This is a genomic window from Microbacterium excoecariae (genome assembly GCF_011326725.1).
GTDB lineage: Bacteria > Actinomycetota > Actinomycetes > Actinomycetales > Microbacteriaceae > Microbacterium > Microbacterium excoecariae.
Genome location: NZ_JAANCO010000001.1, coordinates 678970 through 794312, shown reverse-complemented (window position 1 = coordinate 794312; position 115343 = coordinate 678970). Strand labels below are relative to the sequence as shown.

The 115343-nt window shown below is 71.7% G+C and carries 92 protein-coding genes, 5 tRNA genes and 2 rRNA genes (2 of these 99 only partly in view); 24 read left to right on the top strand and 75 right to left on the bottom strand.

Going from position 1 to position 115343, the window contains the following annotated elements:
- The 17 genes from G8E01_RS03495 to serS form a co-directional block, all read right to left on the bottom strand.
- Positions 1-1558, bottom strand: a 23S ribosomal RNA gene (locus G8E01_RS03495) (it extends 1540 nt beyond the left edge of the window).
- Between the two features lie 362 nt (positions 1559-1920).
- A 16S ribosomal RNA gene (locus G8E01_RS03490) occupies positions 1921-3447 on the bottom strand.
- The 16S and 23S rRNA genes sit together here, the layout of an rRNA operon.
- A gap of 492 nt (positions 3448-3939) precedes the next feature.
- On the bottom strand, positions 3940-4458 hold the full coding sequence (locus G8E01_RS03485; protein ID WP_166315912.1) for a flavin reductase family protein: 519 nt from the start codon (positions 4456-4458) through the stop codon (positions 3940-3942).
- Between the two features lie 37 nt (positions 4459-4495).
- A complete protein-coding gene (locus G8E01_RS03480) occupies positions 4496-5854 on the bottom strand; it encodes an NtaA/DmoA family FMN-dependent monooxygenase (protein ID WP_166315909.1) in 1359 nt (452 codons plus the stop codon).
- Between the two features lie 110 nt (positions 5855-5964).
- A complete protein-coding gene (locus G8E01_RS03475; RefSeq protein ID WP_166315906.1) occupies positions 5965-6555 on the bottom strand; it encodes a TetR family transcriptional regulator in 591 nt (196 codons plus the stop codon).
- A 22-nt stretch (positions 6556-6577) separates the two neighbouring features.
- Positions 6578-7960, bottom strand: coding sequence for an NtaA/DmoA family FMN-dependent monooxygenase (locus tag G8E01_RS03470; RefSeq protein WP_166315903.1), 1383 nt, complete (start codon positions 7958-7960; stop codon positions 6578-6580).
- 71 nt (positions 7961-8031) lie between these two features.
- Complete coding sequence (gene add / locus G8E01_RS03465; RefSeq protein ID WP_166315900.1) at positions 8032-9051, bottom strand: adenosine deaminase; 1020 nt, start codon at positions 9049-9051, stop codon at positions 8032-8034.
- Between the two features lie 7 nt (positions 9052-9058).
- Complete coding sequence (locus G8E01_RS03460) at positions 9059-10111, bottom strand: ABC transporter substrate-binding protein (RefSeq protein ID WP_166315897.1); 1053 nt, start codon at positions 10109-10111, stop codon at positions 9059-9061.
- 49 nt (positions 10112-10160) lie between these two features.
- On the bottom strand, positions 10161-10916 hold the full coding sequence (locus tag G8E01_RS03455; RefSeq protein ID WP_166315894.1) for an ABC transporter permease: 756 nt from the start codon (positions 10914-10916) through the stop codon (positions 10161-10163).
- Positions 10913-11665 (bottom strand): ABC transporter permease subunit, encoded by a 753-nt coding sequence (locus G8E01_RS03450; RefSeq protein WP_166315891.1) that lies wholly within the window; start codon positions 11663-11665, stop codon positions 10913-10915. The genes G8E01_RS03455 and G8E01_RS03450 overlap by 4 nt, the downstream gene beginning before the upstream one ends.
- Positions 11662-12480, bottom strand: coding sequence for an ABC transporter ATP-binding protein (locus G8E01_RS03445; protein ID WP_166315888.1), 819 nt, complete (start codon positions 12478-12480; stop codon positions 11662-11664). Before G8E01_RS03445 ends, G8E01_RS03450 begins: the two co-directional genes overlap by 4 nt.
- Before the next feature lie 175 nt (positions 12481-12655).
- Positions 12656-13420, bottom strand: a complete 765-nt coding sequence (aqpZ, locus tag G8E01_RS03440) for an aquaporin Z (RefSeq protein ID WP_166315885.1) — start codon at positions 13418-13420, stop codon at positions 12656-12658.
- A 219-nt stretch (positions 13421-13639) separates the two neighbouring features.
- Positions 13640-13731 (bottom strand) — tRNA-Ser (locus tag G8E01_RS03435).
- 80 nt (positions 13732-13811) lie between these two features.
- Positions 13812-15095 carry an LCP family glycopolymer transferase gene (locus G8E01_RS03430; RefSeq protein WP_166315882.1) on the bottom strand — a complete coding sequence of 428 codons (1284 nt, stop codon included), beginning with the start codon at positions 15093-15095 and terminating at the stop codon, positions 13812-13814.
- Between the two features lie 32 nt (positions 15096-15127).
- Positions 15128-15212: transfer RNA gene (locus G8E01_RS03425), tRNA-Ser, on the bottom strand.
- Between the two features lie 110 nt (positions 15213-15322).
- Positions 15323-16186: an HAD-IIB family hydrolase gene (locus G8E01_RS03420; protein ID WP_166315879.1), complete on the bottom strand. Its 864-nt coding sequence runs from the start codon at positions 16184-16186 to the stop codon at positions 15323-15325.
- A complete protein-coding gene (gene serS, locus G8E01_RS03415; RefSeq protein ID WP_166315876.1) occupies positions 16183-17454 on the bottom strand; it encodes a serine--tRNA ligase in 1272 nt (423 codons plus the stop codon). The genes G8E01_RS03420 and serS overlap by 4 nt, the downstream gene beginning before the upstream one ends.
- 69 nt (positions 17455-17523) lie before the next feature.
- On the opposite strand from serS, the gene G8E01_RS03410 reads away from it, so the two are divergent.
- Entirely contained in the window at positions 17524-18531 is a 1008-nt protein-coding gene (locus tag G8E01_RS03410; RefSeq protein WP_166315873.1) for a diacylglycerol/lipid kinase family protein, read from the top strand.
- On the opposite strand, the gene cls is transcribed toward G8E01_RS03410, so the two are convergent.
- Both cls and G8E01_RS03400 read right to left on the bottom strand, forming a co-directional pair.
- A complete protein-coding gene (gene cls, locus G8E01_RS03405; RefSeq protein WP_166315870.1) occupies positions 18512-19972 on the bottom strand; it encodes a cardiolipin synthase in 1461 nt (486 codons plus the stop codon). The genes G8E01_RS03410 and cls overlap by 20 nt on opposite strands.
- 65 nt (positions 19973-20037) lie before the next feature.
- Entirely contained in the window at positions 20038-20226 is a 189-nt protein-coding gene (locus G8E01_RS03400) for a hypothetical protein (RefSeq protein ID WP_166315866.1), read from the bottom strand.
- Between the two features lie 128 nt (positions 20227-20354).
- Here G8E01_RS03400 and G8E01_RS03395 point away from each other — a divergent pair, with 128 nt between their 5' ends.
- Positions 20355-21428 carry a DUF4192 family protein gene (locus tag G8E01_RS03395; protein ID WP_166315863.1) on the top strand — a complete coding sequence of 358 codons (1074 nt, stop codon included), beginning with the start codon at positions 20355-20357 and terminating at the stop codon, positions 21426-21428.
- A 5-nt stretch (positions 21429-21433) separates the two neighbouring features.
- Here the strand turns inward: G8E01_RS03395 and lysS are convergent, their stop codons facing one another.
- From lysS to tilS, 12 genes are all read right to left on the bottom strand, one after another.
- Positions 21434-22948, bottom strand: a complete 1515-nt coding sequence (gene lysS / locus G8E01_RS03390) for a lysine--tRNA ligase (protein ID WP_166315860.1) — start codon at positions 22946-22948, stop codon at positions 21434-21436.
- 84 nt (positions 22949-23032) lie between these two features.
- Positions 23033-23743 (bottom strand): Rossmann-like and DUF2520 domain-containing protein, encoded by a 711-nt coding sequence (locus G8E01_RS03385; protein WP_166315857.1) that lies wholly within the window; start codon positions 23741-23743, stop codon positions 23033-23035.
- 27 nt (positions 23744-23770) lie between these two features.
- The gene (locus G8E01_RS03380) at positions 23771-25420 is read right to left on the bottom strand and encodes a PH domain-containing protein (RefSeq protein ID WP_166315854.1); all 1650 of its coding nucleotides are present in this window, start codon (positions 25418-25420) and stop codon (positions 23771-23773) included.
- On the bottom strand, positions 25417-26178 hold the full coding sequence (locus G8E01_RS03375; RefSeq protein WP_166315851.1) for a PH domain-containing protein: 762 nt from the start codon (positions 26176-26178) through the stop codon (positions 25417-25419). The genes G8E01_RS03380 and G8E01_RS03375 overlap by 4 nt, the downstream gene beginning before the upstream one ends.
- The gene (locus G8E01_RS03370) at positions 26141-26617 is read right to left on the bottom strand and encodes a DUF3180 family protein (RefSeq protein WP_166315848.1); all 477 of its coding nucleotides are present in this window, start codon (positions 26615-26617) and stop codon (positions 26141-26143) included. The genes G8E01_RS03375 and G8E01_RS03370 overlap by 38 nt, the downstream gene beginning before the upstream one ends.
- On the bottom strand, positions 26614-27147 hold the full coding sequence (folK, locus tag G8E01_RS03365) for a 2-amino-4-hydroxy-6-hydroxymethyldihydropteridine diphosphokinase (protein WP_166315844.1): 534 nt from the start codon (positions 27145-27147) through the stop codon (positions 26614-26616). The genes G8E01_RS03370 and folK overlap by 4 nt, the downstream gene beginning before the upstream one ends.
- Positions 27144-27512 carry a dihydroneopterin aldolase gene (folB, locus tag G8E01_RS03360; protein WP_166315841.1) on the bottom strand — a complete coding sequence of 123 codons (369 nt, stop codon included), beginning with the start codon at positions 27510-27512 and terminating at the stop codon, positions 27144-27146. Before folB ends, folK begins: the two co-directional genes overlap by 4 nt.
- Positions 27509-28303: a dihydropteroate synthase gene (gene folP / locus G8E01_RS03355; RefSeq protein ID WP_166315838.1), complete on the bottom strand. Its 795-nt coding sequence runs from the start codon at positions 28301-28303 to the stop codon at positions 27509-27511. The genes folB and folP overlap by 4 nt, the downstream gene beginning before the upstream one ends.
- A complete protein-coding gene (gene folE, locus G8E01_RS03350) occupies positions 28300-28935 on the bottom strand; it encodes a GTP cyclohydrolase I (RefSeq protein ID WP_166315835.1) in 636 nt (211 codons plus the stop codon). Before folE ends, folP begins: the two co-directional genes overlap by 4 nt.
- Positions 28936-28947: 12 nt before the next feature.
- Entirely contained in the window at positions 28948-30954 is a 2007-nt protein-coding gene (gene ftsH / locus G8E01_RS03345; protein ID WP_166315832.1) for an ATP-dependent zinc metalloprotease FtsH, read from the bottom strand.
- A gap of 126 nt (positions 30955-31080) precedes the next feature.
- Complete coding sequence (gene hpt / locus G8E01_RS03340) at positions 31081-31632, bottom strand: hypoxanthine phosphoribosyltransferase (protein WP_155047634.1); 552 nt, start codon at positions 31630-31632, stop codon at positions 31081-31083.
- Between the two features lie 9 nt (positions 31633-31641).
- Positions 31642-32661: a tRNA lysidine(34) synthetase TilS gene (tilS, locus tag G8E01_RS03335; protein WP_166315829.1), complete on the bottom strand. Its 1020-nt coding sequence runs from the start codon at positions 32659-32661 to the stop codon at positions 31642-31644.
- 89 nt (positions 32662-32750) lie between these two features.
- Between tilS and G8E01_RS03330 the strand changes: the two genes are divergently transcribed.
- Entirely contained in the window at positions 32751-33287 is a 537-nt protein-coding gene (locus G8E01_RS03330) for an inorganic diphosphatase (protein WP_166315826.1), read from the top strand.
- A gap of 59 nt (positions 33288-33346) precedes the next feature.
- Here G8E01_RS03330 and G8E01_RS03325 read toward each other — a convergent pair whose 3' ends face one another.
- The gene (locus G8E01_RS03325) at positions 33347-34819 is read right to left on the bottom strand and encodes a M23 family metallopeptidase (protein WP_166315823.1); all 1473 of its coding nucleotides are present in this window, start codon (positions 34817-34819) and stop codon (positions 33347-33349) included.
- Between the two features lie 201 nt (positions 34820-35020).
- On the opposite strand from G8E01_RS03325, the gene G8E01_RS03320 reads away from it, so the two are divergent.
- The 3 genes from G8E01_RS03320 (at position 35021) to G8E01_RS03310 (ending at position 35343) form a co-directional block, all read left to right on the top strand.
- Positions 35021-35093: transfer RNA gene (locus tag G8E01_RS03320), tRNA-Glu, on the top strand.
- A 40-nt stretch (positions 35094-35133) separates the two neighbouring features.
- Positions 35134-35207 (top strand) — tRNA-Asp (locus tag G8E01_RS03315).
- Between the two features lie 63 nt (positions 35208-35270).
- Positions 35271-35343: transfer RNA gene (locus tag G8E01_RS03310), tRNA-Phe, on the top strand.
- Between the two features lie 84 nt (positions 35344-35427).
- On the opposite strand, the gene G8E01_RS12680 is transcribed toward G8E01_RS03310, so the two are convergent.
- The 3 genes from G8E01_RS12680 to G8E01_RS03300 all read right to left on the bottom strand — a co-directional run bounded on the left by G8E01_RS12680 (position 35428) and on the right by G8E01_RS03300 (position 37329).
- Positions 35428-35781, bottom strand: coding sequence for a GntR family transcriptional regulator (locus tag G8E01_RS12680; protein WP_338100730.1), 354 nt, complete (start codon positions 35779-35781; stop codon positions 35428-35430).
- A complete protein-coding gene (locus G8E01_RS12675; RefSeq protein ID WP_240921227.1) occupies positions 35778-36692 on the bottom strand; it encodes a hypothetical protein in 915 nt (304 codons plus the stop codon). Before G8E01_RS12675 ends, G8E01_RS12680 begins: the two co-directional genes overlap by 4 nt.
- Positions 36693-37080: 388 nt before the next feature.
- Positions 37081-37329, bottom strand: coding sequence for a DUF4287 domain-containing protein (locus G8E01_RS03300; protein WP_166315817.1), 249 nt, complete (start codon positions 37327-37329; stop codon positions 37081-37083).
- A 108-nt stretch (positions 37330-37437) separates the two neighbouring features.
- Here G8E01_RS03300 and G8E01_RS03295 point away from each other — a divergent pair, with 108 nt between their 5' ends.
- The 3 genes from G8E01_RS03295 to trhO all read left to right on the top strand — a co-directional run bounded on the left by G8E01_RS03295 (position 37438) and on the right by trhO (position 41745).
- Positions 37438-38691: a cation:proton antiporter domain-containing protein gene (locus G8E01_RS03295; protein ID WP_166315814.1), complete on the top strand. Its 1254-nt coding sequence runs from the start codon at positions 37438-37440 to the stop codon at positions 38689-38691.
- 323 nt (positions 38692-39014) lie between these two features.
- Complete coding sequence (locus G8E01_RS03290) at positions 39015-40766, top strand: BCCT family transporter (protein WP_166319708.1); 1752 nt, start codon at positions 39015-39017, stop codon at positions 40764-40766.
- 82 nt (positions 40767-40848) lie between these two features.
- Positions 40849-41745, top strand: a complete 897-nt coding sequence (gene trhO, locus G8E01_RS03285) for an oxygen-dependent tRNA uridine(34) hydroxylase TrhO (RefSeq protein ID WP_338100729.1) — start codon at positions 40849-40851, stop codon at positions 41743-41745.
- A gap of 1 nt (position 41746) precedes the next feature.
- On the opposite strand, the gene G8E01_RS03280 is transcribed toward trhO, so the two are convergent.
- Entirely contained in the window at positions 41747-42841 is a 1095-nt protein-coding gene (locus G8E01_RS03280; RefSeq protein WP_166315808.1) for a glycosyltransferase, read from the bottom strand.
- A gap of 84 nt (positions 42842-42925) precedes the next feature.
- Between G8E01_RS03280 and G8E01_RS03275 the strand changes: the two genes are divergently transcribed.
- Both G8E01_RS03275 and G8E01_RS03270 read left to right on the top strand, forming a co-directional pair.
- Positions 42926-43189 (top strand): glutaredoxin domain-containing protein, encoded by a 264-nt coding sequence (locus G8E01_RS03275; RefSeq protein WP_155049601.1) that lies wholly within the window; start codon positions 42926-42928, stop codon positions 43187-43189.
- Positions 43190-43230: 41 nt separating this feature from the next.
- Positions 43231-43605 carry a recombinase family protein gene (locus G8E01_RS03270; RefSeq protein ID WP_166315805.1) on the top strand — a complete coding sequence of 125 codons (375 nt, stop codon included), beginning with the start codon at positions 43231-43233 and terminating at the stop codon, positions 43603-43605.
- A gap of 4 nt (positions 43606-43609) precedes the next feature.
- On the opposite strand, the gene G8E01_RS12580 is transcribed toward G8E01_RS03270, so the two are convergent.
- From G8E01_RS12580 to recQ, 13 genes are all read right to left on the bottom strand, one after another.
- Positions 43610-45640: a protein kinase domain-containing protein gene (locus G8E01_RS12580; RefSeq protein WP_338100728.1), complete on the bottom strand. Its 2031-nt coding sequence runs from the start codon at positions 45638-45640 to the stop codon at positions 43610-43612.
- Complete coding sequence (locus G8E01_RS13025) at positions 45637-46404, bottom strand: FHA domain-containing protein (protein ID WP_338100727.1); 768 nt, start codon at positions 46402-46404, stop codon at positions 45637-45639. The genes G8E01_RS12580 and G8E01_RS13025 overlap by 4 nt, the downstream gene beginning before the upstream one ends.
- Positions 46401-47246, bottom strand: a complete 846-nt coding sequence (locus G8E01_RS03255) for a PP2C family protein-serine/threonine phosphatase (protein ID WP_166315802.1) — start codon at positions 47244-47246, stop codon at positions 46401-46403. Before G8E01_RS03255 ends, G8E01_RS13025 begins: the two co-directional genes overlap by 4 nt.
- A 1-nt stretch (position 47247) precedes the next feature.
- Positions 47248-48828, bottom strand: coding sequence for an RDD family protein (locus G8E01_RS03250; RefSeq protein WP_240921304.1), 1581 nt, complete (start codon positions 48826-48828; stop codon positions 47248-47250).
- A gap of 7 nt (positions 48829-48835) precedes the next feature.
- Positions 48836-51256, bottom strand: coding sequence for a transglutaminase TgpA family protein (locus tag G8E01_RS03245; RefSeq protein ID WP_166315796.1), 2421 nt, complete (start codon positions 51254-51256; stop codon positions 48836-48838).
- On the bottom strand, positions 51253-52569 hold the full coding sequence (locus G8E01_RS03240) for a DUF58 domain-containing protein (protein ID WP_240921303.1): 1317 nt from the start codon (positions 52567-52569) through the stop codon (positions 51253-51255). The genes G8E01_RS03245 and G8E01_RS03240 overlap by 4 nt, the downstream gene beginning before the upstream one ends.
- A gap of 2 nt (positions 52570-52571) precedes the next feature.
- Entirely contained in the window at positions 52572-53552 is a 981-nt protein-coding gene (locus tag G8E01_RS03235) for an AAA family ATPase (RefSeq protein WP_155048641.1), read from the bottom strand.
- A gap of 37 nt (positions 53553-53589) precedes the next feature.
- Complete coding sequence (locus G8E01_RS03230) at positions 53590-59817, bottom strand: Ig-like domain-containing protein (protein WP_166315790.1); 6228 nt, start codon at positions 59815-59817, stop codon at positions 53590-53592.
- A 134-nt stretch (positions 59818-59951) separates the two neighbouring features.
- Complete coding sequence (locus G8E01_RS03225) at positions 59952-62000, bottom strand: acyl-CoA dehydrogenase family protein (protein WP_338100726.1); 2049 nt, start codon at positions 61998-62000, stop codon at positions 59952-59954.
- A 91-nt stretch (positions 62001-62091) separates the two neighbouring features.
- Positions 62092-63189, bottom strand: coding sequence for an HTTM domain-containing protein (locus G8E01_RS03220; protein ID WP_166315787.1), 1098 nt, complete (start codon positions 63187-63189; stop codon positions 62092-62094).
- Complete coding sequence (locus tag G8E01_RS03215) at positions 63189-64013, bottom strand: DUF5819 family protein (protein ID WP_166315784.1); 825 nt, start codon at positions 64011-64013, stop codon at positions 63189-63191. Before G8E01_RS03215 ends, G8E01_RS03220 begins: the two co-directional genes overlap by 1 nt.
- Positions 64010-69280: a choice-of-anchor G family protein gene (locus G8E01_RS12935; RefSeq protein ID WP_166315781.1), complete on the bottom strand. Its 5271-nt coding sequence runs from the start codon at positions 69278-69280 to the stop codon at positions 64010-64012. Before G8E01_RS12935 ends, G8E01_RS03215 begins: the two co-directional genes overlap by 4 nt.
- 255 nt (positions 69281-69535) lie before the next feature.
- Positions 69536-71530: a DNA helicase RecQ gene (gene recQ / locus G8E01_RS03205; RefSeq protein WP_166315778.1), complete on the bottom strand. Its 1995-nt coding sequence runs from the start codon at positions 71528-71530 to the stop codon at positions 69536-69538.
- A gap of 125 nt (positions 71531-71655) precedes the next feature.
- On the opposite strand from recQ, the gene G8E01_RS03200 reads away from it, so the two are divergent.
- Together G8E01_RS03200 and G8E01_RS03195 are read left to right on the top strand one after the other, a co-directional pair.
- Positions 71656-72210 (top strand): ECF transporter S component, encoded by a 555-nt coding sequence (locus tag G8E01_RS03200; RefSeq protein ID WP_166315775.1) that lies wholly within the window; start codon positions 71656-71658, stop codon positions 72208-72210.
- A complete protein-coding gene (locus tag G8E01_RS03195; RefSeq protein ID WP_166315772.1) occupies positions 72207-74327 on the top strand; it encodes an ATP-binding cassette domain-containing protein in 2121 nt (706 codons plus the stop codon). Before G8E01_RS03200 ends, G8E01_RS03195 begins: the two co-directional genes overlap by 4 nt.
- Before the next feature lie 4 nt (positions 74328-74331).
- On the opposite strand, the gene G8E01_RS03190 is transcribed toward G8E01_RS03195, so the two are convergent.
- The 7 genes from G8E01_RS03190 to G8E01_RS03160 form a co-directional block, all read right to left on the bottom strand.
- Positions 74332-75300: a M15 family metallopeptidase gene (locus tag G8E01_RS03190; protein ID WP_166315769.1), complete on the bottom strand. Its 969-nt coding sequence runs from the start codon at positions 75298-75300 to the stop codon at positions 74332-74334.
- A 28-nt stretch (positions 75301-75328) separates the two neighbouring features.
- Positions 75329-76255, bottom strand: coding sequence for an aldose 1-epimerase family protein (locus tag G8E01_RS03185; RefSeq protein ID WP_166315766.1), 927 nt, complete (start codon positions 76253-76255; stop codon positions 75329-75331).
- A gap of 88 nt (positions 76256-76343) precedes the next feature.
- A complete protein-coding gene (locus G8E01_RS03180) occupies positions 76344-78392 on the bottom strand; it encodes a DEAD/DEAH box helicase (RefSeq protein WP_166315763.1) in 2049 nt (682 codons plus the stop codon).
- A gap of 209 nt (positions 78393-78601) precedes the next feature.
- A complete protein-coding gene (locus G8E01_RS03175; protein ID WP_166315760.1) occupies positions 78602-81790 on the bottom strand; it encodes an efflux RND transporter permease subunit in 3189 nt (1062 codons plus the stop codon).
- A 109-nt stretch (positions 81791-81899) separates the two neighbouring features.
- Positions 81900-82286: a CrcB family protein gene (locus G8E01_RS03170; protein WP_166315757.1), complete on the bottom strand. Its 387-nt coding sequence runs from the start codon at positions 82284-82286 to the stop codon at positions 81900-81902.
- On the bottom strand, positions 82286-82633 hold the full coding sequence (locus G8E01_RS03165; RefSeq protein WP_338100804.1) for a CrcB family protein: 348 nt from the start codon (positions 82631-82633) through the stop codon (positions 82286-82288). Before G8E01_RS03165 ends, G8E01_RS03170 begins: the two co-directional genes overlap by 1 nt.
- A 44-nt stretch (positions 82634-82677) precedes the next feature.
- Positions 82678-83211, bottom strand: coding sequence for a universal stress protein (locus tag G8E01_RS03160; RefSeq protein WP_166315754.1), 534 nt, complete (start codon positions 83209-83211; stop codon positions 82678-82680).
- Between the two features lie 155 nt (positions 83212-83366).
- Here G8E01_RS03160 and G8E01_RS03155 point away from each other — a divergent pair, with 155 nt between their 5' ends.
- A complete protein-coding gene (locus tag G8E01_RS03155) occupies positions 83367-83552 on the top strand; it encodes a DUF3073 domain-containing protein (RefSeq protein WP_166315751.1) in 186 nt (61 codons plus the stop codon).
- Between the two features lie 93 nt (positions 83553-83645).
- Here the strand turns inward: G8E01_RS03155 and G8E01_RS03150 are convergent, their stop codons facing one another.
- From G8E01_RS03150 to G8E01_RS03140, 3 genes are read right to left on the bottom strand one after another with little or no spacing between them, the layout of a single operon-like run.
- Entirely contained in the window at positions 83646-84902 is a 1257-nt protein-coding gene (locus G8E01_RS03150; RefSeq protein WP_166315748.1) for an MFS transporter, read from the bottom strand.
- 33 nt (positions 84903-84935) lie between these two features.
- Entirely contained in the window at positions 84936-85535 is a 600-nt protein-coding gene (locus tag G8E01_RS03145) for a PadR family transcriptional regulator (RefSeq protein ID WP_166315745.1), read from the bottom strand.
- The gene (locus G8E01_RS03140) at positions 85535-86395 is read right to left on the bottom strand and encodes a DUF4097 family beta strand repeat-containing protein (protein WP_166315742.1); all 861 of its coding nucleotides are present in this window, start codon (positions 86393-86395) and stop codon (positions 85535-85537) included. Before G8E01_RS03140 ends, G8E01_RS03145 begins: the two co-directional genes overlap by 1 nt.
- Before the next feature lie 190 nt (positions 86396-86585).
- Here G8E01_RS03140 and G8E01_RS03135 point away from each other — a divergent pair, with 190 nt between their 5' ends.
- On the top strand, positions 86586-87164 hold the full coding sequence (locus G8E01_RS03135; protein ID WP_166315739.1) for an HdeD family acid-resistance protein: 579 nt from the start codon (positions 86586-86588) through the stop codon (positions 87162-87164).
- A 56-nt stretch (positions 87165-87220) separates the two neighbouring features.
- Here the strand turns inward: G8E01_RS03135 and G8E01_RS03130 are convergent, their stop codons facing one another.
- The 10 genes from G8E01_RS03130 to G8E01_RS03085 form a co-directional block, all read right to left on the bottom strand.
- Positions 87221-88831, bottom strand: coding sequence for a dipeptide ABC transporter ATP-binding protein (locus G8E01_RS03130; protein ID WP_166315736.1), 1611 nt, complete (start codon positions 88829-88831; stop codon positions 87221-87223).
- A complete protein-coding gene (locus tag G8E01_RS03125; protein ID WP_155048623.1) occupies positions 88828-89640 on the bottom strand; it encodes an ABC transporter permease in 813 nt (270 codons plus the stop codon). The genes G8E01_RS03130 and G8E01_RS03125 overlap by 4 nt, the downstream gene beginning before the upstream one ends.
- A complete protein-coding gene (locus tag G8E01_RS03120; protein ID WP_166315733.1) occupies positions 89637-90701 on the bottom strand; it encodes an ABC transporter permease subunit in 1065 nt (354 codons plus the stop codon). The genes G8E01_RS03125 and G8E01_RS03120 overlap by 4 nt, the downstream gene beginning before the upstream one ends.
- Before the next feature lies 1 nt (position 90702).
- Positions 90703-92301, bottom strand: coding sequence for an ABC transporter substrate-binding protein (locus G8E01_RS03115; RefSeq protein WP_166315730.1), 1599 nt, complete (start codon positions 92299-92301; stop codon positions 90703-90705).
- Between the two features lie 55 nt (positions 92302-92356).
- Positions 92357-93559 (bottom strand): metal-dependent hydrolase family protein, encoded by a 1203-nt coding sequence (locus G8E01_RS03110; RefSeq protein ID WP_166315727.1) that lies wholly within the window; start codon positions 93557-93559, stop codon positions 92357-92359.
- 110 nt (positions 93560-93669) lie between these two features.
- Positions 93670-94269, bottom strand: coding sequence for a helix-turn-helix domain-containing protein (locus G8E01_RS03105; RefSeq protein WP_166315724.1), 600 nt, complete (start codon positions 94267-94269; stop codon positions 93670-93672).
- 19 nt (positions 94270-94288) lie between these two features.
- Entirely contained in the window at positions 94289-95761 is a 1473-nt protein-coding gene (purF, locus tag G8E01_RS03100; protein ID WP_205827209.1) for an amidophosphoribosyltransferase, read from the bottom strand.
- 7 nt (positions 95762-95768) lie between these two features.
- Entirely contained in the window at positions 95769-96902 is a 1134-nt protein-coding gene (gene purM / locus G8E01_RS03095; protein WP_166315718.1) for a phosphoribosylformylglycinamidine cyclo-ligase, read from the bottom strand.
- Between the two features lie 26 nt (positions 96903-96928).
- The gene (locus tag G8E01_RS03090; protein ID WP_166315715.1) at positions 96929-97300 is read right to left on the bottom strand and encodes a potassium transporter Trk; all 372 of its coding nucleotides are present in this window, start codon (positions 97298-97300) and stop codon (positions 96929-96931) included.
- A 46-nt stretch (positions 97301-97346) separates the two neighbouring features.
- Positions 97347-97703 (bottom strand): sterol carrier family protein, encoded by a 357-nt coding sequence (locus G8E01_RS03085; RefSeq protein ID WP_166315712.1) that lies wholly within the window; start codon positions 97701-97703, stop codon positions 97347-97349.
- Positions 97704-97802: 99 nt separating this feature from the next.
- Here G8E01_RS03085 and purD point away from each other — a divergent pair, with 99 nt between their 5' ends.
- Positions 97803-99068, top strand: a complete 1266-nt coding sequence (gene purD, locus G8E01_RS03080; RefSeq protein ID WP_166315709.1) for a phosphoribosylamine--glycine ligase — start codon at positions 97803-97805, stop codon at positions 99066-99068.
- Between the two features lie 280 nt (positions 99069-99348).
- Here the strand turns inward: purD and G8E01_RS03075 are convergent, their stop codons facing one another.
- Complete coding sequence (locus tag G8E01_RS03075; protein WP_166315706.1) at positions 99349-99837, bottom strand: hypothetical protein; 489 nt, start codon at positions 99835-99837, stop codon at positions 99349-99351.
- A gap of 225 nt (positions 99838-100062) precedes the next feature.
- Between G8E01_RS03075 and G8E01_RS03070 the strand changes: the two genes are divergently transcribed.
- Positions 100063-100944, top strand: coding sequence for a phosphoribosylaminoimidazolesuccinocarboxamide synthase (locus tag G8E01_RS03070; RefSeq protein ID WP_166315703.1), 882 nt, complete (start codon positions 100063-100065; stop codon positions 100942-100944).
- 69 nt (positions 100945-101013) lie between these two features.
- Positions 101014-101970 (top strand): hypothetical protein, encoded by a 957-nt coding sequence (locus G8E01_RS03065; protein WP_166315700.1) that lies wholly within the window; start codon positions 101014-101016, stop codon positions 101968-101970.
- Positions 101971-102908: 938 nt separating this feature from the next.
- Here the strand turns inward: G8E01_RS03065 and G8E01_RS03060 are convergent.
- Entirely contained in the window at positions 102909-105176 is a 2268-nt protein-coding gene (locus G8E01_RS03060) for a glycoside hydrolase family 3 C-terminal domain-containing protein (RefSeq protein WP_166315697.1), read from the bottom strand.
- Between the two features lie 86 nt (positions 105177-105262).
- On the opposite strand from G8E01_RS03060, the gene G8E01_RS03055 reads away from it, so the two are divergent.
- A complete protein-coding gene (locus tag G8E01_RS03055) occupies positions 105263-105826 on the top strand; it encodes a TetR/AcrR family transcriptional regulator (RefSeq protein WP_166315694.1) in 564 nt (187 codons plus the stop codon).
- 48 nt (positions 105827-105874) lie between these two features.
- Here the strand turns inward: G8E01_RS03055 and G8E01_RS03050 are convergent, their stop codons facing one another.
- A complete protein-coding gene (locus G8E01_RS03050; RefSeq protein ID WP_166315691.1) occupies positions 105875-107965 on the bottom strand; it encodes a BCCT family transporter in 2091 nt (696 codons plus the stop codon).
- A gap of 212 nt (positions 107966-108177) precedes the next feature.
- Here G8E01_RS03050 and G8E01_RS03045 point away from each other — a divergent pair, with 212 nt between their 5' ends.
- On the top strand, positions 108178-109530 hold the full coding sequence (locus G8E01_RS03045) for a uracil-xanthine permease family protein (protein ID WP_166315688.1): 1353 nt from the start codon (positions 108178-108180) through the stop codon (positions 109528-109530).
- A 4-nt stretch (positions 109531-109534) separates the two neighbouring features.
- Here the strand turns inward: G8E01_RS03045 and G8E01_RS03040 are convergent, their stop codons facing one another.
- Positions 109535-110131: a winged helix-turn-helix domain-containing protein gene (locus G8E01_RS03040; protein WP_166315685.1), complete on the bottom strand. Its 597-nt coding sequence runs from the start codon at positions 110129-110131 to the stop codon at positions 109535-109537.
- Between the two features lie 72 nt (positions 110132-110203).
- Here G8E01_RS03040 and G8E01_RS03035 point away from each other — a divergent pair, with 72 nt between their 5' ends.
- Positions 110204-111487, top strand: a complete 1284-nt coding sequence (locus tag G8E01_RS03035; protein ID WP_166315682.1) for an MFS transporter — start codon at positions 110204-110206, stop codon at positions 111485-111487.
- A gap of 5 nt (positions 111488-111492) precedes the next feature.
- Here G8E01_RS03035 and G8E01_RS03030 read toward each other — a convergent pair whose 3' ends face one another.
- On the bottom strand, positions 111493-112524 hold the full coding sequence (locus tag G8E01_RS03030) for a LacI family DNA-binding transcriptional regulator (RefSeq protein ID WP_166315679.1): 1032 nt from the start codon (positions 112522-112524) through the stop codon (positions 111493-111495).
- A 198-nt stretch (positions 112525-112722) separates the two neighbouring features.
- Here G8E01_RS03030 and zapE point away from each other — a divergent pair, with 198 nt between their 5' ends.
- The gene (gene zapE, locus G8E01_RS03025; protein WP_166315676.1) at positions 112723-113742 is read left to right on the top strand and encodes an AFG1/ZapE family ATPase; all 1020 of its coding nucleotides are present in this window, start codon (positions 112723-112725) and stop codon (positions 113740-113742) included.
- Here zapE and G8E01_RS03020 read toward each other — a convergent pair whose 3' ends face one another.
- Positions 113743-114513: a potassium channel family protein gene (locus tag G8E01_RS03020; protein ID WP_205827207.1), complete on the bottom strand. Its 771-nt coding sequence runs from the start codon at positions 114511-114513 to the stop codon at positions 113743-113745. It lies immediately after the preceding gene.
- A gap of 118 nt (positions 114514-114631) precedes the next feature.
- Here G8E01_RS03020 and purS point away from each other — a divergent pair, with 118 nt between their 5' ends.
- Positions 114632-114880: a phosphoribosylformylglycinamidine synthase subunit PurS gene (gene purS, locus G8E01_RS03015; RefSeq protein ID WP_166315673.1), complete on the top strand. Its 249-nt coding sequence runs from the start codon at positions 114632-114634 to the stop codon at positions 114878-114880.
- On the top strand, positions 114877-115343 hold the 5' portion of the coding sequence (gene purQ / locus G8E01_RS03010; protein WP_166315670.1) for a phosphoribosylformylglycinamidine synthase subunit PurQ. Its footprint extends 241 nt past the window's final position; 467 of the gene's 708 nt are visible here — the first part of the coding sequence; it begins with the start codon at positions 114877-114879; the stop codon falls past the right edge of the window. Before purS ends, purQ begins: the two co-directional genes overlap by 4 nt.

The following is a 115343-nucleotide window of genomic DNA, read 5'->3' as shown; positions in this document are numbered from 1 at the left end:
CGGGCACTTAGCACCACTGGATTAGCTTGGGCGGTTCTTCGCCGGTACGGGAATATCAACCCGTTGTCCATCGACTACGCCTGTCGGCCTCGCCTTAGGTCCCGACTTACCCAGGGAAGATTAGCTTGACCCTGGAACCCTTGGTCTTCCGGAGGACGTGTTTCTCACACGTCATTCGCTACTCATGCCTGCATTCTCACTCGTGTGCCATCCACGGCTGGATCACTCCGCCGCTTCACCCGGCACACGACGCTCTCCTACCCATCAACACGACTGAACCACGAAGGCTTGTCGATAGTGTCAATGCCACAACTTCGGTGGCGTGCTTGAGCCCCGCTACATTGTCGGCGCGGAATCACTTGACCAGTGAGCTATTACGCACTCTTTCAAGGGTGGCTGCTTCTAAGCCAACCTCCTGGTTGTCTAAGCAACTCCACATCCTTTCCCACTTAGCACGCGCTTAGGGACCTTAGATGGTGGTCTGGGTTGTTTCCCTCTCGACGATGAAGCTTATCCCCCACCGTCTCACTGCTGCGCTCTCACTTACCGGCATTCGGAGTTTGGCTGACGTCAGTAACCTGTTGGGGCCCATCGGCCATCCAGTAGCTCTACCTCCGGCAAGAAACACGCAACGCTGCACCTAAATGCATTTCGGAGAGAACCAGCTATCACGAAGTTTGATTGGCCTTTCACCCCTATCCACAGCTCATCCCCTCAGTTTTCAACCTAAGTGGGTTCGGCCCTCCACGACGTCTTACCGTCGCTTCAGCCTGGCCATGGATAGATCACTTCGCTTCGGGTCTAGGACACGCGACTGAATCGCCCTATTCAGACTCGCTTTCGCTACGGCTACCCCACCCGGGTTAACCTCGCCACGTATCACTAACTCGCAGGCTCATTCTTCAAAAGGCACGCCGTCACCCCAACAAGGAGGCTCCGACGGTTTGTAAGCAAACGGTTTCAGGTACTATTTCACTCCCCTCCCGGGGTACTTTTCACCTTTCCCTCACGGTACTTGTCCGCTATCGGTCATCTGGGAGTATTTAGGCTTATCAGGTGGTCCTGACAGATTCACACGGGATTTCACGGGCCCCGTGCTACTTGGGATACACACCACCGCAGAACACGCATGTCGACTACGAGACTGGCACTCTCTCTGGTCCGGCTTTCAAACCGATTCGTCTATACGCTTCTGTACGGCCACCACAACGGCAGTCATGATAGGCATGTCCCACAACCCCGCACGTGCAACGCCTGCCGGCTCTCACACACGCACGGTTTAGCCTCATCCGCTTTCGCTCGCCACTACTCACGGAATCACTGTTGTTTTCTCTTCCTGTGGGTACTGAGATGTTTCACTTCCCCACGTTCCCTCAACCCGCCCTATACATTCAGGCGGGAGTCACCAGAACACAAAAGCGTCTGGCGGGGTTTCCCCATTCGGAAATCCTCGGATCACAGCCCGCTTATCGGCTCCCCAAGGCTTATCGCAGATTGCTACGTCCTTCTTCGGCTCCAGATGCCAAGGCATCCACCGTTTGCTCTTAAAGACTTGAAATCACATGAGCCACAAACAGAAAAAATCTATTCATGTTCGCTTCTTTAAGATGCTCGCGTCCACTGTGTAGTTCTCAAAGTACGGGTGCACCCCACCCACACACCCCAACAGGAGCATGCAGCATGAGGGCAGAAAACCCAGTCACCAAAAGGCGGCTGAGCCTTCAGGACCCAACAACGTGCATAGCCCGACCAGCCCCACGATCCGCTTTCCCATCACCGAAGCGACGTACTCACAAACCACAGCACCAATCAGGCTCTTGTCAAATGTTCCACCCATGAGCTACCCGCTCCGAACATTTGCCGGAGAACGGGCTCTCTGAACAACCACCCCAAAGAATGATTGTCATCGAAGCTCCTTAGAAAGGAGGTGATCCAGCCGCACCTTCCGGTACGGCTACCTTGTTACGACTTAGTCCTAATTACCGATCCCACCTTCGACAGCTCCCTCCCAAAAGGGTTAGGCCACCGGCTTCAGGTGTTACCGACTTTCATGACTTGACGGGCGGTGTGTACAAGACCCGGGAACGTATTCACCGCAGCGTTGCTGATCTGCGATTACTAGCGACTCCGACTTCATGAGGTCGAGTTGCAGACCTCAATCCGAACTGGGACCGGCTTTTTGGGATTCGCTCCACCTTACGGTATCGCCGCCCATTGTACCGGCCATTGTAGCATGCGTGAAGCCCAAGACATAAGGGGCATGATGATTTGACGTCATCCCCACCTTCCTCCGAGTTGACCCCGGCAGTATCCCATGAGTTCCCACCATTACGTGCTGGCAACATAGAACGAGGGTTGCGCTCGTTGCGGGACTTAACCCAACATCTCACGACACGAGCTGACGACAACCATGCACCACCTGTATACCGACCACAAGGGGGGATCTGTCTCCAGACCTTTCCGGTATATGTCAAGCCTTGGTAAGGTTCTTCGCGTTGCATCGAATTAATCCGCATGCTCCGCCGCTTGTGCGGGTCCCCGTCAATTCCTTTGAGTTTTAGCCTTGCGGCCGTACTCCCCAGGCGGGGAACTTAATGCGTTAGCTGCGTCACGGAGACCGTGGAAAGGCCCCCACAACTAGTTCCCAACGTTTACGGAGTGGACTACCAGGGTATCTAAGCCTGTTTGCTCCCCACTCTTTCGCTCCTCAGCGTCAGTTACGGCCCAGAGATCTGCCTTCGCCATCGGTGTTCCTCCTGATATCTGCGCATTCCACCGCTACACCAGGAATTCCAATCTCCCCTACCGCACTCTAGTCTGCCCGTACCCACTGCAGGCTGGAGGTTGAGCCTCCAGTTTTCACAGCAGACGCGACAAACCGCCTACGAGCTCTTTACGCCCAATAATTCCGGATAACGCTTGCGCCCTACGTATTACCGCGGCTGCTGGCACGTAGTTAGCCGGCGCTTTTTCTGCAGGTACCGTCACCCGAAGGCTTCTTCCCTACTAAAAGAGGTTTACAACCCGAAGGCCGTCATCCCTCACGCGGCGTTGCTGCATCAGGCTTGCGCCCATTGTGCAATATTCCCCACTGCTGCCTCCCGTAGGAGTCTGGGCCGTGTCTCAGTCCCAGTGTGGCCGGTCACCCTCTCAGGCCGGCTACCCGTCGACGCCTTGGTGAGCCATTACCTCACCAACAAGCTGATAGGCCGCGAGCCCCTCCCGAACCGAAAAATCTTTCCCACCGCAGAAGATGCCTTCGCGGTGCATATCCGGTATTAGCAGCTGTTTCCAACTGTTATCCCAAAGTTCGGGGCAGGTTGCTCACGTGTTACTCACCCGTTCGCCACTAATCCACTCCAGCAAGCTGGAGCTTCATCGTTCGACTTGCATGTGTTAAGCACGCCGCCAGCGTTCATCCTGAGCCAGGATCAAACTCTCCAAAAAGAAAAAATGCATAACCACACGGGAAAACGTGTGACCAGCGAGTTTGAAACTGACCAATGTGATGTCATCTGACATCAAATGATCCAAAGGAATTCTCAAACACCCCACAAAGAGGTGCCGAGGATAATTTGGCATTTGACAAGTGCACGCTGTTGAGTTCTCAAGGATCAGACGCACCCGGCCCTCAGCCTTCCAGCTGAGCCCTCCGGGGCAACTTCTCTATCTTATCAGTCCGAATCTCACTGTCAAATCCGACACGCCGTAACCCGAAAGCCACAACCCGCCACATCCGACACCAGACCAGGAAGACAAGCCACAAACCTACCCACCCGAACCTGAGTCCGAACTGAAAGGAAATGTGATGTTCGTCACACGACCTGGGGCGAAGGAACCTTCCGGCTCAACCTCACCGCTTGGCGGCGACAAGTGAATACATTACGCGGACGTAAACCCCACGCCAACTCCAGCCCACACCCGGGCGTGTCGCGCCGGTCAGGCGACGGCCTCAATCGCGGCCAGACGGCGGTAGGCGCCGCGGTAGAACAGCAGCGGATCCGCGGCCTCGCCGCCCGTGACGAGCTCGCGCACCTCCCCCAGGACGATCCAGTGATCGCCTGCGTCCAGCTCCTGCCAGATGGTGCAGCACGCCGACATCAGCGCCGCCTCGAGCAGCGGGTTGCCCGCGCCCGACGCCTGCCACGTCGTGCCCGCCCACTTGTCCGTCCCCCGGCGCGCGAACCGGGTCGACGTCTCCGCCTGGCGATCCGTGAGCACGTTCACCGCGAAGCGCCCCGTCTCGCGGATCCGCGGATACGTGGTGGAGGACTTCATGACGCAGATCGAGACGAGCATGGGGTCGAGGGACACGCTCGAGAAGGACTGGCACGTGAAGCCGATCGGCTCGTCGCCGTCGTGGCCCGTCACCACCGTCACACCCGACGCGTACGCGCCCATGGCGTCGCGGAACGCGCGCGCCTCGGCCTCCGTGATCTGTGGCTTCTCGTTCGTCATGGTCGTCTCCCCGTGTGCTGCAGGTCGGCGGGCCGGCTCACACCAGCGCCGTGGTTCGGCGGTACGCGGCGCCCGGGTGGGACGGCGCGAGGTGCGCGGATCCGCCCGTGAGGCGCTCGCGCAGGGTCTCGCCCTCCTCCTGGTGGCCCGCGAGCCCCCGGCGACGCAGCTCCGGCATCACGAGCTCCACGAAGCTGTCGAAGGTGCCCGTGTGGTCGGGCTGCACGAGGAAGCCGTTGGCCCCCGTGCGGGCGAGCACCTCCGCGGCCTGATCGACGACCTCGGCGGGCGTGCCCACGAACGGCTTGCCCATCACGCTGTTGGCCTGGAACTCCTCGAGGATCTCGCGCACCGTCGGGGCGTCGGGCCCGAGGAAGCGCTCGACGTTCGTGCGCCCCGTCTGGGTCAGGCCGGCGCTCGGGTCGAGCGGGCGGTCGGGGTCCATCTTCGACAGGTCGAGCCCCGTGAAGAACGCGTACTGCGCGGCCGCGTCGTCGAGGCTCTTGGTCGCGGTCTGACGGGCACGGATCCGCTCGGCCTCCTCGGTCGTCTCGGCGACCACGAACGTCCCGGCGATGAGGCAGGAGATCGCCGATCCGTCGCGGCCGTTCGCGTCCGCGAGGCGCCGGATGTCCGCGATCTGCGCGGTGAGCGCATCGACCTCGGCGGCCAGGAAGACCGCCTCGGCGTACTTCGCGGCGAGCGCGCGCCCCGGCGCCGACGCGCCCGCCTGGAACAATACGGGCGTACGCTGCGGCCCCGGCGGGACCTGGAGCACGCCGTTCGAGCGGAAGTGCGGCCCCTCGTGCGCGATCTCGCGGACGCCCTCCGGATCCGCGTACACGCCGCCCTCGCGATCCCCGAGGAGCGCGCCGTCGTCCCAGCACCCCTCCCACAGCTTGAGGCTGAGGTCGACGTGATCGTCCGCGATCTCGTAGCGCTTGTCGTGATCGGTCAGGGCGCGGCCGAACAGGCGCGCCGACGCGTTCTGCCCCGCGCCCGTGACGATGTTCCAGCCGATCCGCCCGCCCGTGAGGTTGTCGAGGGTCGACATCTTGCGGGCCACCATGGCCGGCAGCTCGACCTGGGTCGACAGCGTCGTAACGAGGCCGAGGCGGGAGGTCACGGCCGCGACGGCCGGCAGGATCATCGTCGGGTCGCCCTTGGGGAACTGGACGCCCCCGCGGATCGCGGTGGCCGGGATCCCGTCGTCCACGACCGGATAGCCGTAGTCATCCGCGAAGAAGAGGAAGTCGACGCCCGCGTCCTCCAGCTGCTGGGCCATGCGGATCCAGTGGCCGAGATCGAGGAACTGCGTCGAGCGGTTCTCGGGCAGCTTCCACGAGCCCATGAGGCCCGCGCACTGGAACATGCCGATCTTCCACGGTTCTGCCACGGGGTGCCCTTCGTCCGAATCTGAACTGATCAGTTCATACGGTACGAGCGACATGTTTCGGCCGTGTCACGCGGGCAAGAAACTCTCGCGGCGCGTGCGCGACCCGCCGGTCAGGCCGCGGCCTGCGGCGCCTCCTCCAGCGCCGCAACGGCTCCCGCGACGGCGAGGGCGCTCGCGGCCGCGAGCTGCTCGCGCGGCTCTCCCGTCAGCAGCCCCATCTGCAGGCCACGCCACACCGCGACGAGGTACGTCGCCACGTTTCGCGCGAGGGCGGGGTCGTGGCCGCGCGCGACGAGCGCGGACGTCGTGTGCGCCAGCCAGTCGCGGCTCGACTGTTCGATGAACGTCTTCCAGAGGGCCGGTTCGCTGACGGCGACGCCGAAGCGCTCGAAATACACGCGCAGGAAGCCCTCGTGCTCGGGTGCGGCGATGTCCTCCCATACCGCCCGGAGCTTGGGGCCGAGCTCCCCCGGCGTCGCGAGCTGGGCGAACAGCGTGCGGAGCCGGGGGAACCGGTTGAAGGCGGTGACGGAGGCCTCCGTCAGGAGCTCTTCCTTGGATCCGAAGTAGTACAGCAGCATGCGGTTGTTGGAGCCGACCCCGCGCGCGATCGCGCTGAGGCTGACGCCGATCATGCCGTCGCGGAGGATCAGGTCCGCGACGAGGCCGAGGAGCCGGTCGCGCTCGGACGTCTGTGACATCACCCCAGGGTATTGCGCCGCCTCAGGCGGACACCGCGGACAGCACCGGGTGGGATCCGCCGAGTCGAGCGGCCCCGGGCACCCCCGACATGCGCGCGCGGAGCGTCTCCCCCGGCGTGCCGTGGGCGATTCGGCCCCGCGCACGGAGCACGGGCGTCACGAGGCGACCGAATGCCTCGATGTCGTACGCGTCGAACGCGGGCTCGATGAGGAACCCGTCGAGGCCGGTGGCCGCGGCGAGCGCCTCGATCTGGTCCGCGACCTCGGCGCCGTCCCCCACGACGCGGAACCCGCGCGTGCCGAGCCCGCGTAGCTGGTCGAGGATCTCCCGCACCGTGGGCGCGTCGTCGCCGAGGAAGCGCTCGATGTTGCTCGTTCCCATCTGTCCGACCGGGCCGCCCTGGTCGAGCACCTGGTGCAGCGTGCGGTCCGGGTCGAGCGCGAGCAGGTCGATGCCCGTGTTCCCCGCGTACAGCGACGCCACGATCTCGTCGGTCTGGAGCGCGTCGAACTCGGCCGCAAGCTCCCGTGCCCGCTCGGAGGTCTCCGCGACGAACACCGTCATGCCCGCCATGAGCCGCAACGCGGCGCCGTCGCGCCCGGCCTCCTCCGCCCGCCGGCGGATGTCGGCGACCGCTGCGGCCGTCCGCTCGGGCGTCGTCGCCTGCACGAACACGCACTCCGAGTTACCGGCCGCGAACGCCCGGCCGGTCGGCGAGGTGCCGGCCTGAAACAGGACGGGCGTGCGCTGCGGCGACGGCGGCGCGCTGAAGTAGCCGCGCGACGCGTAGTGCTCCCCCGCGAAGTCGAGCGGATGGATCCGGTCGGGGAGCGCGAACACCCCGGTCGCGCGGTCCATCACGAGCGCGTCGTCGTTCCAGGAGGTCTCCCACATGCGCACGGCGAGCTCGACGAACTCGGCGGCCATCGCGTAGCGGGTGTCGTGGGACACCATCTCGGCGTGCCCGAAGACGTCCGCCACCGCGTTCTGCGACGCGCCCGTGACGATGTTCCAGCCGACGCGCCCACCGGTGAGGTGATCGAGCGTCGTGAAGCGGCGCGCGAGCTGGACCGGGTGATCGATGCCGGTGGGCATCGTGACGACAAACCCGAGGTGCGTCGTGGCGTGCGCGAGGAGCGGGATCAGGTAGTCCGGGTCCATCCCGCCGAAGTTGATGCCCCGGAGGGCCGCGATCTCGGACAGATCGCCGTCGATGATCGGGTACCCGTATCCGCCCGCGAAGAAGAGGAAGTCGAAGCCCGCCTCCTCCGTGGCGCGGGCGAAGCGGATCCAGTGGTCCGGATCCGCGTAGCGCTCGCCGGCGCTCAGCGGATGGGCCCAGCTGTAGGTGCCGCCCACCTGCGGCCCCATGACCTCGAAGACTCCGAAACGCAGCGTACTCATCGGGATGCTCCTCACACCGGGAGAAAGGGGGCGCCGGCCGCGCTCCCGGTCGCGGCCGGCGCCATCATGTCCTACGCGAGCCAGGCGTCAATCCGGGCGCGCGCGTCGGCCTTGACCTCGGCCGGCGCGAGGGTCGTCTCGATCGACGTCCACGCGCAGTCCGCGAGCTGCTCGTCGCTCAGGCCGATGACCTCGCGGCACGTGACGTACTCGTCGAGGATGCCGGGGCCGAACAGGATCGGGTCGTCGGCGTTGATCGAGCACCGCACGCCCGCGTCGAGGAGCTCGCGGATCGGATGCCGCGCGAGGTCGGTGACCGAGTCGACGAGAACGAGGTTCGACGTGGGGCACACGTCGAGCGGGATGCCGGTGCGCACGAGCTCCGCGATCAGCTCCGGATCCTCGAGCGAGCGCACGCCGTGGAGGACGCGGTCGGCGCCCAGGACGTCGAGCGCGCCGCGCACGGACTCGGGCCCCACGAGCTCGCCCGCGTGCGGGGTGATCTGCAGGCCCGCATCCTTCGCGATGCGGAAGGCGGGCCCGAAGTCGGCCGCGGGAAACCCGCGTTCCTCGGCCGCGAGCCCCATCGAGACGACGCCGCGCCCCGCGTAGGGCGCCGCGGCCCGCGCAAGCTCGACGGCGGGCGCGAGCCCCGCCGTGCGGTCGGCCGTCACCATGAGTCCGAAAGCAACGCCGTGGCGCCGCGACGCCGCCGTCGACTCCGCGATGAGCATGTCGATCGCGGCCTCGAGGGACCCGAGGCGCTGGGCGTAGAACGCCGGACTCACGTTGAGCTCCAACCACGAGACCCCGTCGGACGCGCTGTCCTCGAAAATCTCGTCGACGAGGCGCGAGACGCTGTCGTCGTCCGGCATGACGTCGAGGAGCGTGCGGTACATCGCGGAGAAGGCCGTGAAGCCCTCGTAGGCGGTCATGTCGCGCTCGGGCACCCCGTGCGCCTCGCGGAGCTCGGCGAGCGTGGCGGGACGGATCCCCGCCTCCATGTGCAGGTGGAGGTGCCCCTTCGGCAGCGCGCGCAGGTCGCGCGTGGGGGTGGCGGATCCGGTCTCCGCGGTCTGTGCGATCGTCATGCGCGGCTCACTCCCCCAGGCCCTCGTAGGCGGCCTCGAGGTAGCTGAGGTCGACGTAGCTCTCCGGGTCGGGCATGCCCTCGTATCCGGCCGCGGTCATGCCGTCGTACATCTCCCCGCCGAGGCGGTCCGTGTCGATCCAGAACAGCGGATCCCCGTAGGAGCCGACGACGAGCTCCTGCTGGAGGTCGTTCTCCTTGGTCTGCTGCGTGAGGTCGAGGCCGAGGTCGGCGCCGTATTCGTTAACCGCCAGCTCGGCGCCGACGGCCGGGTCGTCGCCGTTCTCCTGCCACCCGCGGATCGAGGCGCGGAGGAACCCCTCCATGACGTCGGCGTTCTCCTCGACGTACGACGAGTCGCCGTAGACGATGTTCCCGTACATCGGCATGCCCATGTCGGAGTACATCGTGACGACGTAGTCGTCGGGCGACATGTCGTACTGCTCCTCGAGCATGATCGGCTGGTTCGTCGCGTACGCGGTGTAGGTCTTGCCCTGGCCCTCGACGAGCGGGGCGATGTCGAAGCCGACGGGCAGGAACTCGTAGTCGGGCTCGAGGCCCTCGAGGTGGAACATGGCGTCGTAGATAATCTGCGTGCCCTCCTGGCCGAGGACGGTTTCGCCGACGAGATCCTCGGCGGAGGTCACCGGATCCTCGGCGAGCGACACGATCGCCCCCGGGCTCTCCTGGAACAGCGCGCCGACCGCGGTCCAGTCGTTGCCGTCGTCGAAGGAGGAGATCCACTGCTCGCCGCCGGCGTTGATGCCGAGGTCTGCGTCGCCCGCCGCGACCGACTGCATGGTGGTCGGCGCGTTGGGGCCGCCGCCGATCCACTCGATGTCCAGCCCCTCCTCCTCGTAGTAACCCTCGGCATCGGCGATCCAGAAGCCCGCCCACTCGACGTTCGAGATCCATCCGAGGGCGACGCGCACCGTCGTCAGCCCCTCGGCGGTCTCCTCCTCGGCGGACGTGCCGGAGCACCCGGCCAGGACGGCGGCGGTGACGAGCGTGGCTCCTGTCGCGGCCACGACTCGGGCGCGGCGAAGGGACGAGCGATTCATGGTGTCTCCTTGGGGGACGTGATGAAGGGGTGGAGCAGGACGATGCGGATCACGCGACGCGCGCGACGACCCGGCGTTCGAGGCCGCGGGCGGCCACGAACACCAAAACGGAGACGATGGTCGCCACGAGGGCCGTGCCCCACGCGCGCTCCATGTCGGAATAGCTGCGCGACGTCGAGAACATCGCGCCGAGCCCGTCGGCGCCCATGAGGAACTCCGCGAGCATGGCCGCGAGAACGGCGGTCGGCGCCGTGATGCGCACCGAGACCATCATCTGGGGCAGCGCGTAGAGGACGCCGAGGCGGAACAGGAGCTGGGCTCGCCCCGCACCGAGCACGCGGAACAGGTCGCGGCTGCTGTCGGGGATCGACGCGAGCCCGGAGAGCGTGAAGACGAAGGCCGGGAAGAAGCAGATGAGCACCGTCGAGGCGATCACGGCGGGATCGCCGTATCCGACGATCCGGGCGATGATCGGGATCATCGCGGTGATCGGCACGGAGCGGATGATGAGGGCCGCCGGCGTGACGACGCCCGACAGCGCGGCCGACGCCCAGACGAGGATGGCGCACACGAACCCGACCAGGGTCCCGCCAACGAGGCCCACGAGCGACACGCCCAGCGTGTAGGCCGCGGGGGCGAGGTACGCCGTGACCCCCGTGATCATGTCGGCGAAGACGGCCCAGGGCCGCGGCGCCACGGTCGAGGTGTACCCGTTGAGCACGACCCAGAGATCCCACGCCACGACGACCAGCGCGATCGGCCAGAGGTGGGCGATGCCGGCGAGGATCCGCTTCGCGCGGGTCATGCGAACCTCCGCGCGACGACGCGCTGCAGGCGCGTGCAGAGGAGGTAGGCGGCGAGCGAGACGAGCGTCGCCGAGATGGCCGCCGCCCACAGCAGCGCCATCTGGTAGTTCTGCATCGCGCTCACCAGGAGCAGCCCCAGGCCGGCCGGCGCGCCGAACCACTCGCCGATCGTCGCGCCGAGCACCGCCGCCGGCGCCGATAGCGTGAGTCCGTCGAAGAACGCGGGCACGGATCGCGGGAGATCGAACCGCACGAGCCGCGTGAACCGGGAGGCCCCGAACACCGTGAAGACGTCCGTGTAGACCTCGCTGGCGTTCGAGAACGCGGAGGTCATGGTCACGAACATGAGGAACCCGACGCTGAGCGCCGCGATGACGGCGGGGGTGTCCTCGCGGCCGACAGTCGTGATGAGCAGCGGCGCGAGCGCGATCGTCGGGACCGCGTTGAGGATCGCGGAGAACCGGTCGAGCCCTGGCCGGAGGAGCGGCACCACGAGCGCGAGCGCCGCGCCCAGAAGGGCCACCGCCGCGCCAAGCAGAAAGCCCTTCGCGGCGGATTCGAGCGTCACGAGGAGGTTGCGCCACAGCAGGCTGCCGCCCGCGGGCGTCGCGACGTACGACACGACGTCGGTGAGCGGGGGCCATGCCCGCCCGGCGAGCTCCAGGCGGCCGATGAGTTCGGCCCCCACGACGAGGAGGACGGATCCGGCCACGACGTACGCGGCCGCCACGCCCCGGCGGCGCCTCACGCCGCGGCCCCGTCGAGCAACCCCGTCATCTCGTCGACGATCGCGTGGAAGTCGTCCCGGCGTGTGACGTCGCGGTCGCGCGGCCGCGGGAAGTCGACGGGCCGCACCGTGCGCACCCGTCCCGGACGCCCCGTCATGACGACGACGCGATCCGCGAGGATCAGCGCCTCGTCGACGTCGTGCGTGACGAGGATCGTCGTGATCCGCTCCTCCGCCCAGATGCGGGCGAGCTCGGCGTTCATCCGTCGCCGCGTGACCGCGTCGAGCGCGCCGAAGGGCTCGTCCAGCAGCAGGAGGTCGGGGCTGAGCGCGAGGGCCCGCGCGATGGAGACCCGCTGGCGCATGCCGCCCGAGAGCTGCTTGGGCCGGGCCTTCTCGAACCCGCTCAGGCCGACGAGCTCGATGAGCCCGTCGACGCGCTGGTCGTCCACCTTGCGCCCCGCGACCTTGAACGGCAGCGCGATGTTCTGGCGCACGGACGCCCAGGGCAGCAGCGCGTGCTCCTGGAAGGCCACGCCGAGGCGGTGCTCCGCCGCGAGCTTCTCGGGCGCGGCACCGAAGATCTCGACGGATCCGTTCGTCGGCTCCTCGAGCCCCGCCGCCAGGCGCAGAATCGTGGACTTACCGCAGCCCGACGGGCCGATGATCGCGACAAACTCGCCCTCCTCGATCTCGAGGTCGACCGCCTCGAGCGCCGTGAGGGTCTTGCCACGGCCGAGGGCGAACTGCTTGTCGGCGCCCGAGATGCGGACCGCGGAGCGCGATCCGGCGGCCGTTGCCGCGTCGTGCGCGCCGTGCGGGGGTGCGAGAGTCATCGGGGCCTCGGCTTCCTGCGAGTGAAGGGGATCCACCAGGTGAATCGATTAGTTCACACGCTAGGAAGCGTCTGTTTCACGCGGGTGTCGCCGCCGTACCGCAGGCGTGACAGTTCCCGAACGGCCGCGCGCCCCGGCCCGCGAAGAGGAACCGAGGCGCGCAGGGCGCGAGGCGTCAGGCCGACTTCTCGCCGTCCAGGAGGGGTCGGAACAGGTAGCCGGCGAGCAGGCCACCGACGATCGGGAAGACGAGGAAGACCCAGAGCTGCCCGAGCGCCTCACCGCCGCCGTAGATCGCGGTGGCGATCGAGCGCGCCGGGTTGACGGAGGTGTTGTCGACGGGAATCGTCACGAGGTGGATGAGCGTGAGCGTCAGGCCGATCGCCAGACCGGCCATCGCCGGGTTCCCGCGCTTCGGGTGCGTCACGCCCAAGATGATGAACAGGAAGATCGCGGTGAACAGCACCTCGACCACGATCGCGCCGAGCATGCCAAAGCCGCCCGGCGACAGCTCGCCCCACCCGTTGCTCGCGAACCCCGATTCGTGCGCGGTCTCGAACCACCCCGCCTGCGAGGAGCCGATGAGCGCGATGAGGCTCGTCGCGACCGCGCCGCCCAGGATCTGCGCCACGATGTAGCCGGGCACGCCTGACCAGCCGAAGCGCCCGGCCGCCGCGAGGCCCACGGTGACGGCCGGATTGAAGTGGCCTCCCGAGACGGGACCGAACGCGTAGGCGCCGACGACGACCGTGAGGCCGAACGCCAGCGCGACGCCGAGGAATCCGATCCCCAGGCTCGATCCGTTCACGCCCGTCCCCGCGTCGGAGGCGAGCAGGGCGGATCCGACGCCGCCGAGGACGAGGAGGAACGTGCCGAGGAACTCCGCCGCGAGCGCGGAGAAGGTCGAGGGCACCTTGGCCGTGGTCGAGTGGTCAGACATGAGGGTCCCTTTCCCCGCGCGAGCGTCGCGTCTGCGACACGCTCACGCTAGACCGCACCCCGCCCGCGCGCGAGACCCCCTCACCCCCGGGATCACCCGGCCCGGGCGATCCCGGCGCGCGCTCGCTGCTGGCGGATCCGCGTCCATCGCCCCCCACGAAAAAACGGATGAACCCCCGAAACCGAGGGTTCATCCGTTCACGATGTCCGCGACATCACATGGCGGAGACGGGGGGATTTGAACCCCCGGTCGAGTTTTAGCCCGACCCTTCATTAGCAGTGAAGTCCGTTCGGCCGCTCCGGCACGTCTCCTTGTGCACGCTCGCGCGGGCACGTTCGTCCATCCTACCCGGTCGCACGACGCACGTCGAAACGGCGTGTCCGGCCGCGTGTCAGAACAGCGCGGACTGGTTCGAGCACAGCGCGTCGTCCGCGTTGGACCCGCTGAGGTTGCTCGGCAGCTCGACCGTCGCGGACTCCGTCGGCTCCGGCGACTGCGTCGGCGACGCCTCGATCTGCTCCGTCGGATCCGTCGTCTCCTCCGGCGCCGGCGTCTCGGTCGCGGCGTCCTCCTCCTCGAACACGATCGGCTCGTTGGCCTCCAGCGCGGCCGCGACTTGCGCCCACGCCGCCGTGTCGGGCGCGACCTTGTTCGTGTCGAGCGGGTAGTCGACGGCCGGGAACTGGATGAACGCGTAGTCCGACAGCGGAACGCCGGCGACGGCGTTCGCGATCTGCACCATGGCCATCGGATCCGCCAGCCCCGTGGAGAGCGTCGCGTTGTCGACCACCGCGTTCGACAGCCGCAACAGCGCGCCGACGTTCGACAGCGTCTCGTCGCTCACGAGCTTGCGGACGAGCGCCCCCATGTACACCTGCTGGTTGCTGATGCGCGAGAGATCGGATCCGTCGCCCACGCCGTGCCGCACGCGCAGGAACTGGAGGGCCTGCACGCCCTCGAGCGTGTAATTGCCGGCGTCGAGCACGAGGCCCGTGTTCGTGGGGTCGTTAATGGGCTCCGCGACGCACACGTCGACGCCGCCGATCGCATCGGTGATGTCGATCACGCCGCCCCACGTCATCATCGCCGCGTGGTCGATCTCGAGCCCCGTGAGCTCCTCGGCCGTGTTGACGACGCACGGGAGGCCGCCCACGCCGTACGCCTCGTTGAAGGCCGCCACCGTCGCGGGCCAGGTCTCGTTGCCGTCGGCGTCCGTGCACGCGGGCCGCGATGTCATCATGTCGCGCGGGATGCTGATGACCGTCACGCTCCGCGGCTCGGCGGACACGTGCAGCACCATGTTCACGTCGTTGAGGATGCCGGAGTAGGAATCCTCCTGCGCCGCGGCCATCTCCTCCGTGCAGCGCCCGCCGAAGTAGTCCAGGTACTCGGCCTCGCACATGTCGACGCCCGTAATGAGGATGTTCACGTCCTCGTTCGGCAGCACCTCGACCGCCGGCGGCGCCGTGTCCTGCCCGTCGAGCGTGACCGCGTTACTCTGCAGCGTGCTCGCGAAGTCGGTGTACGCGTAGGCGGCGACGCCCGCGACCGACACAAGCACCGCCGAGACGACGAACGCGATCCCCTTGAGGGATCCGCTGATCAGCCCCGGAGAGCGCAACTTCGTGTGTCGGGCGACCGGCCCCCTCAGGCCGTGCTTCGGCGTCCTTGTCACGCGTGTCCTTTCTGGCGGACTGGCCTATCCAGCGGAGGGTGTGGGATTCGAACCCACGAAGCATTTCTGCTTGCTGGTTTTCAAGACCAGATCCTTCGGCCGCTCGGACAACCCTCCGTTGCCGGGAACATCCCGTCAACAGCGGTCGAGTCTAACCGAGGAAGTGATGCGTGATTGTTTCGCACCACGCTGAGCGCGCGGTGGGGGAAGCCGATGAACGCGGCCGATCAGCCGGCGAGTCCGAGGCGCGCGAACGCCTGCGCGACGCCGCCCTCGTGCACGTCGCCCGTGAGGAAAGATCCGCACTCCGCGACCTCGGGGACCGCCTGACCCATCACGACCGCGGCGCCGCCCCCGTCGCGCGCCCACTCGAGCATCTGGATGTCGTTGCGCCCGTCGCCCATGACGACGACGCTCTCCCGCGGGAGGCCGAGCATGCCCCGCACCTGCTCGAGCGCGGTCGACTTGTCGATGCCCTGCGGCGCGATGTCGAGCCACGCCGACCATCCCACGGCGTAGGACACCTGGTGCAGGCCCATCTCCTCGACGAAGTCGACGAATTGGCCGTTGTCGTGGTCGGGCGAGACGACCACGACGCGCGTGACCTCGTGCTCCTTCATCTCGGCGATCGTCGCCTGGCGGGCGTTCGGCCGCGACAGGTCCCAGTCGTCCATGAAGCTCGTGAACAGCCGCGTCCCGTCGCCGAGCTCCACCATGTAGTTCGCGTCCGGCAGGTGCTGCTCGAGGTGCGTGAGCACCTCGGCCGGCTGGAAGGTCTCGATCGTGTGGCGGCGGTATCCGGTCTTCTCCGCCGGGTCGCGCTCCATGATCGTGGCCCCGTTCGCCGAGACGACGAACTCCGGGTCGAGCCCGAGGCGGACGAGCACGGGGTGCGTCGCCTCCCAGCTGCGACCGGTCGCGAGGGTCACGATGTGCCCGCGCCGGACGGCCTCGGAGACGGCGGACTCGACGCCGGGGCTGAAGGACTCGTCCTCGAGCAGAACCGTCCCGTCGATGTCGAGCGCGACGAGACGGGCGCCCGCCCGCTCCGACATCGGGACGGGCGCCGCGCCCGCCTCGGGGGACGTCATGCGATCGGCTCCATGACCTCGAGCCCGCCGAGGTAGGGGCGCAGCGGCTCCGGGACCCACACGGATCCGTCCGCGCGCTGGTGCGTCTCGAGGAGCGCCACGATCCAGCGGGTCGTCGCGAGCGTGCCGTTCAGCGTCGCCACGGGCTGCGTGCGGCCACCCTCCTCGGGGCGGTGGCGGACGTCGAGGCGGCGCGCCTGGTAGGTCGTGCAGTTCGAGGTCGAGGTCAGCTCGCGGTAGGCGCCCTGCGTGGGCACCCAGGCCTCCGTGTCGTACTTGCGGGCCGCGCTCGAGCCGAGGTCGCCCGCGGCGACGTCGATGACCCGGTAGGCGAGCCCGAGCGACGCGAGCATCTTCTCCTCGAGCGCGAGCAGGCGCTCGTGCTCGGCCTCGGCCTGGTCGGGGCGGCAGTAGACGAACATCTCCAGCTTGTTGAACTGGTGCACGCGGATGATCCCGCGGGTGTCCTTGCCGTGCGAGCCCGCCTCGCGGCGGTAGCAGGTCGACCAGCCGGCGTACTTCACGGATCCGCTCTCGGGGAAGGTGAGGATCTCGTCGGAGTGGTAGCCGGCCAGGGCGACCTCGCTCGTGCCCACGAGGTACAGGTCGTCCTCGGCGAGGTGGTAGATCTCGTCGGCGTGCGCGCCGAGGAAACCCGTGCCGCCCATGATGTCGGGCCGCACGAGGGTCGGGGTGATCATCGGCGTGAAGTCGTTCTCGAGCGCCGTGTTCAGCGCGTAGTTCATGAGCGCCAGCTCGAGCCGGGCGCCGATGCCCTTGAGGAAGTAGAACCGGGCCCCGGAGACCTTGGCGCCGCGCTCCATATCGATCGCGCCGAGCATCTCGCCGAGCTCCAGGTGGTCGCGGGGCGCGAAGTCGAACGTCGGAATTTCGCCGACCTCGCGCAGCGTGACGAAGTTCTCCTCGCCGCCGGCCGGGACGCCGTCGATCACGACGTTCTGGATCTTGTCGATCGCCGCGCGGTACGCGGCCTCCGCCTCCTGCGACGCCGCCTGCGCGTCCTTCACGCGCTGGGCGAGCACCTTGGCCTCGGCCACGAGCGCCGGCTTGTCCTCCTTCGGCGCCTTCGCGACCTGCTTGCCGAACGCGTTCTGCTCGGCGCGCAGCTCCTCGAATGCCGTGAGCGACACGCGACGCGTCGCCTCCGCGGCGAGCGCGTCGTCGACGACATCGGGCGAGCCGCCGCGCGCGATCTGCGAGCGCTTGACGGCCTCAGGATTTTCGCGGAGCAGCACGGGATCAATCACGCGCCAAGTCTATGCGGGCGCGGGGCGCGGCCGCTCGGCCGCCGCTGGCGATCGCCCTAGAGTGACCCCATGGACGAACGGGCGAAGGTCACCGACCGCGCCGCGCTCGTGGTGAATCCCGTCAAGGTGCGCAGCGTCGCGGCGCTTTCGGCGTCCGTCCGGGCGGCGTCGGCGCGGGCGGGGTGGGCGGATCCGCTCATCCTCGAGACGACGGTCACCGACCCGGGGCAGGCTGCCGCGGCGGAGGCGCTCGCTGCGGGCGCGACGTCGGTTCTCGTCGCGGGCGGCGATGGGACGGTGCGCGCGGTCGCGGAGGCGATGCGCGGATCCGGTGTGCCGCTCGCGATCGTGCCGAGCGGCACCGGGAACCTCCTCGCCCGGAACCTCCGCCTCCCCCTGGACCGCGTGGGCCCGATGGTCGAGGCCGCGTTCTCGGGCGACGCGCTCGCGGTGGACATCGGCGTCGCGACCCTCACGCGCGCGGACGGGGCGCGCGAATCGCACGCGTTCGTCGTGATGGCGGGCATGGGTCTCGACGCCGCCATGATCGCGCACACGAACCCCCGCATGAAGCGGCAGCTCGGGTGGGTGGCGTACGTGGACGGGGCCGCCCGCTCGCTCCCGCGCGCCGCACCGTTCCGGATGGCCTATCAGTTCGACGGACACGGACTGCACTCCGCGAAGGCCTACAGCGTGCTGTTCGCGAACTGCGGCGCGCTCCCCGCCGGCATCGATCTCGTCCCGGGCGCGCGGGTCGACGACGGCCTGCTCGACGTGGCGCTGATTCAGCCGACGGGGCTGTTCGGCTGGCTCGGCGTGTGGCGCAAGCTGTGGTGGGACAACTCCGTCCTCCGGCGAACCCGCCTCGGCAGGCGGGTCGTGGCGCGCACCCGCAACCAGTCGATCCGCTATCTCTCGGGCACCGGCGTGGAGGCCGGCGCCCCGGAGCCCGTCCCCGTCGAGCTCGACGGGGACGAGTTCGGGCGCGCGGCGCGGATCCGTTGCGAGATCGACCGCGGGGGCCTCGTCGTCGCGGTGCCGGCGGGGCACTCCCTCGCTACTGCAACGCGCTCGTGAGGCGCGCGAGGTTGTCGAGCGCACGCGAGCGGAGCGGCTGCTGGAGCCACTCGTCGAGCGTGAGCTCGCGGCTGTGCTCGCGGTACGCGTCCTCCACGCGGCGCACCTGACTCACGAACTCGGCGCCGCGGATGAGCAGCGACACCTCGAAGTTCAGGCCGAAGGAGCGCATGTCCATGTTGCTCGAGCCGATCACGGCGGTCTCCGAGTCGATGGACAGCGCCTTGGTGTGCAGGATGTACGGCGGCTCGTACATCCAGATGCGCACGCCCATCCGGAGCAGGTCCTCGTAGTAGCTGCGCTGCGCGTGGTACACCATCGCCTGGTCGCTGATCTCGCTCACGAAGAGCTCGACCTGCACGCCGCGCGCGCACGCGGCGGCGACGGCGCGCAGGAGCGCCTCGTCGGGCACGAAGTACGGGCTGATCATGATCGCCTTGTCCTGCGCCGCGTACAGCAGGCTGAGGAACAGGTGGAGGTTGTTCTCGTTGTCGAATCCGGGGCCCGAGGGCACGACCTGGCAGTCGAAGTCGTCGGATCCGGGCTTCTCCTCCGAGAGGTCGATGCCCTCGGGAATCGTCCCCGTCTCGCTGTAGTAGTCGGTGAGGAACACCGCGTCCACCGACCGCACGACCGGGCCGTCGAGCCGCACCATGAGGTCCATCCACTGCAGGCCGCGACGGATGTTCTTCGGGACGTTGTAGGACGGATCCGTGAGGTTCTGGGATCCGATGAACGCCACGTCCCCGTCGACGACGACGAGCTTGCGGTGGTTGCGCAGGTCGGGCCGCTGGAACTTCTTCTGGAGCGGCTGCAGCGGAAGCAGCAGGTGCCAGTCGGCCCCCATGCGCTCGAGCCGCTCCTTCGTCTCGCGGTGGAGGGGCTTGGACAGGTTCGCCCAGTGGTCCATGAGCACCCGCACGGCGACGCCGCGCTGGACCGCGTCCTCCAGCGCCTGGAAGAAGCCCTCCGTGGCCGCATCGGCCTTGAGGATGTAGAACTCGACGTGAACGTAGCGCTTCGCGCCCCGGATCGCCTCCGCCATCGCGTCGAGGCTCTCCTGATACTCGGAGATCAGCTGCGCGCCGTTATCCCCGGACAGCGGGAGCGCGCCGAGGTCGCGGTTCATCTTCACGATCGGCTCGAACCACTCGGGCGGGTTCGGCAGCAGCGTCCCGAGCTCGAGATGCTCGTTCGCGTCGCGCAGGAACTCGTTCACCTCGGCCTGCACGTCGCGCCGCTTCTTGGGCAGGCGCGGGTTGCCGATGAGCAGGAAGAACAGCACGCCCGGAATGGGGAAGAAGAAGATCAGCAGCAACCACGCCATCGCCGACGTCGGACGCCGCCCGGGCGGGACGAAGAACACCGCGGCGACGCGAATGATGACGTCGATGACGACGACGAACACCGTCCACGCGCTCGACCATGACAACCAGTCCATGTCTTCCCCTCCCGGCGAGCCTCGCCCGCAGGCTCAGCATATTGCCGGACGGGTCCGACACCCTCTCAGGCGCGAGGGGAATCGTTCGGCGCGGGCAGCCCGCGGCGAGCACGCTCCTCCGCCTCGATCTCCGAGTACACGCGCCGCTCGGTGCGGTCGAAGCGCAGGATGTTCCGCAGGACCCAGAAGAACAGGACGGCGATCACGATCGTCGGTGCGAGCGACCACGCTGCGGCGGTCCAGAAGTCGTCCATAGTGCCGATTCTACTGCGCGCCGTCCCGCGAGAGCCCTGGTAGCGCGGCCTCGTCCACAGGCGGAATTCGCTCCCGCCCCCTGTGTATGACGCTCACCCCGCCCCGCGCCGCCGCGACGATCGGGGGCATGACCCACACGATCTCGCGCTCCTTCGTCCCCACGCTCCTGGCCGCCGTGCCTCCCGCCCTCGGTTTCCACCCGCGCGACAGCGTCGTCATCGCGCCGCTCGTCGGGCACGAGACCCGCGGCTTCCTGCGGCTGGACCTCCCCGGCCCTGTCGACCTCGACGCCGTCGCCGCGACGGCCGTGGGGCACGTGTGCCGCGTCGCGGAGGCCGACGCGATGATCGTCATCGTGTACACGGACGCGCCGCTCCGCGACGGCGACGGGCTCGCGTACGACGCCTTCGTCGCCGCGATCGGCGAGCGCGCCGACGCGTGCGGCCTGGGCGTGATGGGCGAGCTGTGCGTCGCGAGCGACGGGTGGGCCCCCTACGACGATCCCGCCCCACGGCCGCTCGCGGAGATCGCGGGCGACGGCCCGGTCGCAGCCAGCCAGCACGAGGGCACGACCATCCCGCCCGGGCCGCTCCTGGCGCGCACCGAGGCCCGGCAGCGGCACGCGCGCCTGGGCCTCCTCGGGGATCCGTTTCTTCTGACGGAGCCGGGCGAGGATCCGGACCTCGCGATGCTGGTTCGCGCGCCGCACGACCTGTTCGAGAGCGCGTTCGCGGGCGAGCCGCCCGCCCCGCGGCGGGCGGCTCTCTGGCACTGGGTGCTCGCCTCCCCCGCGCTCCGCGACATCGTGCTCACGCAGTGGGCGGGCGGGCGCGCCGAGGCCGTGCGCACGTTCGCGTGGCAACGCGCGTGGCACGAGGGCGCCTCCGAGGCGCCGACGTTTCCGCTGCGCCTGGGCGGCGAGGGCCGGCGGCCGGACGCGCGCCGACTCCGCGCGGCGCTCGGCTTCGCGCGCGAGCTCACGGCCCTCGCCGACGGCGCCCCGCGCGGCGCGTGCCTCGTCGCGTGCGCCTGGCTCTCGTGGGCGCTCGGGGCGAGCACGCACGCCGCGTCCTACGCCGAGCAGGCTCTCGCCGAGGATCCGCTCCTCAGCCTCGCCGACCTCATCCTGCGCATGACCGATGGCGGGATGCTGCCGGAGTGGGTCTATGCCGAAGACGGCACGGCTCGGGACGCGCTGTGAGCGCGCTACTTCACGAGGGGGAAGAGGATCGTCTCGCGGATCCCGAGCCCGGTGATCGCCATGAGCAGCCGGTCCACGCCCATGCCCATTCCGCCCGTCGGCGGCATGCCGTGCTCGAGCGCACGCAGGAAGTCCTCGTCGATGCGCATCGCCTCGTCGTCGCCGCGGTCCGCGAGCTTCGCCTGCTCCACGAATCGCTCACGCTGAATGACCGGGTCCACGAGTTCCGAGTACCCCGTCGCGAGCTCGAACCCGTCGACGTAGAGATCCCACTTCTCGACCACGCCGGGAATCGAGCGGTGCTCGCGCACGAGCGGGCTCGTGTCCACCGGGAAGTCCATGACGAACGTCGGCGCGGTCAGGTGCGCCTTGACGAAGTGCTCCCACAGCTCCTCGACGAGCTTGCCGTGCGTCGCGTGCGGCGGGACGTCGACCGCGTTCTGCTCCGCGAGCGCAACGAGGGTGGGAAGCGGCGTCTCCGGGGTGATCTCCACGCCCGCCGCCTCGGACAGCGACGGGTACATCGAGATGCGCGCCCAGTCGCCCCCGAGGTCGTGCTGCGTGCCGTCGGCCCACGTGACCGTCGTGGATCCGGACACGGCGACGGCCGCGTTCTGGATCAGGCGCTGCGTCAGGTCGGCGATGCCGTTGTAGTCGCTGTAGGCGCGGTAGGCCTCGACCATCGCGAACTCGGGGCTGTGCGTCGAGTCGGCGCCCTCGTTGCGGAAGTTGCGGTTGATCTCGAAGACCCGGTCGATGCCGCCGACCACGGCGCGCTTGAGATAGAGCTCGGGCGCGATGCGCAGGTAGAGCTCCGTATCGAAGGCGTTCGAGTGCGTCACGAACGGCCGCGCCGTCGCGCCGCCGGGCTGCACCTGCAGCATGGGCGTCTCGACCTCAAGGAAGTCGTCGGCGTCGAAGGTCTCGCGCAGGCTGCGCATGGTGGTCGCCCGCGCCCGCACCGTCTCACGCGCCTGATCGCGCACGAGGAGATCGAGGTAGCGCTGGCGCACGCGCGATTCCTCGCTGAGGTCGGCGTACATGTTCGGGAGCGGCATGACGGCCTTCGCGGCGATCTGCCACTCGTCGACCATGATCGACAGCTCGCCGCGGCGGCTCGAGATGATCTCGCCGGAGACGAAGACGTGATCGCCGAGGTCGACGAGCTCCTTCCACGCCGCGAGGCGCTCGTCGCCGACCTTCGCGAGCGAGACCATCGCCTGGATCCGGGATCCGTCGCCGGACTGCAGCGACGCGAAGCAGAGCTTGCCCGTGTTGCGGCTAAACACCACGCGCCCGGCCACGCCCGCCGTCACGCCGGTCTCGGCGCCCGACTCCAGCTCGCCATACTCCGCGCGCAGCTGCGGGATCGTCGCCGTGACGGGAACGGTGACGGGATAGGCCCCGCCCGCGGCAGACGCGCGCTCGCCGATCAGGCGCTCCCGCTTCGCCAGACGCACGGCCTTCTGCTCGAAGATGTCCTCTTCCGGCGCGGCGGTCGTCTCGGGGGTATCAGGCATGCGGGAGGTCCTCGGGGTGAAGCGGGAAACGTCGCTCACAGTCTAGTGATCCGGCCCGGGCGCTCGCTGACCGCGGGCGGGCGGCTACGCGCCGTCGTCCGGCGGCAGATCCGGGATCGCGGGGCTCGCCTCGGCGAGCGCCTGGTCGACGGTCGAGCGCACGAGGGACGACAGGAAGCCGCCCGGGTTCTCGACACCGATCCCCCGCAGGATCCCCGTCGCCTGGTGCACGATCTGGCGCGAGAAGGCGCTGGCCGTTTCGATGGCCTCCGCGTAGGCGGCCCGATCCTCCTCGGCGACGACGATCGGCTCACACCCCAGCTCGACGGCGAGAGCCTGGGCGATCGGGAGGACCGGCGCGGGCGCCGACACAGCCGCGTACGTCGCCGCGAGCTGGCGCAGGTCGATCGACGTGCCGGTGAACGCCATCGCGGGATGCACGGCGAGCGGGATCGCGCCGCGCTCGGCGGCGGGGCGCAGGACCTCAATGCCGAAAGCCGCGTCCGTGTGCAGCACGAGCTGCCCCATCTGCCAGTGGCCGGCATGGGCGAGGCCGGCCACGAGGCCCGGCAGCTCCTCCCGCGGAACCGCCAGGACGACAAGCTCGCTCCGGCGCAGGACCTCGGGCGTGCTGAGAAGGGGGACGCCGGGCAGGATCGCGGCGGCGCGATCGTCGTCCGCCCCGGAGGTGATTCCCGTGATCTGGTGCCCCACGCCGGCGAGCGCCGCGCCGATGACGGGGCCGACCCGGCCCGCTCCGACGATTCCGACGCCCAGACGGCCCTCGCGCTGCATCCCCCCAGCGTCGCACACGCGCGGGCGCTACGCGGTCTGCTGCTCAGCCGCCCAACGGTGCGAGTGGTCGGCGGCGGCCGCGGCGAGCGCGCCGCGCGTGACGACTTCCGCGAGCCGCAGCGCGTCGTCGCGATCGAGCGCGCTCAGGGATCCGGAAATCGGCCCGGGCACGACGTGGACCCGCAGCCCGGAGAGGCGGGCCGCGCGCGCAAGCGGGCCCTGCCGCAGCGAGACGCCCTGCAAGCGCGCGAGCGGGAAGATCGCGAGGCGCCGGACGAGCCGGCCGCGGCGCAGCAGCACGGCGAACGCCGTCACGCGCACGCCGAGGCGCCGGCGCTGAATCGGGTGCCACACGACGCCGCGCGGCGCGACGGTCGTGAACGGATCCGCCTCGCGGGGGCCCTCGACGCCGTCCTCCCAGGTCATGGCGGCGTCGCGCTCGGGGGCGTCGGGCACCAGCAGCGCGAGCACGCGATCGACGTCGGCGCGGGTGCCCACCGGCAGGACGATCGCGGCCGCCTGCGCCCCGCTCGAGTTCTGCTGCGACGCGCTCGTCCCGCCCAGGCGATTGATGCGAACGGTCCACCAGCCGAAGGGGCGCCAGAGGATGCTCTGCGAGATCTCGACCGCGTGCACGCGGCCCGGCGGGATCGTGCGCGTGACCGTCGTGAGAAGGCCATTCGAGACGCGCACCCCATCGGGCGTCGGCGCGATCTGATAGCGGAAGCCCTTCTGGAGCGCACTCCCGACCACCGCGATCGTCGCGAACAGGATCGGCAGGCCGGATCCGATCGCCGCGCCCGCGAGAATCAGCCACTTGCCCGGCCCGTCCTCGAACACGAGGATCGGCGCCACGACGAACGCCCCGATCAGGACCAGGAAGAACACCAGCCACACGGCGCCGGTGATCGCCTGCGATCCGATCAGCCGCCCGACGGGGATCCGCACGACGCTCTCGGGGACCACGTCGTCGCGGTCGACGCCCTCGATGAGGTGGGTGACGCCCTCGCTCACGGCCCGCGCGATGCCCGGATCCGCGCCCGGCTCGCCCTGACGCGCCTCGTCGCGCGCCCGCCGCGCCCCCGAGGCGAGCCGCAGGATGTCCGCGCGCACCTGCTCGGCGCGGGCCGTCGCGAGGAACTCGAGCGCCACGTCCGCGCCGGAACCCGCGCCCTCGAGCGTGAGTTTCGCCATGCCGAGCAGCCGCGCGGGGAACGGGCGCGTGAGGTTCACGCCCTGCACGCGGTCGAGGGGCGCGCGGCGCTGCGAGCGGAAGATCATGCCCTTGCGGACCTCCACGTTCTCGCCCGTGATGCGGAACTGGTGGAACCGCCACACTGCCCAGTACCCCGCGACGACAAGCACGACGACGCCGAACACGGCCGCGATGGCGGCCGCGACGAGCCCGTGCCCGACGGTCCAGTCGATCGCCCAGGAGACCGGGTCGTCGGAATCGACGTCCATGCCGCGCACGTCCTCCGGCCCGAACAGGCCGACGGCGAGATAGATCAGGCGATCGCGCATGTTCGCGATGACGATGCCGACGACAACCACGAGCACGAGGCCGCCCTTGAACAGGGGCGTGAGGGGGTGCATGCGGTGCCACGCACCGTCGGCGAGCGACGAGGAGCCCCCCTCGGGCAGCACCGGCCGCGCGCCGCCTGCCGACACGGTCACAAGCCCGTCCTCCGGGTCTCGGCGACCTCAATGAGCGTGTCCCGCAGCGCCTCGGCCGCCGGCTGCGACAGCCCCGGGATTTCGACGCCCGTCGTCGCGGCCGCCGTGACCATCTTGAGCTTGGATATCCCGAACAGGCGATCGAGCGGGCCGTGCGTGATGTCGATCAACTGCATCCGGCCATACGGCACCGCGACCATGCGCTGCCACAGGATCCCTTTGCGAAACACGATGTCGTCGCCTCGCAGCATGTATCCGAGCGCGCGCGCCTGGCGCGGCATGATGACGAGACTCACGAGCTGGAACGCGAGCAACACCCCCGCACCGATCCACACCCAGGGCTGCTCGAGCAGGGCGTGCGCGACCGCGGCGGCCGCCGCGACGGCCACGAGCCCCAGGCCTTCCTGGACGAGCTGGGAGGCGACGTACTTCGGCGAGATCTGGTGCCAGGTCCCGTCGAGGGCGAGCCCCGCACCGCGCGGCTCGATGAGCTCCTCGTACGTCCCCTCGTCGAGCTCGGGCGGCGCCGGAATCGGCGGGCGCGGCTCGGCCATGACGGGCTCCGTCGGCTTGTCCGGGGCGGCCGCCGCCGCGCCGTCGACCGACCCCGCCGCGTCGCCCTCCCCCGCGTCGGGCGGAGGCTCGTGCGGCGCCGGCGCGCCCGCGGCGGGCGGGGCCGGGACGGGGAACGCCGAGGGCTCCCGGCCCGGGACGCCGTCGTCAGAACTCGGGCTCGGCGGAGTCGGATTCGCGGTCATCGGGATCCTTCGGAAGGGTGCAGAGGTACTCGGCGATCACCGCGAGGACGACGAGGACGGCTCCCCCGATCGCCGTGGCGATCACCGACGCCATCGACCCTATCCCGGGGACGACCGGCCGGGTGAGGAGGAAGAGGATCAGGCCCGCCGCCGCCCCCGCGACGAGCGCCCCGACCATGCTCGAGGCCTTCGCCAGCACGGCGATGCGGACCGCGCGAAACGGATCCACGCGCGGCGCCTTCGGCGACGTGACGGCGCGCCGCACGCTCCAGGCGAAACCCACGCATGCCGCGCCGAGCAGCACGAGGAGGATCGGGAGCATCACCGACGGAGAGAAGGTCGACCGCCCCGCGCTCACCAGCGCCAGATCGAGGACATATCCCGCGACGAGCCCACCGGCCGCGCACGCCACGAGCGTGACGGCCGAGGTCCGCCTCACGCGTCACCCCGCAGCGCCGCGAGCAGATCGGCCACGCGCCCCCGGCCCGGGAGCACCGCGTCCGGATCCACCTGGACCCAGGGGCCGAGCACGAAGTCGCGCTCGTGCGCGCGCGGGTGCGGCAGCGTCAGCCGGGGGTCCTCGGACTCGATGTCGCCGTACGCGACGAGATCGAGGTCGAGCGTGCGATCGCCCCACCGTTCGCGCCTGACCCGCCCGTGGCGGGTCTCGATCGCCTGCAGGAACGTCAGGAGCACGTGCGGCGCGAGCCGGGTGTCGACGAGGGCGACCGCGTTGAGATAGCCGGGCTTCGTCGGGTCCGGGCCGTCGAGCGTCACCGCGACCGAGGCGATCGGATCCGAGCACACGACGCGATCGGTCAGCGGGAGCGCCGCCAGCTCGTCGACCGCCTCCGCGAGCGTCGCGGAGGTATCGCCGAGATTCGCGCCGAGGGCGACGACGGCGCGCGCCGAAGCCGCGGGCCGCGCGGGCGGCGCGGCGCCCGCGCCGCCCGCGAGCAGGCGACTCACTCGCGGCCCCGATGAACGGTCACCGACACGTCGGAGAACGCGATCGCGATCGGCGCGTGCGGCTTGTGCACCGTGACCGCCACGCGCGCCACGCGCTGGTCGGCCAGCACCTCGTCCGCGATCCGGTGCGCGAGGGTCTCGATCAGGTCGACCGGCTCGCCCGCGACGATCGCGGCGACGCGTTCGGCGAGCTCCCCGTAGTGCACGGTGTCGGCGACGTCGTCGGAGGCCGCCGCCGGGCGGGTGTCGAGCGCGAGGCGCAGGTCGATCGTGAAGTCCTGCCCGTCCCGGCGCTCGTGCGCGAACACCCCGTGGTGCCCGAACACCGTGAGCCCGCGGAGGTCGATCGTGTCGAGGCTCGTCATGCGCCATCCCATTCGTCAAGAACCGCGAGCGCGTCGCGCGTCGCCGCGGCGTCGTGCACCCGGACCCCCCAGGCGCCCGCGCGTTGCGCGAGCACGCTCGTCACGGCCGTGGCGGCATCGCGCCGCGCGCGCGAGGCGTCCTCCCCGAGCGCGCTCGCGAGAAAGCGCTTGCGCGAGGTGCCGACGAGCACGGGGAACCCCAGCGCCACGACGGCGCTGAGCCCATTCAGGACGCGCCAGTTCTGGCTGCCCGCCTTCGCGAACCCCACGCCCGGGTCCACGAGGATCCGGCCCTCGGGGATCCCCGCGGCGAGCGCCCGCTCCACGCGCTGCGCGAGCTCGCCGGCAACCTCGGCCGCGACGTCGGAGTACTCGGCGCGCGCGTACATGTCGGCCGACGGACCGCGCCAGTGCCCGACGATGAAGGCGGCGTCCGTCCCCGCCACGGCGTCGGCCATACCCGCGTCCGCGAGTCCGCCCGAGACGTCGTTGATGTAGCGCGCGCCCGCCGCCGCCGCCCGCCGCGCGACGTCCGCGCGATACGTGTCGACGCTCACGACGTGGCCCGCGGCCGCGAGCGCGGCCACGACCGGCAGGATCCGGCGCAGCTCCTCCTCGGAACCGACGGGCTCGGATCCGGGCCGCGTGGATTCCCCGCCGACGTCGAGGATCGTGGCGCCGTCCGCGGCGAGGCGCGCGCCGTGGGCGACCGCCTCCTCGACCCCGAAGTGCTCGCCGCCGTCGCTGAACGAGTCGGGGGTGACGTTCACGACGCCCATGATCTCGATCACGCGTCGCGCCCCGCGATGCCCGGATCCGCCTCGGTCGCGCGGTTCTGCACGCCGATGATGATGTACGCCGCCATCTCGGCGCGGGCCGCCTCGCTCGCGAGCTCCCCTCGCGCCGCAATCGTGACCGTCGACGCGCCGGGGCGCCGCGCCCCGCGCGCCGTGAGGCACCGGTGCTCCGCGTCGAGCATGACGAAGACGCCGCGCGCGCCGACCCCGTGCTCGATCGCCTCGGCGACCTGCTCGCCGAGGCGCTCCTGCACCTGCGGTCGGGCGGCCGCGATGTCGAGAACCTTGGCGAGGGATCCGAGACCCACGACGGTGTCCCCCGGCAGGTACGCGATGTGCGCGCGCCCCTCGAACGGCAGCAGGTGGTGCTCACACGTGGACCGGAACAGCACGTCGCGCACTAACACGGCCCCCGTGGGGACCGTGTCCGGCGCGGGCCCGCGGGACACGTCGATCGCGTGCGCGAGGGGCGCGCGCGGGTCCTCGTCGATGCCGGCGTAGAACTCCGCGGCCGCCTGCGCGACGCGCTCCGGGGTCTCCCGGAGGCCCGGGCGATCCGGATCCTCGCCGATCGCGAGGAGCAGCTCTCGCGTCAGCCATGCGACGCGCTGCGTGTCGACGGCCATCACACCTCCCGGTTACGCGGTCGCGGGGCGGGCGGATCCGCCGGGCGCGGGGCGCCCCTGCGTCTCGGCCTCTGTGCCGTCCGCGTCGGCATGAGCCAGGCCCGCGTCGGCGGGGTTCGGCGCGGGCGGGACGGGGATCGGGGGCTGCGCGGACACGGGGCGATCGTCGCTCGAGAGCCACTGCGGGCGCTCGGGCAGCTTCTCGACGTCGCGGAAGATCTCCGCGATCTGGCGGTGGTCGAGCGTCTCCTTCTCGAGCAGCTCGCCCGCGAGGCGGTCGAGCACCGAGCGGTTCGCGTTGAGCACCCGGTAGGCCTCGTCGTGGGCCTGCTCGATGAGGCCGCGGACCTGGCGGTCGATGCGCTCGGCCATCGTGTCCGAGTAGTCGCGGCCGTGACCCATGTCGCGGCCCATGAACACCTCGCCCGAGGAGCCGGCGAGCTTGACCGGGCCGATGTCGCTCGTCATGCCGTACTCGGTGACCATGCGGCGCGCGATGTCGGTCGCCTTCTCGATGTCGTTGGACGCGCCCGTGGTCGGGTCGTGGAAGACGATCTCCTCGGCGACGCGGCCGCCCATCGCGTACGTCAGCTGGTCCTGAAGCTCGTTACGGGTCACGGAGTACTTGTCGTCGACCGGCAGCACCATCGTGTAGCCGAGCGCCTTGCCGCGCGGGAGGATCGTGATCTTCGTCACCGGATCCGTGTGGTTCATCGCCGCGGCCGCGAGGGCGTGCCCACCCTCGTGATACGCCGTGATGAGCTTCTCCTTGTCCTTCATCACGCGGGTGCGGCGCTGCGGCCCGGCGATCACGCGATCGATCGCCTCGTCGAGGGCGCGGTTGTCGATCAGCTGCGCGTCCGAGCGCGCCGTGAGGAGCGCGGCCTCGTTGAGGACGTTGGCGAGATCGGCGCCCGAGAAGCCGGGCGTCTTGCGCGCGACGTCCTCGAGGTCGACGCTCTCGGCCAGCGGCTTCCCGCGGCCGTGGACGCCGAGGATCTGCAGGCGGCCCTTCATGTCGGGGGCGTCGACGCCGATCTGGCGGTCGAAGCGGCCGGGGCGCAGGAGCGCGGGGTCGAGGATGTCGGGGCGGTTCGTCGCGGCGATCACGATGACGTTGGCCTTGGGGTCGAAGCCGTCCATCTCGACGAGCATCTGGTTGAGCGTCTGCTCGCGCTCGTCGTGCCCGCCGCCCATGCCGGCGCCGCGGTGGCGGCCGACCGCGTCGATCTCGTCGATGAAGATGATCGCGGGCGAGTTCTCCTTCGCCTGGCTGAAGAGGTCGCGCACGCGGCTCGCGCCGACGCCGACGAACATCTCCACGAAATCGGATCCCGAGATCGGGTAGAACGGCACGCCCGCCTCGCCGGCGACGGCGCGGGCGAGGAGCGTCTTGCCCGTCCCGGGAGGGCCGTACAGCAGAACGCCCTTGGGGATCCGCGCCCCGAGCGCCTGGAACTTGGACGGATCCGCGAGGAACTCCTTGATCTCGTGGAGCTCCTCGACGGCCTCGTCGGCGCCCGCGACGTCGGCGAAGGTGACCTCGGGGTGCTCCTTCGTGACGTTCTTCGCACGGGACTTCCCGAACTGGGCGATCTTGCCGCCCCCCTGCGCGTTCGAGAGCAGGAACCAGAACAGGAGCCCGAGGAGCAGGATCGGGATCATGATCGACAGGAGGCTGCCGAAGAAGGAGGCCTGCGGCACCGCGTCGTCATAGCCGTCGGCGGGCTCGGCCGCCGCGACCGCCTCGACGACCTCCTCCGCGCGGGCCGAGACGTAATAGAACTGGACGCTCGACGCGCCCTCGTACTCGTCCGCGAGGGTGAGGTCGACGCGCTGGTCGCCGTCCGTGATGAGCACCTCGCTCGCGCGCCCGTCCTCGAGGAGCTGCAGCCCCTCCTGCGTCGTGACCTGCCTCGGGCCGCTGAAGCTCGTGAACAGCGAGAACCCCGCGATCAGGACGACCGCGATCAGCAGCACGTACACCAGCGGGTGGCGGAAGATCTTCTTGGCGTTCATAAGTGCGGGGCGTCCCGCCTCCTCCTGACGGTCGACGCGCGGGGCCCGGCCCGGCGCGGATCGTCTCAGGCTACCGGCCCGTGGTTATGGGCGCTCTGTGATTCGCCGTGGGCGGAACGGCGCTAGTCAGGAGTACACGTGCGGCGCGAGGACCGCCACATCGCGGAGGCCGCGGTAGCGCTCGGCGTAGTCGAGGCCGTATCCCACGACGAAGTCGTTCGGGATGTCGAACCCGACGTAGCGGCTGTCGATCGTGACCTTCATCGCGTCCGGCTTGCGGAATGCCGTGAGGACCTCGATCGACGCCGCCCCGCGCGTGGCGAAGTGGTCCATCAGCCAGTGCAGCGTGAGCCCCGAGTCGATGATGTCCTCGACGATGAGCACGTGCTTGCCCTCGAGCGGGGTGTCGAGGTCCTTGCGGATCTGGACGACGCCGCTCGACTTGGTGGAGGATCCGTAGCTCGACACGGCCATCCAGTCCATGGGGGCGTCGATCGTCAGGCGGCGCGCGAAGTCGGCCATGACCATGATGGCGCCCTTGAGCACGCCCACGAGGAGGATGTCCTTGCCCGCATAGTCGGCGTCGACCCGCGCCGCGAGCTCGTCGAGCTTGGCGTGGATCTCCTCCTCGGTGACGAGAACGCGGTCGAGGTCGTCCGAAATGTCTGCGGCGCGCATGCCCTCAGCCTAGGCGCTCGCGCCGGAGGACACATCCCGCGCGCCGCGGGCCGCGATGACGACGAGCCCCGCGTGGCGCGTGGCGCGGCACCCGGGCAGGTCGATGGGCCCTTGGCCCGCCCACTCGGTCGCGAGGCGCGCGACCTCGAGCGTCTGCGCGCGCGTCAGACTCGCGCCGAACTCGCTCGCGACGACGTGCCGCACGATGCGGTGGCGCAGGGCCGGCGGGTTCGCCGCGAGCGCGGCGGCCGACACCGCGATGCCGGCCTCGGCGGGCTCGACGATGTCCTCGATGATCTCGTCGATCATGTCCGCGAACGCCTGCGTGTCCTCGCGCAGCTGCTCCGCGGTCCGGGCGAGGGCCTCGGCGATGCCGGGGCCGAGCTCGCGCTCGAGGACGGGCAGCACGGTCTCGCGCACGCGCACGCGCGAGAACCGCGGATCCGCGTTGTGCGGATCCGTCCAGGGCGCAAGCCCCGAGGCGGCGCAGAAGGCGCGCGTGTCGGCCCGGCGCAGCTCCAGCAGGGGGCGGATCCACGCGAGCCCGCCGTCGTCGACGCGGTGCGGCGACATGCCCTGCAGGCTCCCGGCACCGGATCCGCGCGCCAGGCCCAGCAGCACCGTCTCCGCCTGGTCGTCGAGGGTGTGGCCGAGGAGAACCGCGGCCGCGCCCTCCTCGCGCGCGGTGCGGGTCAGCGCCCGGTACCGGGCCACGCGGGCCGCGGCCTCCGGGCCGTCGTCGTCCCCGACCTCGACGCGGAGGACCCGCGCGTCACGGACGCCCACCGAGCGCGCCGCGTCGGCGGCGCGGCCGGCGACCTCAGCGGATCCCTCCTGCAGCCCGTGGTCGATCGTGGCGGTGACGACCTCGACGCCGGCGGCAACGGCCTCATGCGCGGCCGCCGCCGCGAGCGCGAGGGAATCGGGCCCGCCCGAGAGCGCGACGAGGACCGTCGCTCCGGATCCGCGCCAGGGCACAAGCGCGCGGCGGACGGCGAGGCGGACGGCGGCGATGGCGGGATCGAGCACGGGTCCACGGTAATCGCTTCCGCGATTGTCACCGCCAGCGATTAGGGTGTGAGGCGTCCCTCACCCCGGATTCAAGGAGCAGCACAGGTATGGGCGCGTACGACGCAGTCATCGAGATCCCGCGCGGGAGCCGCGTGAAGTACGAGGTCGACCACGGCACGGGCCGCGTGTTCCTGGACCGCGTGCTGTACACGACGTTCGGCTACCCGTCTGACTACGGGTTCTTCGAGAACACGCTCGGCGAGGACGGCGACCCGCTGGACGTCCTCGTGATCATGGACCACTCGGTCTTCCCGGGGGTCGGGGCGAAGGTGCGCCCCGTGGGCGTGCTGAAGATGAGCGACGAGGCCGGCGGCGACGACAAGGTCATCGCGGTGCTCGCGAAGGACCCGCGCTGGGAGCACATCCAGGACGTCGAGGACCTCCAGGAGTACACCCGCAAGGAGATCGCGCACTTCTTCGAGCACTACAAGGACCTCGAGCCGAACAAGTGGGTCAAGGTCGACGAGTGGGCGGGCGCCGCCGAGGCCGAGCGCCTCGTCGAGGAGGCCTTCGCGCGCTTCGAGGCCGCCGAGCACGAGACGCGCACGCAGGGCGAGGGCGAGTTCCCCGACACCCGCAACTAGCGCGACGTACGCGAGAGGCCCCGGTTCATCCCGAACCGGGGCCTCTCGCGTGGGCGGGGTCAGACGGAGATGCCGCGCGCGCCCATGAACGTCGTGGGGTTGACGGTCGCACCGCCGACGTAGACCTCGAAGTGCACGTGGCAACCGAACGAGTTGCCGGTGTTGCCCTCGTACGCGATCGTCTGGCCGGCCGACACCCGCTGGCCGTAGCCGACGAGGATGCCACCGTTGACGATGTGCCCGTAGCCGGTGGCCACGCCGCCGCCGTGGTCGATCCGGACGTAGTTTCCGTAGCCGCCGTAGTAGCCGGCGTACACGACGGTGCCACTGGACGCGGCGTAGATGCCCGCGCCGCACCCGGCCGCGAGGTCGACGCCCTCGTGGAAGCTCGACGAGCAGTAGCTCTCGCCGCAGATCTGCGAGCGATACCCGTAGCCCGCGGTCTGGTACCCCGAGCTCGGGCGCGCCCACCCGCTGGAGGCGGATCCGCCGCCCGAGGATCCGCTCGAGCCCGTGGATCCGCTGGACCCGCTGGACCCGCTGGACCCGGACGAAGAGCCTCCGCTCGGCTGCGCGGCCGCTGCCGCGGCGGCCGCGGCGGCGGCCTCGGCCGCGCGGCGCTCGGCCTCCCGCTGGCGACGCTCCTCCGCGAGGCGGGCCTGTTCGGCCTCGTAGGCCTTCCGCTGCTCCACGCCGTCCTGATACGACGAGACCGTCTTGGAGGTCGTGTCCTTCAGCGCCGCGAGCTGCTGCTCGAGCGTGATGAGGTGCTCCTCCTGGTCGGCGAGCGCCTGCTCGGCCGCGGCCTGCGCCTCCTGCGCGGCGACCATCTTCTCTTCGGCGATCTTCTGGAGCCGGTCGCGCTCCTTGCGCGCCTCCTCCGCCTGGTCGCTGAGCGCCTGCGCGGAGTCGCGCGCCGCGATCGCGTCGGCGTAGATGGAGTCGTTGCGCTGCGCGAGCTTGTCCATCTGCCCGAGCTTCGACAGCAGCTCGTCGGCGTCGCCGGAGGACTCCGCGAACAGCAGCTCGTACGGCGTGCTCTCGCCGCCCGAGCGCGCGAGCTGGGAGGCAACCTTGGCCGCCGCGTCCGCGGCCTCGGTGGCCCGCTCGGCCTCCTCGTCGGCCTGGCCCTGCAGCTGCTCGACGCGGTAGGCGGCCTCGTTGAGATCCTGCTGCGCCTGGAAGTACTCGTCGGCCGCCTTCTCCGCCTCGGCCTGGGCAGCCGCGACGGCGGACTTCAGCTGTGCGATCTGGCCCTCGATGCGCGAGACCTGCGCGGCCTTGTCGCTCTCGTTCTGCCGGGCCTTCTCGACGTCATCCCACGAGGGGTAGTCGGAGGGGTCATAGGTGACGGCCGACGCCGAGGACGCGCCGCGGATCGCGCCAAAGGTCCCGAGAGCGGCGACGCCGAGCGCGCCGACGGCGAGGGCGGAACGCCTCGTGACGGGGCCCCAGAGGGCGCGCTTCTCCTCGGCCGTGGGGGCGCAGTCGCAGTCCTCCACGGACGCGCGCGCGGACACTTCGGGGGGCATAGTCACATCCGTCACAGTAACAACACACAACACATACGCAACAGATTCCGGGTCGGATCCGCCGCGCTCGAACACCGGGGACCACCCATTCTGCCCCGGCGACACGCCCGAGACACGCGGGGCGCGCCACGATTTTGCGAATCGATCCCGCCCATGCGTAAGATTTAACAGTTGGCGCGAGAGCCTCCGGGTTCGCCACACGGCCCCATCGTTTAGCGGCCTAGGACGCTGGCCTTTCACGCCGGTAGCACGGGTTCGAATCCCGTTGGGGTCACACGACCTGATACAATTGAATATTGTGCATCAGCACATCTGGCCCTGTAGCGCAGTTGGTTAGCGTGCCGCCCTGTCACGGCGGAGGTCGCGGGTTCAAGTCCCGTCAGGGTCGCTCCAAGCGACGGGCCTTCTTTCGGGAAGGCTCTTCGTGTAGGACGCGGCATATGTGCCGTGCGGCTCTGTAGCTCAGTTGGTAGAGCGTTCGACTGAAAATCGAAAGGTCACCGGATCGACGCCGGTCGGAGCCACAAGGGTGATCGTTACAATCATCCCAGAAACCCCCGCGTAGCTTCTACATCGCGGGGGTTTTGCTTTGCCCGGGGGGGGCATCCTCATTCGCGCGCTGGCCAGATGGCGCGAAGCACGCGAACTGCCGCGTCGATATCGACGCCGGTCGCGGTTCCGGCGCGCGCGAGCTCGCGCGCGGCGTCCAGCACGGAGCGCGGGATGGCGGCCGCGCTCTCGCTCACTCGCGTTCCCCCGCCGGTGCGCGCGACCAGCAGGTTTTCCGCCTCGAGGGCCCGATACGCTTTCGCGACGGTGCCGGGGGCCACACCGAGGTCGCGCGCGAGTTGCCGGACCGACGGGAGGCGATCGTGCGCGGCGAGCCGGCCGGATGCAATCAGCCCGCGGATCTGGTCGCGGATCTGGTCCGTCGGAGCACCGTTCCCCGACAGGCTGATCACGGCGCCGCGACCGTCACGGGAACATGCCGACGGGACGGGATCGCGGTGAGCGCGACCGTCGCCCACGCGGCGATGCCGCACATCACCGCCAGTTGAGACGACCAGGTGAGAACCGGGTGCAGTGCGGCAAACGGCGTCCACATCAGGGCCGTCCCCTCCGAGGTGGCGATGCCCGCGCGCAGTGAGGCGACCCCCGCCAGATCCGACAGAATTGCGGCGAGGTGAAGCAGGAGCGCGCCGCTGGTCACGGTAAGCACGTTTCTGGTGCGGAGGCGGCGCACCGCAGCATCTCGCATCGCGTCGTCCCCCATCGCCGGGCGGGCAATGAGCACGAGATCGGTCACCGCGACGAGGCCCAGCACGGCGAGCGCGATGAGCGAGGGCACCGAGTAGAACCATCCGTAGATGCTCGTGCCGACAAACCCGACGCCGCCGTCCACGACGTATGCCGTGTAGCGCCCCGTCACCTCGTCGCGCGTGGACGCCATCCCCGCGACGAGCGTGAGGAGCACCACCAATCCGGCGAGCGCCGCCGGAAGCACGAACCACCGCGGCCGCGCGAAGCTGACGGGAGACCTCCTCGTGAGGTCGGCCCTGCCCGATCCCTTCCGGGACCGCACCGGGAACGCCAGGAGGATCAGCCCCGCGATGCCGACCACGAGCGGCATCACGAACCGCACGTCACGGTACGACGCGTATACGGGGAGTGCCGACGCGAACGGCACGAGCAACGACCACCCACTCCATAGCCGCACCAGAAGATCGGCCAGAACCCCCAGGCAGCCCGCGACGCAGGCGATCACCGCCACGGCCCCGGTGACACCGCCCCGCCGACGGCCCCACAATGCCCACCATGCCGCGGCCGCGATCAGCCCGAGAAGCGGTACCCCGAACACCATCACCCAGATCATCGCCAGCTCCCCCTCCGAGCCATTTGTGTCAACGCAACGGTACACATATGTACCAACAGATTGCTACATCGGCCGAACGACGTAGTCGCCGGAACCGACACGCGACCCGAAGCGGCCCGCGCGCCGCCCCGGTCGCGCATATGCACGCCCGGAGCCGGATCCGCGATGCATACGCGCGACCCGAAACGGCCCTCCCGCGCCCAGATCGCGCATATGCACGCCCGGAGCCGGATCCGCGATGCATACGCGCGACCCGAAACGGGCCTCCCGCGCCCAGATCGCGCATATGCACGCCGGCAGGCGGATCCGCGGTGCATTCGCGCGACCCGAAGCGGCGCTTCGGCGTTCGGGTCGCTCGTCTGCATCCGGACCGCAGCGGAGCCGCCCGCTACGCCTCGAGGGCCGCGCGGGTATAGGCGACGATCGCGTTGGCGTGGCCGTGCCCAAGCCCGTGGGCCTCCTTGAGCCACGCAACGACCTGGCCGTGGCGCTCGCCGTGCTCCACGCGTTCGGAGGCGAGGTCGAGCCACTCTTGCATCGGCCGCCCGTAGGTCTGCTCGATGCTCGGGAAGTAGGACGCGGGGCCCTTCGGCTTATTCGCCGGGTCGATGTCGGGGGCGGTGACGCGCGGGGTCATGAGCCCATCGTGGCGCCGGGCGCGGGCGGTGTCCAGGGGCCTCGGCGGCCACCGATAGCCTGAATCGCGGGTCCCGGATCCGCCGGGGAATGCCAGGGAGGGAGCACCGTGCTCGCGATCGCGATCATCGCCGCGCTGATCCTGGTGTGGTCGGCCGTCTCCCGCCCGCTCGATCGCCGCGGGATCACCTCGGCGCTGTTCTTCACCGCCGCGGGCGCGACGGTCGTGGCGCTCTGGCCGAGCGCCGTGGACCTCGACATCGACACCCTCGGTGCCGAGCACATCGCCGAGGTCGCGCTCTGCCTCCTCCTCTTCGGCGACGCGACGCGGCTCGACCTCGCGACGCTGCGGCGCGAGGCGGGCTGGCCCGCGCGGCTGCTGCTCATCGGACTCCCCCTCGCCATGATCGCGGGGGCGGCCGCCGGCTTCCTGCTCTTCCCGGACCTGCCGCTCGCCGCCGTACTCCTCCTCGCCACCATGCTGGCCCCCACCGACGCCGCGCTCGGGCGCAAGGTCGTCTCGGACGAGGCGGTGCCCCCGCGCGTGCGCCAGGCCCTCGACGTCGAGAGCGGGCTCAACGACGGGCTCGCCGTGCCCTTCTTCCTCGTCGCGCTGACGTACGCCGAGTCCGCGGGAACCGGCGGCGTCGCGGCGGCGGTGCTGACCAACATGGCCCAGCAGATCGGATGGGGCGTCCTCGCCGCCGCGATCGCGGGCCTCGGCGGCGGCGCGCTCTATCGCGCGGCCGACCGCCGGGGGTGGATCGCCCACGATTGGCGATACGTCCTCCCCCTGGCCTCCGCGCTCCTCGCCTTCGCGATCGCCAGCGTCCTGGGCGGGAGCGTCTTCATCGCGGCGTTCGTCGCAGGGCTCGCGTTCGGACGCGTCGTGGGCTCGCACCGCTCGGACGTCGGCGTGCTCGCCGAAGAGGCTGGCGAGCTGTTCGCGTCCGCCACCTGGATCGCGTTCGGCGGGCTCGCGCTCGTCCTCGCCGGACCGCATCTCACGTGGCGGGTCGTCGCCTACGCCGTCCTGAGCCTCACGCTCGTGCGGATGATCCCGGTCGCCCTCTCGCTGATCCGCAGCGGGGCGCGGATCCCCACCGCCCTGTTTATCGGGTGGTTCGGGCCGCGCGGACTCGCGTCGCTCGTGTTCCTCCTGATCGCCTCGGAGTCGGCCTTCCCGGGATCCGACACGGTCCGCACGACGGTCGTCGTCACCGTCGCGGCGAGCGTCCTCCTGCACGGGCTCACCTCTGTTCCCCTCGTCGCGCGCTACAGCGCGTGGTACTCCGCACGCACGCCGCGCGGCGAGTCCGCGCCCGCCGCGCTCCCGCGCCCGCGGCGCGCGCAGTCGGGGTAGCGGCGGCGCCTGTCGATTGTCCGATTGTTGACCACCCGGATAGGGTGGGGAACCGTGCCTTTGGGCACCCCGCTTGTGAGGCGACGACCGCCCCGCGGGTGCCCCCGGGCCACTGCCTCACCGGCGGCCGCCCTGGCGCTCCGCGCGGATCTGCGCCAGCATGCGGTTCACGACAGACCGACGCACCAGGAGGCAGACGCGTGAGTTCACAAGCCGCCGCGCCCGGCGATTCGTCCGGCGCCCCGCACACCCCCACGCACATCGACCCGATCAGCGGAGACGCGCTCGAGCTCGATCCGGCCGTCACGGCGGTGCCGCGGCGCATGCACATCGCCGAGGACGACACCGACGAGCAGATCACCGAGAAGCTGCGGCGCCAGGGCGTCCGCATCGGCAAGGGCATGATCGCGCCGCGCGTGTTCTGGCCCGCCCTCGGCGTCATCCTCGCCGTGACACTCGTCGCGATCCTTCTCCCCGAGGGCACGAGCGAGGTCTTCACGACGATGCAGGACTGGATCGTCCGCGACCTCGGCTGGTACTACATGCTCGTCGTCGGCGCGTTCGTCGTCTTCGCCATCGTCATCGCGTTCTCGAAGCTCGGCACGGTCAAGCTCGGGCGGGCCGACGACACACCCGAGTTCGGCGTGATGTCGTGGTTCGCCATGCTTTTCTCCGCCGGCATGGGCATCGGCCTCATCTTCTATGGCGTGGGCGAGCCGCTCACCTACGCGACCGTCAGCCCCAAGCCAGGGTGGGAGGGATCCGAGGCGGAGCTCGCCGGGCTCGCGATGGCGCAGACCTTCGTGCACTGGGGCCTGCACCCGTGGGCCGTCTACGCGGTCATCGGCCTCGCGCTCGCGTTCGCCATCCACCGTCGCGGCCGCCCCGTTTCCATCCGGTGGGCGCTCGAGCCGCTCTTCGGCGAGCGCGTCAAGGGATGGGTCGGCGACGTCATCGACATCATCGCGATCTTCGGCACCGTCTTCGGCGTCGCGACCTCGCTCGGCCTCGGCGTGCAGCAGATCGCGGCCGGCATGCAGGCGATCGGCGTCGTCGAGCAGACCGACACGACGCTCCTCGTCATCCTCATCGTCGTCATCACGTTCCTCGCGACGTTCTCGGTCGTGTCCGGGCTCGGCGCGGGCATCAAGTGGCTCTCGAACATCAACCTCTCCCTCGCGGGCCTCCTGCTGATCTCGATGCTGATCCTCGGCCCGACGATCTTCCTCCTGCGCAACTTCGTCGAGTCGCTCGGCGTCTACCTCGCGAACGTGCTCGAGATGACGGTCGACGTCGGCACCTTCCAGGGTGAGGCCGCGCAGGAGTGGCTCTCCGGGTGGACCATCTTCTACTGGGGCTGGTGGATCGCCTGGGCCCCGTTCGTCGGCGTGTTCATCGCGCGCATCTCCCGCGGCCGGACCGTGCGCCAGTTCATCGCCGGCGTCCTCCTCGTCCCCACCATCGTCGGGTTCTTTTGGTTCTCCGTGATGGGCGGATCCGGGCTCTTCCGCCAGATGTACGGCGAGGGAGACCTCGTCACCGACGGGGCGGTCTCGCCCGAGGGCTCGCTCTTCACGGTGCTCGGCGGGCTCCCGCTCGGCAACATCCTCTCGATCCTCACGATCATCGTCGTCGCGATCTTCTTCATCACGTCCTCCGACTCGGGCTCGCTCGTCGTCGACATGCTCGCCTCGGGCGGCCACCCCAACCCGCCCGTGTGGTCGCGCATCGTGTGGGCGCTGCTCGAGGGCGCCCTCGCGATCGCGCTCCTGCTCGCGGGCGGGCTCTCGACGCTGCAGACCGGATCCCTCATCACGGCCCTGCCGTTCAGCGTGGTGCTCATCCTCATGTGCGTCGCCACGGTGCGCGCCCTGCGGTTCGAGTTCACGCACATGACGCACCTCGAGAGCGAGCGCCGGCTCGAGCGGGTCACGGAGGCGATCTCGGACGACGTGACGAGCAGCCTGCCGGAGAACGAGGAGCTGCAGACCTACGTCGACGACCGCATCGACTACCGCATCTCGCGGACCCGCGGCGCGCGGAAGGCGCCGCCGGCGGCGCGCGGCGGCGAATAGCGCGCAGGCACGTCTCGGGCCCCACCTCGGTGGGGCCCGACGCGTGCGGGACGTTCCCGGCGCCGGCGCCTACGCTGGATCCGTGCCCGCCAAGATCCTGCTCTTCTACGTGTTCACGCCGCTCGCCGACCCCGAGGCCGTGCGCCTGTGGCAGCGCGACCTGTGCGAGCTCCTGGGCCTGCGCGGGCGGATCCTCCTCTCCCCTCACGGCATCAACGGCACCGTGGGCGGCGACATGGCGGCGCTCAAGACCTACGTGCGCAAGACGAAGCAGTACGCCCCCTTCCGCGACGTCGACATGAAGTGGTCCTCGGGCACGGGGCTCGACGCCGACGGCCTCAGCCTCGACTTCCCCCGCCTGTCGGTGAAGGTGCGGGACGAGATCGTCTCCTTCGGCGCCGGCGGGGAGCTCCGGGTCGACGAGAACGGGGTCGTGGGCGGCGGCACCCCGCTCGCGCCGGGCGCCCTGCACCGCCTCGTCGCGGAGCGCGGCGAGGACGTGGTCTTCTTCGACGGGCGCAACGCCTTCGAAGCCGAGATCGGCCGGTTCCGCGGCGCCATCGTTCCGGACACCGAGACGACGCACGACTTCCTCGGCGAGATCGAGTCGGGCCGGTACGACCACCTGAAGGACAAGCCGGTCGTGACGTATTGCACGGGCGGCATCCGCTGCGAGGTGCTCTCGAGCCTCATGATCTCGCGCGGTTTCCAGGAGGTGTACCAGCTCGACGGCGGCATCGTGCGCTACGGCGAAACGTTCGGGAACACCGGCCTGTGGGAGGGCTCGCTTTACGTGTTCGACGGACGCGAGCGGGTGCGGTTCGGCGAGGGCGGCGCGGTGATTTCCTCGTGCGCGGGGTGCGGATCCGCGACGGACCGGCTCGTGAACTGCGCCGACGACACGTGCCGGGCCCGCACCGTCCTGTGCGAGGCGTGCGGCGCGTCCGCCGTGTGCGCGCGCCACGCGCCCGCGGCCTGAGTCAGGCGCGCGTGGCGGCGCGCTCGGCCGCCTCGGTCCGCGGCGCGTAGACGACGAGCGAGTGGAACGTGAAGCGGATCACGAACGCGACGGCGAGCGTGATCGCCGTCGCCACGGGGCTCGCGATCCCCCACGTCTCGACCATCAGCGCCATGACGGGGATCCGGACCGCCGCCTCGGCGTTGTTGAACCCGAACGACGTCGCGAACCGGCGCCAGAAGGCCCGCGCCTGGCGGCGCAGGTCGTGGAAGACGAAGCGCTCGGCCAGGAGGAAATTGGCGACGATCGTCGTCTCCGCCGCGATGATCGCGGCCCACACGTAGTCGGTCCCGAGGCTGGTGAGTGCCCACACGATCGCGACGTTCGCGACCGCGCCGAGAGCGCCGATGAGGGCGAACGCGCCCATCTTCCCGAAGCGCAGGAGCGCCAGCTGGTGCAGGAAGCGCGCCCCCTGCCGCACGGAGGCCTTCGAGGCGCCCGCGAACCGGTCGCCGAAGGTGAAGGGCACCTCGGCGACGGCAAGGTCGGTGCGCACGATGATCTCGAGGAGGATCTTGAACCCCCGCGGCCGCAGACGGTCGAGGTCGAGCAGCCGGCGATCCACCCCGAAAAAGCCCGTCATCGGGTCGGTCACGCGCCGGAGGCGGACGGGAAACATCGCGCGCGTCACGGCGGTGGAGGCCCGAGACACCAGGCGGCGCGTCGCGTCGGCGAGCCCCGTCGCGCTCCCGCCGCCGACGTACCGCGACGCCGCGACGATCTCGCCGTCGCCCGCGGCGAGCGCGGCGACGATGTCGGGGATCCGCTCGGGCGGGTGCTGGAGATCGCCGTCCATCACCACGCACACGTCGTGGGACGCGGCGCGCAGCCCCTCGATGACCGCGCCGCCGAGGCCGCCCGTCGGCCGGTCGCGGTGAACGACGCGCACCCGGCACGCCGCGCCCGCGGCGACGCGACGCACCTCGTCGGCCGTGCCGTCCGAGGAGTCGTCGACGAAGAGGATCTCGGCACCGGGGACCGCGCCGGCCGTACGCCGGACGAGCTCCGCCACGTTCTCCCGCTCGTTATAGGTCGGGACGATGACCGTTACGCTCACGCCCGCCTCCCCTCGACCACGCCTCCATCGTCCCACGGCGCCTCGCCCGGCCCCGCCCCGCCTGGCCGCGCATATTCTGGGAGCATGACTTCCGTTTCCCCTGACACCATCACGATGTTCGGCGCCGAGTGGTGCCGCGACTGCCGCCGCACGAAGGCGCAGCTCGACGGCCTCGGCGTCGCCTACACCTACGTCGACCTCGAGGCCGAGCCCGCGGCGGCAGACGTCGCGAAGGACATCTCGGGCCGCACGAACATCCCGGTCGTCGTGTACCCGGACGCCTCGCACCACGTCGAGCCGTCGAACGCCGACGTCGAGCAGAAGCTTCGCGAGCTCTCCCTCATCTGATCCGTCCCGGATCGCGCGCGCCCGGCCGGTAGGCTGGGCGCGTGAGCGAGCACGTCGAACAGGTCTTCACGCGCAACGACATCTGGCGCGCCCGGCCCGCGGGCTCGCGCCTGGTCGGCGTCGTCGTGGCGCGCGAGGGCATGCCCTCGATCGTGGAGCAGCGCCGCCAGCTCACGAGCTTCGGCGTTCCCATCGGCGGTTTCCGCCACCCGGCTCCGAACGTCGTCGAGACGTGGGAGGAGCGCCTGAACCGCCTGTTCGGCCGCCTCGAGCGCGGAGACGTCGTCGTGGTGACCAGCGCGCGCGTGTTCGGTCGCGACGCGCACGAGGAGGCGCGCACGATCGCCGAGCTCGGCAACCGCGGCATCATCATCAAGGTGCTCGCGCACGACGCCCCCGCCCCGGAGAGCGCCTGACCCGCTACCCCGGGTTTTCGACGCAGCCGCGCTCGTGCGCCGAGCGCTCGTCCCCGCGCTGGACGTACACCTCGATGCAGGTCTCGTCGCCGGGCTCGAGACCGATCGTCACGCTCGTGTCTCCGGTCGCGTTGTCGTAGGACGTCAGCTGATCGGCGACGGAGACGCCCCAGCGGTAGGAGTCGCCCAGCTGCGGCGACGGGTTCTCCCACGTGAAGGTCGCCTCCTGCCCCGTCACGATGCCCTGCAGGTTCGCGACGGGATCCACATCGCCCATCCGCACCGTGCTGTCGTCGCTGACCTCCTCCGGCTGCAGCATCGACACACCGTAGACGACCGCGCCCGCCACCAGCACGACCGCTACGGCCAGCGCCACCCACAGGATCCAGCGCCGCGAGCGGCGACGGATCGTCCGCTGTGAGCGCGTGATCGCCGGCGGCTCGCCGTCAGACACGCGGCTCGCGACGCGGAACTGGCTCGGATCCGCGCGCGGCACGCTCCCCGCCCCGAACTCGACGCGCGAGGCGAAGCGATACTCGGGGCCCGCGGGCCCCGTCCGAGGAGCGCGCGGCGCCGTGCGGTCGTCCGCCGGCGCGGGCGCCTGGCGCACGAGCGTGTCGTCCTCGGGGGCCGTGGCGGGCGGAGTCGCGGGGCGCACGACGGTGCGATCCTCGACGGGCTCGGACGGGGCGGCCGGCGCCGCGGCGGGGCGCGCCGCCGCGCGTTCGTCCGCGGGAGGCGCGGGGCGCACGACCGTGCGTTCGTCGGCGGGAGCGGACGCGGGTCGAACGGCCGTGCGTTCGTCCGCGGGAGCGGACGCGGGGCGCACGACCGTGCGTTCGTCCGCGGGCGGCGCGAAGGAGGCGGACGTGTCTGCGCGACCGCCCGCGGGCGGCTCCGGGGCCCACATCTCGGGCTCAGGCGCCGGGCTCGACGCCTGAGCGGGCGGGGCAAAAGCGGCGGGCGCGGGGGGCGCGAAATCGGAGGCGGGCGTCGGCCCCGCCGCGGCGGCGTCCTCCGCGGGCTCCGCGATCGTCTCCGGCGCGGCGGGGACCGCGTCCTGCGACGGGCGGACCGGCGGCGCCGCGGGCACGGACCGCAGGCTGCGGATCCGCGTGACGCCCGTGTCGTCCGCGTCCTCGCCCGCGGCGGCCGCGTCGTCGTGCTCGCCGTCGTCGAGGATGTCGATCGGCGTGACGGAGTGGCCGAGCTCGATCTGCACCTTCTGCAGCGCCCGCGCGAACGCCGCCGCGCTGGCGAAGCGATCGCGCGGATCCTTCGCCATCGCGCGGGCGAGCACATCGACGAGCGACTGGGGCACGTCGGCACGCTGGAGGTCGGGCACCGGCTCGCGCTCGATGCGCGCAATGAGGGCGCCCGTGCCGTTGTCGCCTCCCGGCACCTCGAACGGCGAGCGGCCCGCGAGGAGGGTATAGACCGTCGCGCCGAGCTGGTAGACGTCGCTGCGCGGGTCGCTGCGCGGCGGATCCGCGAACGCCTCCGGCGGCGACCACGGCACGGACACGCCCTGGCTCTCGTCGGGGTTGGCGAGCGAGGACGCGATGCCGAAGTCGGTCAGCGCCGGGCGGTTGTACGCCGTGACGAGGATGTTCGCCGGCTTGATGTCCCGGTGCAGCACGTGCGCGCGGTGCGCCGTCTCGACCGCGGCGGCCACGGGGATCCCCGTGTGCAGCGCCTCGTCCACCGCGAAGCGCTCGCGGCGATAACGCACCTGCAGGTTCGGGCGCGGGCAGTATTCCATCGCCAGGTACGGCCGCCCGTCGGAGGCGACGCCCGCCTGATAGACGGCGACGATCGCCGGGTGGCTCGACAGCATCGCCATCACGTTGGCCTCGGCCGTGAACTGCGCGGCGGAGGTCGAGATGCGGTCGGGCAGGAGCACCTTGATGGCGACCCGCCGCCGCGGCAGCTTCTGCTCGTACAGGAACACGTCGGCGAAGCCGCCGGATCCGAGCAGCTCGAGGTACGTGAAACCGGGGATCTCGGGCGGGGTGGACGGCGCGCGGCGCGTCACGGGAGATCCTCAAACGCGACGGTCACGCCGTCGCCGAGATCGAGGACGTCGCCCGTCACGACGACGGTCGCCTCGCCGGCGCGCAGGCGCACCGGATCCGCCCCGTCGCGCACGAGCCGTGTGCCATTGGTCGTGCGCAGGTCGGTGACGACGACGGCGTCGTGATCGGGAACGATCTCGACGTGCGAGCGCGAGATGTCGAGCTCGGGGCTCGCGACCGTCACGAGGAGCGGCGCATCGTCCAGCGGCACGCGCGTCAGGCGCGGGGCCCGACCGATGATCACGGGGCGCGCGAGCGTGTGGGTCTCGCCCGTCGACAGGCGGATCCGCGGCATCGCCACAGGGCGCGTGATCGCGGAGCGCGCGATCGTCGCGCCGTCGTGATCGCCGGGGGCCTGGGCGCGCATCGCGCGCAGCTGCGCGAGCGACACCGTGGCGCCGTCGTGGTCGCCGTCCGGCGCCGCCGGCGGGACCGCCGGCGGCGCCGCCACCGGAATCTCGATGCTCTCGGGCGTCTCCACGTCGATCAGGGTCTCGTGGGTGGCCTCGGCGGGGGTGCCGTCCGCGACCTCGAGCGGCACGTCCCCGTGCCGCTCGGTCCTCCCGCCGGGCGTCCGGTCCACGACGACGCCCCAGGCCAGGCGCGCGACGGCCGCGCGGCCCGCGTCGAGCGAGAGGTCCAGGGCCCCCTGCACGGCGCCGAGGTCCGACCCCGCGGGAACGAGCGCGATGCCGGCCGCGCCCACGACGAGCGCCGACGTCACGAGTCGCTCCCGGGCAGGCCCGATCGAGGAATCGTGTCGGAGGCGACCGAACCGGATCGCTCGATCGTCGCGACGTCGATCTCGTCGTCCCGCGCGGCCGCGATGCGGGGTGCGTGCGCGACGTGGCGGGCGTCGACGACGATCGCCGTCGCATTGTCGCGGCCGCCCGCGGCGATCGCGCGGCGCACGAGCTCGGCGGCGGCCTGCCGCGGGTCCGGCGTCGTGCGGAGCACATCGGCGATCACGCGGTCGTCCAGCTCGCCCGTGACGCCGTCGGAGCACGCGAGGATCCGGTCGCCCACGTGCGCGGGGAACATCCACATGTCCACCGACTCGGCGTTGCCCGCCCCGAGCGCGCGCGTGACGATGTGCCGGCGCGCGTCGGTGCGCGCGGACTCCTCGGCGAGCGTGCCAGCGTCGACCATCTCCTGGACGACGGAGTGATCGACGGTCAGCTGCTCGAGGCGGCCGCCGCTCAGGCGATAGGTGCGCGAGTCGCCGACGTTGAGGATCATCCAGTACCCCTCGCCGTGCACCTCCGCGACCACCGCGCCCGTGAGCGTCGTGCCCGCGCCGGACTCGTGAGACGCGGAGAACCGGTCCAGCCGGGCGCGCACCTCCTCCACGGCGTCGCGCACCTCGTCGACCGTGAGGAAATCGCGCCCCGCGAAGTGAGCGAACGCGCCGACGGCCGCGGCGGAGGCGATGTCGCCCGCGTCGTGCCCGCCCATGCCGTCCGCGACGAGGAAGCACGGCGAGGACGCGAGCGCCGCGTCCTCGTTCACGCGGCGCCGCCCGCCGTCCGTCGCCGCGCCCGCGGCGGTCGTGATCGCTGCGGTCATGTCAGAGCGATCCCACCTGCTCGACCGTCGCGCGACGCTCCCCGATCGTGAGGGCGTCGCCCGCCGCGAGGGGTGTCGGCGTGCCGGGGGCGGCGGTGAACTCGGTCCCCGCGCGTTCGATCACGACGCCGTTGGTCGAGTGCAGATCCGTGACGGTCGCGCTGTCCCCGTCCAGGGCGATCTCGAAGTGCGTCTTCGACAGCGACATCGTGTCGTCGGCGATCGCGACGACCTCGCCCGGCCCCGACGGGTTGCGGCCGAACACGGTGCGCTCGGCGACCACCGACCGGGTGCCGTCGTCCCACGCGAGCGTCACCGTCGGCGGCGTCGCCGCTGCGCCGCGATTGACGACGATGGTGTCGTCCACGAAGTCGTCGTCGGTCGGCGGCGCGACGGGCTGCTCGAACGCGGGTGCCGCGGGCTGCGCGGGATCCTCGAACGCGGGCGGCGCGGCAGGGGCGGGCGGGACAGGGGTGTCGAACGCGGGCGGCGCGGCGGGCTGCTCGAAGACGGCAGCGGGCGCGCCGGGCGGCTCGGACACGGGGGCCGTCGGCGGGGCGGGGGCCTCGTACATCGGCGGGGCGGGCGTGTCGAAGGCGGACGGCGCCGGCGGCGCCGGCTCGTCGAACGCGGGGGCCGGGGGCGCGTCGGCGGGGGCCGCGTCGGCGCGGATGTCGTCGCCGCGGCGCTCGTCGGTCACGCCGGGCACGAACGCGATCGGACCGTCGGATGCCACCGGGCCGTCGCCGGTCACCGGCGCCACGGGCGCGGCCGGCGCGGCGAAGGTCGGGGGCGCGGGCGGGGCGGTCGGGGCCGCGAACGCAGGGGGCGCGGGAACCGAGGTCGCGAACGGGTCGGCGGGTGCCGCGGGAGCGCCCGGCGCCTCCCACGCCGCCTGCTGCGTCGCGGGAGCGGCCGGCGCCTCCCACCCGGCCGCGGGCGAGGGCGTCTGCCACCCGGCCGCGGGCGCAGCGGCGGGCGCTCCCGCCGGGGCCGGGTCGTCGGCGACCTGCGGACGCGCGGCGCCGGTATCTCCCACGGCGGGCGCGGGCGCATGGTCCGCGTCGACCACAAGGGCTCCCGACACGCGGTCGTGCCACCCCTGACGGCGCCCGGACGAGTCGAAGAACACCGAGAAGTACCCCACGATGATCGACGCCCCGAGGGCCCAGATCACGTATCGCAGGAGCGCCCTGCCGAAGCCGAGCGGGTCTCCCGAATCGGCGCGCACGAGGCGGATCCGGAACCATCGCTGGGCGAACGAACCGCGCCCGCCCTGCATCGCGATGTAGACGATCGCGAACGCGAGCCCCGCGACCGCGGGCAGGCCGAACAGGGCCGTGGCGGCGGCGGTCTCGCCCGCGAGGATCATCGGCACGGCGATCGCCAGGACGATCCCGCCGACGATCGACACCGCGACGCTGATAAGGGCCATGTCGACGATGTACACGCCGACGCGGCGCCCGATCGTCGCGATCCCCGGCACCTGAGGGCGCGGCGCCTGCGGCGCCTGGGGGGCCTGAGCGCCAGGGTTCGGGCCGTACGCGGGCTGGCTCGCGTACCCCGACTGTCCGGTCGACATGCTCACGTCATCGTCCTCTCGCACTCGCGGAAGCTCTCGCCTCTGCGACCTTCTCACGGATCCATGCGCCCGCGCGACGAAGTGGGGAGTTCTTCCCCAGCGCCCGCAGGCTCAGCCGCGCGCGCAGCCGGGCGAAGCGGGTCGACTTCTGGCGCAGGTCGCCGACGACCTGGTCCACCTCGCCCCAGTACGCGCGCACCTCGTCGTCGCTCGGGTCGACGGGCGCGAACACGCCCCCGTCCGCCCGCACGGCCAGGGCGGTCACGCGCGGCTCGTCGAACGCCGCGCCCACCGTCGCGGCCTCCTCGTGGCGCGTCAGGCCGACGGGCAGGGCCGCCTTCCGGTACGCGCCGAGGTCGGTCGCCCGGTCGACGAGCTCTTCCCAGCCGCCCGCGATCCGGTCGGCGGGAAGCTCCGCGTTCTCGCGGCGACGGCGCTTCGCCACCTTGAGGGCGCCAATGATGAACAGCGGGGACAGCAGCAGCGCGATGACGAGCAGGCTGATGCCCGTCGCGACGATGATCTGCCACACGAGCGGCGAGAAGAACGGCTCGTCCTCCTCGACGTCGTCGCGCTCGTTGGGCACGAGCGGGGGCTCGTCGGCCGGCTCCTGCGGCGGGGGCGGGGGCTGGAGGACCTGCGGGCGCGGCTCCTGCCGGGGGCGCTCCGTGATCTCCTCGGGCTCGTTGTCCTCGGGCGGGGTCGGGTCGAAGGCGACCCATCCGAAGCCCTCGAAGGCGACCTCGACCCAGGCGTGCACGTTCTCGCCGGTGGCGACGAACGGATCCACGTCGGGATCGTTCTCGTCGGCGTGGAAGCCCATGACGACCCGGGCGGGCATGCCCAACTCGCGCGCCATGAGCGCCATCGCGACGGCGTACTGCTCGTCGTCGCCGACGCGCTGGTCGGCGGTGAGGAGCTGCGCGATGCGCTGCGCGCCGTGGCCCGCGCGCGACTGTGGGTCGTCCTCCTCGCGGCCCGTGTCCTCCTTCGAGAGGCCGTGGCTGAAGTAGCTGTTGCGCAGCCACTCCTCCAGGGCCTCGACGCGCGCGTAGGCCGAGAGCGCGCCCTCGACCTGCGCGTCGGCCTCGTCGAGCACGTCCGCCGCGACGGACGCCGCGTCCTCGGGTGCCCCAATGACCGGCGGGAGCTCAACCTGCGCGAACGGCGCGTCGCCGATATCCTCGGCCGTCGGCTCCTCGGGAAGAACGGCGCTGACGGTGTACTGGTCGCCGGCGGCGAGCCCGCTCACCGCGATGCCCGTCCCCGTGGCCTCGTTGAAGTAAGTCCCGCGCCGCAGCGCGTCCGCGCGCTGACCGGATCCGCCGAACGCGATCTGGTCGACGACCCCGAGGTCCGGGAGCCAGGCGCCCGCGTACTCGTCGATCGCGACAGTCACCTCGACCGGCTCGCCCGCGACGCCCTCGGCCATGTTGCTCCGCAGCGGCGAGAAGTCGCTCGAGGCCCCTGCCCCCTCGTCCGAGACGTTGTAGACGAGACCGTCGTACCCGTCGAGGACCGCGAGGCGCACGCGCGCGCCCTCGGGGAGGCCGGAGACGGTGAACAGCGCGTCCTCCGACGAGGGATGATCGCGCACGATCGACCGCCAGGATTGCAGGGGGCTCGCGTACTCGTACAGCTCGAACGGCGGGACGATCGTGTCGCGCGCCACCTCGCGCACCTCGTTGGGAGCCGCGAGCGCCTGAGACGCGATGCCGAGGCCCGCCGCCACGGCGACGATGAGCGCGCCCGCGACGGCGCGCGCGCCCGCCCCGCCGGAGGATCCGCGGCCCGCGCGCCCCTCGATAGAGACGACCGAGCGGCGGGGCGACCAGGCTTCGCGCACGGCGAGCCAGCCGATCGTGACGGCGACGAGCGAGGCGCCCAGCACGTACGGCATCCACACCGGCGGGCGCGGGCTGCCGAGCACGATCGCGAACACGGTCGCGGCGAACACCGGCAGGAGCGCCCACACGGGCGGGCTGACGCGCAGCGCGAGGCTACCCGCCACGACCGAGAAGACGAGGATGGTCGCGAACGGCACGAGGAGGTGCCCGTCCTCCACCGCCACGGGGACGACGGTGGTGAGGAACGACTTCCACGAGGTCACGGCGCCGACGGCAAGCTCGCGCAGCGTCGTAAGCGTCGGGATCACCCCGCCGATCGTCGTGTCCGGCAGCGCGAGCGCGCCGCCGAGGACGAAGTACGCGCCGACGGTAGCGGGCGCGAGCACGAGGATCCCCCACCGCCAGATCGCGCCGGCCGAGGCGAGGGCGAGCCCCGCGGCGAGGGCCCCGTAGGCGCCGACGAAGAACCGGGCGCTGTCGAAAACGGCCCAGAAGATGAGGATCGGCACGCTGAACAGCGCGACCATCGCGCCGAGGTCGAGCACCCAGCGGCGCATCGTGAGGCGTTCGGGGGCGCTCATCCGAGGGCCCTCCGCATCGCGGTGGGCAGCTGATCGAGAGTGCCCAGCGTGAGCACGTCCGCGTCCGCGATGCGGCGCAGCTGCGGATCCGCCCCCTCCTCGGCGATGCACACGAGCGTGCGCGCGCCCACGGGAACACGGGCCGCCGCCGCCTTGAGGTCGGTCGCGGTCGCGCCGCGGCCCGTGACGAGCACGACGAAGCTCGCCGACGGGACGTCGGTGCCGACAAAGGCGCCGAGCTCCGCGATCCCCTCGGGCATCCGCTCGGCCTCGAAGTCCGACAGGGAGTCGAGCATGCGGCGCTCGCTGCCCGCGCGCAGCGACGTGCCCTGCGTGCGCAGGTCCACCTCGAACGCGTCGCGCATCGCGCGGCGGCCGATGGACGCGCCAAGCGAGACGGCGAGCTCGAACTCCTCGTCGGTGCGGTACTCGCGGGCGGAGCGCGAGATCGCGATCACGAAATGCGAACGCCGCGTCTGCTCGTAGGTGCGCATCATCAGCACGCCCGTGCGGGCCGACGAGCGCCAGTGCACGTGGCGGAGGTCGTCGCCGGGCTGGTACTCGCTCAGCGCGTGGAAGGAGATGTCGTCGCGCGCGAGGTCGGTCGTCGGCATGCCCTCGAGGTCGCGCACGAACCCGAGCGACTCGCCGTCGAACGGCACGGTGCGCGGGTGGACGTAGAGGTCGGTCGGGTCGTCCTTGCGCTCGACCCGCTCGAAGAGGCCGAGCGGATCGCCCCGCAGCACGCTGACGGGCCCGATGGGCAGCACGCCGCGGCGCTGGGTGGGGATCCGGAACAGCTCGGTAACGCTCTCCGCCTGCGCGAGCCGGCGCACGGCGAAGATGCCACGCCCCTGCCCGACCGGCAGCACGACCCGCGAGGCGGGGATCGCGCGCGAGGTGGGATTCGTGAGGATCAGCCCGCCCTGGGCGTGCTCGCCGACGACGACGCGGTCGCGATTGAGGTCGAGCGAGACGTCGTACGCCGTGCGCCCGAGGAGGAACGCGCCGCAGGCGACGACGATGACCGTCAGCGCGATCGCCCCCGTCGTCATCTCCCGCCAGCCGTAGAGCGGCCCGATGACCCACAGCACGATCGCCCCGAGGATCGCGAGCCACCCGATCGGGCGCACGACCCGCGCGCCGCGCAGCACCGCGGATCCGGCCCGACCGGCGAGCACGAGCGCGACGCGCCACCACGGCACGCGCGCCTCGGCCGGTCCGTCAAAGCGCGGCGTGTCGGCGGCCGAGGGGTCGCCCGGCACGGCCGCGCCCTCGGGCACGGCCGTGATCGGCGCGAACGGGGCGCTCATGCTCACGCAGTCGTCGTCTGCGCGCGGTTCTGCGGCGCGGGCACGTCGCCCAGCACGCGCTGCACGACCGTGCTCTGCACGACGCCCGCGAACTCGGCCTCCGGGTCCATGACGAGGCGGTGCGCCCAGGCGGGCTGCGCGAGCACCTTGATGTCGTCGGGGATGACGTAGTGGCGGCCCTGGGCCGCGGCCCACACCTTGGCGAGGCGGATCATCGCGAGCGCGCCGCGGACCGAGACGCCGAGGCGCGTGTCCTGGTCGGCGCGGGTGGCCTCCGCGAGCTCGGCGGCGTAGCGCAGCACCGCGCCGTCGACGTGCACGGTCTGCCCGAGGTCGGCCATGTCGGCGATCGCGTCGGTCGTGATGAGCGGCGTCAGGCGCGAGGACGGGTTGCGCTCGGCGGATCCGGCGAGAATCCGCTCGGTCACCTCGACGGTCGGGTAGCCGATCGACGCCTTGATGAGGAAGCGGTCAAGCTGCGCCTCGGGCAGCTTGTAGGTGCCGGCCGTCTCGATGGGGTTCTGGGTCGCGATGACGAGGAACGGGCGCCCGACCTCGTGCGTCACGCCGTCGACCGTCACTCGGCCCTCCTCCATGACCTCGAGGAGCGAGGACTGCGTCTTCGGCGAGGCGCGGTTGATCTCGTCGGCGAGCAGGATCGACGTGAACACGGGGCCGCGGTGGAAGTCGAACGACTGCGTCTTCTGGTCGTAGATCGTCACGCCCGTGACGTCGCTCGGGAGCAGGTCGGGGGTGAACTGGATCCGAGTGGACGTGCCCTGCACGGTCGCCGCGAGCGCCTTCGCGAGGCTCGTCTTGCCTGTGCCCGGGGCGTCCTCCAGCAGCACGTGCCCCTCGGCGAGCATCGACGCGAGCACGAGGCTCACGACGTCGCGCTTGCCCATGAGCGCGCGATCGACGTTGTCGACCAGGCGGTTGAACGTGCCCTGGAACCAGCCGGCCTGCTGCGGCGTCATCGTCATTGTCGGATGTCCTTCGTGGGTGTGTGGTCGTGCCGGATCATTCGGCGGGCTTGGCCGGGAGCGTGATCTCGTTCGAGATCGCGCCGCCCGGGATGAACTGGTCGTCCTCGATGAGGAACCGCGCCTGCTTGTCGTACTGACCGTCGAAGCAGCTCACGGGGAAACCGAGCGCGTCCGCGCCTGCCGTTCCGAAGCTGCCGGTCTGCCAGCCGCCGCCGACGTTGCGCCAGAAGCCGTCGTAGACCTGGCAGCGGTACTCGTATTGGTCGCGCGGGTAGTCGTCGCGCACGCCGGTCGCGAGCGGACCGGTCAGGTTGCTGTACTTCAGGACGACCTGGCCGTCTTCCTTGCGGGCGTAGAAGGTGGGCGTCGGCGCCGTGGAGGTGGCCTGCGCGCTCGTCTCCTGCACGGGCTTGTTCTGGCCAATACCGGCCTGGTCACGCGAGGTGACGGTCACGGTCAGCGTCTGGCCCGGGCGCACGAGCACGCCACGCTCCCATCCCGTCAGGTGAGCGTTGCCGTCGGCCGCCGGGTGCTCCCACGTCTCGTAGAACGTGCGTCCGTCGATCGCGAAGACGATGTGCACCTCCTCGAGCCAGTAGCCGTTGGCGTACGCGTCGACGCGGACGCGCTGCTCTCCCGCCGTGCCCGAGATCTGGACCGTGGGCTGCGCGAGCGGACCCCACGGCTTCACGCGGTTACTCGACGTCTTCTCGGCGCCGAACAGCGCGCCCTCGTCGTCGTTCACGCGCGTGTACGCGCGCACGGCCGGCTGCTGCCAGATGCCGTTCTGCGCCGCGACGGTCCCGGATCGCCGGTCGCCGGAGGAGGAGACGGATCCGAAGTCCTGCCACGCCCCGTCGCTCAGGCGGTACTGATAACCCACCTCGTTGTCGCGCACGCCGTTGGGGTCGGCCTTCGTCCACGAGATCGTGATCTGGCCGTCGCCCGCGGACACGGAGACGTCCGACGGCGCGCCCGGCTCGCTGTACGAACGGATCGCCTCGGTCGCGGGGCTCGCCTTCCCGCGGCCCTCGCGGTTCTCGCCGGCGATCGTGAACTGATAGTCCGTGGCCGACGTGCGCGCCGAGACGACAACGCGGTTGCCCGAGTTCGCGAACTCCTCCGTACGCACCACGTTGCCACCCTGGATGAAGTTCACGACCCACGTGTCGATCGCGTCGCCCCCGTTGTCCGCCACGGCGGGCCACGACAGCGCGAACTCGTTCACGCCGTACGAGCGAGACTCGCGCGCCACGGTGGGCTTCTCGGGCGCGCTCGGCACGGTCGCGGGCTTCTCGCTCGCCGACCACGGGCTCCACGCCCAGCCGTCGTCGCTGCGCACGTCGGCGCGGTTCATCGCCGCGACCTGGAACCGGTACTGGCGGCCGTTCTCGAGGCCGTCGAAGATGCGGCTCGTCGCCGTGGAGTTTGCGAAGCGGTGCGTCGTGACGGAGGATCCGTCGTTGATCCGCACGAGGTACCCCGACACGGGCGAGCCATCGCTGTTCGGCTGGTTCCACGAGATCCCCAGCCGCTGATCGCGCTCGCCCGCCGACAGCGTGAACTGCGGCGCCTCGGGCGCCTCGGGCTTGACGTCCGGGCGCACGACGATGCTCTGCGCCGAGGCGGCCGACGGCCCGACCTCGTTCACGGCCGTGACCTGGAACTGGTACTCCTTGTTGTTCACGAGCCCCGTGAGGCGGCACACCGTCGACGCGCAGGTCTGCTCGAAGCTGCCGTCCGTCGCGCGCACCTCGTAGGCCGTGATCTCGGCGCCGTTGTTCGAGGGCGCCGTCCACGACAGCGTCGCCTCGCGGTTGCCGACCTCGGACGGATCCGGCGTGCCCGGCGCGTCCGGGACGCCCAGGACGGTGCCCGTAATGCGCCCCTGCACGTAGCGGTCGGGGTCGTCCGTGATGTCGGCGATCGTGTAACGCACCGTGAGGTAGCCATGGAAGTCGCCGCCCGGCGTGACCGTGACGCTCGAGTCGTCGTGGGACACGGATCCGTCCCCCGCCTCCACAACCGCGTCGATCACGCGGAGCGACCCCTCGCCCTCGAAGGGGTTGAAGTCGTTCGCGAGCACGCCGACCTGCTGCGGTTCGCCCTGGTGGATCTCCCCCAGGTCCTCATCGTTCGCGACCGGCAGCGATCGCGCCGACGCCGTGACGGAGAGGTCGACGGTGCCCTGCACGGGGTCGTTCTCGCCGTCGCTGACCGCGATCGCGAGGCTCGTCGCGACCCCGCGGGTATCGGGCGAGGCCTCGACCGTCAGCGTGGAGCCGCTGATCGAGACGGAGATCCCGTCGGGAGCGCCGTTCGTGTGGGTGTACGCGATCTCGTCCTCGTCGATGTCGAACGTGCGCGCGGACAGGTCGATGGACACGGGGCCGTCGCCGGCGCCCACGCTCATCGTCGTGTTCGTGAACTCCGGCGGCTCGTTCTCGGGTGTGAGCACCGTGATGGGGATCGTGATGACCGACTTGCGGCCGTTCGGGTCGTCGGGCCCGTCGCCGTCCGTGACCTCGAAGGTGATGTCGTCGCTGCCCTGGTAGCGGTACTCGGACCGGTACTGCAGCGTCGTCTCGTCCTTGACGAGGTTCGTGCCGTCGCCGTGGTTAACGGAGACGGCATCGCTATTCGTGATCCGCACGTCGAGGCCCTCGGCGACCGTGACGTATTCCGACAATGGAATGTCGATCAGCTCGTTGCTGGGCGCGGTGATCGCGGCGCCCTCGGCGAGCACGGGACGCAGGTCGTCCTTCGCGGGGACGATGAGGAACGCCGACGCGGTCTGCCCGTCGGGGTCGGTCACCGTGTACGGGATCGTCTGGCGCCGGTCCTCGACGGCGACGCGGACGAAGCCCGGGCCCTCCTCCGGCAGCGGCTCGACGCCCGCGACCTCGACGGTGAGCGCGTCGGTCGTGCCGTCCGGATCCTCGTCGTTCACGAACAGGTCCACGTCGGCCGTGAAGTCTCCCGTCACCATGCCGATGAGCACGCGGTCGTCGCGGGCGATCGGCGCCTCCAGCGGGACGTCCTCCGCGACGGTGACCTGCACGACGCCGCGCGAGGTGTTGCCCACCTCGTCCTCGATCGTGTACTCGAACTGCGAGACGAGCTCGTGGTTCGGCGCGGTGACGATGACGCGGTCGCCCGACACCTCGGCCGCGAACTCCGGGTCGTCGGTGTGGAACTCGATGCCGTCCGGCACGAGGCCGAACTTGTCGCCGTCGGGGTCGGAATCGTTCGCCAGGACGGGGACCGAGACGGCACGGCCGGGACGCATCGCGATCTCGTCGGTCATGGCGTTGGGCGGCTGGTTGACGCCCTCCGGCGGCGCGATCCCGATCGTCACGGTCGCGATCGACTCCTCGCCGAACGTGTCGGCCACCCGGTACTGGAAGGAGTCGGCGCCCGCCGCGTTGCGGTACGCCTCGTAGGTGAAGTAATCGGGCCCGGTCTCCGTGACGCGGCCCTGGCTCGGAGCCGACGAGATGCCGACGAGATCGACCATGTCGCCGTCGGGGTCGATGCCCTCGAGGGGGATCTCGATGCGCGTGTCCGTGCCGGCCAGAGCGCGCGCCGTCACGGAGACGGGATCCGGCGCCGCGTTGTTGTCCTGGTTCCAGGGCGTGATGTTGATGCGGATGAGGCCCGCGCTCTTCTGCCCCTTGTCGTCGACGATCTCGTAGATCGCCGTCGCCTGGCCGCGCGCGTCCTCGGCCGCGCGGAACCGCACGGTGTCCTGCGACACGAACGCCTCGCCGAGCTTGGCGGCGGGCGCCTCGACGAGCTCGGGCACGACGCTGAAGCTCTCGCCGTTGGGGTGGTGATCGTTGTCCGTGACGGGGATCGTCACGACGTCGCCCGCGCGCACGACGGCGGTGTCGTCCTCCGTGACGGGCGGCTGGATCTTGTCGCTCGGCGGCACGGGGATAACGACGATCTCGCCCGTCGCGCCCTTCTGGCCGTTGTGCACGCGATAGGTCAGCACGATCTGCTCCGCGAGCATCGCGCGGTCCGTGATGCGCACCGAGGCGTGCCCGAGCACGGCGGCCGAGACGCCCGCGCCCGAGGGGGTCTGCACCGACTGCACGACGAGCACGCCGCCCGCCGGATCCACGTCGTTCTGCAGGACGTCGATGAGGACCTCGCCGCCGCCCGGCAGGTACGCCGTGTCGCGCACCGCGACGGGGGGCTCGTCCGAGGCCTCGGCGTTCTCGCGCACGTCCACGCGGATGAGGCCGGCGGCGGACTGCGTGCCCGCCGTCGCGGTGTAGTCCACGTAATAGGTCCCCGCGACGAGCCCCGTGACCTCGAGGGAGTTCGTCTGCGCGTTGGCGGAGATCTCGAGGCCGGACACCTGGGTCACGCCGCCGAGCGTGAGCTCCTCGCTCGCCGCGTTGAGGTCGTTGGCGAGCGGCTCGACGGTGCCCGTGGCGCCCTCGTCGATCACGAGGTGGTCCGTGTTCGTGACGGGCCGGACCGTGCCGACGGGCCGCACGTCGAGCGCGAGCTCACCCGTCGACTCCGCCTCGCCGTCCGAGACCGTGACCGACACATCGAGCGGGCCCTGGTGGCCCGAGCGCGCGTGATAGGTGATCTGGCCGTCGGGGGTGAAGGTCGCCTCGTCGCCCTCGGCCGGCGTCACGCCGGCGAGGTAGATGTCGTCGCCGTCCGGGTCGATCCAGTCGGGGAGCACGTTATAGGTGACGGATCCGCCCGTCTCGACCGCGACGGTGGGGCGCTGGTCCTTCTGCGCGGGCGCCTGGTTCTCCTCGTGCGGGTGCACGGCGAAGGTCACGCGCGCCGAGTCCGACAGGCCCCGGCCGTCGTCCACCCGATAGGTGAACGTGCCCTCGCCCGAGGTCTCGTTCGCCGCGAGCGTCACCTGGACGGCCTTGCCCTCCTGGATCGTCTCTACTCGCCCGATCGCGGGCTGGTCCTCGATCGAGATCGTGAGGAGGTCCCCGTCCGGGTCGTTGTCGTTGTCGAGCACGGGCAGCACGACCGAGCGCCCCGGGCGCACACCGTACTCATCGTCGTGCGCCTCCGGCGGCCGGTTGTCCTTCGTGCGGTCCGGCGGGGTGATCTCGGTGACCTCGGTCTGCTCGACCTCGTCAGACTCCTGGTCGTCGCCCTCCGGCGGCGTCAGGTCGTCCCAGTTGTCGACGAGCTGCATCGTGGTCGAGGCGAGCCAGGACTTCCCGCCCGCAAGGTCGTTGACGACGACCTGCCCGCCGCGCGCACGCAGCACGAGCGGCGCGTCGCCCGGCGCGTTCTCCAGGGGCTGGGCGAGGTCGCGGTCGGCGCCGTCGCAATCGCGCAGCACCTGGCCGGATCCGCGCCACACCCCGTACACGCACCCATCGACGACGACGGGGCTCTGCGGCTCGCCCTCGGCGCCCGCGGGCACGGAGCTCGCCTCGGATCCGTCGAGCGGCACGCTGACGAGGGACGACGTCGTCGCGACGCGGACGCTCGGCCCCGCGGCCGCGTCCTCGGCGATGCGGGCCTCGCCCGCGGCGCCCACCGACGTCTCCAGCCCGCCCGCCGTCACGACGTACCCCGAGGTCTGGTCGAGGATGACGGCCTGGTCGCCGACGGTGGTGATCTGGAGCTCATCGCCCGGATCCACGCTCTCGAGCGGCGACTCGATCGGCTCCCCCTCGGGGAGCCCGTCGGCGGCGGTCTCGATCGTGTAGAGCGTGCGCTCCTCGGCCGACGCGGCGTGCACCGCGCCGTCGACGCCGACGGTCACGACTGCGTCGGCGGGAAGCTCGAGGGTCGGCTCCGACTCCTCGACGGAGAAGGCGCCCATGTCGGTCGTCGGCATGATGAACAGCCCGCCGGTCGACGGGGCGAGGATCGCCAGGGTCCCGCCGCCCTCCTCGACCGCGGATCCGGCCTCGAGGCTCACGCGCTCGCCCAGGACCATGGCGGCGCCGTCGACGCGCGAGAGCGTGTTGTCGCGGCGGTCGTGCAGCAGCACGTTCTCGCCGGACTGCAGGATCCCGATCTCGGACGACGTCGCGCCGCGCAGCTGCCCGTCGAGGAGCGCGGACTCGGTGTTCAGGTGTCCCATGACCTCGCTGGAGGACTTCGTCACCCACACGCTGCCGTCGTCGAGCTCGACCTCGGCGGTCGGGTTGCCCTCGTACGCGACGGCGAAGCCGGCGAGCACGATGGATCCGGCGACGACGACGGAAGCGCCGGCGACGGACGCCTTGCGCTCGCGCATCCAGGCGAACACACTCATCTGCGGCTGCTCCCCCAAGCAGATTCGGGCAACGGGCGTGGGGGCCGCGCTCAGCCGAGCGGCGGCCCAACTATGTCAGCGTAGTCAGCGACACGCCCGATCGCCCAACCGCATTCACCCGGATGCAATCCCTGTCAGCGCTTCGGGCGCTTCTCGGGCGTCGGGGCCGCCCCGCGCGCCGCGAGATCGGCATAGTACGCCCGCGCCTCGTCCTGGCGGGTGGCCTCCGCGCCGGAGGCGATCGGGGCCCGCACGTGCTCGGGCGCGAAACCGAACGCGTCGACGAGATCCTGCGCGTGTGGGCGGAGCCGCGTGCACAGCCGGTCGATGTAGCGCGTCACGGCGGAGGCGCGCTGGGTCGATAGCCGCCCGTGGATGAGGTGCCACGAGAGGTGCTGCTCGATCAGCGACAGCCCGAAGAGGTCGCGCACCCAGGTGAGCACCGTCCGGGTGCCCTCGTCCTCGATCCGCTCCAGCCCGTCCGTGAACGCCTCCCACTGCAGCAACTCGCCGTGCGCGCGCGCCGCCTCGAGCAGCTCGACCTGGTTCTCGTCGAACGCCGCCTGCTGGGCGGCGGCGCCCGAGCGCCGCGCGGCGTTCAGGCGCCCGCCGACGTCAGCGACCATCTGCTGCACGCGATCGGTCAGCAGGTGATGCTGGTCCTCGGCGCGCAGCCCGAACTCGACCGAGCGCGCCGTGGATCCGAGGTCCGCGACCGTCTGGCCGAGCTGGCGCAGACCCGCCCCGTGGAAGAGCTTCGACGCCGACTGGCGCGCGGCGTAGGCGGCGAGCCCGCGCGCGTCCTTCCCCTTCAGCTGCGCGCCGAGGTCGCCGAGGAGCCGCTTGCCGACGAGCTGCAGCAGGACGTTGTTGTCGCCCTCGAACGTCGCGTACACGTCGAGATCCTGGTGGAGGCCGACCAGGCGGTTCTCGGCCAGGAAGCCCTGGCCACCGCACGCCTCCCGCGCCTCCTGGATCGTCGACAGGGCGTTCCAGGTCGACAGGGGCTTGAGCGCCGCGGCGAGGGTCTCGAGGTCCTGGCGGTTCTCGTCCGTGTCGGTCGCACCGCTGAAGACGCCGTCGAACTTCTGCAGGAGCTCCTCGTGCGCGAAGGTCTGCGCGTAGGCCGTCGCGATCCGCGGGATGAGGCGGCGGCGGTGCTTGGCGTAGTCGAGCAGCACCGTCTCCTCCCCCGCGGGCCCCGCGAACTGCCGACGCTCGTTGCCGTAGGTCACGGCGATCTTGAGCGCGAGGGCCGAGGCCCACGTCGCCGCGCCGTCGAGCGAGACGCGACCCTGCACGAGCGCCCCCAGCATCGTGAAGAAGCGCCGACCGGGGCTGGCGATGGGGCTCGAATAGGTGCCGTCGGCGGCGACGTCGCCGTAGCGGTTGAGGAGGTTCTCGCGCGGGATGCGCACGGCGTCGAAGGCGAGGCGCCCATTGTCGATGCCGTTCAGCCCACCTTTGGGGCCGTCGTCCTCGCTCGTGATGCCCGGCAGGTCGGCTCCGGCCGCATCGCGGATGGGCACGAAGAAGCAGTGCACCCCGTAGTTGACGCCGCCCGTGATCAGCTGTGCGAACACCGTCGCGGCGCGCGCGTGCTTCGCCGCGTTGCCGAGATAGTCCTTCGTGGCCGCGCGGAACGGGGTCTCGATGACGAATTCCTGCGTCTGGACGTCATAGGTCGCCGTCGTGCCGAGCGCCTGCACGTCGGATCCGTGGCCGATCTCGGTCATCGCGAACGCGCCCGGCAGCTCGAGCGAGCTCGCGTCTCGGAGCCACTTGTCGAAGTGCGGTTTCGTGCCGAGCTGGAAGATCGCGGAGGTGAACAGCCCCCACTGCACGCCGGACTTGATCTGCAGGCTCGGGTCAGCGAGGACGAGCTCCTCGAAGCCCGCGAGGTTGCCGCCCTGCGTGTTCCGGCCGCCGTACTCCTCCGGCAGCGCGCGGCTGCTCGCGCCGCGCTGGGCGAGGAGTCTGCACTGCTCGAGCACCCGCTCGCGGTGCTCGAGGTAGTGTTCGCCGTCGACGCGCCAGAACACCGGATCCTTGATCATCTCGCGCGCCTCGAGGCGGATGTCCGCCCAGGTGCCGAGCAGCACGGGGGTGAGGCGCGCGGCGTCGACGCGGGGCTCGTCGGCGATCGGGGCGGCGGGGGCGGGGCGAACAGCGGTGTCGGCCACGGGGATCCTCTCGGAGTGTCGAGGTGGGGTTCGCCTCGAAATCTATGCGGATCCGCGTGCTTTGCGCCGTTTTCCTGTGCGCGGCCGACAATCAGGTCGCGGCTTGGGCGCCCTCCGGATTGTCGGATCGCTCGGGTGAGCGGTAGCTGGCGCGCACCCGGTCGGCGACGTGCCGCCACGTACGGTCGCGAATGAAGATGAAGTCGATGCCGATCATCGCGAGCGAGAACCACGGCAACCCCATGAGCACGCCGATGCCGATGTGGAAGCTCATGATGCCGATGAGGCCGATGATGCGGGTCGGGCGCGCGAGGAGGAGGAACGGGAACGCGATCTGCAGCAGGATCGATCCCCAGCTCGCGATCGTCACGGCCGGCCCCCACGCCACGATGAGTTCGCTCAGCGCCGGCCACGTGCCGAATCGCTCGGTCATGAGCGGGTTGTAGACGGCGTAGCCGCCGGACCACGGGGATCCGCCCGCCTTGTAGAGGCCGCCCGAGACGTAGACAAAGAACACCTGCGTCGCCATGGCCACGAGGGCGAGGTTGTGAAGCAGCGTGCTGATCTCGCGCGGGAGCACCGTCTTGTCGCCCCCGCGCTGGCGCCGCCGGGCGTCGAGCGACCACCGCGCGGCGGGATCCGCGAACAGGAGGATGAGGAGGACGATCCGGTACATGTTGTCGCCCTGATCGCCGACCGCGTCGGTCATCTCGATGAAGCTGACCCACATGATGAGGTAGACCGGCAGGACGATCTTGATGCGCCATCCGAGCGTCACGAGGACCGCGAGGGCGAGCAGTGCGAGGTAGAGCACCGTGAAGGCGCCGTCGTCGAGCCGCACCGAGTCGAAAAGGCTGAAGATCCATATCTTCGGGAAGTCGCTGACGGGTTCAGCCGCCTCGCCGTTCCACGCGGATCCGGATCCGAAGGTGTACAGGCGCGTGGAGAAGTTCGTCAGGAGCAGCCCGATACCCGTGAGGCCGAGCACCATGCGCGTGACCGCGATGCCGTAGAGCGACTTCTTGGAGTCGAGCAGCCAGGCCTCGAGGACCGCGACGGTGCGCACGATCGCGCCCCACACCGTCTCGAGCGCCTCGCGGACGAGCCGCCCGATCGCGCGCGGGGTGGCGCGGGCAATTTCGCCCGCCCGCCGGGCCGCGCCGCTCGCGGCCTGTGTGGCCCGGCTCATTACTGCTCCATCCGCTCGTAGGCCGCCCGGAAGACGTCGGCGAAGTTCTCCTCCGACTGGCCCTCGTTGACGACGAGGCCGCGCCAGCCCGTCGGCGAGTACTGGATCCCCGGCCGCTCGGCGTCGGGCTCGTGGCGCTCGGCGAAGGGGATGACGTTCTGCCGCGTGGCCTGGAACTGCACCTGCTCGACGTCGTCGCCCCAGATGGCGAGGGCGACCTGCGTCGCGTACGCGGTGGCGCGGTGCTCCTGGGCGACGTAGTCGTCGACGAGGAGCGGATCCTCGCCGTACGCCTTCATCGCCTCTCCCATGCGCTGTTCCCAGTCGGCCTTGAAGTAGTTGAGTTCCGCGACCTCGCGCTGGTCCTCATCGAGGTCGGCCCACGCGCCGCGGAACTGGCTCGACACGTCCATCGCCTGGATCCCCGCGCGGGGCGTGAAGAGGTGGTACTGGATCATCGTCAGCTCGACGTCGGAGGCGCTGACCCATTCGGTCGCCTCGCCGTCGACGAGCGCGCGGACCTCGAAGCGGTAGTCGCCGTTGATCGGCTCGGGCGCGAACACGCTCCACGACTGGCCAAACATCGGGATCATGTAGCCCGAGAGCACCTTCGTCGGCACGACCTCGCGGAGCGGCGCCCAGGGCGCGATCCACAGGAACGAGGCGAACACGTGCCAGGCGGTGAAGAGCGTCGCGAGAATCGCGATCGCGCGGATCCACCACCGGCGCGTGCGGAACATCGTCTGGCCGGACACGGCCGTGGCGGCCCGGGGAGTCCCCGAGCCGCCACGAGCCGCCTCACGGCTCTTGCTGGTCTTACTCACTCGCTGTGCACAAGGTCCTTGCGTCGACGAGTCACCGCGAACAGCGTGCCGCCGGCCAGGAGCATGAGGACAGCGACCGGCAGGACGATTCCGGTCAGGTCACCGCCCGTCGCCAGCAGTCCGTCATCGCCGGATCCGGCGGTCGCCGCGGCGACCACCTCGAACGTAGCGGAAACGGAACCGGACGTCGCGCCGACAAGCTCGACCTCGTGCTCGCCCAGGGGGTCGTCGTCCGCGATGGTCCAGGTGAAGACGACCTCACCGTTCTCATCCGCGATCTGGACGCCCAGGTCGGTCGGCACCGAGTACATCGTGCCCGTGACCTCCTCGCCGGGGGCGAAGCCACCGCCGTAGGCGATCTGCTGCTGCCCCGCGGTGCGGGTCGGGTGCTCGAGCTCGATCGTCAGCCCGCCGTCGCTTCCGCCATCGGCGTCCGCGGCGGAGTCGCTGTCGCTATCGGAGGTGCTCGATGCGTCGGCCTCGCTGGAGGCGTCGGCGTCGACATCAGCCGTGGCGTCAGCCTCGCTCGACGCATCCGCCTCGACATCAGCCGTCGCGTCCGCCGTGCTGTCGCTGTCGGCGTTGGCGTCGGCCTCCGCGGCCGCCTCAGCCGAGGCCTCCGTCGAGGAGTCGGCCGTCGACGCGGCAGCCGCCGCCGCCGAGGCGTTGGCCTCCGCAGCCGTCGACGCATCCGCGTTCGTGGTCGACGTCGCGTCCGCGAGCGCCGCAGCCTGGGCCGCCACCTGCGCCGAGGCGTTCGCCTCGCTCGTGGCGTCCACCGACGAGTCGCTCGACGCGTCAGCCGTGGCCGCCGCCTGAGCCGCAGCCGCAGCCGTGGCATCCGCCGCGGCCGACGCCGTCGTCGAGGCGTCTGCGAGCGCGGCGGCCTGAGCCGCCACCTGCGCCGATGCGTTCGAGTCGTCGTCCGCCGTCGCCGAGGCCGAAGCCGACGCCGACGCGTTCGCGTTGACCTCCGCGTCCGCGGCGCTCGCCGCGTCCGCCTCCGAAGCCGCGTCAGCCGAGGCATCCTCCGAGGCCGTGGCCGTCGAGTCCGCCGTCGCCGCCGACTCGGACGCCGCGTCAGCCGAAGCCGCCGTGTTCGCGTCCGCCGCCGACGAAGACTCCGCCGTTGCCGACGTCGTCGCGTCCGCCAGAGCAGCAGCCTCCGACGCGGCCTGAGCCGACGCCGACGCCTCGCTCGTGACATCCGAGGACGAGTCGCTCGACGCATCCGCCGTCGCCGCAGCCTCAGCCGCCGCAGCCGCCGTCACGTCCGCCGCAGCCGACGCCGTCGACGTCGCATCCGCGAGCGCCGCAGCCTGAGCCGCGACCTGCGCCGACGCGTTCGAGTCGTCATCCGCGTTCGCCGACGCCGAGGCCGACGCCGCCGCAGCCGCGTTCAGATCTGCATCCGCATCCGCCTCCGAAGCCGCGTCAGCCGAGGCATCCTCCGAGGCCGTGGCCGTCGAGTCCGCCGTCGCCGCCGACTCGGACGCCGCGTCAGCCGAAGCCGCCGTGTTCGCGTCCGCCGCCGACGAAGACTCCGCCGTTGCCGACGTCGTCGCGTCCGCCAGAGCAGCAGCCTCCGACGCGGCCTGAGCCGACGCCGACGCCTCGCTCGTGACATCCGAGGACGAGTCGCTCGACGCATCCGCCGTCGCCGCAGCCTCAGCCGCCGCAGCCGCCGTCACGTCCGCCGCAGCCGACGCCGTCGACGTCGCATCCGCGAGCGCCGCAGCCTGAGCCGCGACCTGCGCCGACGCGTTCGAGTCGTCATCCGCGTTCGCCGACGCCGAGGCCGACGCCGCCGCAGCCGCGTTCAGATCTGCATCCGCATCCGCCTCCGAAGCCGCCTCAATCGTGAGCGTGTCCTCGGCGGTGTTGTTCGACACGTCGCCCGTGGCCTCGACGACGACCTCACCGGTCGGCGCGTCCTCCGGGACGAGGTAGTCGAACGTGAACGTTCCGTCGTCTCCGACGAGCACGTCGGTCGCCACGACAACGCCGTCGACCTCGATCGTCACGGACTCGCCCGGCGCGAAGCCGGTACCCGTGACCGTCGTCGTCTCACCCTGGGCGACCGTGCTCGGGTCGACCGTGATGGACGTGTCATAGACCACCGCGGTGACCGTGAGGCCATCCTCCGCGGGGGTATCCGACACGTCGCCCGTGGCCACGATGACGTAGTCACCCGGCTCGGCTTCCGTCGGAACGTCGACGTCGAAGGTGAACGCTCCGTCGTCCCCGACGAGGGCCGTTCCGAGCGTGCCCTCGACCGCGCCACCGGAGTTCTCCACGACGAGCGTCACCGTCTCGCCGGGCTCGAAGCCCGACCCGGTGACCACCGTGGATCCGCCCTGCGGGACCGAGTCCGGGTCCACGACGATCGCCGTGTCCCAGGTGGCCGCGGTGACCGCGAGCGTCGCGTCGGCGGGCGTCTGCGACACGTCGCCCGTGGCCTCGAACACGAGGTCGCCGACCGGCGTCTCGAGCGGCACCTCGTACGCGAAGGTGAATGTCCCGTTTTCCGCGACGAGGATGTCGGAGGCGATCACATCGCCGCCGGCCGTGAGCGTGACCGTCTCGCCCGGCTCGAAGCCGGAGCCCGAGACGATCGTGCCCTCGCCCTGCTCCACCGTGCTCGGCGTAAGCGTCAGCGCGGTGTCCCACACCTGCTCGATCGTGAGCTCATCCGTGGCCGGCGTGTTCGACACGTCACCCGTGGCGACAACATCGAACGTGCCCGGCTCGGCGTCCTCCGGAACGTCGTAGACGAACTCGAACGTGCCGTCGTCCTGGACCGTTGCCGTCCCGACCTCGACACCGTCGACCGTGATCGTCACCGTCTCGTCCGGCTCAAAGCCCGAACCCGTGATCGTCGTCGAACCACCCTGATCCACCGTGTCCGGATCCGCGACAATCGCCGTGTCCCAGACCTGCTCGATCGTGAGCTGGTCCGTGGCGGGGGTCTGCGACGCCTCGCCCGTGGCGACAACGTCGAACGTGCCCGGCGTAGCGTCCTCCGGGACCGCGTAGTCGAACGTGAACCCGCCGGTCTCGTCAGCGGGAACCGTCCAGACCTCGACGCCATCGACCGTGAGAGTCACCGTCTCGCCCGGCGCGAAGCCGGAACCGGTGACCTGCGTGGTCTCGCCCTGCAGCACCGTGTCGGGGTCGACCGTGATGGACGTCTCATACGAGACCTCGGTGACCGTGAGGTCCGCCGCGGCGGGCGTCTGGGACACCGCACCGGTCGCGACGACCTCGGCGATCCCCGTCGGCGCGTCGCCCGGGACCTCGTACAGGAACGTGAAGGTGCCATCGTCGCCGACCACGACGTCGTCCGCGACAACGTCGCCGTCGACCGTGATCGTCACCGTCTCGCCCGGCTCAAACCCGGAACCGGTGGCCGTCGTGGACTCGCCCAGCGCGACCGTCTCGGGGTCGAGCGTCAGCGCGGTGTCCCACACCTGCTCGATCGTGAGCGTGGCCTCGGCGGGCGTCAGCGAGACGTCTCCCGTGGCTTCGACCACAACGTCTCCCGGCTCGGTGTCGGCCGGAACGTCGTAGGTGAACTCGAAGGTGCCGTCGTCGGCGACGACCACATCGGTGGCGACCGTCTCGCCGTCCACCGTGATCGTCACCGTCTCGCCGGGGGCGAAGCCGCTCCCCGTGACGAGCGTCGATCCGCCCTGCTCCACCGAGGTGGGGTCGAGCGTGATCGCCGTGTCATACACCGCGGCCGCCGCACGCACCGTGGACGAGCCGAGGTCGATGTTGGCGACGCCCAGCGAGGGCAGTACCTCGACGGACAAGGCGTTCACCGTGAACGACTCATCGCCCAGGTAGCCCGGCGTCGGCTGCTCGTTGATCGTCACCTCGGCGACCTCGTTGACCGCCTCGAGGACCGGCGACAGCGCCGTCACGATCGGCGCCGTGAGCGCCGGGACCGTGGTCCCGAGGCCGGAGAGGATCGAGGTGAAGACCGTTTCGACGACCGGGCTCAGCAGGGCGTTCAACGCATCGACCAGCGGCTCCGCAATACCCTCGATGACGGCGCCGACATTGATAATACCGAGTATCGAGAGATCGCTATCGATCACCGGCTCCTCGTCGGACGTTCCGAGCAGGTATCCCAGGGTCGTCGACACCGTGACTCCGCCGTTTGTCACGCCGATTCCGAACGCGGAGATAGATGCATCGAGCTCGATCGTCACGCTGGTGTTGTTGACGACGTCCGTGACGCCGTCCTGCACCTTCGCGGTGAGGGAGCCCAGCGCCTCGCTGATCGCCTGGACGATGTTGTTGATCGTCACGTCGTCCAGCAGGAGCGTGTTGGGCGCGAGCCCGTTCAGCGATCCCGACGCGGTCGCTGCCGCGACATCCACGGAGATCGTCCCGGCCGTCAGATCGATCGACACGATGCCGTTGGAGTCGACGAGCGGCTCCGCGATGATGGTGTCGGCGAGGTCGCCGAGCGCCGTGTCAAGCCCATCGACGCCGATCGTGCCGGTCCCGATCTCCACCGCGGCAACCCCGAGGTCGACGCCGAGGTCGAAGTCTCCCAGGAGCGAGCCGATGGCGCCCTCGGAGCCGAGCGCCTCGTCAAGGGTGGTCCCGACGCCCGCGATCGTCTCGTCCAGGGCCGTCGCGAGGCCCCCGAGCAGCGGGCTCGACAGCTCGATTCCCGCGCCCGCGAGGACGTACTCCGACGTGACGTCGACGGACCCGCCGTTGCCGGTCGCGGTGGCCGTCGACGCGGTCGCGCCGAGCTCCAGCGCCGCGGCGTCGATCACGCCGTCGGTGACGAAGCTCAGCCCAAGCTGGTCAAACAGGTTCGTGAGCTCGATCGTCGAGTTCTCGAACGCGCCGGGGTTCTCCGGGTCGAGGCCAATGCCGCCGTCCGCGCCCAGAACTCCGCCGCTCGCGGTCGAGGTCGTGCCCGACGGCGCCGACGCGTAGGCGCTCAGCGCACCCGCGTTCCCGAGTTCCAGGAGCCCTCCGCCGCCGGGCTCGCTCACGAGCGGGAGCACGAGCCCGCCGCCCAGGTCGATGTCCGCGATGTCGAGGAGCCCCAGGTTCAGCGGCGTCTCGACGGGTCCGGGCGCGCTGGGGTTCCCCGCGAGCGCCTGAGACGCGTCGAGCAACTCGCCGCCGAGCAGCTCGGACGCGATGACCTGGCCGAGGGCCTCGGAATCGTCCGTCTCGGCCGCCGTCGCCGGGACGCCGCCGAGGGCGGCGCCGACCACGGCTGCTGTCGTGACCACGGCGCCCGCGCCGAGTCTTCTCTTCGTGAGCCATCGCGCGTCACCGCGCGAGAGCCAGCCTGTCTTTTGGGTACGCAACGTATTCCCCTTGCCTACGTACAACTGCGGACCGAGGCGAGTTGGACCTCGGGTTCGCGGTTCTCGACAGGCACTACTTCCCAGGTTGCGCCCAGCGTGAACCCACGCAATTACCAGCCTGGCCGATATACGGGTGGTGTCAAGGGTGAATTTGACCCGAAGGGAATAACGAAATGGTCACATATCGGTTGCGAGGACGGCGAGGACCTTGTCGCCGTACGCGTCGCGCTTCTTGGCGCCGATGCCGCTGATCGCGTCGAGTTGCGCGGTCGTGGCGGGACGGTGCTCCGCGAGCGCGCGGAGCGTCGCGTCGCCGAACACAATGTAGGCGGGCACGCCCTGCTCGCGCGCCTCGGCCGCGCGCCACTCGCGGAGCCGCTCGAAGAGGCTCCGCGCCGCCGGATCGAGGTCGTCGGCCGCAGACGCCTTCCGCGCGCGTTCCGGCCGCGCACGGCGCCCGATCACGTCGCGGCGCAGCGGCACAGGAGTGTCGCCGCGCAGCACCCCGCCGGACGCGTCCGTGAGGCCGAGCGTGTTGTATTCCCCCTGCGGCATGAGAAGCCCGCGGGCGAGGAGCTGCCGGATCACGCTGCGCCAGTCCTGGTCCGACAGGTCGGATCCGAGCCCGTAGGTCGACAGCTGATCATGGCGGAACCGGCGGATCCGCTCGTTCTCGGCCCCGCGGAGGATGTCGACGAGGTGCCCCGCACCGAAGGACTGCCCGCGCTCGCGCTGAAGGCGCACGATCGTGGACATGAGCTTCTGCGCGGCGACCAGGCCGTCCCAGGTCTCCGGCGGCTCGAGGCACGTGTCGCAGTTGCCGCACGGATCCGACGGCTGACCGAAGTAGTTCAACAGGTTCTGCCGGCGGCACGAGACCGTCTCGCACAGCGCGAGCATTGCGTCGAGGTGCTGCTGCTGGCGCTGCTGGCGCGCCCGGTCGCCGTCGCCCTGCGTGATCATGCGCCGCTGCTGCACGACGTCGCCGAGCCCGTATGCCATCCACGCGACGCTCGGCTCGCCGTCACGGCCCGCGCGCCCGGTCTCCTGGTAATACCCCTCGACCGACTTCGGCAGGTCGATGTGCGCGACGAACCGCACGTCGGGCTTGTCGATTCCCATGCCGAAGGCGATCGTCGCGACAACGACCACGCCATCCTCCCGCAGGAAGCGCGCCTGGTGGGCGGCCCGTGTCTCGGCGTCGAGCCCCGCGTGGTACGGCACGGCGTCGATGCCCTGCCCCCGGAGATAGGTCGCGGTCTGCTCGACGGATTTGCGGCTCAGCGCGTAGACGATCCCCGCGGATCCCTCCGGCTGCGATCGCACGAACTGCAGCAGCTGGCGCCGGGCGTCGGTCTTCGCCTCGATGCGGTACTGGATGTTGGGACGGTCGAAGCTCGCGACGAAGTGCCGCGCCTTGCCCAGGTGCAGCCGCTCGGTGATCTCGGCATGCGTCTCGCGCGTCGCCGTCGCGGTGAGCGCGACGCGCGGCACGCCGGGGAAGGCGGATCCGAGGTCTCCGAGGGCGAGGTAGTCGGGCCGGAAATCGTGCCCCCACTGGCTGACGCAGTGCGCCTCGTCGATCGCGATGACGCTGAGCGTGCCCCGCGCGAGCAGGTCCCGCGTCGCGGGCGCGCTGAGGCGCTCGGGCGCGACGTAGAGCAGATCGAGCTCGCCCGCGACGTAGGCGCGCTCGACCGCCTGGCGCTCGGCCGGGGCCTGCGTCGAGTTGAGGTACTCGGCGCGCACGCCGTTCGCGCGCAGCGCCTCGACCTGATCGTGCATGAGCGCGATGAGCGGCGAGACGACGAGGCCCGTCCCCTCCCGCACGAGCGCCGGGACCTGATAGCAGACGCTCTTGCCGCCGCCCGTCGGCATGAGGACGATCGCGTCGCCGCCGCCCGTGACGTGATCGACGATCTCGGCCTGATCCCCCCGAAAATCGTCGAACCCATAGACGGTGCGGAGCGCCTCGAGCGGCGTCGCATAACGCGCCGGACGCGCCGCGGCAGGCGCGGGCGCGGAGGGGGTCGCGGGCGCGGCGCCGCCGGCGAACGGATCCGCCCACTCGATCGGGCCGCCGGCGTACTCGGCGTATGCGTCCTCCGGGGGTTCCTCCGGGGGGAGCCAGCCGTCGTCGGGGGCGTCGTCGTACGGCGGGGAGAACGTCATGCTCCCAGCCTACGAGCGGCCGCCGCCGATCCGTCGGCCTGTGGAGAGTCGGCGGGCGGCGATCCCCAGCATTCCCCCATTCGGCGCGGATCCGCCACCGGCCCGCGACGCCGTAGGCTCGAGGAGTGAGCCGACCCTTACTTCTCTCGACGCGCGTCCTGCTCGTCTGCGCCGCCGTCGCCGTTGCGACCGGGCTCCTCGGCGCCATCGAGGGCTGGCTCACGATCCCCGTGCTCGCGGCCGCGCCATTCGTCTACGGCTTCCTCCTCGGGGTGCACGTCCTGCCCGGGATCATCGCGCAGGAGCTCCTGCGCGCGCCGTGGGTCGCCCTCCTCACGCACCTCTTCGCGGCCCTCGTCGGCTGCGCCCTCGCGCCCGTGTACGCCCCGCAGTTCCTGGGCACGGCCCTCCTGTTCGGCGGGATCCAGGAGCTCGTCGCGGCCCTGTTCCGCTACCGCGCCTGGGGGTGGTGGCGGTACCTCCTGTCCGCCACCGCGATCGGGGCGCTCGTCGCGCTCGTCGTCTGGCTCGCGGCCGATCTCGCCCGCCTGCCCCTCTGGGCGCAGGTCGCCTACGTCGCGCTGTCGGTGGCCGGGCCCATCGCGTGGACCTTCGTCGGCCTCGCGGTCGGGCGCGCGCTCGAGAGGGCCGGCGTCCGGCCGCGCCGCGCCGCGCCGTGACGGATCCGCTCGTCTCGCTCCGCGGGCTCGGCGTGACGCACGACGGATCCGCGCGCCCCGCGCTGCGCGACGTCACGCTCGAGATCTGCGCCGGCGAGGTCGTGCTCCTGGCGGGGCCGAGCGGATCCGGCAAGTCCACCCTGGCGCGCGCGATCGCGGGCCTCCTCTCGCACGAGGACGGCGCCGAGGTCTCGGGCGAGGCGACGGTCGCCGGCGTCGACGCGCGCCGCGCCGCCCCCGCGGCACTGTCCGCGAGCGTCGGCGTGATCTTCCAGGACCCGGACGCGCAGGTCGTGACCGCGACCGTCCTCGACGAGGTGGCGTTCGCCCTCGAGAACCTCCTCGTCCCCGCGGATGAGATCGCGGCGCGCGCCGAGCGCGCGCTGCGCGCAGCGGGTCTGTGGGAGCGCCGCGGCGACGACCCGCAGGCGCTCTCCGGCGGCGGGCGCCAGCGCCTGGCGATCGCGTGCGCGCTCGCGACGGATCCGGCCGTCCTCCTCGCCGACGAGCCCACCGCGATGCTGGACCCGGAGGGCACGGCCGAGGTCGCCCGGGCGCTCGCGGACGCCGCGGCCGGCGGCGAGCGCGCGGTCCTCCTCATCGAGCACGACCTCGACGTCGCCCTGCCGCTCGCGACCCGCCTCGTCGTGCTCGACCACGACGGGTCCGTCGCGCTCGACGGCCCGCCCGCGAGCCTGCTCGCCGAGCGCGGTGCCGCGCTGGCCGCGCTCGGGATCCGCCCTCCCCGGCACGCGCGCCCCGCAGGGCCTCGGCCGGCCGGCGACCTCGTCGTCGTGGACGACGTCACGCTCCGCCGCGGCGGGCAGGACGCGATCCGCGGCCTCAGCGCGCGGGTGCCCCGCGGATCCTTCACCGCCATCGTCGGCCCCAACGGCTCCGGCAAGACGACGCTGGCGCAGGCGATCGCCGGCCTGATCGCGCCGGCTTCGGGCGCCGTCCTCGTCGACGGGGCGGTCGCGCGACGCGCGCGGGACCGCGTGCGCTTCGTGTTCCAGAACCCCGAGCACCAGTTCGTCGCCCACACGGTGCGCGCAGAGCTGGAGGTCGGGCTCCGCGGGTCGGGGCTCCCGCCCGCCGAGCGCGAGGCCGAGGTCGACCGGATCCTCAGCCGCCTCGGCCTCGCGGAGCTGGCGGACCGCCACCCGTTCCACCTGTCGGGCGGCCAGAAGCGGCGGCTCTCGGTCGCGACCGCGCTCGTCGGGATGGCGCCGGGCGGGCTGCTCGTGCTCGACGAGCCGCTGTACGGGCAGGACGGCGCGCGCGCCGACGCGCTCCTCGACCTCGTGGAGGAGCTGCGCCGGGCGGGCACGACGATCGTCGTCGTCACGCACGACCCGCGGCTCGTGGCGGAACGGGCCACGCACGTCATCGAGGTCTCCCCCGTGCCGCGCGAGGCGGATCCGCCGCCCGCGCCGCTCGCCGGCCCCCTGTCGCGGCTGCACCCCCTCGCGAAGTTTGCGGGGGTCGTGCCCGCCATGGCGGGCCTCGTGTTCGTGCGGGATCCGCTGACCCCGGCGCTCGTCCTCGCGCTCGTCTACGCGACCCTGCTCGCCGGCACCCGGCCCTCGCGCCGCCTCGCGCTGTGGCTCGGGGTGGCGCTCCCCGCGGTCGGCGGGATCCTCGCCGTCGGCCTCGGCGCGTGGGGCGACCCCGCCTCCGGCATCGCGACGGGGCTGCGCCTCGCGGCCCTCCTCGGCCTCGCGCTCGTGCCGGGGCTGACCACGGACGGCACGGACACCGTCCGGGCCCTCGTGGCGGGGGCCCGGATCCCCTATCGCGTCGGATACGCGGCCCTCGCCGCGCTGCGGTTCGTGCCGCGGTTCCGGGACGATCTCGGCGTGATCCGCCAGGCGCACCGGGTCCGCGGCACGCGCGGCGCGGGTCCGCTCGCCGCGCCCCGGCTCCTCGTTCCGCTCCTCGCGGGCGGGATCCGTCACGCCGAGCGCGTGGCCCTCGCGATGGACGCCCGCGCGTTCGGCGCGCACGCCACGCGCACCGAGCGACACCGGGCGCCCTGGCGCCGGCGCGACACCGCGTTCGTCCTCGCCGCGCTCGCGGCCACGGCCGCGTGCTTCGTCGTCGGGGCCGTCCTTTAAGGCGTCACTCGTAGTCGGCCGCGGCGGGGGCGCCGAGAAAGTCCTCCCACGTCGCGTAGCCGCCCTCGACGTAGGCCTCCGCGAGGGCGGTACCGACGTAACGGAGGTGCCAGGGCTCGGGCTCGTACCCGGTCTCCGAGGTGCCCTCGCCGACATAGCGGGTGATCCACCCGTAGCGCCACGCGTTCTCCTGGACCCAGGCGCCCTGAGCGGTGCCGCCGAAGTCGTAGATCGTGCCGCACCCGGCGGCGTCGCAGGCGACGACGTCGGCGGCGAGCCCCAGCTGATGCTCGCTGTACCCCGGTCGCGCGGAGGTCAGGTCGGCCTCCTCCGCCCCGAGGGCGTCGACCTGCGACTGGTACGCCGTGGCCTGGTCGTCGTACGAGCGATACCCGCTCGAGAGGGCGATCTCGCCCGCGCCCGCGTCGCGGGCGCCCTGCGCGAGGGCGTCGAGCGCCCCGGCGGCGTCCGGAACGAGCTGGCCGCCCACGGGGCTGTAGGTGGCGGGCACGACGACGCTCGGCGCGTAGTCGATCGGATCCACGCTCTGCCGCTTATTCACGAGCGCCCACTGAGCGGTGGGATCGGCCAGGTCGACGCAGTCGCTCGCGTCGCCGTCGACGAGCGCCTCGCGGAGTGCCTCCGCGCCGCCCGCCGCCTCCGCCAGCGCGTCGGCGACGCCGGCGTTCGCGGCCTCGGTGACGTCGTCCGTGCAAAACGCGGGCGCGGCCGGCTCGGTCGTCGCCGCGGAGGTCGGGCGGGGCGACGCGCTCGGCGTGGAGGATGCCTCCGCGGTCGGCGCCTCCGCGGCGTAGGACGGATCCTCGCCGGCTCCCGCGAAGATGCCAACCCCCGCGAGCAGCATGGCCGCCGCGGAGAGGCAGGCCGCGGCCGTCGCCACCGTGCGACGGCGGCGCCGCGTCACGCGCTCGCGACGCGCCGCGTCACGCGACGGCGGGAGGGGCGGGGTCATGGATCCATTGTCGCCCGCGCGGGAGCCCTCACCCCGAATACGCCACGCCCCAGGACAGCTCCCACCGTTCGCCCGGCTCGAGCCAGCGCACGCCCTCGCCGCTGTTGAACGCGTCCGGCGGCGCCGTCATCGGCTCGACGGCGACCGTGCGGTCCTGGCCCGGGTAGGCGTCCGTCGTGAACAGCTGCACGTACCCGAACGCCTCGTCCTGCCAGATCGTCACGGTCCGCCCGTCCGGGGCCCGCAGCGTCGTGCCGGCGAGCCCGTGCTCGTCGCGCGCGAGGGATCCGTACGCGCGGTCGAGATCGACGTCGCCGAGCCGAGCGCCGCCGCGCAGGTCCTTCTTCGTCGTGATCGCGCGCTCCTCGAGGGGCAGCAGGCGCTCGTCCACGTCGAACCACGTTTCCGCCGGCAGCGTGAGAGTGAGGTCGGCGCCGGGCACGCCCTCGATCTGGAAGAACGGGTGCGTGCCGACCGCCACGGGAGCCGCGTCCGCGCCGACGTTCGTCAGCGCGTAGGTGACGCGGATCCCGTCGTCGGTCAGCGCGTATCGCACGACCGTCTCGACGGCGAACGGATAGCCGTCCTGCGGGACGACGGCGGCCGTCAGCGTCGCGCTCTCGCCGTCCTCGGCGACGACGTACGGGGTGTGGCGCAGGAGCCCGTGGAGGGCCGTCCCGCGCGCGGGCTCGGACACGGGAACCTGCTCGTCGTACTCCCGCCCGTGCGGGTCGGTCATCGACCACCGGCCGTCGCGGATCCGGTTCGGCCACGGCACGAGCGTGGTGCCGGAGGACATCGGGGGGATGTGCCCCTCGGGGTACGGCGCGACGATTCCGGTGCCGCGCACGGTGAGCCCGCGCAGCGCGGCCCCGACCTGGGCGATGTGCGCGGTGACCTCGCCGCGCGCGAGCCGGACCTGCTGACCCGTGGGGTCGACGGGGGCGTGTGACATGGAAATCCTCCTCGGTTCCTCCCGCCCATTCTTGCGCAGACGACGAAGGGCCGCCGGATCACCCGGCGGCCCCTCGTGCTCGCGTCGCTCAGACGAGCTGAGCGCCCGCGATCTCGTCGATCACGGCGTCGCCGGGCTCGGCGTCGCGGAACGGCGCCTCGATCTCGGCGCGGTCCAGCAGCTCGTTCATCCGGCGGCGGCGGTTGCGCGGGATGAGCGTCACGACGCGGCCCTCGCGGCCCGCGCGGCCCGTGCGGCCCGAGCGGTGCAGGTACGTCTTGTACTCGTCCGGCGCGTCGGCCTGCACGACGAGGTCGACGTCGTCGACGTGGATGCCGCGCGCGGCGACGTCCGTCGCGACGAGCACGCGGATCCGCCCCTGCGAGAAGCGCTCGATATTGCGCGTGCGCTTAGCCTGGTTCAGGTCGCCGTGCAGCGCGATGGCCCGGATGTCCGAGTCCTCGAGCTGCTCGACGAGCTGGTCGGCGAAGGCGCGGGTGCGCGTGAAGACGATCGTGCGGCCGTCGCGGTCGACGAGCTGCTCGATGACATCGCGCTTGCGGCGCTGGTCGACGACGAGCACCTGGTGGTCGATCGTGCCCGAATCCTGGTCCTCGCCCGCGACCTCGTAGACCTGCGGGTCCTTGAGGAACTCGTCGACGAGCGCCGAGACCTCGCGGTCCAGCGTCGCGCTGAACAGGAGCTTCTGGCCTTCGGCCTGCGTGAGGCGCAGGATCCGCTGCACGGGCTCGAGGAAGCCGAGCTCGCACATGTGGTCGGCCTCGTCGAGGACGGCGATGCGCACCTCGCTGAGGTCGAGCTTGCCCTGGTTCTGCAGGTCCTCGATGCGCCCCGGGGTCCCGATGACAATGTCGACGCCCTTCTTCAGCGCGCCCACCTGCTTCGCCTGCGGCACGCCGCCGTAGACCTGGGTCGTGAACAGGCCCACGCTGCGCGCGATCGGCTGGATGGTCCGGTCGATCTGCAGCGCGAGCTCGCGCGTCGGGGCGAGGATGAGCGCCTGGGGCGCGCGACCGTACGCGCGGGTCTTGCCCACGCGGCCGCGGAGGATCGACTCGACGAGCGGGGCGCCGAAGGCGATCGTCTTGCCCGAGCCGGTACGGCCGCGGGCCAGGACGTCCTTGCCCGCGATGATCGGGGCGATCGTGGCGGCCTGGATCGGGAACGGCGACGGGGCGCCGAGCTCGGCGAGCGCGCGCACGATGTTGTCGCCGAGGCCCAGGTCGCCGAACGACTGGCCCTCCGTGACCTCGGCCGCGACGGCCTCGGCCGTCAGGCGCTCGTGCACGACGTCGATGTGCTGCTCCTGCTGCGCCGAGCGCTGCGGGCGCTGCTCCTCGCGGCGGTCCTGCCAGGCGCGCTCGCCAGCGTTCTCGCGGCGCGGGCCGCGGTCGTCGGAGCGGCGCGGGCGGTCGTCGCGGTCGAACCGGCGACCCCGGTCCTCGAAACGACGGTCGTCGCGACGCGGGCCGCGGTCACCCCGGTCCTCGAACCGACGCGGACGGTCGTCCCGGTCGTCGCGGCGCGGGCCACGGTCCCCGCGGTCCTCGAACCGACGCGGACGGTCGTCCCGATCGAACCGGCGACCCCGGTCCTCGAAACGACGGTCGTCGCGACGCGGGCCGCGGTCACCCCGGTCCTCGAAGCGACGCGGACGGTCGTCCCGGTCGTCGCGGCGCGGGCCACGGTCCCCGCGGTCCTCGAACCGACGCGGACGGTCGTCCCGATCGAACCGGCGACCCCGGTCCTCGAAACGACGGTCATCGCGACGCGGGCCACGGTCGCCGCGGTCCTCGAAACGACGCGGACGGTCGTCCCGATCAAAGCGGCGCTCGCCGGATCCGCGGTTCTCCGAACGGCGGTCGTCGCGGCGCGGGCCGCGGTCGCCGCGGTCCTCGAAACGACGCGGGCGCTCGTCGCGGTCGAAGCGGCGCTCGCCGGATCCGCGACCCTCGCCCGAGCGGGCGTCACGGTCGTCGCGCGACCAGCGGGGCTTGCGGCCGGGGCCGCCGTCGCGGTGGTCGTTCCCGCGGAACGGGCCGCCGGACTTCTTGGCGTAGCGGGGGTCGAAGTTCTGCGCGGGGCGTCCGCCCGCGGGCTTCTTGTTCTTGGGCATGCGAAAGTACGCACCTTCCATAGGTGTCATTGCGGCCATTTAGGACACAACACACACCCGCGCATACGACGCGGCATCCCAGAGCCGACAGGACAGAGTATCGCGCGCACCTGGGAAGCGCCCGACCGTGGGCCGGGTACAGGCCCCGCGGACGCCAGACGGCCCCGGCCCCCTTCGCGGAAGGGGACCGGGGCCGCGCTGGGCGGCGCTCAGTCCTCCCGGTGCGCGCGCCGCGAGCGGTAGACCGGGGCGTCGATCGTCGCGGCGGCAGCGCCGGCCGACTCCGCGTCCCGCGGCGCGCGGCGGGCGGCCCGCCGCTCCTTCGCGCCCTCGACGAGGTTGTAGAGCGTCGGGAGCACGATGAGCGTCAGGAAGGTCGACGACACGAGGCCGCCGATCACGACGATCGCGAGGGGCTGCGAGATGAAGCCCGAGTGGCCCGTGATCCCGAGCGCCATGGGCGTCAGCGCGAAGATCGTCGCGAGCGCCGTCATGAGGATCGGGCGCAGACGCATCGAGGATCCCGCCAGCGTCGCGTCGCGCGCCGAGAGGCCGTGATGCGACCGGTACTGGTTCACGAGGTCGACGAGCACGATCGCGTTCGTCACGACGATGCCGATGAGCATCAGCACGCCGATGAGGCTCGCGACGCCCAGCGGGACGCCCGTGATCACCTGGAGGAGGATCGCGCCCGTCGCCGCGAACGGCACCGACACGAGCAGCAGCAGCGGCTGCCGGAGCGACTTGAACGTCGCGACCATCACGATGTAGATGATGAGGATCGCGGCGAGCATCGCGAGCCCGAGCTGCGCGAACGCGTCCGCCTGGTCCTCCGCCACGCCCCCGATCGACGCCGTGGCGCCGTCCGGCAGCTCGACCGCATCGAGCGCCGCCTGCACCGAGACCGTCGCGGCGCTGAGGTCGTCGCTGGCCGGCGGGATCGTGATCGTGGCGGTGCGCAGGCCGCCGACCGTCGTGATGGACGACGGGCTCGTCGCCTCCTCGACCGTCGCGATGTCCTGCAGCTCGACGACGCCGGTCGCGGTCGGGATCTCGAGCTCGCGGAGCTCCCGCGCCGTGGCGGGCGGATCCTCGCGCGAGACGTAGATCGTGAGGGAGGCGTTGTCGATCTCGACGGATCCGGCCTCCTGTGACTGCATGGCGCCGTTCACGATCGCGCCGACCGCGGCCTCCGTGAGCCCCCGCTCCGCAGCGGCCTCGCGGTCCACCTCGACGGCGAGGTACGGCATCGACGCCGACAGGTTGTTCGAGATGGCCCCGAGGCCGTCGCGCCCGTCCAGCTCCGCGACGAGCGCGTCGGTCGCCGCGCGCAGGTCGTCGTCGTTCGCGGCCTCGACCTGCACCGTGATGTCGCTCGACGTGCCCATCGACTCGGCCGCCTGCACGGAGAGCTCGCCCGCGCCGTCCAGCCCGTCGAGGACCTCCTCGACGTCGGCCTGCACGGCCGCCTGGTCGGCGTCCTCGTTCGTCATGACCGAATAGGTGATACCCGCGCCGCCCGCGGACATCGCCATGAGCGAGTTGCCGCTGGATCCGATCGTCACCTGCACGCTCTCGATGCCGTCGATGCCCGCGATCGCGTCCTCGACCTGGCGCGCCGCCTCGTCCTGGGTCTCGAGGCTCGCCGTGTCGCCGACGTCCTGCGTGATCGTGAACGAGTTCTGGCCCGAGTCGCCGAGGAAGTTGATCTTCATGAGCGGCGCCATCGCGACCGTCGCCACCATGACGACGACGGCGAGCCCGAGCGTGACCCACGAGTGCTTCATCGTCCACGACAGGATCGGCGCGTAGGCCTTCTGCAGGCGCGACGGGGGCGCGTCCGGGTGCTCCGGGTCGATGCGCTCGCCGTTGTCGTCGAGCAGCGGCTTCCCCGGCCGCATGAACCAGTACGCGAGCACCGGGACGATCGTCAGCGCGACGAGCAGCGATGCGAGCATGGCGATCGTGACCGTCATGGCGAACGGGCGGAAGAGTTCTCCGACCATGTCGCCGACGAACGCGATCGGGAGGAAGACGGCGACCGTGGTGACCGTCGACGCCGTGATCGCGCCCGCGACCTCGCGCACGGCGAGCCGGATCGCGTCTCCCTTATCCGCGCCCTCGACGTAATGTCGCTTGATGTTTTCGATCACGACGATCGAGTCGTCGACGACGCGGCCGATCGAGATCGTCAGCGCGCCGAGGGTCAGCATGTTGAGCGAGTACCCGAAGGCCTGCATCCCGACGAACGCGATCAACACGCTCGTGGGGATCGAGATCGCCGTCACGAGCGTCGAGCGGATCGACAGGAGGAAGACGAGGATCACGAGGACCGCGAAGACGAGCCCGAGCACGCCCTCGACGGCGAGCGTCTCGATCGACTGCGTGATGAACGGCGCCTGGTCGAAGACGACCGTGAACTCCGCGCCCGGAATCTGGTCGCCGAGCTCGTCGAGCGCCGCGAGCACGCCGTCCGACACCTCGACGGTGTTGCCGTCCGGCAGCTTCGTCACGGAGATCGTGATGGCGTCCTCGCCGTCCACCCGCGAGATCGAGGACACGGGGTCGTCCTCGCGCTCGACCGACGCGACGTCGTCGAGCGTGTAGGCCTCCGGGGCCGTGACGGCGCCCGTGAGCGGATCCACCTGCGGCTCCGCGCTCGAGATGAGCGGCAGGGCGCGCAGGTCGTCGAGCGAGGTCAGCTTCACGCCGGTCTGGACCGTGAGCGTCTCGCCGTTCTCGGTAATCTCGCCGCCGGGGAAGAGCGTGCCGTTCTGTTCCAGAGCGTCCGTGATCGCCTGCCGCGTGAGTCCCGCGGCCTGCAGCGCCTCGGCGTCCGGGGTGATCGTCACGCGCTCGCCCGTCGCGCCAACGACCGACGCCGAGCTCACGCCGTCCACGTCCTCGATCGCGGGGATCGCGATCGCGTCGAGCTGATCCTCGACGGTCGCCTGGTCGTCGAAGCCCGACACGGCCACCTGGATGACGGGGAGCTCGTCGAGCGAGATCGCCACGACCTGCGGATCCACGTCGGCCGGCAGCTGTCCCGAGATGCGGCTGATGGCCTGCTGCATCTTCTGCTCGGCGGTCGCCATGTCGGTGCCGTAGTCGAACATCGCCTGGACGACCGCCATGTTCGTCGAGCTCGTCGCGCTCGTCGAGTCGAGCCCGGGCACCGCCTGGATCGCCTCCTCGATCGGCGTGGCGACGTCGGCCTCGACGACGTCCGGCGAGGCGCCCGGGTACGCGGCGGTCACGACGAGCGCCGGGAGCTCGACCGCGGGGATCAGCTCCTGCTTGAGGCTCGTGAGGGAGACGCCACCAAAGATGGCGGCGCAGATCGTGATCAGCGCGATGAGGGCGCGGTTCTTCAGGCTGAGAACGGCAAGATTCGACACAGAGGGATCCCCGGGGGTGCGGCGGCGCGGATGACGCCGGACACGGATCCGATACACGGATGTATCCAGCTCACCCAGTGTTCCACAGCGCGCGCGTCGCGCCAGCGGGTTATCCCCCGGTTCTCGCCCAGAGGAGCGCGGCGCCGGCGGCGAAGCCGACCGCCCCCGCCAGGCCGCAGGCGGCGAGCGTGCCCAGCGCGTTCCCCAGGGCGGCCCGATACCGCCGCTGTCGCCACATCTGGGCCGCGTCGACGGAGACCGTGCTGAAGGTCGTGAGCCCTCCCAGCAGGCCCGTGCCGACGATCGCCAGGGCGTCGGGCGCGATCAGGCGCCCCGCGGCGCCCGCGAGGAAGGCGAGGGCGAGGGATCCGCACACGTTCACGAGAAAGATCGGCCAGGGAAACCCGCCGGCCCGCCAGCGCCAGAGCGCGACGTCGGCGGCCCAGCGCAGGCCGGCGCCGAGGCCGCCCGCCGCCGCGATCGCCAGCGCGAGCATCACGCCCTCCTCCCGCGCGCCCACGCGGACCCCGCCGCGAGCCCGCCGAGGGCCGCGCCGACCGCCGCGAGCGAGGCGAGCGCGAGCCCCGCGTACGCCGCGACGGACCAGGCGCCCGCGAGCGGCAGCGCGCCCAGGAACGGGGCCAGCGCGCTGTACGACGTGAACCCGCCGAGCACGCCCGTCCCGCAGAAGGCGCGCCACCGGCCGCGGCCGCCCAGAGCCCCGGTCGCGAGGCCGAGGAGGGCGGATCCGCCGATGTTGATCGCCACGAGGACGAGGAGGGAGCCGCCGCTCGGCAGCAACACGAGGTGCCGCGCGAGCGCGCCGAGCGCGCCGCCCGCGATGACGAGGGGGAGCTGGACCCCGTCGATCGCGGGGCGCGCGGCGCTCAGTCCTCTTCCCAGATGTCCTTGTCGTCGGCGACCGGCTCCTCGACCGGAACGACGAGCAGCGGGCGGTGCTGGCGGTGCGACAGGCGCGCGGCGACGGATCCCGTGAAGAACTCGCGAAGCGACTCGCCGAAGCCGCGCTTGCGCGTGCCGAGCACGATCAGCGGCGCGTCGATCTTCTGCGCGAAGTGCTTGAGCGCGAGCGCGGGGTCGCCGACGAGCTGCGTCGTCGACCACTCGACCCCGGATCCCTCCAGGTGGCGGGCGACCTGCTCGGTCACGGCCGCGAGCTCCTCGGCGCCGGCGTCGACGTTGATATCGATGGGCGCCGTGTGCGGCACGCCGTCCGGATCCTCGTAGGTCACGAAGCGCGTGACGTCGACGTGGGCAATCACGAGCGGCACGCCCTGGAGCTTCGCGTAGCGCGCCGCCTCCGTGACGACGCGCGGGCTCTGATCCGGAATGATCGCTGCGATCACGGCCCCGCGCGGGGCCTCGACGGGCGTGGGGACGCCGTTCTGGGGGTCGGACATGAGCGCGTACCTCCTGCCTGTGGAGCCCGCGGTTCAGGCCCCGTGGTATCCTAGACCCTACTCTTTCCGGGGTATTTACCGGTGCCATGAAAGCTGTATCTGCACAGGGTTCGAGCAATCGCCCGCAGATCGACGTTGAAGGGGGTCGACGCGTTATGGGGCGTGGCCGTCAGAAGGCGAAGCACACCAAACTCGCTCGCGAGTTGAAGTCGTTCAGTCCCACCGTGGACTATTCGGCGCTGGAGCGCGAGCTCACGCATAACAACGACGACCAGTACGTCGACCGCTGGGCCGACATGTACCAGGACGAAGACGAGGACGACGAGCCCGCGAGGGTCTGACCACCGTTGTTCTCGCTTTGCGCGCCGTAGGCCTCGCCTACGGCGCGCGTCGCGTTTGTGGGGCGTATCGCCCGCCCATCGGGCCCGCGATACCTACGTGCGGGAGCGGCGGATCCGCGCGCTCAGGACGAGGAAGACGACGAGGCCGACCGCGAGCATCGCGAGCATCGGCAGGTAGGCGACGCGGAAGAGCGCCATCGTGTAGTCGTCGGGCGTCACCGCGCCCTGCGCCGTGAGCATGGCGCCCGTGAGCCAGATGATGAGGAGCGCGCCGGTGAATCCGCCGCTGTTCACCACGCCGTTCGCGCGCGCGGCGAGGTGGCCGGGGACGTAGTGCCGCGAGAGGTCGAAGGCGATCAGCGACGCGGGGCCGCCGAGCGCGGTGGCGACCGCGAGGATCCCCAGCACGAGCAGCGGCGTCGGCACCGGCCAGGTCAGCGCGATCGTCCACGCCACGATCTGGAACACCACGGATCCCGCGATGATCGCGCGCCGCAGCCGCGGGCGCCCCGCGGTCGCGCGGCCGAACACAGGGCCGGCGACCATCCCCACGAGCGGGATGACGAGCAGGTAGGCGCCGACGCCGCCGGCGTCGAGCCCCGCCCCGTGCTCCAGGAAGAGCGGCCCCCACGTCACGACGAACGCCGTGAACGCGGCGCTCGTGATGAGGTGGGTTGTGAAGGCCAGCCAGGTCCCGGGCTCGCGCAGGGCCTCGCCCGTGCCGCGGACGACGGATCCGAGGCTCTCGCCGTTCGCCGTGCGGGAGGGATCGCGCCCCATCAGGGCGAGGATGGCCCCCGCCGCCAGCGCGACCACTCCGGTGAAGGCCGCCATGACGGCGTAGCCGGCGGGCCAGCTGGCCGCCGCCACGAGCCACACGAGGGGCGTGGCCGTGACGACCATGCCGAAGTTTCCGACGACACCGATCATCTGCGTGCCGGTCGAGATCCACGCGGGGCGAAGGGACACGGCCGTGAGCCGCACCGCCGACGGGAAGATCATGGCGTCGCCGAGCCCCGCGAACGCGCGAGCGACGAGCAGCGCCGCGAACGTCTCGCCGAAGCCGATGAGGAGCTGGCTGCCCGCGACGATCACGAGGCCGGACAGGAGCACGGCGCGCGCGCCCAGCCGGTCGATCAGCATGCCGACGGGGATCTGCACGCCCGCGTAGACGAGGAGCTGCAGGATCCCGAAGGTCGCGAGGTTGTCGCTCGTCAGGTCGAACCGGTCGCTCGCGATCGCGCCGGTCGCGGACAGGGACGTCCGCGACATGATGGCGGCGAGGTACGCGACGCACCCGACGACCCAGACGGCGATCCGCAGCCAGGGGCGCAGGGTCGGGGTCGTCATCTCCCCTCGATCCTACGCCCCCGCGTGGGGCGCTCAGCGGCCGAGCGCGGCGCGGGCCCGGGCGACGACCCCGTCGAGATCACGCTGGAGCGCGTCGACGAGCTCAGGGGCGAGCGCCCCGCCGCGGGCGACGTGCGTGCGCAGGTCCGCGCGGAGGGTGGCGCGGAAGGTGGACAGCGCCGCCTCCGCCCGCGCCTGCTGGGCGCGCGCGGCGCCGCGGGGATCCGCCGCCGGGGGCTCGTCGTCCGCGGGCGCCGCGCCGGCCGCCGCGAGCTCCGCGCGGAGGCTCTTCATCGCCTCGCGCACGTTCTGCCGCACGCCGTCGGCGATGATCCGCACCGAGTCGGAGAGCCCGTCCTGGATCCCCGCGATCTCCTCCGCGCGGCCGCTCACCTCGGCACGGCCCGCGTCGGTGATGGCGTAGACGGCCGTCCGGCCGTCCTGCGTCTTCGTGACGAGCCCCTCCTCCTCGAGCTTCGCGAGCCGCGGATAGATCGTGCCCGCGCTGGGGGTGTAGGTGCCGCCCGTGCGCTCCGACAGCGCCTGCATGATGCCGTACCCGTGCAGGGGGCGCTCCTCGAGGAGGGCCAGCAGGTACAGGCGCAGATCACCGTGGCTGAACACGGCCGCCATCACGCGCGCTCCCCCGCCTGGTTCGGCCACTCCACCTCGGTGTCGACCGGCTCGGGCGGCGCGCCGCCTCCGCGACGCAGCACCGAGACGTCGCCGCCGACGGAGTTGACCCGCACGTCGGCGAACATGCCCGAGAGCACGCCCGCGCGGCCCGCGTAGTTGCGGGACCGCGACGACCCGTCGACCTGCACCCGCCCGCTGAGCGTGTGCACGGTGTACGCCGCGGGGTAGTCGTCGTCGAGCCGGATCGTCGTGGATCCGGACACGGAGTTCACCTGTGCCTCGCGCAGCTCCCCCTCGGCGTCGAGGAGCACGGAGCCGGAGACCGTGTTGACGTCGGCCGTCGTCACGGCGCCGGCGACCGCGACGTCGCCCGAGACCATGTCGGTGGAGAACGCCCCCGAAAGGCCACGCACCTGGATGTCGGCCGAGACCGCGTGCGTGTGGAGGTCCCCCACCAGGCCGTCCACGAGCACGTCGCCCGAGACCGTGTTGATCGTCGCGCCCGCCGCGAGCCCCGCCACGAGGGCGGACGCGGACACGACGCCGAGCGAGAGCGCGACGGCCCGGGGCACCGCGACGCTGATCTCGGCGCGCGGGCCGGACGCGCCGAGGCGCCCGAACGTCGTGAGGAAGTTGTCCCAGCGCAGCTGGGGGTGGTCGATCTCGAGCTCGGCGCCCGACATCTCGATGCGCAGCTCCTTCGCCGCCACGCCGTGCACCTCGATGCGCGTGTGCTCCTCGTCGTGCCCGACGATGTCGATCTGCCCGCCCACGAGCGCCGCCTTCAGGCGCGTCACGCCCGCGACGTCGATGACGCGCGTCTCGCCCGGCTGAATGATCCATTTCTCTTCGGCCATCGCCTGCTCCCCTGTTCCCCGCTACGGCGGATCCGATCGAGATATATCTCGTTCGGAGCCATTAAAACACGATGTATCGCGTTTCGCCAGGCGTGGCCGTCCCCGGCGGCGCGCGGCCCGCGGGATATTGGTGGGAGCGCGGCCGCGGTAGTGTCGGCGATGTCCGCATCACTCGCGCCTAGGAGGCCGCATGTCCACCGATGTTCGTCCCGAGTTCAGCGTGCGCCGCAGCCTGCGCGCCATCATCCTCGTCGGGGCCATCCTCTCCCTGCTGTTCGGCATCGCGGTGCTCGTGTGGCCCATGAAGTCGGCCGAGGCCGTCACGATCCTCCTCGCCGTCTACGCGATCATCGGCGGGCTGCTGAACCTCGGCAGCGGCATCTTCGTGAAGGGCACGCCGGGTTGGACGCGCGCGGGCCTCATCGTGCTCGGCCTCGTGTTCCTCGCCGCCGGCATCCTGGCGTTCGGCAACCTCGGCTCGACGACCCTCATCCTCGCCGTCATCTTCACGACGTTCCTCGGCATCGCGTGGATCGTGGACGGCATCGTCTCGCTCACGACGCTCAGCAGCGCGCAGAGCGCGTGGCCCGGCGGCGAGAAGGCGCACAAGGGCTGGACGATCGCGTTCGCGATCATCAGCATCATCGCCGGCGTCTTCGTCATCATCTCGCCGCTCATGACGGCGATCTGGCTGTGGATCTTCATCGGCGCCGCGCTCATCGTGTTCGGCATCACGGGCATCATCCGCGCCGCGACGCTCGAGAAGTAACGCCGCGCAGACGGATCCCCGGGCGCCCTCGCGGGAGTGCCCGGGGTTCCGCGCGTTTAGCCGACCGCGCCGGGGACGGCCTCGAGCAGCTCGCGCGTGTACGCGCTCTGCGGCCGCGCGAGCACCTCGTCGGCGGGCCCCTGCTCGACGACGCGCCCCTCGCGCATGACGACGACGTGGTCGGCGATCTGGCGGACCACGCCGAGGTCGTGCGTGATGAACAGGTAGCTCAGGCCGAGCTCGGCCTGCAGGTCGACGAGGACCTGCAGGATCTGCGTCTGGACCGACACGTCCAGGGCCGAGACCGGCTCGTCGAGGACGATCACCTCGGGGTGCAGCGCGAGCGCCCGCGCGATCGCGACGCGCTGGCGCTGGCCGCCGGACAGCTCGCCGGGCAGGCGCGTGGCCATCTCCTGCGGCAGGCGCACGGCGTCCAGCAGCTCGGCGACCCGGCGGCGCCGGTCCGCGGATCCGCCGACGCGGAATGCGCGAAGCGGCTCCGCGATCAGGCGCGCGACCGTCATGCGCGGATCTAGGCTGCCGAAGGGGTTCTGGTACACGACCTGCACGCTGCGCCGCAGCTCCCGCAGCTCGGCCCCGCGGATCCGCGACACGTCGCGCCCCCGGAAGCGCACGCGCCCCTCGTCCACGCCGGAGATGCGCGCCATCATGCGGGCCGTCGTCGTCTTGCCGGATCCGGACTCCCCCACGAGCGCGACCGTGCGCCCCGCCGGCACCTGGATCGAGACGTCGTCCACCGCGCGGAACGTCGCGCCGTCGCGGGCGAAGGACTTCCCCAGCCCGTCCGCCTCGAGGATCGCGAAGCCCTCCTGGCGGTCGGCGTGCGCGCCGATCGTCCGCGGGCGGAGGCGCTCGCTCGTGAGGCCGGGCGCCGCCTGGACGAGCTCGCGCGTGTAGTCCGTGCGCGGGGCGCCGAGCACCTCCGCGGTCGCGCCGCGGTCCACGACGAGCCCGCCCTGCATCACCACGGTCTGCGCCGCGCGATCGCTCGCGACGCCGAGATCGTGCGTGACGAGCAGGACGCCCGTGCCGCGGTCCGACGCGAGCTCGGAGATCTGGTCGAGGATCCGGCGCTGCACGGTCACGTCCAGCGCGCTCGTCGGCTCGTCGGCGACCACCAGTTGCGGGTCGCACGCCCACGCCATCCCGATGAGCACGCGCTGCTTCATGCCGCCCGAGAGCTCGTGCGGGTACTGGCGGGCGCGCGCCTCCGGATCCGGGATCCCCACGTCGCCGAGGATCTCCACGGCGCGCCGCGCGGCGTCCTGCCGGTTCATCCCGAGGTGCAGGCGCAGGGACTCGGCGATCTGCTCCCCGAGGCGCATGACGGGGTTGAGGGAGGTGTTCGGGTCCTGCGGCACGAAGCCGATGCCGCGCCCGCGGATCCCGCGCATCGCCCGCTCGGGCAGGCGCGCGAGGTCGCGGCCGCCGAAGGTGACGGATCCGCCCGTGATCCGGCCGTTCTCGGCGAGGCGCCGCACGACGGCCTGCGAGACCGTGCTCTTGCCGGATCCCGACTCGCCCACCAGGGCGACGACCTCGCCGCGCGAGACGTCGAGGTCGACGCCGTGGACGACCTCCGTCAGGTGCCGGCCGCGCCGGTAGGCGACCTCGAGGCCGCGCACGCTGAGGATCGACGCGCTCATCGGTCTCCTCCGATGACTCGAGCCAGCCGCGTCATCGAGAGCACGACGGCGACGATCACGGCCCCGGGCAGGACCGTGAGCCACCAGGCGGTGGCGAGGTAGTCGCGCCCGTCGCTCACGAGCGCGCCCCACTCGGGCGTCGGGGGCTGGACCCCGAAGCCGAGGAAGCTGATCGTCGAGACCGACAGGATCGCGGTGCCGACCTCGAGCGCCGCCATCGCCAGGACGGGGCGGATCGCGTTCGGCAGGATGTGGCGGAAGAGCGTCGCCAGGGGGCGGACGCCGAGCGTCGCGGCGGCCTCGACATACTCCGTGCCGCGCACCGTGAGCACCTGCGCGCGCATGACGCGCGCGAAGCTGCCCGCGGCGCCGAGCCCGACGCCGAGGGCGATGCTCCAGGGCCCGAAGCCGAGGGTGGCGACGACGATGAGGGCGAGGAGGATGCCCGGCACGGCGATGAGGACGTCGACGAAGCGCATCACGACGAACGCGATCGCGGTGCCGACGCGACCGCGCAGGGCGCCCGCGACGAGGCCCACGAGCGTTCCCGCGACGCCGCCCACGACGACGGCGCAGGTCGCGGCCGCAAGCGACAGGAACGCCCCGTGCACGACGCGCGTGTACACGTCGCGCCCGAGCGAGTCGGTGCCGAAGGGGTGCGCCGCGCTTGGCGCGAGGAGGCGGTCGGCGGGCTCGCCCGCGAGCGGATCCCCGGGGGCCAGGAGGCCCGGCCACAGCGCCATGACGAGCGCGACGAGAACGATCGCGAGCGCAACGAGCGACGCGGGACGGGTGAGTCGGGCGATCATCGCGGATCCCCTTCCTGCCAGGTCGCGGCGGCTTCCTCGGGGAGCGCGGGCGCGGGGGCGAGAGCCGGGGCGGGCGCGGATCCGGACCGCGGCCGCAGGCGCGGGTCGAGGAGCGGATAGGACACGTCGACGAGCAGCGCCGCGGCGGCATAGATCACGGCGATGACGATGATGACGCCCTGGATGACGTTGACGTCGCGCGCCTGCACGGCGGCGACGACGATGCGCCCGATGCCGTCGCGCGAGAACACCGTTTCGACGACGGCCGTGCCGCCCGCGAGGTACCCGATGAGCAGGCCGATACTCGTCACCGACGGCAGGGCGGCGTTCGGCAGGATGTGACGGCCAAAGACTGCGAGGCGCGAGAGGCCCTTGACGTCGGCCGTGAAGACGAACCCGCTCGCCTCGGCCTCGCGGATGGCGGCCTGGAAGACCTGGAAGAAGATCGCGCCGACCGGCAGCGCGAGGGTCACGGCGGGGAGGATCACGCTCGCCCCGGAGCGCGCGCCCGAGGCGGGCAGCCAGCCGAGCGTGAAGGAGAACACGCTGATGAGCACGAGCCCCGTCACGAAGGCGGGGATCGCGACGCCGAGCGGCGGCAGCTGGATCAGCAGGTCGCGGAGCCAGCGCCACGGCGAGACGTAGGCGAGGAAGCCGACCAGGACGGAGAAGGACACGCCGATGACGAGCGCGAGGCCGGCGATCGCCAGGGTCCCGGGCACGACGTCGACGATCATCTGGCCGACGGGCCGGCCCGTCGCGAGCGACGTGCCGAGGTCTCCGGAGAGAAGGCCGGCGAGCTGCGAGAGGTACTGCTCGAACAGACCGCCCGCGAGCCCCGCCTCCTCGCGCAGCTGCGCGAGCTGCTCAGGATCCACCGTCGTCGCGTCGCCCGACTGCACCGCGAGCGCCGCGAGGACGGGATCGCCCGGGAGCACGCGGATGAGGAGGAAGGTCACCGTGTAGGTGGCCCACACGACGAACGCGAACTGCAGCAGCTGCAGCCCGAGGCGGCGGGCCGCGGCGACGCCGCGACCCGCCCGGAGACCTGCGGACGCCACGTCAGCCGAGCGTGACGTCGTACAGGTGGAAGCGCGAGGCCGAGTCGAACGCGAAGCCCGAGACCTCCGGCTGCGACGCGTGCAGCTGGTAGACCTCGAGGATCGGGAAGAGGTACCCGCGCTCGATGATCATCGTCTGCGCCTCGTCGAGGAGCGCCTGGCGCTCGTCGTCGTTCGCGGCCGAGGCCTGCTCCTCGAGCACGCCCTCGAGCTCGGCGTCGTCGAGGACGGCCCAGTGCGAGGAGTTCGACTGCTGGAACATCGTCGCGAGCGCGTCCGGCCCCGTGCGCGTCAGCGCGGCGAACAGGACGTCGTAGGAGCCCTCCGCGATCGCGCCGAAGAACCCGCCGGCGTCCGTGAAGTTGATCTGCATGTCGACGCCGATCTCCGTGAGCTGGAGCTGGATGAGCTCCATCATCTCCTGCTCGTAGAAGCCGGTCGCGGTGAACTCGAGGCGCTGGCCGTCCTTCTCGCGGATCCCGTCGTCGCCGAGCTCCCAGCCCGCGTCCTCGAGGATCCGGGCGGCCTCCTCGGGGTCGTACGCCATGAGGTCAGCCTGGCTCGTGTAGCCCGACGTGCCGCTGGAGAGCGCGCTGGTCGGCTCGTTGCCGTCGGCGTAGCCCATGGTCTCGTTGATCTCGGCGCGGTCGATGCCGATGCGGAGAGCGTCGCGCACGGCGTCGTCGGCGAGGACCTCGTTCGTGAGGTTCGGGATGAGGCTCGTCGGGATGCCGGGGTTCGCCTTCGCGTAGACCGGGAAGCCCTCCTCGGAGATGCGGGGCTCATCGATCTCGGGCAGCTCGCCGATCATGTCGAACTCGCCCGACTGCAGCCCGCCGACGCGGACGCTGGCCTCGGTCACGACGGCGAACTCGACGCGGTCGAGATACGCGTCGCCCGTGTGCTCGCGCAGCTCCGACGCCCAGTCGTAACCCTCGCGGCGGTCCATCGTGACCTCGGTGTTGGGCGAGTACGTGTCGTAGACGAACGGGCCCGTTCCGATGACGCCGTCCTGGCAGCGCTCATCGACGCCGAGCGTCGTCGTGTCCTCCGAGACGATCCCGAGGCTCATGGTGCTCGCGCCCTGAAGGAACGCGGCGTTGGGGGCGTCGAAGGAGACCGTGAAGGTGCGGTCGTCGACGATCTCGGTGCCCGCGTACCCAGCGAGGTAGGCGCCGCCGAGGGAGGCGGTGGATCCGTCGGCTGCCATCTCGACGATCGAGTCGAAGTTCGCCGCCACGACCTCGCTCGTGAGGTCGGATCCGTCGCTGAAGGTGACGCCCTCGCGGAGCGTGAAGTCGAACGCGGTCAGGTCCTCGTTCGCGGAGAAGTCCTCGGCGAGCCACGGGACGATCTCGCCGGTCTCCGGGTCCTGGTCCACGAGGGAGTCCACGACCTGGCGGCCGATGTACAGCGCCTGGGTCACGGTCGGCTGCTGCGGGTCGATGCAGGTCGGGTCGGTCTCGACGGCGTAGACGAGCGTGCCGCCGTCCGCGGTGTCGGAGCCGGTGTCGGCGGAGGAACAGCCGGCGAGGAGGGCGGCGATCCCGACCGTTGCGGTCAGGGCGAGCCCGGTGCGTCGGGGGCGAAGTGTGCTCACGGGGGGGCCTTTCGAGGGGCGTGCTACGGGGGATGCTGTGTGGGGCGCTACGGGTTTAGCGCGGGAGGGATCCGGACACGACGCGGCCGCGGGAGACGACGGCGACGATCCGGGCGGGGTCCAGGTGGGAGATGTCCTCCCACGGGCGGCCATCGAGGACGACGAAGTCGGCCCCGTAGCCGGGCGCGAGGCGCCCGATCTGGTCGGCCATGCCGATCGCGCGCGCGGCGTCGCTCGTGGCGGACACGAGCGCCCGCTGGGCGTCCCAGCCGAAGGAGCGCGCCATGAGGCGCACCTCCTCGTGCTGGTCGCCGAACGCAACCATGACGCCGTTCGCGTCGGTGCCGAGCACGAAGCGCACGCCCGCGGCGGAGGCGCCAGCGAAGTTCGCGTCGCGCTCCTCGACGACGGCCTGGGCCTTGCCGCGGGCCTCGTCGCCCACGTCGATCGTGCCGTCGGCCAGGCGGTCGTTGATGAGGAGCGTGGGCGCGACGGGGATGTCGCGCTCGAGGACGACGGGCCACAGCGAGGCGTCGAGGCCCGTGCCGTGCTCGATCGAGTCGACGCCGAGCTCGAGCGCGCGGCGCGCGCTGACGTTGTCGTGGCTGTGCGCGGCCACCGGCATCGCCAGGGCGTGCGCCTCGTCGACCGTCGCTCGGATCTCGTCGTCGGTCTGGTTGCGCCAACCGACCCTGTCGCCCATCGACAGGACGCCGCCCGAGGCGTAGATCTTGATGCCGTGCGCGCCCTGCCTGGCCCACTCGCGCACGAGGCGGCGGCACGCGTCCGGGCTGTCGGCGGTGGGGGCGCGGTGCGGGTAGTGCGGCGGCGTGAACAGGTCGCCGTGCCCCGCCGTCATGCCGACCTGGCCGTGCACGCGCACGCGCGGGCCGACCTGGACGCCGTCCTCGAACACCCGCGCGACGGCGAGCTGGAGCGCGTCGCCCGCCAGGTCGCGGACCGTCGTCACGCCCGCGCGCATGGCGCGCTGGGCCTGCGCGGCGATGTGGAAGACGCGCTCGACGTCGGGGGTGACGAGCGACCACGCGGAGTTCCACTGCTCGCGCCCGGGGCCGGCGTACCCGCCGAGGTGCACGTGCGTGTCGATGAGCCCGGGGATGACGGCGTACCGCGGCGTCTCGGCCGAAGTCTCTGACGCGACCTCCGTGATCCGGTCCCCGTCCCAGGAGATCCGGCCCGCGGGCAGGGCGTGCTCGCCGTCCCAGAGGGCGACGCGGTCGAGTGAGGTGGTCGGCATGGGGCTCCCGGATCGGCGAGTGCGGAACTCGCACAATGTTGCCAGATAGGCAATGTCTTGCCTGAGGTTAAACCGCTTGTGTTACGGGCTCGTGACACGCCCGACCGGGGCTAGGTGGCGGTCGGGTTGATCGACAGGAAGCGGGCCGGGTGCTCGACGGTCTCGACCGGGCCGTGCGGCGCCGCGGCGTCAAGGAGGATCGAGTCGCCCGCGCGGAGGACGTACTCGTCCTCGCCGTGCGCGAACCGCATCGCGCCGGTGAGCATGAGCAGGAACTCGGCGCCGACGTGCTCGTACATCGGCAGGTCGTCCAGCTCCGGGTTCAGCTCGACGATCACGGGCTCCAGCGAGGATCCGCCCGTCGGCAGGACGTTCCCGAGGCTCTCGTAGCGGTGCCCGAGCTTGGACCCGGCGCGCACCGACTCGACGCCCTGACCGTTCTTGACGACGACCGCCTGGTAGGACGCGCCGCTCGACCGAAACAGCGCGTCCACCGCGACGCCGAGCGCCCCCGCGAGGCGCGAGATCGTACCGAGCGATGGGGAGGTCGAGGCCGACTCGATGCGCGAGACCATGGCCGCGGACACGCCGGAGGTCGCCGCGAGCTCCGCGGCCGTCATCCCCGCGAGCAGCCGATAGTGGCGCACGCGCCCGCCGACGACGCGTTCGAGGTCGGGGCCGTCGGGCTTGTCCTGGTGCGGATCCGTCATGCGCCGCCGCCCGCCGCCGTCACGAGCCCTGGGTCTCGGCGACCCACTCGAGGTACTCGGGCGAGACCGTTCCGGTCACGTAGCGCCCGTCGAAGCAGCTCATGTCGAGGTCGTCGAGCACCGTGCCGCCGGCCGCGCACCCCTCGACGATGGCCTCCTTGAGGTCGTCGATCTCCTGGTACACGAGGTGGTCGGCGCCGAGCTCGTCGCGGACCTCGGGAATCGTCCGGCCGTGCGCGATGAGCTCCGTCGCCGACGGCATGTTGATGCCGTACACGTGCGGGAATCGCACGGGCGGCGCCGCCGAGGCGAACGACACGCTCGCCGCGCCCGCATCGCGGGCCATCTGGATGATCTGCCGGCTGGTGGTTCCGCGCACGATCGAGTCGTCGATGAGCAGCACCTTCTTGCCGCGGAATTCCATCGACATCGTGTTCAGCTTCTGGCGCACGCTCTTTTTGCGCGCGGCCTGGCCCGGCATGATGAACGTCCGGCCGACGTAGCGGTTCTTGTAGAACCCCTCGCGGTACTCGATGCCGAGCACGCGCGCGACCTCCATCGCCGCGGGCCGCGCCGAGTCGGGGATCGGCATCACGACGTCGATCTCGTCGGCGGGGATGTGGCGCGCGATCGTCGCCGCGAGCTTCTCCCCCATCCGCAGGCGCGACTCGTAGATGCTCACGCCGTTCATCACCGAGTCCGGTCGCGCGAGATAGACGTACTCGAAAGAGCAGGGCGCCAGCTGCGGATCCTCCGCGCACTGCTGGCTGAACATCTCGCCGTCGTTTGCGATGAACACGGCCTCGCCCGGCGCGATCTCGCGCACGACCTCGTAGTCGGCGTTCTCGAGCACGAGGGACTCGCTCGTGACGACCCACTCGTCGCCACCCTCGCCGTCGCGGCGCCCGAGGATGAGCGGGCGGATCCCGAACGGATCCCGGAACGCGAGCAGGCCGTATCCCGCGATGAACGCGATCACGGCGTAGGCGCCCTCGATCCGGCGGTGCGTGCGCGCGACCGCCTGGAAGATGCGGTCGGCGTCGAGGTCGACGGGGCTCGTCGTCGCCTGCAGCTCGCTCGCGAGCACGTTGAGCAGGAGCTCGGTGTCGCTCGACGAGTTCAGGTGGCGCCGGTCGCGCCGCTCCATGTCGAGGGCGAGCTCGCGGGTGTTCGTGAGGTTGCCGTTGTGGATGAGCGTGATGCCGTAGGGCGCGTTGACATAGAAGGGCTGGGCCTCCTCCTCGCTCGAGGCGGTGCCCTTCGTGGCGTAGCGCACGTGGCCGAGACCGACGTTGCCGAGGAGCGAACGCATGTCGCGCGTGCGGAAGGCCTCGCGCACCATGCCCTTGTTCTTCGCCATGTGCATGACGCCGTTCGCCTCGGTCGTGGCGATCCCCGTGGCGTCCTGGCCCCGGTGCTGCAGGAGGAGCAGCGCGTCGTAGATGTCCTGGTTCACATGGCCGCGACCGACCATTCCGACGATGCCGCACATAAGGGGGTTACTTCGCTCCGTCCGCGTACGCGCCGACGAGGCGGACGGCGCCGCCGTCGACCCCCTTGGCGCCCTGCTCGAAATCGCCCGCGGGCGCATCGCCCGACCGCACGACCGCCGCCTGCCAGGCGTCGATCCCGCTCGCCGCGAGCGCCGCCGTCGCGCGGTCGACGGCCTCGGGTGCCACGACCGCGAAGAAGCCGATGCCGAGGTTCCACGTACCCTCGCTCGAGACCAGGGAGGTCCCCGCGATGTCGTTCAGCACCCGGAACACCGGGCTCGGCGACCACGTGGCGCGATCGACCTCGGCCCAGGTGCCCTTCGGCAGCACGCGCGCGAGGTTCGCGGCGATGCCGCCTCCGGTGACGTGGCTCAGGGAATGCAGGCCGGATCCCAGCTCATCCGCGAGCGACAGGAGCGGCGCGGTGTAGAGGCGGGTCGGCTCGAGGAGCGCCTCGCCCCAGGTCGCGCTGAGGTCGGCGGCGCGGTCGGCGTAGCCGATCCCCGCCTCGCGCAGGATGTGGCGCACGAGCGAGAAGCCATTCGAGTGCAGGCCGCTCGAGGCGAGGGCGAGGACCGCGTCGCCGGGCTGCACGAGGTGGGCGCCGAGCATCGCGTCGGCCTCGACGACGCCCGTCGCCGCGCCGGCCACGTCGTAGTCGTCCGGCCCGAGAAGTCCGGGGTGCTCGGCTGTCTCGCCGCCCACGAGCGCCGTGCCCGTCGCGGCGCACGCGTCCGCGATGCCGCGCACGATGTCGGCGATGCGCTCCGGCACGACCTTGCCGCACGCGATGTAGTCCGTCATGAACAGCGGCTTCGCGCCGACGACCACGATGTCGTCGACGACCATGCCGACGAGGTCCTGACCGATCGTGTCGTGCTTGTCGATGGCCTGCGCGATCGCGACCTTCGTGCCGACGCCGTCCGTGCTGGAGGCGAGGAGGGGGCGGCGGTACGCCGTCAGGACGCTGGCATCGAACATGCCCGCGAATCCGCCGACGCCGCCGAGGACCTCGGGGCCGTGCGTCGCGCGCACGGACGACTTCATCAGCTCGACGGCGCGGTCGCCAGCCGCCGTGTCGACGCCGGCCTCGGAATAGGTGGACCGGTGCGCCTCAGCGGGCGAGGTGGGGTCTGTCACGACTACCAGGGTAGTGGCTCGGCGGGTCAGCCCTCGTCGACCATGTCGACCGTGACGGTCGCCTGCCGGACGTGGCGCGACGCGATCCGATCGAGGATCAGCGCCACGATCATCATGAGCGCGATGCCGGCCGGGACGCACCACAGGAGGATGAACCCAAACGCCTGCGTCTGCGAGTAGGAGACCTCGGTGAACGGGCTCTGCTCCGTCGTACCGTCGAAGGCGGTCGCGAGGATCACGGCGGCGAGGATCCCCAGCGCCACGCCGAGCGCCGTGAAGACGCCGTACTTGGGGGATCGCCGCACGCCCACTCGCGACTGCGGCGTGTGCGTCACGCGGGGCGCGCGCACGTTCGGATCGACCTCGCTGTCGGGGCGTGCATCGTGGATCCCAGCCATGGCTTCATTCAATCACCGGAATGCTGGGAGGGGTCGGGGCATTCCCTCACCACCTGACGGGAAGCAGGTGCGAAATGTCGGCACGCGTGCCGGACGCGGAGATGCGCCCGGCGGCCCAGGCCGCGGCCCAGGTCTCGCGGCCCGTCGCGAGCGCCACCCAGGTGGCCGGATCCGTCTCCACGACGTTCGGCGGCGTGCCCCGGGTGTGCGCCGGGCCGTCCACGACCTGCACGGCGCCGAACGGGGGCACGCGCACCTCGACGCTCTTTCCGGGGGCGCGCTCCTCCAGCAGCTGGAGGAGATAGCGCACGGCCGTCGCGAGGTCCGTGCGGGCGGGGGCGTCCTGGGCGGCGACGACGTCCAGCGCGGCGCGGCCGGTCGCCATGTCGATCTTTCGGGGCATGACGCCATCCTGCCCCGTCGCCCGTCGCCCGTCGCCCCGCGGGCCCGCGGGCGGATGGCGCGAATCGACGCCGCGGCCCGGGCGCCCTACCCTGGAGGCGTGAAGATCCTCGTCCTGGGCTCCGGTGCCCGAGAGCACGCCATCGTCCTCGCCCTCGCGTCCGAGCCCGAGCACCACGAGCTCCTCGCGGCCCCGGGCAACGCGGGGATCGCCCGCGACGCGCGCATCGTTGAGGTCGACATGCTCGACCCGCAGGGCGTGACGCAGTTCGCGAAGGCCGAGGCCGTCGACCTCGTCGTCGTCGGGCCCGAGGCGCCGCTGGTCGCGGGCGTCGCGGACGAGCTCCGCGCGCACGGGATCCCCGTGTTCGGGCCCGGCAAGCGCGCCGCGCAGCTCGAGGGATCCAAGGCGTTTGCGAAGCGGATCATGGAGCAGGCCGGCGTGCCGACCGGCCGGGCCGTGCATGCGCGCACGGCCGCGGACGTCGCCGCCGCGCTCGACGACTTCGGCGCCCCCTACGTCGTCAAGGCCGACGGCCTCGCCGCCGGGAAGGGCGTCATCGTCACGGAGGACCGCGACGCGGCCCTCGCCCACGCGGCGGAGTACCTGCCCCAGGGATCCGTGCTCGTCGAGGAGTTCCTCACGGGCCCCGAGGTCTCGCTGTTCTTCCTCAGCGACGGCGACACCGTGCGCGCGCTCGCCCCGGCGCAGGACTTCAAGCGTGCGCTCGAAGGCGACGCCGGGCCCAACACGGGCGGCATGGGCGCGTACTCCCCGCTCACCTGGCTCGGCGAGCGCTTCGGGAGCATTGAGGCCTTCGTCCAGGAGGTCACAGACACGGTCGCGCTGCCGGTCGTCCGCGAGCTCGACCGCGACGGGTCGCCGTTCATCGGCCTGCTGTACGCGGGGCTCATCCTCACGCCCGCGGGCGTGCGCGTCATCGAGTTCAACGCCCGGTTCGGCGACCCCGAGACCCAGATCGTCCTGCCGCGGCTCGCCACGCCGCTGTCGACGCTCCTCATGGCGGCGGCCGACGGCACGCTCGAGGAGCAGCCGGATCCGGAGTTCCGCGACGAAGCGGCCGTGACCGTCGTGCTCGCGAGCGAGGGGTATCCGGCCTCGCCCCGCACGGGCCGCGCGATCGAGGGGCTCGAGGAGGCCGAGGCGGTCGAGGGCGTGCATATCGCGCACGCCGCGACGGCTCGGCAGGGAGACGCGCTGATCGCCACGGGCGGGCGCGTTCTGAACGTCGTCGCGACGGGCGCGACCTTCGCGGAGGCCCGGAGCCGCGCGTACGAGGCGATGGGCCGGATCCGCCTCGAGGGCGCCCACTTCCGTACGGACATCGCCGCGGCCGTCGCGTAGGCCGCGCGGCCGGCGCGGCTCGGGGGCGCCCCGGGCGGCGGGCGCGGTTCACGCTGCGCCCGGCGCCGGCCCGGGCGACGAGCGCGGTTCAGGCAGCGCCTCGCGACTGCGCGGGTGACGGACCGCGCGGCGAGCACCGTTCAGGCTGGGCTCCGCGACGACCCGGGTGACGCGCGCGGTTCACGCAGCGCCTCGCGACTGCGCGGGTGACGCGCGCGGTTCACGCAGCGCCTCGCGACCGCCGGGCGACGGACGACGGACGACGGACGACGGACACAGTTCACGCCGCGCCCGGCGCCGGCCCGGCATCGGGCCGCTGCGTCGGGCCGCCCTCCCCCGCGCGCCGCGCGCGGCGGCGGTGGAGAAACGCCGTCGCGACCGGGACGGCGAGCGAGACGAGCGCCGCCCCGAACGACCAGACGACGAGGACGACCGCGATGAGCGCGAGCATGTCGCCGGCGCTGCCCTCGAGCGCGACGAAGGCGATCAGCGCAAGCGCGCCGCCGACGGCGAGCAGGCTCGCGAACCCCACCCGCGTGCGGAACGGCGGCAGCGCCAGGCGGAGCAGGATGGCCGCACCGATGGTCGCGCCGAGCGACATGACCCAGATGACGGGCAGGAAGAAGATCCCGGCGCCCACGATGCCGAGGACGAGCTCGGGCGCGACGATGAGGGCCATGGGGCCGAGCGGGAATCCGACGAACCAGTAGACGGCGGCCTGCAGCCACGACATGTCGGGCGGCCGGGTGGGAGTGGTGGGAGTGGTCATGCGGGGACGCTATCCGGCCCGTGCTCGGGCGTGTCCACCCCCGATTTCGACCTGTGGATAACTGCCGCACGAGGTCCGCGCGGTGCGACCCCCGTTCCGGGATCCGCCTCTCGTTCGCGGGAGACGACGCGGTCGCTGTGTGTGGATCCGCCCGCGCCCCGCGCCGGGATCCCTGCGCGCCGCCCGCCGCAACGGGATGTCGGGGGTGCCCGCCATAATGGACGCATGAGCAGCGCGCCCGAGATCACCGGCTGGAAGCACGTCTATTCGGGGAAGGTCCGCGACCTGTACGCACCCGAGGGCGGCGCGGACGGCCGGATGCTCGTCGTCGCGAGCGACCGGGTGAGCGCGTTCGATCACGTCCTGGAGCCCGGCATCGCGGGCAAGGGGGCGCTGCTGACGACGCTGAGCGCCTGGTGGTTCGATCAGCTCGCGGGCGCGGACGGCGGCCCCGCCGTCCCGAACCACCTCACGGGCGAGAGCGCGCCGGCCGGCGTTGCCGACCGCGCGATGGTCGTCCAATCGCTCGACATGCTGCCGATCGAGTGCGTCGTGCGCGGGTACCTGACCGGATCCGGGTGGGCCGAGTATCAGGCATCGGGGACAGTGTGCGGCCTGCCGCTGCCCGAGGGGCTCCACAACGGCGACCGGCTTCCCGAGCCGATCTACACCCCCGCGTACAAGGCGCCGCTCGGCGAGCACGACGAGAACATCTCCTTCGAGAAGTCGGCCGAGCTCGTGGGCGAGGCACGCGCGGCCGAGCTGCGCGACGCCTCCCTCGCGATCTACGCGCGTGCCGCCCGCGCCGCCGAGGCGCGCGGCCTCATCCTCGCCGACACGAAGTTCGAGTTCGGCACCGACGCCGATGGCGTCCTGCGCCTCGCCGACGAGGTGCTCACGAGCGACTCCTCGCGCTACTGGGATCTCGCCGCGTGGGAGAACGGCGCGACGCCCGCCGAACGCATGGCGAGCTTTGACAAGCAGATCGTGCGCGACTGGCTCGCCGCGAACTGGGACAAGACGGGCACGCCGCCCGAGCTGCCGGCGCACATCGTGGACCAGACGCGCGAGCGCTATCGCGAGCTTCTGGAGCGCATGACGCGCTGACCCTCGCGGTCGGATCCGACCCTGTGGATAACTCCGCGCAGGGTTGGGGCTCAGTGGCACCGTGTGGGTATGACGCCGCGCCTTCCGCTCCCGCCCGACCTCCCCGAGGCGTTCCACGTCGGCTCCGCGCGGGCCGAGGGGGTCGGTCGGGGACGGCTCCGCGGATCCGACCTCGCCCGCCCATTCCACGGCGTCCGCGCGCTGGCGCCTGCGGCCGTCGCGCCCGCGGATCCGGATCCGGATCCGGCGACGGCACGCGTCGCGCGGCTCGCCCACGCCTACGCGCCGCTCCTGGGAGCGGATCGGTTCATCAGCCACGGATCCGCCGCCGCACTCTGGGGCGCGCCCGTTCCGCTCCACGGATCCGACCTGGATGTCGCGGTTTTCGGCGACGGCGCCGTCCCGCGCGGACGCGGCGTGCGGGGGCATCGCGTGCGCGCGGGATGGGCGACGCTCCGCGACGTCGACGGACTTCCGGCGACGTCCCCCGCCTCCACCTGGGCCATGCTCGGGCACCTCGGCGTCGCCGATCTTGTCGCCGTCGGTGACTACTTCTGCCGCGTCTGGCGCGCCGGCCACCGCCGCCCCACGCCCGGCCGGGCGCCGCTGACCACGCCCGCGCAGCTCGAATCCGCCCTCGACGTGGGCCGCCGGGTCGGCGCCGCGCGCCTTCGAGAGGCGCTCGCGCACATCCGCGTCGACTCCTGGTCGCCGCGCGAATCGCTGACGCGCTACCTGCTCGTGAGCGCGGGGCTCCCGGAGCCGGAGTTGAACGTCGACATCTATGCGAGCGACGGCGCGTTTCTCGCCTGCCTCGATATGGCGTACCCGGCCTGGAAGTTCGCGATCGAGTACCACGGTGCGCTCCACGCCGCGCAGTTCGCGCACGACGTGGAGCGGGTCGAGCGCCTCCGCGCGGAGCGGTGGCTCGTGCTGCAGGTCACCGCGGAGCTCGTCGCCCGCCCCGGCCGGCTCGCCGACCGGGTCCGCGCCGCGCTCCGAGAACGGCACGCGCCCGGCGTGTAGCTGGGGCGCGGGGGCGTGCGCGGGCAGGTCGCGCACATGCACGCCGCTGCGCCGGGGTGAGGTGCACATGGGCGATCCGAACCGCGCGCGGGCAAGCCAGGTCGCTCAAATGCACGTCGAAGCGGCGCGGGACGGTGCATACGCGCGATACGAACGGCGGCGGGCGCGGCCAAGTCGCGCACACGCACGCCGCCGGGCCGGGATGAGGTGCATACGGGCGATTCCAGCGGATACGGGGGCAGCCACGTCGCTCATATGCACGCCGCTGTGCCGAGGCGAGATGCATATGGGCGATCCCAGCGGATGCAGGGGCGGCCACGTCGCTCATACGCACGCCGCTGCGCCGAGGCGAGATGCATATGGGCGATCCCAGCGGGTGCAGGGGCGGCCAGGTCGCGCATATGCACGTTCAACCGGCACGGGGACGGTGCATACGCGCGATCCGAACGAGGGCGCGGGCGGCCACGTCGCGCAATTGCACGCCGCGGGGCCGGGGCGAGATGCATATGCGCGATACGAACGGCGGCGGGGACGGCCAGGTCGCGCATATGCACGCCGAAGCGGCGCGGGACGGTGCTTATGCGCGATACGGACCGGGGCGGGCGCGGCCAGGTCGCGCATATGCACGTCTTGGGGCCGGGATGAGATGCATATGGGCGATCCCAGCGGGTGCAGGGGCGGCCACGTCGCTCAAATGCACGCCGCGGGGCCGGGGCGAGATGCATACGCGCGATACGAACGGCGGCGGGGACGGCCAGGTCGCGCATATGCATGTTCAACCGGGCGGGACGGTGCATACGCGCGATACGAGCGGGGGCGGGCGCAGCCAGGTCGCGCACACGCACGCCGCGGGGCCGGGTGAGGTGCATATGCGCGATCCCAGCGGACGCCAGCGCGCCCCGCCCTCCGAGCGGAGGGCGGGGCGCACTGGGGCGGGGTTACTTACCCGCGGCGAGGATCTTCTCGACGGTTTCGGCGGGCATGCCGAAGCTCACGAGGCGCCCGAGCGGCATGGCCTCGCCCATCGCGGAGGGCTCGCCGTCGATGAGCATCATCTCGCCGAACGGAGATCCGGCGAACAGCTCGCGCGCGACGGGCGCGGCGGCCGGGTGCGCGAAGACGTCGCCGATCGAGGAGTCGCGCGTGACCGGGATGACCAGCTCGTCGCCCGCCAGCTCGGTCTCGGCCGCGCCGCGCAGGTCGCGGCTCGACGCGCCCACCTCGACGCGGTAGGTGCCGGGCTCGACCACCCACGCGTCCGTGCGGGTCTCCCAGTAGGCGAGGTCGCGGCGGCGGATCGCCAGCTCGACGCGGGCCGTCTCGCCCGCGGCGAGCTCGACGCTCTGGAACGCCTTGAGCTCGCGCGGGGCGCGTTCCACCGTCGTCCCCGGGACCGACACGTACGCCTGCACGACCTCGCGGCCGGCGACGGATCCGGTGTTCGTCACGTCGAGCGCGACGGCGAGGCCGCCGTCCTCGGTCGCGGTCACCGTGGGCTCGCCGTAGGAGAACGTCGTGTAGGACAGGCCGTGCCCGAAGGGGAACGCGACGTCGATCGCGCGGGCGTCGTACCAGCGGTACCCGACGTAGATGCCCTCGCCGTAGCGGACGTGCTGGTGCTGGCCCGGGAACGAGGTGAACGCGGGGGTGTCCTCGATGCGGAACGGGAAGGTCTCCGCGAGACGGCCCGACGGGTTCACCTCGCCGAAGAGCACGTCGGCCGTTCCGGCGCCGCCCGCCTGGCCGAGGAGCCACGTCTCGAGGATCGCGGGCACGCGGTCGGCGAACGGCAGCGCCACGACGCCGCCGTTGGAGAGCACGACCACCACGCGGGGGTTCGCCTCGGCCACCGCGTCGAGCAGCGCCAGCTGCTCGGCCGGGAGCTCGATGTGCGTGCGGTCGAAGCCCTCCGACTCGTCCTCGTCCGGCAGGCCGAGGAAGACGACCGCCACGTCGGCGGCCGCGGCCTTCTCGGCCGCCTCGGCGCGCAGGCCCGCGAGCACGTCCTCGGCCGGCTTCTCGGCCTTGCGGCCGCTCATGCCGATGCCCTCGGGCGCCTCGGGCAGCACGTACCCGGCGGCATAGGTCACGTCAGCGGCGACCTGGCGGATGCTGTCGAGCGCGACGTCGACGCGGGTCGGGTTGATGTGGCTGGAGCCGCCGCCCTGGAAGCGCGGCTTCTCGGCGAACTCGCCGATGACGGCGATCTTCTGGGAGGGCTGAAGCGGCAGAGTCTGGTCGTCGTTCTTGAGGAGGACGATCGAGCGCGCCGCGGCCTCGCGCGCGAGCGCGTGGTGGGCGTCGACGTCGAGCGCGCCGGCGACCGCCGCGCGCTCGGTGGCGCGACGGATCAGCTGAAGCACGCGCGCCGCGCTGCGGTCGAGGGCGGCCTCGTCGAGCGATCCGTTGCGGACGGCGTCGACGAGCTGGCGGTCCGTCATCCCGCCCGAGGACGGCATCTCGAGGTCCATGCCCGCGCGGATCCCCGCGGTGCGCACGTTCGAGGCGCCCCAGTCGGAGACGACGAGGCCCTCGAAGCCCCACTCCTCGCGCAGGACCTGAGTGAGGAGGAACGGATCCTCCGACGCGTAGACCCCGTTGACGCGGTTGTACGAGCACATCACCGTCCAGGGCTGCTCGTCCTCGACGACGCCCTGGAACGCGCGCAGGTAGATCTCGCGCAGCGGGCGCGGGTCCACGTCGCTGGACACGCGCATCCGGTCGGTCTCCTGGTTGTTCGCCGCGAAGTGCTTGAGCGACGTGCCGACGCCCTGGCTCTGGATGCCGCGCACGACCCCGGAGCCCATGTCGGAGGCGAGGATCGGATCCTCGGAGAAGTACTCGAAGTTGCGCCCGCAGAGGACGGAGCGCTTGATGTTCACGCCCGGGCCGAGGACGACCGCGACGTCCTCGATCGCGGCCTCGCGGCCGATCGCGGCGCCGACGCGGGCGGCGAGCTCCGGATCCCAGGACGCGCCGAGGCCGACGGCCGGCGGGAAGCACGTCGCCGGAACGCTCTCGTTGAGGCCGAGGTGGTCGCTCTCGCCCGCCTGCTTGCGGAGGCCGTGCGGGCCGTCCGTCACCATGATGCTCGGGACGTTCAGGCGCTCGACGGCCTTCAGCCGCCAGAAGTCGAGTCCGCTCGTGAGGGCGGCCTTCTCCTCCAGCGTGAGCTGCGAGACGTCAGGGAAATCGTTCGTAGACATGACTCTCCATCGGGTCGGGTGGGGTTCTCGAAAACCGTATGTCGTTAGGCTTTGAATCTCAAGCCCCGGTCGGCTTTAATCGAGGGATGGCACAACGAGGCGCATACGCGAAGGGCATCGCCAAGCGCGAGGAGATTCTCACGACCGCGCTCGACGTCATCGCCACGCACGGATACCGCGGCGCCTCGGTGCGCGAGATCGCGGACGCCGTCGGCCTCAGCCAGGCGGGCCTCCTGCACTACTTCGGCAGCAAGGACGAGCTGTTCACAGCGGTCCTCCGCAAGCGCGACGAGGTCGACACCGTCGCGTATCAGGACGATCCCCTCGACGGCCTCCTGCGCGTCGTCGCGCACAACGCCACGGTCCCCGGCCTCGTGCGGCTGTACACGCAGCTCAGCGCGGAGGCGGCGGATCCCGACCACCCCGCGCACACCTACTTCGCCGAGCGTTTCCGCCGCCTCACCGAGGCGAGCGCCGAGGCGCTACGGCGCGGGCAGGAGGACGGTGCGATCCGCGCCGATCTCGACCCGGATCGCGCCGCCGCCGCGCTCATCGCCGCCGCCGACGGGCTGCAGACGCAGTGGCTGCTCGACCCGTCCGCCGACATGGCGTCGAGCCTCGGCGCGCTCGTCGACGCCCTGCGCGCATAGCGTGAGGGGCGCCGGGGTCTCCCCCGGCGCCCCTCACGCGGCGTCTCGTCAGGCGCCCGTTGGGCGGCCGTCGCCGTCGGCGTCCGGCCCCTCGTCGCCGGGCCGCTCGTCCGCGGCCGTCTCCGCGGCGGCCTCGGCCGCCTCCCGCTCTCGGCGCTCGCGGCGCGTCCAGCGCTCCTCGCCGACCGTGAGCGAGGCCTCGCCCGACGCGGAGTGGTGCGGATCCGCCGGGCCGCGCGGCTGGATCCGGCCCGGCTCGAGCGTGCGCGTGACGTCGCTCGCCGTCGTGGCCTGCGGCACGATCGGCATCTGGCCGGTCGCGGTGTCCCACCACTCGGTGAGCTCGGGAGCCTCGGTGTCGATGCCCGCGCCCGCGCCCTCGTCGGGCGCGACCTCGGTCGCCTCGAAGACGAAGTCGTCGCCGTGCTCCTCGATGCCGCGGCGCACGCCCTGCGCGATCGCGGCCTTCGCGAAGGCGCGCCGGATCATGTACGGGTCGCTCCGGAGGTCGCTGCCCCACGAGATGAGCACGCCGATGAGGATGATGGCGAACGGCAGCGCCGTGACGACCATGATCGACTGCAGGCCCGTCAGGGCGTCGTTTCCGCCCGCGAGCAGGAGCACGAGGGCGGTCGCCGACAGCAGCAGTCCCCACGCGACCGTCACCCACGCGGTGGGCTCGGGGCGACCCCGCTGAGTGATGGATCCCATCACGATCGACGCGGAGTCGGCGGAGGTCACGAAGAACAGGATGATCGAGATCATCGCCATGACGTTGAGGATCGTCGCGAGCGGGAACGCCGCGCCGAAGATCGTCACGTGCGACTGGAGCGCGTCGAACAGGGCGTAGAGCACGGCCTGCGCGCCGCCCTCGCCGTAGGCGGCCGTCAGGTCGCCGCCCGAGGACTCGTCGAAGAACATCGAGGCGCCGCCCATGATGCCGAACCACGCGATGCAGACCGCGGCCGGGACGATGATGACGACCGTGACGAACTCGCGCAGCGTGCGGCCGCGGGAGATCTTCGCGATGAACATGCCGACGAAGGGCGTCCACGAGATCCACCACGCCCAGTAGTAGTTCGTCCAGGACGACACGAACGCCGCCGCGTCCTCACCCTCGGCGGCGTTGCGGGACAGCATCGCCCACAGCTCGTCGAGGAAGTTCGGGATGCTCGAGGGAATGATGTTCAGGAGGAACAGGGTGGGCCCGCCGACGAACACGACGACCGCGAGCAGGCCCGCGAGCACCATGTTCGCGTTCGAGAGCAGGCGAATGCCGCGCTTGAGGCCCGAGACCGCCGAGATCACGAAACCGACGGTCAGGACCGTGACGATCACGATGATGCCGGCGTTCCCGAGGTCGCCCATACCGGAGACGACCTCGACGCCCTCCGCGACCTGCAGCGCGCCGAGGCCGAGCGTCACGGCCGTGCCGAAGAGCGTGACAAGGATCGCGAAGATGTCGATGACGGATCCGATCCAGCCCTCGGTCTTCTCCTTGAAGATGGGCGTGAGGATCGCCGAGATCAGCGGGGCGCGGCCGCGGCGGTAGGCGCTGTAGGCGATCGCGCCGCCGACGAGGGCGTACAGGCCCCACGCCATCGGGCCCCAGTGCAGCGTCGCCTGCGCGAGCGAGGCCATCATGGCGTCGCGCGAGCCCGGCTCGGCGTTGACGCCCGGCGGCACGTTCTGGAAGAAGTCGAGCGGCTCGGCCGGCCCCCAGAAGAGCAGGCCGATGCCCATGCCCGCCGAGAACAGCATGGCGATCCACGCCGTCGTCGAGAACTCGGGCTGCTCGTCGTCGGCGCCGAGCCGCACGCCGCCGGTGCGGCCGTAGCCCACCACGAGCATGAAGCCGAGGATCACGATCGCCAGCGCCGAGAAGAGCCAGCCGAAGTTCGTCATCACCCAGGTGAGGGCGGATCCGCCCACCGCCAGGATGTTCTCGGGCGCCAGGATGCCCCAGATCACGACGCCGAGCGTCGCGATCCCGGCCACGCCGAGCACGACCCAGTTGGTCGCGAAGGTCCGGGGGGTGTCCTCCACGCCGATCCCGGGGATCAGGGCGGGGTGGGTCACCTCGCGCACCAGGTTGCGCACGGGGGTCTTCTTCTCCCGTGGGGTGTTCTCGTCCGTCATGTCCGTTCCGTATTCTCTTGTCTTCGCTCGGGTACTCGGGCGACAACCTAGCGCGGAACAGCGCCCGCCATCAGGGGATTCATCGGCAATCCGACGAAATGCCGCCCCGGGAGATCCTGCCCGGGCGGCGTGCGCGATCCCGGGGAACGCGGGTAACGTGGATCCGACCGGCATGCGCCCTCCCGGTCACCCGCCCTCGACGAAGGACCCGCATGTTCGGTTGGACCCTGCACGGAAACGGACGCACCGCCGCCCCCGGAGAGGTCGTCTCGCCCGGCGAGCGGCTGAACTGGCCCGCCACGATCGCGATGGGGATCCAGCACGTCGTCGCGATGTTCGGCGCGACGTTCCTCGTCCCGACACTCACGGGCTTCCCCGTCTCGACGACCCTGCTGTTCTCGGGCCTCGGCACCCTGCTCTTCCTCGTCATCACGGGCAACCGGCTGCCGAGCTACCTCGGCTCCTCGTTCGCGTTCATCGCGCCGATCACGGCCGCGACCGCGTCGGGCGCCATCGGATCCGCCCTCGCGGGCGTCGTCGCGGTCGGCGTCCTCCTCGCCCTCGTCGGCGTCATCGTCCAGGTCGCAGGCCTCGGCTGGATCGATCGGCTCATGCCGCCGGTCGTCGCGGGCGCGATCGTCGCGCTCATCGGGTTCAACCTCGCCCCGACGGCGTGGGCGAACTTCCAGGTCGATGGCGTCGCCGCGACGATCACGCTCGTCGCCGTCATCCTGTTCGCGGTCCTCTTCCGCGGCTTCCTCGGGCGCATTTCGATCTTCCTCGGCGTCCTCGTCGGCTACCTCTACGCCATCGCGACCGGCTACTTCGGGGTCGAGAACCCCGACACGGGCCTCTCCCCCGCCGAGGTCATCTCGGAGGCGGCCTGGATCGGGCTTCCCGAGTTCCACGCGCCGGACTTCGCCTCGCCCGGCACGTGGTCGACGATCGCGATGTTCCTCCCCGTCGTGCTCGTGCTCATCGCGGAGAACGTCGGGCACGTGCGCGGGGTCGCGACGATGACGGACCAGGGCGTGAACCGTTACACGGGCCGCGCCCTCATCGCGGACGGCCTCGCGACGACGATCGCAGGCGCGGGCGGCGGATCCGGCACCACGACGTACGGCGAGAACATCGGCGTCATGGCCGCGACGCGCGTGTACTCGACCGCGGTGTACTGGGTCGCGGGCCTCGCCGCCATCCTCCTCGCGTTCTCGCCGAAGATCGGCGCCGTGTTCAACTCGATCCCGCCGGGCGTGCTCGGCGGCGTGACCACCGCGCTCTACGGCCTCATCGGGATCATCGGGATCAAGATTTGGGTCGACAACCGCGTCGACTTCTCGCGCCCCGTGAACCAGTACACGGCCGCGGTCGCGCTCGTGATCGGGATCGCGGGCTTCACGGCGCACATCGAGGGCTTCGAGTTCGGCGGCATCGTGCTCGGCACGGTCGCGGCGCTCGCGATCTACCACCTCGGTAACCTCATCGCCCGCGCGCGCCGGACCGGCGCGGACGATGGCGGTCCGATCCCCGCCGTGGGCCAGATGGGCGGGGATCCGCAGTCCTGACGCGCTATCGCAGCGTGTCGTCGGCCGCGACGATGTCGATCTCGTAGAACGTGCTCGCGGGATCGGCGCGGTCGTGCGCGCGCTCGGCCTCCGCGATGAGGTCCTGGATCCGCTCCATGAGGGCCTCGAACTCCGCGGGCGTCAGGCGTGCCGACGCACGCGTGAAGGTGCCGTGCGTGTCCGCGTCGCGGCCCGAGGTGTAGTCGGGCGCCCACGCGACGACCCGGCGCACGAGGTCCTGGTGCTCGTCGGCGACGGAGCGCAGCACGACCGCGCCGAGGGCCTCGTCCGGCACGGGGTGCTCCGGCCCGCCGAGGTTCCACGCGCCCGGCACGGCGCGCCACACGCGGTCCCGGCCGTCGCGCGCGCGCTCCGGCGCCTCCACGAGGAAGCCGGCGTCCGCGAGCACGCGCAGGTGGAAACTGACCTTGTTGGCAGGCTCGCCGAGCTCCGCCGCGGCGTCGGCGGCGCGGAGATACTCGCGGCGCCGGAGCAGACGCACGAGGCGCTGGCGGATGGGGTGCGCGAGCGCCTTGAGCATCTCCGCGGTGAGCCAGCTCTCCCGCCCGGATCCCTCGGGCCCCTCCGTGCCTGCCGTCATGCATCGAGTCTAGCCAGCACTATTTGCGCAATTCTTATTGCGCAACTTTTATTGCCAATCTACGCTGGGGTCATGACCCCCCTGTTCCGCAACGCGCGCTACGTCGCCTGGCTCGTGAGCGACACGAGTCGCGGCCTCGCCGAGGCGCTGTTCGCCTTCGCCATACCGCTCATCGCGCTCGTCGTCACGGACGACCCCGCGCAGGCGGGCGTCATCGCCGCGACGGGCGCCGCCGTCCGGCTCGTTCTCACGCTCGCGGGCGGCGTCCTCGCCGACCGGCGCCCGCGCATCCCCCTCATGATCGCGGGCGCGGTGATCGGCTGCGCTCTCGCCGGGGCCTTTGCCCTCCTCGCGACCGCCGACGCGCTGACCTTCGCCGTGCTCCTCGCGATCGACGCCCTGCTCGCGGCGCGCACCGGGTTGTTCGACGTCGCCGGGGAGAGCGCGCTGAAGCAGGTCGTCGCGCCCGAGGAGATGGGCCGCGCGCAGGCCGCGAATCAGGCGCGCGACGCCGCCCTCCAGCTCGCGGGCGGCCCGCTCGGCGGTCTCCTGCTCACGGCGGGCGCGGGCGCCGTCGGCGCGGCTATGGCCGCGTGCCACGCGATCGCGGGCGCGGCGGCGTGGGCGATCGACCGCCTGCGCCCGGCGCCCGGGGCCCCGGCCGCGGCGCGCCGCCCGCGCGCGGCCGCCGGGGCCGGCCCGCGATCGGCCGGGCGGGAGGTGATCGAGGGGCTCGCCTGGATCTGGGCGCGACCGGATCTCCGGGGCGTCGTCGTCGTCACGACCATCGTGAACCTCGGGATCTCCGCGGCCGTCACGACGGCGATCTACGCCCTCCAGCAGGCCGGCCACTCCCCCGCGGCGATCGGCTGGGTCGGCGCGGGCGTCGGCGCGGCCATGCTCGTCGGCGCCCTGGGCGCGGGCCCCGTCGTCCACCGCGTCCCGACCGGGCTCGTCGCGATCTCGGGGCTCGCCGCGCTCGCGTGCGGGGCGGCGGGCGTCGCGCTCGTGACGACCCCGTGGGCGGTGACGGCCGTGCTCGCGGCGCCCGCGCTCCTCCTCCCCGCCGTGAACGCCGGCCTCAGCGGGTATTTCGTCGTGGCCACGCCCGACCGCCTCCTCGGGCGGGCGAACGCGGCGGCGCAGGTGTTCTCCCGCGGCGCCATGCCGCTCGCTCCGCTCGTCGCGGGCCTCGGGCTCGCGTGGGCCGGGCGCGGGCCGACGATCCTCGTGTGCGCCGGCATCTGCGCGCTCGCCGCCGCGCTCGCGGTCGGCACGCGCGCGCTCCGGATCCTCCCCGCGGAGCCGGCGTGGGCAGAGCACGCGCGCGGGGCGGATCCGATTCCCGCGGCGTAGCCCGCTCAGCCGCTGTCGCGCACGACCAGCTCGAGCGGGAGCAGCGTCTCGCGGGGCGGATCCTCCCCCGCGAGGATCCGCAGCATCACGTCGGCCATGGCGACCCCCTGATCGTGCGAGGGCTGGCGGATCGTCGTCAGCGCGGGCACCACCGCGGTGGCCACGGGCGAGTCGTCGAAGCCGACGATCAGCGCGTCCGCGGGTACGCGGATGCCCGCCCGCGCCAGCACGGCCAGCGCGCCCCGCGCCATGAGGTCGCTGGCGATGAAGAGCGCGTCGGGCACGCCGCCCACGGCGAGGATCCGCTCCATGGCGCGCGCGGCGCCGACCGCCGAGAAGCCCCCGTCCTCCACCGCGACGGGCGCCAGCCCCGCCTCGCCGAGCACCTCGCGGAAGCCCGCGAGCCGCTCCTGCCCGGCCGGCATGTCGAGCGAGCCGGCGATCGTCGCGACGCGCGTGCGCCCGCGCGCGACGATCCGCCGGGCCGCCATGCGCCCACCCTCGCGGTTGTCGACGTCGACCCAGACGTCGCCGGGGCGCGGGTGCGCGGGGCGGCCGCCAAAGACGACGGGGCCCGAACGGGCGAGGCGCTCGAGGAAGGCGTCGCTCGTGTGGTGGCTCACGATGAGCGCGCCGTCGACGCTCCCCGAGGCCACGAACGCGGCGGCGCGGTCGTGCGGGTCCTCCGAGGCCACAAACAGCCCGAGCATGTACCGCGCCCGCGTCAGGCGCTCGTTCAGCCCCGCGACGATGGCCGCGAAGTACGGATCCCCGAAGAACCGCGACGTGTCCTCGGGCACGACGAGCGCGACCGTGTGGGTCTGGCGCGAGGCGAGCGAGCGCGCCGCGCGGTTGGGCACGTACCCGAGCTCGGATATCGCCCGGTCCACCGCGGCGAGCGCGCCGGGGCTGACGCGCTCGCCGCCGTTGACGACGCGGGACACGGTCGATCGGGAGACGCCGGCGCGCGCTGCGACCTCCTCCAGCGTCGGGGCCGGGCCAGGTGCGCGCGCCGCGCCGACGTCATCCGAGGGCATCGCGCCACCCTCGCTGAGGCCGCGTCGACGTGGGCGCCGCGGCGGGAGGGCCCGGGAGTGAACGGATCATGGAGCGTCCCTTCGATGCTCCGGCGCGCCCATGCGCCGGTGCGCCCGCGCCGTCGCGGGCAGATCTGACGCTATGAAGAGCGCTCCCACGCTGTCAAGGCCCGCCGTGGCCCGTGCAAGGATCGAGGAATGCAGGCCACGGTGGACCGGATTCGCGGCGCCGCCCGCGCGGAGGGATTCGAGCTGACCCCCGATCAGGCGCGGGTCGCCGAGGCGCTCGCCTTCTCGCCGCGCGGCGTCTACGCGCACGGGCCCGTGGGGCGCGGGAAGACCTGGGTGGCCGACGCGTTCTGGCGCGCCGCGGCCCCGCCCGGCGCGCTGCGCGTGCACGCGCACGCCCTGCTCGACGCCCTCCACCGCGCCGTCTTCGCCCGTCACGAGGAGCGCCGCGCGGCCCGGGACGCCGGCGGGGGACGGCCCGCGGACGAGGACCGCGCCGCGGATCCGCTCCCTGATCCGCCGGCGGATCCGGTCGACGAGGCGATCGGCGACGTGCTGGGCGGCGCACGGGCCCTCCTCATCGACGACCTGCAGATCGTCGATCCGGCCGAGGCGCGCCTCGTCGGGCGGATCCTCTCCCACGCCCGCGCGCACGACGTGCGCATCGTCGCGACCTCGAACTACGCGCCCGAGGACCTGCTCGCCGACCCCGAGTGGCACCGCCTGGCCGAGCCGGCGATCCGCCTCATCCGCGATCACCTCACCGTGGTCGAGCTCGCGGGCGGCGACGATTTCCGGGCCCACGGCGCGGGCGGCGGCTTCGCCTCCGGGTCCTGGCGGGTCGTCCCGGACGCGGCGACCCTCCCGGCACGGGCCGCGCTTCGCGCCGAGGGCCGCACGTTCGCCGCCGTCTCCGCCGCGGACGGCGCGCTGACGATCACCTTCGCGCAGCTGTGCGAGGCCGTGACGTCGACGCGCGACTACCTCGCGTGGGCGCGCCGCTTCGGCGCCTGGACGATCCTCGACGTCCCACCCCTGGCCCGCGTGGATCCCGCCGCGCACCAGCGCTTCATCACGGTCGTCGACGTGCTCGCCGACGCCGACGTGCGGCTCGACGTCGTGGCGCGCCGCACACGGGCCGAGACGCTCGATGCGCCGCCGCTGCCGGGGAGCGCGCGCCTCGCCAGCCGGCTGCTCCTACTGGGCTGATCACCCCTCGTCGCCGCGAAGGGAACGGATCTCGTCGCGCAGCGCGCGGATCTCGTCGCGCGCCGCGGCGATCCCCTCCCGCAGCTCGCGCTGGTCCTCGTCGCGCGCGCTCTCCGCGCGCCCTTTCCCCGCCGCGTCGACGCGCTCGAGGATCCACGACGACAGCGAGGCCGTGACCACACCGATCAGCGCGATGCCGCCCGTCATCAGCGCCACCGCGATGAACCGCCCCGCAGCCGTGACGGGAACGTAGTCGCCGTAACCGACCGTGGTGACCGTCACGATCGCCCACCACACCGCCTCGCTGAGCGTGCGGATGTCGCCCCCGCCGTCGCTCTCGACGTCGAGGATCGCCAGCGCCGCGGTCCAGATGAGCAGGACGGTCGCACCGCTCGCGTAGACGATGATCGTGCCGCGGAGCCGGGATCCGACCGAGCGATGCATGACCTCCAGGAGCACGACGAGGCGCAGGAGGCGCAGGGGCCGCAGGACGGGCACGATGACGGTGGCGAGGTCGAACAGGTGCCGCAGGAACCACCGCCCACGTGGGCGCGCAAGCACGAGGCGCACGATGTAGTCGACGCCGAAGGCGACCCAGGTCGCCGCGAGGACGACGCCGCACACCGCCGCCACGATCCCGCCGCCGGGCGTGAGCTGCTGGAGCGAGTACGCCAGGAGGAAGGCCACCCCGCCGCCGACCATGACCCACTCGGTGGCCCGCTCCCAGCGCGCGATCCGCGGGCCGTAGGGTTCCGGAGGCATGAGGGTCATGGCCTCGAGCGTAGCGAGCCCGCCGCGGCGGGGCGGATCCGCCACCCGTTCCGCGGAGCGAGCCGCCCGCGGATAGAATCGATGCGCACACCCCGCCCGCGACATCCGGAGCTCACACATGCCCACCATCGTCGTCGACGTCATGCCCAAGGCCGAGCTGCTGGATCCGCAGGGCAAGGCCGTCACCGGATCCCTGGATCGCCTCGGCCACGGCCGCTTCGAGAACGTGCGCATCGGCAAGCGCATCGAGATGACCGTGACCGGCGAGGTCACCGACGAGGTGCTCGCGGAGGCGAAGCGCGTCGCCGACGAGGTCCTCTCCAACTCGGTCATCGAGGACGTCGTCGGCATCGAGGTCGTCGAGTGACCGCGCGCATCGGCGTCGTCACCTTCCCCGGATCCCTCGACGACCGCGACGCCCAGCGCGCCGTCCGCATCGCGGGCGCCGAGCCGGTCGCGCTGTGGCACGGATCGCACGACCTCGACGGCGTCGACGCCGTGGTCCTGCCCGGCGGCTTCAGCTACGGCGACTACCTGCGCGCCGGCGCGATCGCCGCGCTCGCGCCCCTCATGAGCGAGGTCAAAGACGCGGCGGGACGCGGCGTGCCCATCCTCGGCATTTGCAACGGCTTCCAGATGCTCGTCGAGGCGCACCTGCTGCCCGGCGGCCTGATCCGCAACGCGCACCAGCAGTTCATCCGGCGCGACCAGAAACTCGTCGTCGAGAACGCCGACACGGCGTGGACGAACGCGTACGAGGCGGGGCAGGAGATCATCATCCCCCTCAAGAACGCCGACGGCGGCTACACGGCCGACGCCGAGACGCTCGC

Bases quoted from the DNA above. Each gene is read 5' to 3' on its own strand.
- G8E01_RS03055 (WP_166315694.1), top strand. From the start codon at position 105,263: ATGGCACAACGAGGCGCATACGCGAAGGGCATCGCCAAGCGCGAGGAG.
- G8E01_RS03375 (WP_166315851.1), bottom strand. From the start codon at position 26,178: ATGACCGCGAATCCGACTCCGCCGAGCCCGAGTTCTGACGACGGCGTC.
- G8E01_RS03300 (WP_166315817.1), bottom strand. From the start codon at position 37,329: ATGACCCCGCGCGTCACCGCCCCCGACATCGACCCGGCGAATAAGCCG.
- zapE (WP_166315676.1), top strand. From the start codon at position 112,723: ATGCAGGCCACGGTGGACCGGATTCGCGGCGCCGCCCGCGCGGAGGGA.
- ftsH (WP_166315832.1), bottom strand. From the start codon at position 30,954: ATGAACGCCAAGAAGATCTTCCGCCACCCGCTGGTGTACGTGCTGCTG.
- G8E01_RS03325 (WP_166315823.1), bottom strand. From the start codon at position 34,819: ATGCCCCCCGAAGTGTCCGCGCGCGCGTCCGTGGAGGACTGCGACTGC.
- hpt (WP_155047634.1), bottom strand. From the start codon at position 31,632: ATGCGCGCCGCAGACATTTCGGACGACCTCGACCGCGTTCTCGTCACC.
- G8E01_RS03110 (WP_166315727.1), bottom strand. From the start codon at position 93,559: ATGCCGACCACCTCACTCGACCGCGTCGCCCTCTGGGACGGCGAGCAC.
- G8E01_RS03410 (WP_166315873.1), top strand. From the start codon at position 17,524: ATGGACGAACGGGCGAAGGTCACCGACCGCGCCGCGCTCGTGGTGAAT.
- purS (WP_166315673.1), top strand. From the start codon at position 114,632: ATGCCCACCATCGTCGTCGACGTCATGCCCAAGGCCGAGCTGCTGGAT.
- G8E01_RS03460 (WP_166315897.1), bottom strand. From the start codon at position 10,111: ATGAATCGCTCGTCCCTTCGCCGCGCCCGAGTCGTGGCCGCGACAGGA.
- G8E01_RS03445 (WP_166315888.1), bottom strand. From the start codon at position 12,480: ATGACTCTCGCACCCCCGCACGGCGCGCACGACGCGGCAACGGCCGCC.
- G8E01_RS12675 (WP_240921227.1), bottom strand. From the start codon at position 36,692: ATGATCTGGGTGATGGTGTTCGGGGTACCGCTTCTCGGGCTGATCGCG.
- G8E01_RS03065 (WP_166315700.1), top strand. From the start codon at position 101,014: ATGACGCCGCGCCTTCCGCTCCCGCCCGACCTCCCCGAGGCGTTCCAC.
- G8E01_RS03105 (WP_166315724.1), bottom strand. From the start codon at position 94,269: ATGACGGATCCGCACCAGGACAAGCCCGACGGCCCCGACCTCGAACGC.
- folE (WP_166315835.1), bottom strand. From the start codon at position 28,935: ATGGCCGTCGACACGCAGCGCGTCGCATGGCTGACGCGAGAGCTGCTC.
- recQ (WP_166315778.1), bottom strand. From the start codon at position 71,530: ATGACGTTCTCCCCGCCGTACGACGACGCCCCCGACGACGGCTGGCTC.
- G8E01_RS03130 (WP_166315736.1), bottom strand. From the start codon at position 88,831: ATGAGCGCGTCGATCCTCAGCGTGCGCGGCCTCGAGGTCGCCTACCGG.
- G8E01_RS03160 (WP_166315754.1), bottom strand. From the start codon at position 83,211: ATGTCCGACCCCCAGAACGGCGTCCCCACGCCCGTCGAGGCCCCGCGC.
- G8E01_RS03455 (WP_166315894.1), bottom strand. From the start codon at position 10,916: ATGACCCGCGCGAAGCGGATCCTCGCCGGCATCGCCCACCTCTGGCCG.
- G8E01_RS03185 (WP_166315766.1), bottom strand. From the start codon at position 76,255: ATGTCACACGCCCCCGTCGACCCCACGGGTCAGCAGGTCCGGCTCGCG.
- G8E01_RS03330 (WP_166315826.1), top strand. From the start codon at position 32,751: ATGGGCGCGTACGACGCAGTCATCGAGATCCCGCGCGGGAGCCGCGTG.
- G8E01_RS03240 (WP_240921303.1), bottom strand. From the start codon at position 52,569: ATGAGCGCCCCGTTCGCGCCGATCACGGCCGTGCCCGAGGGCGCGGCC.
- G8E01_RS03020 (WP_205827207.1), bottom strand. From the start codon at position 114,513: ATGACCCTCATGCCTCCGGAACCCTACGGCCCGCGGATCGCGCGCTGG.
- G8E01_RS03090 (WP_166315715.1), bottom strand. From the start codon at position 97,300: ATGGCTGGGATCCACGATGCACGCCCCGACAGCGAGGTCGATCCGAAC.
- G8E01_RS03135 (WP_166315739.1), top strand. From the start codon at position 86,586: ATGTCCACCGATGTTCGTCCCGAGTTCAGCGTGCGCCGCAGCCTGCGC.
- aqpZ (WP_166315885.1), bottom strand. From the start codon at position 13,420: ATGTCTGACCACTCGACCACGGCCAAGGTGCCCTCGACCTTCTCCGCG.
- G8E01_RS03475 (WP_166315906.1), bottom strand. From the start codon at position 6,555: ATGTCACAGACGTCCGAGCGCGACCGGCTCCTCGGCCTCGTCGCGGAC.
- G8E01_RS03400 (WP_166315866.1), bottom strand. From the start codon at position 20,226: ATGGACGACTTCTGGACCGCCGCAGCGTGGTCGCTCGCACCGACGATC.
- G8E01_RS03275 (WP_155049601.1), top strand. From the start codon at position 42,926: ATGACTTCCGTTTCCCCTGACACCATCACGATGTTCGGCGCCGAGTGG.
- G8E01_RS03235 (WP_155048641.1), bottom strand. From the start codon at position 53,552: ATGACGATGACGCCGCAGCAGGCCGGCTGGTTCCAGGGCACGTTCAAC.
- G8E01_RS03045 (WP_166315688.1), top strand. From the start codon at position 108,178: ATGTTCGGTTGGACCCTGCACGGAAACGGACGCACCGCCGCCCCCGGA.
- G8E01_RS03040 (WP_166315685.1), bottom strand. From the start codon at position 110,131: ATGACGGCAGGCACGGAGGGGCCCGAGGGATCCGGGCGGGAGAGCTGG.
- G8E01_RS03190 (WP_166315769.1), bottom strand. From the start codon at position 75,300: ATGACCCCGCCCCTCCCGCCGTCGCGTGACGCGGCGCGTCGCGAGCGC.
- lysS (WP_166315860.1), bottom strand. From the start codon at position 22,948: ATGCCTGATACCCCCGAGACGACCGCCGCGCCGGAAGAGGACATCTTC.
- purF (WP_205827209.1), bottom strand. From the start codon at position 95,761: ATGTGCGGCATCGTCGGAATGGTCGGTCGCGGCCATGTGAACCAGGAC.
- G8E01_RS03075 (WP_166315706.1), bottom strand. From the start codon at position 99,837: ATGACCACTCCCACCACTCCCACCCGGCCGCCCGACATGTCGTGGCTG.
- G8E01_RS03155 (WP_166315751.1), top strand. From the start codon at position 83,367: ATGGGGCGTGGCCGTCAGAAGGCGAAGCACACCAAACTCGCTCGCGAG.
- G8E01_RS03250 (WP_240921304.1), bottom strand. From the start codon at position 48,828: ATGTCGACCGGACAGTCGGGGTACGCGAGCCAGCCCGCGTACGGCCCG.
- G8E01_RS03150 (WP_166315748.1), bottom strand. From the start codon at position 84,902: ATGACGACCCCGACCCTGCGCCCCTGGCTGCGGATCGCCGTCTGGGTC.
- G8E01_RS03470 (WP_166315903.1), bottom strand. From the start codon at position 7,960: ATGAGTACGCTGCGTTTCGGAGTCTTCGAGGTCATGGGGCCGCAGGTG.
- folB (WP_166315841.1), bottom strand. From the start codon at position 27,512: ATGACGAGCCTCGACACGATCGACCTCCGCGGGCTCACGGTGTTCGGG.
- G8E01_RS03030 (WP_166315679.1), bottom strand. From the start codon at position 112,524: ATGCCCTCGGATGACGTCGGCGCGGCGCGCGCACCTGGCCCGGCCCCG.
- G8E01_RS03230 (WP_166315790.1), bottom strand. From the start codon at position 59,817: ATGAGTGTGTTCGCCTGGATGCGCGAGCGCAAGGCGTCCGTCGCCGGC.
- G8E01_RS03070 (WP_166315703.1), top strand. From the start codon at position 100,063: ATGAGCAGCGCGCCCGAGATCACCGGCTGGAAGCACGTCTATTCGGGG.
- G8E01_RS03485 (WP_166315912.1), bottom strand. From the start codon at position 4,458: ATGACGAACGAGAAGCCACAGATCACGGAGGCCGAGGCGCGCGCGTTC.
- add (WP_166315900.1), bottom strand. From the start codon at position 9,051: ATGACGATCGCACAGACCGCGGAGACCGGATCCGCCACCCCCACGCGC.
- G8E01_RS03145 (WP_166315745.1), bottom strand. From the start codon at position 85,535: ATGGCGGCCGTGTTCAGCCACGGTGATCTGCGCCTGTACCTGCTGGCC.
- G8E01_RS03255 (WP_166315802.1), bottom strand. From the start codon at position 47,246: ATGACCGCAGCGATCACGACCGCCGCGGGCGCGGCGACGGACGGCGGG.
- G8E01_RS03050 (WP_166315691.1), bottom strand. From the start codon at position 107,965: ATGACGGACGAGAACACCCCACGGGAGAAGAAGACCCCCGTGCGCAAC.
- G8E01_RS03140 (WP_166315742.1), bottom strand. From the start codon at position 86,395: ATGGCCGAAGAGAAATGGATCATTCAGCCGGGCGAGACGCGCGTCATC.
- cls (WP_166315870.1), bottom strand. From the start codon at position 19,972: ATGGACTGGTTGTCATGGTCGAGCGCGTGGACGGTGTTCGTCGTCGTC.
- G8E01_RS03180 (WP_166315763.1), bottom strand. From the start codon at position 78,392: ATGCCCAAGAACAAGAAGCCCGCGGGCGGACGCCCCGCGCAGAACTTC.
- G8E01_RS03245 (WP_166315796.1), bottom strand. From the start codon at position 51,256: ATGAGCGCCCCCGAACGCCTCACGATGCGCCGCTGGGTGCTCGACCTC.
- G8E01_RS03125 (WP_155048623.1), bottom strand. From the start codon at position 89,640: ATGATCGCCCGACTCACCCGTCCCGCGTCGCTCGTTGCGCTCGCGATC.
- G8E01_RS03220 (WP_166315787.1), bottom strand. From the start codon at position 63,189: ATGAGCCGGGCCACACAGGCCGCGAGCGGCGCGGCCCGGCGGGCGGGC.
- G8E01_RS03420 (WP_166315879.1), bottom strand. From the start codon at position 16,186: ATGACGTCCCCCGAGGCGGGCGCGGCGCCCGTCCCGATGTCGGAGCGG.
- G8E01_RS03060 (WP_166315697.1), bottom strand. From the start codon at position 105,176: ATGTCTACGAACGATTTCCCTGACGTCTCGCAGCTCACGCTGGAGGAG.
- G8E01_RS03085 (WP_166315712.1), bottom strand. From the start codon at position 97,703: ATGCCCCGAAAGATCGACATGGCGACCGGCCGCGCCGCGCTGGACGTC.
- G8E01_RS03290 (WP_166319708.1), top strand. From the start codon at position 39,015: ATGCACATCGCCGAGGACGACACCGACGAGCAGATCACCGAGAAGCTG.
- G8E01_RS03170 (WP_166315757.1), bottom strand. From the start codon at position 82,286: ATGCTCGCGCTGGCGATCGCGGCGGCGGGCGGCCTCGGCGCCGGCCTG.
- G8E01_RS03385 (WP_166315857.1), bottom strand. From the start codon at position 23,743: ATGCAGCGCGAGGGCCGTCTGGGCGTCGGAATCGTCGGAGCGGGCCGG.
- G8E01_RS03035 (WP_166315682.1), top strand. From the start codon at position 110,204: ATGACCCCCCTGTTCCGCAACGCGCGCTACGTCGCCTGGCTCGTGAGC.
- G8E01_RS03395 (WP_166315863.1), top strand. From the start codon at position 20,355: ATGACCCACACGATCTCGCGCTCCTTCGTCCCCACGCTCCTGGCCGCC.